99 protein-coding genes and 3 pseudogenes (1 of these 102 running past the window's edge) are annotated in these 114,884 nt (G+C 70.3%); 54 read left to right on the plus strand and 48 right to left on the minus strand.

The genetic code is table 11. The features are described 5' to 3' along the window. Positions 1–151: 151 nt before the first annotated feature. Positions 152–736 (minus strand): histidine phosphatase family protein, encoded by a 585-nt coding sequence (locus tag ACIREO_RS25290; protein ID WP_404114084.1) that lies wholly within the window; start codon positions 734–736, stop codon positions 152–154. 392 nt (positions 737–1,128) lie between these two features. Between ACIREO_RS25290 and ACIREO_RS25295 the strand changes: the two genes are divergently transcribed. From ACIREO_RS25295 to ACIREO_RS25305, 3 genes are all read left to right on the plus strand, one after another. Then, entirely contained in the window at positions 1,129–1,488 is a 360-nt protein-coding gene (locus tag ACIREO_RS25295; RefSeq protein WP_404114086.1) for a hypothetical protein, read from the plus strand. A 208-nt stretch (positions 1,489–1,696) separates the two neighbouring features. Next, positions 1,697–3,187 (plus strand): amidase, encoded by a 1,491-nt coding sequence (locus ACIREO_RS25300; RefSeq protein WP_404114088.1) that lies wholly within the window; start codon positions 1,697–1,699, stop codon positions 3,185–3,187. Positions 3,188–3,286: 99 nt separating this feature from the next. Continuing rightward, positions 3,287–5,509: an NADP-dependent isocitrate dehydrogenase gene (locus tag ACIREO_RS25305; protein WP_404114089.1), complete on the plus strand. Its 2,223-nt coding sequence runs from the start codon at positions 3,287–3,289 to the stop codon at positions 5,507–5,509. A 97-nt stretch (positions 5,510–5,606) separates the two neighbouring features. Here the strand turns inward: ACIREO_RS25305 and ACIREO_RS25310 are convergent, their stop codons facing one another. Beyond that, complete coding sequence (locus tag ACIREO_RS25310; RefSeq protein ID WP_404114091.1) at positions 5,607–6,671, minus strand: biotin/lipoate A/B protein ligase family protein; 1,065 nt, start codon at positions 6,669–6,671, stop codon at positions 5,607–5,609. 519 nt (positions 6,672–7,190) lie between these two features. On the opposite strand from ACIREO_RS25310, the gene ACIREO_RS25315 reads away from it, so the two are divergent. The 5 genes from ACIREO_RS25315 to ACIREO_RS25335 all read left to right on the plus strand — a co-directional run bounded on the left by ACIREO_RS25315 (position 7,191) and on the right by ACIREO_RS25335 (position 12,649). Further along, positions 7,191–8,696, plus strand: a complete 1,506-nt coding sequence (locus ACIREO_RS25315; RefSeq protein WP_404114093.1) for an ABC transporter substrate-binding protein — start codon at positions 7,191–7,193, stop codon at positions 8,694–8,696. Beyond that, positions 8,693–9,646, plus strand: a complete 954-nt coding sequence (locus tag ACIREO_RS25320) for an ABC transporter permease (RefSeq protein WP_404114095.1) — start codon at positions 8,693–8,695, stop codon at positions 9,644–9,646. The genes ACIREO_RS25315 and ACIREO_RS25320 overlap by 4 nt, the downstream gene beginning before the upstream one ends. A 65-nt stretch (positions 9,647–9,711) precedes the next feature. Next, a complete protein-coding gene (locus tag ACIREO_RS25325; RefSeq protein WP_404114551.1) occupies positions 9,712–10,533 on the plus strand; it encodes an ABC transporter permease in 822 nt (273 codons plus the stop codon). Then, positions 10,530–11,609: an ABC transporter ATP-binding protein gene (locus ACIREO_RS25330; protein WP_404114097.1), complete on the plus strand. Its 1,080-nt coding sequence runs from the start codon at positions 10,530–10,532 to the stop codon at positions 11,607–11,609. Before ACIREO_RS25325 ends, ACIREO_RS25330 begins: the two co-directional genes overlap by 4 nt. Before the next feature lie 83 nt (positions 11,610–11,692). Then, positions 11,693–12,649: an ABC transporter ATP-binding protein gene (locus tag ACIREO_RS25335; RefSeq protein WP_404114552.1), complete on the plus strand. Its 957-nt coding sequence runs from the start codon at positions 11,693–11,695 to the stop codon at positions 12,647–12,649. 7 nt (positions 12,650–12,656) lie between these two features. On the opposite strand, the gene ACIREO_RS25340 is transcribed toward ACIREO_RS25335, so the two are convergent. From ACIREO_RS25340 to ACIREO_RS25380, 9 genes are all read right to left on the minus strand, one after another. Beyond that, a complete protein-coding gene (locus tag ACIREO_RS25340; protein ID WP_404114553.1) occupies positions 12,657–14,024 on the minus strand; it encodes a UDP-glucose dehydrogenase family protein in 1,368 nt (455 codons plus the stop codon). A 43-nt stretch (positions 14,025–14,067) separates the two neighbouring features. After that, positions 14,068–15,021: a GDP-mannose 4,6-dehydratase gene (locus tag ACIREO_RS25345; protein WP_404114098.1), complete on the minus strand. Its 954-nt coding sequence runs from the start codon at positions 15,019–15,021 to the stop codon at positions 14,068–14,070. Positions 15,022–15,061: 40 nt separating this feature from the next. Then, positions 15,062–15,841 (minus strand): hypothetical protein, encoded by a 780-nt coding sequence (locus tag ACIREO_RS25350; protein WP_404114100.1) that lies wholly within the window; start codon positions 15,839–15,841, stop codon positions 15,062–15,064. Positions 15,842–15,859: 18 nt separating this feature from the next. Then, positions 15,860–16,762 carry a uridine diphosphate-N-acetylglucosamine-binding protein YvcK gene (yvcK, locus tag ACIREO_RS25355; RefSeq protein ID WP_404114102.1) on the minus strand — a complete coding sequence of 301 codons (903 nt, stop codon included), beginning with the start codon at positions 16,760–16,762 and terminating at the stop codon, positions 15,860–15,862. Beyond that, positions 16,759–17,658 (minus strand): RNase adapter RapZ, encoded by a 900-nt coding sequence (gene rapZ, locus ACIREO_RS25360; protein ID WP_404114104.1) that lies wholly within the window; start codon positions 17,656–17,658, stop codon positions 16,759–16,761. The genes yvcK and rapZ overlap by 4 nt, the downstream gene beginning before the upstream one ends. Then, entirely contained in the window at positions 17,645–18,856 is a 1,212-nt protein-coding gene (locus ACIREO_RS25365) for a glycosyltransferase (protein WP_404114105.1), read from the minus strand. The genes rapZ and ACIREO_RS25365 overlap by 14 nt, the downstream gene beginning before the upstream one ends. A gap of 35 nt (positions 18,857–18,891) precedes the next feature. Next, positions 18,892–20,115, minus strand: a complete 1,224-nt coding sequence (locus ACIREO_RS25370) for an MFS transporter (RefSeq protein ID WP_404114107.1) — start codon at positions 20,113–20,115, stop codon at positions 18,892–18,894. An 11-nt stretch (positions 20,116–20,126) separates the two neighbouring features. Continuing rightward, positions 20,127–22,187 carry a thiamine pyrophosphate-binding protein gene (locus ACIREO_RS25375; RefSeq protein ID WP_404114109.1) on the minus strand — a complete coding sequence of 687 codons (2,061 nt, stop codon included), beginning with the start codon at positions 22,185–22,187 and terminating at the stop codon, positions 20,127–20,129. An 89-nt stretch (positions 22,188–22,276) separates the two neighbouring features. Beyond that, a complete protein-coding gene (locus ACIREO_RS25380; RefSeq protein ID WP_404114111.1) occupies positions 22,277–23,182 on the minus strand; it encodes a UTP--glucose-1-phosphate uridylyltransferase in 906 nt (301 codons plus the stop codon). Positions 23,183–23,896: 714 nt separating this feature from the next. On the opposite strand from ACIREO_RS25380, the gene ACIREO_RS25385 reads away from it, so the two are divergent. Beyond that, entirely contained in the window at positions 23,897–24,841 is a 945-nt protein-coding gene (locus ACIREO_RS25385; protein WP_404114555.1) for a ParB N-terminal domain-containing protein, read from the plus strand. Positions 24,842–25,067: 226 nt separating this feature from the next. Next, positions 25,068–25,337, plus strand: a pseudogene (locus ACIREO_RS25390) (peptidase inhibitor family I36 protein); the annotation flags it as partial. 95 nt (positions 25,338–25,432) lie between these two features. On the opposite strand, the gene ACIREO_RS25395 reads toward ACIREO_RS25390, so the two are convergent. After that, positions 25,433–26,209 (minus strand): aminotransferase class IV, encoded by a 777-nt coding sequence (locus ACIREO_RS25395; protein WP_404114113.1) that lies wholly within the window; start codon positions 26,207–26,209, stop codon positions 25,433–25,435. Positions 26,210–26,705: 496 nt separating this feature from the next. On the opposite strand from ACIREO_RS25395, the gene ACIREO_RS25400 reads away from it, so the two are divergent. The 20 genes from ACIREO_RS25400 to ACIREO_RS25495 all read left to right on the plus strand — a co-directional run bounded on the left by ACIREO_RS25400 (position 26,706) and on the right by ACIREO_RS25495 (position 49,573). Next, positions 26,706–27,743, plus strand: a complete 1,038-nt coding sequence (locus tag ACIREO_RS25400; RefSeq protein WP_404114115.1) for a glycosyltransferase family 2 protein — start codon at positions 26,706–26,708, stop codon at positions 27,741–27,743. A gap of 115 nt (positions 27,744–27,858) precedes the next feature. Continuing rightward, positions 27,859–28,098, plus strand: coding sequence for a hypothetical protein (locus ACIREO_RS25405; RefSeq protein ID WP_404114117.1), 240 nt, complete (start codon positions 27,859–27,861; stop codon positions 28,096–28,098). Positions 28,099–28,233: 135 nt separating this feature from the next. Further along, a complete protein-coding gene (locus ACIREO_RS25410; RefSeq protein WP_404114119.1) occupies positions 28,234–28,512 on the plus strand; it encodes a phosphopantetheine-binding protein in 279 nt (92 codons plus the stop codon). Beyond that, complete coding sequence (locus ACIREO_RS25415; protein WP_404114121.1) at positions 28,502–29,446, plus strand: hypothetical protein; 945 nt, start codon at positions 28,502–28,504, stop codon at positions 29,444–29,446. The genes ACIREO_RS25410 and ACIREO_RS25415 overlap by 11 nt, the downstream gene beginning before the upstream one ends. Beyond that, on the plus strand, positions 29,439–30,446 hold the full coding sequence (locus ACIREO_RS25420) for an LLM class flavin-dependent oxidoreductase (protein WP_404114123.1): 1,008 nt from the start codon (positions 29,439–29,441) through the stop codon (positions 30,444–30,446). Before ACIREO_RS25415 ends, ACIREO_RS25420 begins: the two co-directional genes overlap by 8 nt. Next, positions 30,443–32,545: an aminodeoxychorismate synthase component I gene (gene pabB / locus ACIREO_RS25425; RefSeq protein ID WP_404114125.1), complete on the plus strand. Its 2,103-nt coding sequence runs from the start codon at positions 30,443–30,445 to the stop codon at positions 32,543–32,545. The genes ACIREO_RS25420 and pabB overlap by 4 nt, the downstream gene beginning before the upstream one ends. A gap of 63 nt (positions 32,546–32,608) precedes the next feature. After that, positions 32,609–34,162, plus strand: a complete 1,554-nt coding sequence (locus ACIREO_RS25430) for an amino acid adenylation domain-containing protein (RefSeq protein WP_404114127.1) — start codon at positions 32,609–32,611, stop codon at positions 34,160–34,162. A gap of 31 nt (positions 34,163–34,193) precedes the next feature. Next, positions 34,194–35,627 carry a class I adenylate-forming enzyme family protein gene (locus tag ACIREO_RS25435; protein WP_404114129.1) on the plus strand — a complete coding sequence of 478 codons (1,434 nt, stop codon included), beginning with the start codon at positions 34,194–34,196 and terminating at the stop codon, positions 35,625–35,627. Continuing rightward, the gene (locus tag ACIREO_RS25440) at positions 35,524–35,823 is read left to right on the plus strand and encodes a hypothetical protein (RefSeq protein ID WP_404114131.1); all 300 of its coding nucleotides are present in this window, start codon (positions 35,524–35,526) and stop codon (positions 35,821–35,823) included. Before ACIREO_RS25435 ends, ACIREO_RS25440 begins: the two co-directional genes overlap by 104 nt. Next, positions 35,820–36,935, plus strand: coding sequence for a beta-ketoacyl-[acyl-carrier-protein] synthase family protein (locus tag ACIREO_RS25445; protein WP_404114133.1), 1,116 nt, complete (start codon positions 35,820–35,822; stop codon positions 36,933–36,935). The genes ACIREO_RS25440 and ACIREO_RS25445 overlap by 4 nt, the downstream gene beginning before the upstream one ends. Continuing rightward, positions 36,932–37,462, plus strand: coding sequence for a hypothetical protein (locus ACIREO_RS25450; RefSeq protein ID WP_404114135.1), 531 nt, complete (start codon positions 36,932–36,934; stop codon positions 37,460–37,462). The genes ACIREO_RS25445 and ACIREO_RS25450 overlap by 4 nt, the downstream gene beginning before the upstream one ends. Then, positions 37,462–39,888, plus strand: a complete 2,427-nt coding sequence (locus ACIREO_RS25455; RefSeq protein ID WP_404114557.1) for an AMP-binding protein — start codon at positions 37,462–37,464, stop codon at positions 39,886–39,888. Before ACIREO_RS25450 ends, ACIREO_RS25455 begins: the two co-directional genes overlap by 1 nt. A gap of 179 nt (positions 39,889–40,067) precedes the next feature. After that, positions 40,068–41,903, plus strand: coding sequence for an ABC transporter ATP-binding protein (locus ACIREO_RS25460; protein WP_404114137.1), 1,836 nt, complete (start codon positions 40,068–40,070; stop codon positions 41,901–41,903). Then, positions 41,900–43,672: an ABC transporter ATP-binding protein gene (locus tag ACIREO_RS25465; RefSeq protein WP_404114139.1), complete on the plus strand. Its 1,773-nt coding sequence runs from the start codon at positions 41,900–41,902 to the stop codon at positions 43,670–43,672. Before ACIREO_RS25460 ends, ACIREO_RS25465 begins: the two co-directional genes overlap by 4 nt. Positions 43,673–43,710: 38 nt before the next feature. Then, positions 43,711–45,579, plus strand: a complete 1,869-nt coding sequence (locus ACIREO_RS25470; protein ID WP_404114141.1) for a condensation domain-containing protein — start codon at positions 43,711–43,713, stop codon at positions 45,577–45,579. Positions 45,580–45,734: 155 nt separating this feature from the next. Then, positions 45,735–46,631, plus strand: a complete 897-nt coding sequence (locus ACIREO_RS25475) for an aminotransferase class IV (protein ID WP_404114143.1) — start codon at positions 45,735–45,737, stop codon at positions 46,629–46,631. An 11-nt stretch (positions 46,632–46,642) separates the two neighbouring features. Further along, a complete protein-coding gene (locus ACIREO_RS25480) occupies positions 46,643–47,173 on the plus strand; it encodes an NUDIX domain-containing protein (RefSeq protein ID WP_404114145.1) in 531 nt (176 codons plus the stop codon). Then, positions 47,163–47,462: a hypothetical protein gene (locus ACIREO_RS25485; RefSeq protein ID WP_404114147.1), complete on the plus strand. Its 300-nt coding sequence runs from the start codon at positions 47,163–47,165 to the stop codon at positions 47,460–47,462. The genes ACIREO_RS25480 and ACIREO_RS25485 overlap by 11 nt, the downstream gene beginning before the upstream one ends. Continuing rightward, positions 47,444–48,670 (plus strand): NAD(P)/FAD-dependent oxidoreductase, encoded by a 1,227-nt coding sequence (locus tag ACIREO_RS25490; RefSeq protein WP_404114149.1) that lies wholly within the window; start codon positions 47,444–47,446, stop codon positions 48,668–48,670. Before ACIREO_RS25485 ends, ACIREO_RS25490 begins: the two co-directional genes overlap by 19 nt. A 102-nt stretch (positions 48,671–48,772) precedes the next feature. Beyond that, positions 48,773–49,573, plus strand: a complete 801-nt coding sequence (locus tag ACIREO_RS25495) for an HAD family hydrolase (RefSeq protein ID WP_404114151.1) — start codon at positions 48,773–48,775, stop codon at positions 49,571–49,573. On the opposite strand, the pseudogene ACIREO_RS25500 reads toward ACIREO_RS25495, so the two are convergent. Beyond that, positions 49,546–49,839 (minus strand): annotated as a pseudogene (locus ACIREO_RS25500) (helix-turn-helix domain-containing protein); the annotation flags it as partial. The gene ACIREO_RS25495 and the pseudogene ACIREO_RS25500 sit on opposite strands and share 28 nt — an antisense overlap. A 409-nt stretch (positions 49,840–50,248) precedes the next feature. Here ACIREO_RS25500 and ACIREO_RS25505 point away from each other — a divergent pair. Continuing rightward, positions 50,249–50,507, plus strand: a pseudogene (locus ACIREO_RS25505) (PTS alpha-glucoside transporter subunit IIA); the annotation flags it as partial. A 1,140-nt stretch (positions 50,508–51,647) separates the two neighbouring features. Here the strand turns inward: ACIREO_RS25505 and ACIREO_RS25510 are convergent. Beyond that, positions 51,648–51,995 (minus strand): transposase, encoded by a 348-nt coding sequence (locus ACIREO_RS25510; RefSeq protein ID WP_404114153.1) that lies wholly within the window; start codon positions 51,993–51,995, stop codon positions 51,648–51,650. A gap of 97 nt (positions 51,996–52,092) precedes the next feature. Between ACIREO_RS25510 and ACIREO_RS25515 the strand changes: the two genes are divergently transcribed. Genes ACIREO_RS25515 through ACIREO_RS25525 form a run of 3 tightly spaced genes read left to right on the plus strand, consistent with a single transcriptional unit; the run spans position 52,093 to position 55,271 of the window. Beyond that, complete coding sequence (locus tag ACIREO_RS25515; RefSeq protein WP_404114155.1) at positions 52,093–52,461, plus strand: hypothetical protein; 369 nt, start codon at positions 52,093–52,095, stop codon at positions 52,459–52,461. A 47-nt stretch (positions 52,462–52,508) separates the two neighbouring features. After that, positions 52,509–54,374: a gamma-glutamyltransferase family protein gene (locus ACIREO_RS25520; protein WP_404114157.1), complete on the plus strand. Its 1,866-nt coding sequence runs from the start codon at positions 52,509–52,511 to the stop codon at positions 54,372–54,374. Positions 54,375–54,419: 45 nt separating this feature from the next. Beyond that, complete coding sequence (locus tag ACIREO_RS25525; protein ID WP_404114159.1) at positions 54,420–55,271, plus strand: inositol monophosphatase family protein; 852 nt, start codon at positions 54,420–54,422, stop codon at positions 55,269–55,271. 58 nt (positions 55,272–55,329) lie between these two features. Here the strand turns inward: ACIREO_RS25525 and ACIREO_RS25530 are convergent, their stop codons facing one another. Continuing rightward, positions 55,330–56,625, minus strand: a complete 1,296-nt coding sequence (locus ACIREO_RS25530; RefSeq protein WP_404114161.1) for an LAETG motif-containing sortase-dependent surface protein — start codon at positions 56,623–56,625, stop codon at positions 55,330–55,332. Between the two features lie 257 nt (positions 56,626–56,882). Between ACIREO_RS25530 and ACIREO_RS25535 the strand changes: the two genes are divergently transcribed. Next, complete coding sequence (locus tag ACIREO_RS25535; protein WP_404114163.1) at positions 56,883–58,298, plus strand: phytoene desaturase family protein; 1,416 nt, start codon at positions 56,883–56,885, stop codon at positions 58,296–58,298. A 15-nt stretch (positions 58,299–58,313) separates the two neighbouring features. On the opposite strand, the gene ssuE is transcribed toward ACIREO_RS25535, so the two are convergent. The 10 genes from ssuE to ACIREO_RS25585 all read right to left on the minus strand — a co-directional run bounded on the left by ssuE (position 58,314) and on the right by ACIREO_RS25585 (position 68,277). After that, complete coding sequence (gene ssuE / locus ACIREO_RS25540) at positions 58,314–58,871, minus strand: NADPH-dependent FMN reductase (protein WP_404114165.1); 558 nt, start codon at positions 58,869–58,871, stop codon at positions 58,314–58,316. Positions 58,872–58,925: 54 nt separating this feature from the next. Next, positions 58,926–59,690 carry an alpha/beta hydrolase gene (locus tag ACIREO_RS25545; RefSeq protein ID WP_404114167.1) on the minus strand — a complete coding sequence of 255 codons (765 nt, stop codon included), beginning with the start codon at positions 59,688–59,690 and terminating at the stop codon, positions 58,926–58,928. Between the two features lie 47 nt (positions 59,691–59,737). Further along, positions 59,738–61,078 (minus strand): NtaA/DmoA family FMN-dependent monooxygenase, encoded by a 1,341-nt coding sequence (locus ACIREO_RS25550; protein ID WP_404114169.1) that lies wholly within the window; start codon positions 61,076–61,078, stop codon positions 59,738–59,740. A gap of 77 nt (positions 61,079–61,155) precedes the next feature. Then, positions 61,156–62,031 carry an ABC transporter ATP-binding protein gene (locus ACIREO_RS25555; RefSeq protein ID WP_404114171.1) on the minus strand — a complete coding sequence of 292 codons (876 nt, stop codon included), beginning with the start codon at positions 62,029–62,031 and terminating at the stop codon, positions 61,156–61,158. After that, positions 62,028–62,909: an ABC transporter ATP-binding protein gene (locus tag ACIREO_RS25560; protein ID WP_404114173.1), complete on the minus strand. Its 882-nt coding sequence runs from the start codon at positions 62,907–62,909 to the stop codon at positions 62,028–62,030. Before ACIREO_RS25560 ends, ACIREO_RS25555 begins: the two co-directional genes overlap by 4 nt. Beyond that, on the minus strand, positions 62,906–63,793 hold the full coding sequence (locus tag ACIREO_RS25565) for an ABC transporter permease (protein ID WP_404114559.1): 888 nt from the start codon (positions 63,791–63,793) through the stop codon (positions 62,906–62,908). Before ACIREO_RS25565 ends, ACIREO_RS25560 begins: the two co-directional genes overlap by 4 nt. A gap of 2 nt (positions 63,794–63,795) precedes the next feature. Then, a complete protein-coding gene (locus tag ACIREO_RS25570) occupies positions 63,796–64,839 on the minus strand; it encodes an ABC transporter permease (protein ID WP_404114175.1) in 1,044 nt (347 codons plus the stop codon). A gap of 41 nt (positions 64,840–64,880) precedes the next feature. Further along, positions 64,881–66,452, minus strand: a complete 1,572-nt coding sequence (locus ACIREO_RS25575) for an ABC transporter substrate-binding protein (protein ID WP_404114177.1) — start codon at positions 66,450–66,452, stop codon at positions 64,881–64,883. Between the two features lie 464 nt (positions 66,453–66,916). Then, a complete protein-coding gene (locus ACIREO_RS25580) occupies positions 66,917–67,792 on the minus strand; it encodes a DsbA family protein (RefSeq protein WP_404114561.1) in 876 nt (291 codons plus the stop codon). Between the two features lie 50 nt (positions 67,793–67,842). Further along, positions 67,843–68,277 carry an RrF2 family transcriptional regulator gene (locus ACIREO_RS25585; protein ID WP_404114179.1) on the minus strand — a complete coding sequence of 145 codons (435 nt, stop codon included), beginning with the start codon at positions 68,275–68,277 and terminating at the stop codon, positions 67,843–67,845. A gap of 152 nt (positions 68,278–68,429) precedes the next feature. Between ACIREO_RS25585 and ACIREO_RS25590 the strand changes: the two genes are divergently transcribed. Then, positions 68,430–68,939 (plus strand): cupin domain-containing protein, encoded by a 510-nt coding sequence (locus ACIREO_RS25590; protein WP_404114181.1) that lies wholly within the window; start codon positions 68,430–68,432, stop codon positions 68,937–68,939. Positions 68,940–69,064: 125 nt separating this feature from the next. Here the strand turns inward: ACIREO_RS25590 and ACIREO_RS25595 are convergent, their stop codons facing one another. The 3 genes from ACIREO_RS25595 to ACIREO_RS25605 all read right to left on the minus strand — a co-directional run bounded on the left by ACIREO_RS25595 (position 69,065) and on the right by ACIREO_RS25605 (position 72,177). Further along, complete coding sequence (locus ACIREO_RS25595; protein ID WP_404114183.1) at positions 69,065–69,403, minus strand: P-II family nitrogen regulator; 339 nt, start codon at positions 69,401–69,403, stop codon at positions 69,065–69,067. Beyond that, a complete protein-coding gene (locus tag ACIREO_RS25600; RefSeq protein WP_404114184.1) occupies positions 69,400–70,722 on the minus strand; it encodes an ammonium transporter in 1,323 nt (440 codons plus the stop codon). The genes ACIREO_RS25595 and ACIREO_RS25600 overlap by 4 nt, the downstream gene beginning before the upstream one ends. A gap of 228 nt (positions 70,723–70,950) precedes the next feature. Further along, positions 70,951–72,177 (minus strand): right-handed parallel beta-helix repeat-containing protein, encoded by a 1,227-nt coding sequence (locus tag ACIREO_RS25605; protein ID WP_404114186.1) that lies wholly within the window; start codon positions 72,175–72,177, stop codon positions 70,951–70,953. 347 nt (positions 72,178–72,524) lie between these two features. Between ACIREO_RS25605 and ACIREO_RS25610 the strand changes: the two genes are divergently transcribed. Together ACIREO_RS25610 and ACIREO_RS25615 are read left to right on the plus strand one after the other, a co-directional pair. Beyond that, complete coding sequence (locus ACIREO_RS25610) at positions 72,525–73,997, plus strand: AlkA N-terminal domain-containing protein (protein WP_404114188.1); 1,473 nt, start codon at positions 72,525–72,527, stop codon at positions 73,995–73,997. 17 nt (positions 73,998–74,014) lie between these two features. Next, complete coding sequence (locus ACIREO_RS25615; protein ID WP_404114190.1) at positions 74,015–74,533, plus strand: methylated-DNA--[protein]-cysteine S-methyltransferase; 519 nt, start codon at positions 74,015–74,017, stop codon at positions 74,531–74,533. A gap of 69 nt (positions 74,534–74,602) precedes the next feature. Here the strand turns inward: ACIREO_RS25615 and ACIREO_RS25620 are convergent, their stop codons facing one another. Next, the gene (locus ACIREO_RS25620) at positions 74,603–75,187 is read right to left on the minus strand and encodes a TMEM165/GDT1 family protein (RefSeq protein WP_404114192.1); all 585 of its coding nucleotides are present in this window, start codon (positions 75,185–75,187) and stop codon (positions 74,603–74,605) included. Positions 75,188–75,503: 316 nt separating this feature from the next. Here ACIREO_RS25620 and ACIREO_RS25625 point away from each other — a divergent pair, with 316 nt between their 5' ends. Then, the gene (locus ACIREO_RS25625; protein WP_404114194.1) at positions 75,504–75,905 is read left to right on the plus strand and encodes a (2Fe-2S) ferredoxin domain-containing protein; all 402 of its coding nucleotides are present in this window, start codon (positions 75,504–75,506) and stop codon (positions 75,903–75,905) included. A 101-nt stretch (positions 75,906–76,006) separates the two neighbouring features. Continuing rightward, the gene (locus tag ACIREO_RS25630) at positions 76,007–77,170 is read left to right on the plus strand and encodes a TetR/AcrR family transcriptional regulator (protein WP_404114196.1); all 1,164 of its coding nucleotides are present in this window, start codon (positions 76,007–76,009) and stop codon (positions 77,168–77,170) included. 70 nt (positions 77,171–77,240) lie between these two features. On the opposite strand, the gene ACIREO_RS25635 is transcribed toward ACIREO_RS25630, so the two are convergent. Together ACIREO_RS25635 and ACIREO_RS25640 are read right to left on the minus strand one after the other, a co-directional pair. Then, positions 77,241–78,446, minus strand: coding sequence for an oxygenase MpaB family protein (locus ACIREO_RS25635; protein ID WP_404114198.1), 1,206 nt, complete (start codon positions 78,444–78,446; stop codon positions 77,241–77,243). 232 nt (positions 78,447–78,678) lie between these two features. Beyond that, complete coding sequence (locus ACIREO_RS25640) at positions 78,679–79,542, minus strand: LysR family transcriptional regulator (protein ID WP_404114199.1); 864 nt, start codon at positions 79,540–79,542, stop codon at positions 78,679–78,681. Between the two features lie 70 nt (positions 79,543–79,612). Between ACIREO_RS25640 and ACIREO_RS25645 the strand changes: the two genes are divergently transcribed. Next, the gene (locus tag ACIREO_RS25645; protein WP_404114201.1) at positions 79,613–79,930 is read left to right on the plus strand and encodes a hypothetical protein; all 318 of its coding nucleotides are present in this window, start codon (positions 79,613–79,615) and stop codon (positions 79,928–79,930) included. Positions 79,931–79,949: 19 nt separating this feature from the next. On the opposite strand, the gene ACIREO_RS25650 is transcribed toward ACIREO_RS25645, so the two are convergent. Then, the gene (locus tag ACIREO_RS25650; RefSeq protein WP_404114203.1) at positions 79,950–80,951 is read right to left on the minus strand and encodes a helix-turn-helix transcriptional regulator; all 1,002 of its coding nucleotides are present in this window, start codon (positions 80,949–80,951) and stop codon (positions 79,950–79,952) included. Between the two features lie 63 nt (positions 80,952–81,014). On the opposite strand from ACIREO_RS25650, the gene ACIREO_RS25655 reads away from it, so the two are divergent. The 3 genes from ACIREO_RS25655 (at position 81,015) to ACIREO_RS25665 (ending at position 83,306) form a co-directional block, all read left to right on the plus strand. Further along, positions 81,015–81,602, plus strand: a complete 588-nt coding sequence (locus ACIREO_RS25655) for a DinB family protein (protein WP_404114205.1) — start codon at positions 81,015–81,017, stop codon at positions 81,600–81,602. Continuing rightward, entirely contained in the window at positions 81,599–82,060 is a 462-nt protein-coding gene (locus ACIREO_RS25660) for a VOC family protein (RefSeq protein ID WP_404114207.1), read from the plus strand. The genes ACIREO_RS25655 and ACIREO_RS25660 overlap by 4 nt, the downstream gene beginning before the upstream one ends. 130 nt (positions 82,061–82,190) lie before the next feature. Further along, positions 82,191–83,306, plus strand: a complete 1,116-nt coding sequence (locus tag ACIREO_RS25665) for a glycerate kinase (RefSeq protein WP_404114209.1) — start codon at positions 82,191–82,193, stop codon at positions 83,304–83,306. A gap of 40 nt (positions 83,307–83,346) precedes the next feature. Here the strand turns inward: ACIREO_RS25665 and ACIREO_RS25670 are convergent, their stop codons facing one another. Beyond that, entirely contained in the window at positions 83,347–84,102 is a 756-nt protein-coding gene (locus tag ACIREO_RS25670) for a PucR family transcriptional regulator (protein WP_404114211.1), read from the minus strand. Between the two features lie 183 nt (positions 84,103–84,285). Between ACIREO_RS25670 and ACIREO_RS25675 the strand changes: the two genes are divergently transcribed. Genes ACIREO_RS25675 through ACIREO_RS25695 form a run of 5 tightly spaced genes read left to right on the plus strand, consistent with a single transcriptional unit; the run spans position 84,286 to position 89,098 of the window. Continuing rightward, positions 84,286–85,083, plus strand: a complete 798-nt coding sequence (locus ACIREO_RS25675; protein WP_404114213.1) for an ABC transporter ATP-binding protein — start codon at positions 84,286–84,288, stop codon at positions 85,081–85,083. Next, positions 85,071–85,856: an ABC transporter ATP-binding protein gene (locus ACIREO_RS25680; RefSeq protein WP_404114215.1), complete on the plus strand. Its 786-nt coding sequence runs from the start codon at positions 85,071–85,073 to the stop codon at positions 85,854–85,856. The genes ACIREO_RS25675 and ACIREO_RS25680 overlap by 13 nt, the downstream gene beginning before the upstream one ends. Continuing rightward, on the plus strand, positions 85,853–86,743 hold the full coding sequence (locus ACIREO_RS25685; RefSeq protein ID WP_404114217.1) for a branched-chain amino acid ABC transporter permease: 891 nt from the start codon (positions 85,853–85,855) through the stop codon (positions 86,741–86,743). The genes ACIREO_RS25680 and ACIREO_RS25685 overlap by 4 nt, the downstream gene beginning before the upstream one ends. Continuing rightward, positions 86,736–87,848, plus strand: a complete 1,113-nt coding sequence (locus tag ACIREO_RS25690; protein WP_404114219.1) for a branched-chain amino acid ABC transporter permease — start codon at positions 86,736–86,738, stop codon at positions 87,846–87,848. The genes ACIREO_RS25685 and ACIREO_RS25690 overlap by 8 nt, the downstream gene beginning before the upstream one ends. Further along, positions 87,845–89,098 (plus strand): ABC transporter substrate-binding protein, encoded by a 1,254-nt coding sequence (locus ACIREO_RS25695; protein ID WP_404114221.1) that lies wholly within the window; start codon positions 87,845–87,847, stop codon positions 89,096–89,098. Before ACIREO_RS25690 ends, ACIREO_RS25695 begins: the two co-directional genes overlap by 4 nt. An 87-nt stretch (positions 89,099–89,185) precedes the next feature. Here ACIREO_RS25695 and ACIREO_RS25700 read toward each other — a convergent pair whose 3' ends face one another. From ACIREO_RS25700 to ACIREO_RS25740, 9 genes are all read right to left on the minus strand, one after another. Further along, a complete protein-coding gene (locus tag ACIREO_RS25700) occupies positions 89,186–91,327 on the minus strand; it encodes a PP2C family protein-serine/threonine phosphatase (RefSeq protein ID WP_404114223.1) in 2,142 nt (713 codons plus the stop codon). Between the two features lie 147 nt (positions 91,328–91,474). Then, positions 91,475–92,293: a CDP-diacylglycerol--serine O-phosphatidyltransferase gene (gene pssA, locus ACIREO_RS25705; RefSeq protein ID WP_404114225.1), complete on the minus strand. Its 819-nt coding sequence runs from the start codon at positions 92,291–92,293 to the stop codon at positions 91,475–91,477. A gap of 22 nt (positions 92,294–92,315) precedes the next feature. Then, positions 92,316–92,963 (minus strand): phosphatidylserine decarboxylase, encoded by a 648-nt coding sequence (locus tag ACIREO_RS25710; protein ID WP_351282417.1) that lies wholly within the window; start codon positions 92,961–92,963, stop codon positions 92,316–92,318. Positions 92,964–93,145: 182 nt separating this feature from the next. Then, on the minus strand, positions 93,146–94,351 hold the full coding sequence (locus ACIREO_RS25715; RefSeq protein ID WP_404114227.1) for an acyl-CoA dehydrogenase family protein: 1,206 nt from the start codon (positions 94,349–94,351) through the stop codon (positions 93,146–93,148). A 2-nt stretch (positions 94,352–94,353) separates the two neighbouring features. Then, positions 94,354–94,881, minus strand: a complete 528-nt coding sequence (locus ACIREO_RS25720) for a MaoC family dehydratase (protein ID WP_404114229.1) — start codon at positions 94,879–94,881, stop codon at positions 94,354–94,356. 1 nt (position 94,882) lies between these two features. Continuing rightward, on the minus strand, positions 94,883–95,848 hold the full coding sequence (locus ACIREO_RS25725) for an HpcH/HpaI aldolase/citrate lyase family protein (RefSeq protein WP_404114231.1): 966 nt from the start codon (positions 95,846–95,848) through the stop codon (positions 94,883–94,885). Beyond that, positions 95,845–97,857, minus strand: a complete 2,013-nt coding sequence (locus tag ACIREO_RS25730; RefSeq protein WP_404114233.1) for a protein meaA — start codon at positions 97,855–97,857, stop codon at positions 95,845–95,847. Before ACIREO_RS25730 ends, ACIREO_RS25725 begins: the two co-directional genes overlap by 4 nt. Positions 97,858–97,865: 8 nt before the next feature. Then, positions 97,866–99,239, minus strand: coding sequence for a crotonyl-CoA carboxylase/reductase (gene ccrA / locus ACIREO_RS25735; protein WP_404114235.1), 1,374 nt, complete (start codon positions 99,237–99,239; stop codon positions 97,866–97,868). 362 nt (positions 99,240–99,601) lie between these two features. Next, positions 99,602–100,393, minus strand: a complete 792-nt coding sequence (locus ACIREO_RS25740; protein WP_404114237.1) for a GNAT family N-acetyltransferase — start codon at positions 100,391–100,393, stop codon at positions 99,602–99,604. Positions 100,394–100,521: 128 nt separating this feature from the next. Here ACIREO_RS25740 and ACIREO_RS25745 point away from each other — a divergent pair, with 128 nt between their 5' ends. Further along, positions 100,522–101,277, plus strand: a complete 756-nt coding sequence (locus tag ACIREO_RS25745) for a restriction endonuclease (protein WP_404114238.1) — start codon at positions 100,522–100,524, stop codon at positions 101,275–101,277. Positions 101,278–101,294: 17 nt separating this feature from the next. Here the strand turns inward: ACIREO_RS25745 and ACIREO_RS25750 are convergent, their stop codons facing one another. Both ACIREO_RS25750 and ACIREO_RS25755 read right to left on the minus strand, forming a co-directional pair. Next, entirely contained in the window at positions 101,295–102,110 is an 816-nt protein-coding gene (locus ACIREO_RS25750) for a TetR family transcriptional regulator (RefSeq protein ID WP_404114240.1), read from the minus strand. 100 nt (positions 102,111–102,210) lie between these two features. Then, positions 102,211–103,992 carry a 3-hydroxyacyl-CoA dehydrogenase family protein gene (locus ACIREO_RS25755; protein WP_404114242.1) on the minus strand — a complete coding sequence of 594 codons (1,782 nt, stop codon included), beginning with the start codon at positions 103,990–103,992 and terminating at the stop codon, positions 102,211–102,213. Positions 103,993–104,343: 351 nt separating this feature from the next. On the opposite strand from ACIREO_RS25755, the gene ACIREO_RS25760 reads away from it, so the two are divergent. Both ACIREO_RS25760 and ACIREO_RS25765 read left to right on the plus strand, forming a co-directional pair. After that, positions 104,344–104,916, plus strand: a complete 573-nt coding sequence (locus tag ACIREO_RS25760) for an adenylosuccinate lyase (protein ID WP_404114244.1) — start codon at positions 104,344–104,346, stop codon at positions 104,914–104,916. A gap of 110 nt (positions 104,917–105,026) precedes the next feature. Further along, positions 105,027–105,464, plus strand: a complete 438-nt coding sequence (locus ACIREO_RS25765) for a hypothetical protein (RefSeq protein ID WP_404114246.1) — start codon at positions 105,027–105,029, stop codon at positions 105,462–105,464. 145 nt (positions 105,465–105,609) lie between these two features. Here ACIREO_RS25765 and ACIREO_RS25770 read toward each other — a convergent pair whose 3' ends face one another. Next, positions 105,610–107,202 carry an alpha/beta hydrolase gene (locus tag ACIREO_RS25770; RefSeq protein ID WP_404114248.1) on the minus strand — a complete coding sequence of 531 codons (1,593 nt, stop codon included), beginning with the start codon at positions 107,200–107,202 and terminating at the stop codon, positions 105,610–105,612. Positions 107,203–107,327: 125 nt separating this feature from the next. Further along, the gene (locus ACIREO_RS25775) at positions 107,328–108,371 is read right to left on the minus strand and encodes an Rv2578c family radical SAM protein (protein WP_404114250.1); all 1,044 of its coding nucleotides are present in this window, start codon (positions 108,369–108,371) and stop codon (positions 107,328–107,330) included. Between the two features lie 149 nt (positions 108,372–108,520). On the opposite strand from ACIREO_RS25775, the gene ACIREO_RS25780 reads away from it, so the two are divergent. Continuing rightward, the gene (locus tag ACIREO_RS25780) at positions 108,521–108,964 is read left to right on the plus strand and encodes an SRPBCC family protein (protein ID WP_404114252.1); all 444 of its coding nucleotides are present in this window, start codon (positions 108,521–108,523) and stop codon (positions 108,962–108,964) included. A 200-nt stretch (positions 108,965–109,164) separates the two neighbouring features. Next, positions 109,165–111,633 (plus strand): MFS transporter, encoded by a 2,469-nt coding sequence (locus ACIREO_RS25785; protein ID WP_404114254.1) that lies wholly within the window; start codon positions 109,165–109,167, stop codon positions 111,631–111,633. Positions 111,634–111,679: 46 nt separating this feature from the next. Here the strand turns inward: ACIREO_RS25785 and ACIREO_RS25790 are convergent, their stop codons facing one another. Then, positions 111,680–112,753 carry an acyltransferase gene (locus tag ACIREO_RS25790; protein WP_404114256.1) on the minus strand — a complete coding sequence of 358 codons (1,074 nt, stop codon included), beginning with the start codon at positions 112,751–112,753 and terminating at the stop codon, positions 111,680–111,682. Beyond that, positions 112,753–114,884, minus strand: partial view of a bifunctional polysaccharide deacetylase/glycosyltransferase family 2 protein gene (locus ACIREO_RS25795; protein WP_404114258.1) — the 3' portion only. Its footprint extends 112 nt past the window's final position; only the last 2,132 of its 2,244 coding nucleotides appear in the window; the start codon falls outside the window, past its right edge; it ends in the stop codon at positions 112,753–112,755. Before ACIREO_RS25795 ends, ACIREO_RS25790 begins: the two co-directional genes overlap by 1 nt.

Below are 114,884 nucleotides of genomic sequence, written 5' to 3' on the forward strand. Positions count from 1 at the left end.
AAACGCTCGGCTGGGAAACCCCAGCCGAGCGTCTGGCTAAACTCCTCGCGGCCTAGACAACCGACCACGTGTTGCAACGATCGCTAGAAACCGCCACCCTTCGTGGGCCCTCTCGCGTTTCTCAGGCGGTGCGGACGCGGAGCATCCTGGCTCAGTCCTCCGGCTCGGCCGCGGCCGAGCCCAGCGGGTGCCCGAGCCGTAGGTTCCACCGGCCGCTGCGCCCACTGATCGTGGTGGCCGTCAGCGGCGGTACGTCGAGCCGCCAGAAGGCCGCTGCCGGCATCTGAAGCACGTGTGTCACAGCGGCCCGTACGACTTCCGGCTCGACGACGGCGAGCGTGCGGCCCTCGGCGGCCTCCGCCAGCCAGAGCGCCACCCGCACGCGCAGGTCCTCGACCGACTCACCACCGTGGGGTGCGGACGCGGGATCGGCGAGCCAGCGGTCCACCTCCTCCGGTTCCGCCGCGCCGACCTCGGCGAGGCTCAGGCCCCGCCACCGCCCCACGTCCAGCCCCGACAACCGGGCCGTCTCCGCTCCGCGGAGACCGAGCGCGGCCGCCGTCTCCCGGCAGCGCGCAGTGGGCGAGATGACCACCCGCGCCGGGGATGGCAGGGTTCCCGCCGCGGCGTGCGCCTGCGCCGCCGCGCCGGCGTCGATCGAGGCGCCGTCGTCGAAGCGGGCCTGGCGTAGCGACGAACTCGTCGCGGGCGAGACGAAGGTGACGCGGCTGGTCACGTGGTGACTCCTCCGAGGCAGGGGTGATGGGGTAAACGACTGTTCCTATTTTTTTCGGTAGATATGCGGCATTCTCTGTGAATACCCTGATGCTGTGAAGCTTTCTGAGTGGGCAGCACGTAATGGTGTGCACTACCAGACCGCGTGGACGTGGGCGAAGGAGGGCCGTATGCCGGTTCCGGTCGTCCAGACACCGTCGGGTACGTGGCTTGTGACGGAGCCCGCCCCGAAGTCGGCCGGGCGGGGCGCAACGGCCCGGGGCTGCAAGGTCGCCGATGTGGTGACGGAGATTGGATCAGAATGCAACTCGCACTCTGGTGACACCGTTACGGACCATTCCGGCAGAAACGCCGGAATGGCTGAGATCTACTGATACTCAAAGCGACGGAGACATGAACAATCCGCTCAAGGGGAACATCGTCCGCACGCTCGCGCAGTGTGCTGCCGTCACCGGTCTGGCCGTCGCGCTCGCCGTGCCGGCCACCGCCGCGACGGCCGTCGCACCCACTGCCGCCATCCCGCCCGGACTGTCGTGCGACACCGGCAAGCACGCGATCGACGACTACACCGGGTACGCGCTCTGCAGGAACAACGGCTCGGCCACGCAGACCTTCTGGGTGCACCTGGTCTGCGGCTGGTCGCCCGACGTGGACGGTGAGCACGTCACCCTGAGGCCGGGCGAGTCCGGGCAGTCGACCGCCCACTGCGCCGGCCTCGGTTCGGGGATCGGCGAGATCCACGTGCGGCCGTAACACCCGGCCGCCGGACGCCCGTCTCCCGCAGGCCCCCGTGCGCAGGGCGTTCGCGTGGACGTTCCCGCCGGTGAGGGGAGGCGGGTTCCGATCCTTGTGCGGCGTGCTTGAGCGGGCGTTCCCGCCTCGTTACTCTCCAGTAGACCGCTCGTGCGGACTCCGGGCGGACCGGGGGCAGGTGGCGGGCGGACGCGAGGAGGCGGTGGCGATGTCCTCAGCAGACCCCACGGAGCGGACCGGGCCGGCCGGGCGGGTGGAGCCGCCCGTGCTGCCCGGACTCACCGACTGCGCCCGGGAACTGGCCGAGGGCCGGACGACCTCGTCCGTGCTGGTCGCCGCGGCGCTCGCACGCATCGAGGCGAGCCGGCACACCCTCAACGCCTTCCGCCAGCTGCGTACCGAGGCCGCGCTCGCCGAGGCCGCCGAGGCCGACCGGCGGCTCGCGGCGGGGGAGCGGCTCCCGCTGCTGGGGGTTCCGGTCGCGGTCAAGGACGACACCGACGTCGCGGGCCTGCCGACCTACTTCGGCTGCGACGGCGCACTGCCGCCGGCCACCGCCGACAGCGAGGCCGTCCGCAGGCTCAGGGCCGCCGGGGCCGTCGTCGTCGGCAAGACCAACTCCTGCGAGCTGGGACAGTGGGCCTTCACGGAGGGGCCGGCCTTCGGCGTCACCCGCAATCCGTGGAGCCCCGCGCACACGCCCGGCGGTTCGTCCGGCGGTTCCGCGGCGGCCGTCGCCGCCGGGCTCGTCCCCGCCGCACTCGGTTCGGACGGTGCGGGCTCCATCCGTATCCCCGCGGCCTGGACCCACCTCGTCGGCATCAAACCGCAGCGGGGCCGGATCTCCGTCCACCCCCACACCGACGCCTTCCAGGGCCTCACGGTCAACGGCCCCCTCGCCCGTACGGTCGCGGACGCCGCTCTCCTCCTGGACGCCGCGGCGGGACCGCACCCCCGGGACCCGCACCGCCCGCCCGCTGTCGACGCGTCCGCCGCGGCCCGCCGCGACCCGGGAAGGCTGCGCATCGGCCTCGCCCTGCGGCCTCCGCTCACCCTCACCCGTAACGCACCGCACCCGGAGGTACTGCGCGCCGTCACCGCGCTCGCCGAAGCGCTCGCACTCCTCGGCCACCAGGTCGAGGAGGCCCGCCCCAGCTACGGACTGATCGGCCTCTCCTTCGTCCCGAGGGCCACCGCCGGGATCGCCGAGCTCGCCGCGCTGCACCCCGAGCCGGGACTCCTGGATCCGCGTACACGGAGTGCCCTGCGTACGGGGACCCGTCTCGGCGGCCGGATCGTGCGGGCCGCCCGCGCGCGGGAGGTGCGCCAGCACGCCAGGATCGGCGCCTTCTTCGACACGGCGCGCGGTGGACACGGATACGACGTGCTGCTGACGCCGACCACCGCCGCCCCGCCACCCAGGATCGGTGCGTTCGACCAGCTCAGCGCCTGGCGCACCGACCTCGCGATGACCTCGGCCTGCCCTTACGCCTGGCCCTGGAACGTCCTCGGCTGGCCCGGTGTCAGCGTTCCCGCCGGCTTCACCCGCGACGGCCTCCCTCTCGGCGCACAGCTCCTCGGCCCCTCCCGCAGCGAGGCCCGTCTCATCTCGCTCGCCGCCCAGCTGGAGGCCGACCGGCGCTGGTACGAACACCGCCCGCCGGCCCCAGGCGCACAGCACCGCGCCGGGACGGAGTGACCGGTTCCGCCGGACTGGGCGCGGGCCACTGTGGAGAGGGGACCGGTCACGAGATATCTTGATGTCAAGCAATGTTGCAGACGTGGAGCGGAGCACCCGGTGACTGACTCGACCATCATCTATACGCACACCGACGAGGCCCCTGCCCTGGCGACGTACTCGTTCCTGCCTGTCATCGAGGCGTACGCCTCGACCGCGGGTGTCACGGTGGAGCGCCGCGACATCTCCCTGGCGGGGCGGATCATCGCCGGCTTCCCGGAGCGTCTCAAGGCCGATCAGCGTATCGATGACGCGCTCGCCGAGCTCGGCGAGCTGGCCAGGACTCCCGGCGCGAACATCATCAAGCTGCCCAACATCTCGGCCTCGATCCCGCAGCTGAAGGCCGCGATCGCAGAGCTCCAGGAGCAGGGCTACGCGCTTCCGGACTACCCGGACGACCCGCGGACCGACGAGGACAAGGACGTCCGCGCGCGGTACGACAAGGTCAAGGGCAGTGCGGTGAACCCCGTCCTGCGTGAGGGCAACTCCGACCGCCGCGCCCCCGCGTCGGTCAAGAACTACGCCAAGGCGCACCCGCACCGCATGGGCGCCTGGTCCGCCGACTCGAAGACGAACGTCGCCACCATGGGTGTCGACGACTTCCGCTCGACCGAGAAGTCCGCCGTCATCTCCGAGGCCGGCTCGCTGCGTATCGAGCTCGCGGGCGACGACGGCACCACCACGGTGCTGCGCGAGTCCGTCCCGGTCCTGGCGGGCGAGATCGTGGACGCGGCCGTGCTGCGCGTCGCCGCGCTGCGTGAGTTCTTCACCGCGCAGATCGCGCGCGCCAAGGCCGAGGACGTGCTGTTCTCCGTGCACCTCAAGGCCACGATGATGAAGGTCTCCGACCCGATCATCTTCGGCCACGCGGTCCGCGCCTTCTTCCCGAACACCTTCGCCAAGTACGGCGACGTGCTCGCGGCGGCCGGCCTGACCCCGAACGACGGCCTCGGCGGCATCCTCAAGGGCCTCGACTCCGTGCCGCACGTCGGTGCCGAGATCAACGCGTCCTTCGAGGCCGAGCTCGCCGAGGGCCCTGCCCTGGCGATGGTCGACTCCGACAAGGGCATCACCAACCTCCATGTGCCGAGCGACGTCATCGTCGACGCGTCCATGCCCGCGATGATCCGTACGTCCGGCCACATGTGGGGCCCGGACGGCAACGAGGCCGACACCATCGCGGTCCTGCCCGACAGCAGCTACGCGGGCGTCTACCAGGTGGTCCTCGACGACTGCCGCGCCAACGGCGCCTTCGACCCGTCGACCATGGGCTCCGTACCCAACGTCGGTCTGATGGCGCAGAAGGCCGAGGAGTACGGCAGCCACGACAAGACGTTCGAGGTCCCCGCCACCGGCACGGTGCGGGTCGTCGACAGCAAGGGTGACGTCGTCCTGGAGCAGGCCGTCGGCGCCGGCGACATCTTCCGGATGTGCCAGACCAAGGACCTCCCGATCCAGGACTGGGTCAAGCTCGCCGTCACCCGCGCCCGCGCGACCGGCAACCCGGCCGTGTTCTGGCTCGACGAGGGCCGCGCGCACGACGCCAACCTCATCGCCAAGGTCAACACCTACCTGGCCGACCACGACACCGACGGCCTGGACATCTCCATCCGGACGCCGGAGGAGGCCACGGCCTTCTCCCTGGAGCGCATCCGCCGCGGCGAGGACACCATCTCGGTCACCGGCAACGTGCTGCGTGACTACCTCACCGACCTGTTCCCCATCCTCGAGCTGGGCACCAGCGCGAAGATGCTCTCCGTCGTCCCGCTCATGAACGGCGGCGGACTGTTCGAGACGGGTGCCGGCGGCTCCGCGCCCAAGCACGTCCAGCAGCTGGTCAAGGAGGACTACCTGCGCTGGGACAGCCTGGGTGAGTTCCTCGCCCTCGCGGTCAGCTTCGAGCACCTCGCCACCACCACGGACAACGCGCGCGCCAAGGCGCTCGCCGACACCCTGGACCGGGCCACGGGCACCTTCCTCAACGAGGACAAGTCCCCGAGCCGCAAGATCGGTGGCATCGACAACCGCGGCAGCCACTTCTACCTGGCGCTCTACTGGGCCGAGGAGCTGGCGAAGCAGACCGACGACGCCGCGCTCGCCGAGGCGTTCGGACCGCTCGCCAGGACACTGTCCGAGCAGGAGCAGACCATCATCGGCGAGCTTGCCGCCGTCCAGGGCAAGCCGGCCGACATCGGTGGCTACTACCAGCCCGACCCCGCGAAGGCGGAGGCCGTCATGCGTCCGTCGGCCACCTTCAACAAGGCCATCGCGACCCTGGGCTGATCCCCGCGCACCGCGCTGAACGACGTCCGCCCCGGCAGGTACCCACCTGCCGGGGCGGACGTGTGCGTTACGGGACCGGCCCGGAACCGAAGGGCGCCTACGGCACCCGCGCCGTCCACTCCGCGCTGCTGAACTTCGTGGCGGCCAGCTCCTCCGCGCGGGCCAGCTCCTCGCGGGTGACGCCGCCCGGAGTGAGTCCGTAGCGGTCGTGGAAGGACCGCACCATGCGGTCGATGACCGTTTCCCGGGGCAGGCCGGTCTGACGGCGCAGCGGATCGACCCGCTTCTTGGCCGACTTGGTGCCTTTGTCGGACATCTTCTCCTTGCCGATGCGGAGGACCTCCAGCATCTTGTCGGCGTCGATGTCGTAGGACATGGTGACGTGGTGGAGGATCGCGCCCGGCCCGCCGTCCGGGCCGACCATGCGCTTCTGGGCGGCGCCGGCGATTTTCCCCACGTCCGTCGCGATGTCGTTGAGAGGCTGGTACCACGCCTTGATTCCCATGTCGCCGAGCGCGTCGAGAACCCATTCGTCGAGATAAGCGTAGGAGTCGGCGAACGAAAGTCCCGAGACCAGGGAGGCGGGGACCGAGAGGGAATACGTAATGGTGTTCCCGGTCTCCACGAACATGGCTCCTCCGCCCGAGATGCGGCGTACGACCGTCACCCCGTGGCGCGCCGCGCCCTCGGCGTCGACCTCGTTGCGGAGGGACTGGAAGCTGCCGATGATGACGGCCGGGGCGCCCCACTCCCAGACGCGCAGCGTCGGGGGCCGGTGCCCGGCGGCGACCTCGGCGGTGAGCACCTCGTCGAGGGCCATGTGCAGCGCGGGTGACTGCGGTCCCTCGTGGATGAGTTGCCAGTCGTAGTCGGTCCAGTCGGTGGCCTGCGCGAGTGCGCGCCGGACCGCCACCGCGACGCCCTCGGCGGTGATCCCGTACATCACGGTGCCCTCGGGGAGCACCGCTTCGATGCGGGCGGCCAGACCCGAGGCGTCGGTGTCGGCGGGGGCGCCTTCCAGGGCTTCGTCGATCGCGGTGATCGCCTCGTCCGGCTCCAGGAAGAAGTCTCCCGCGACTCGTACGTCGCGCAGTACGCCGCCCTGGTTATTCAGGTCGACCACCACGAGTTTGCCGCCAGGAACCTTGTATTCGCCGTGCATTGCCGGTCCTCCGATGAGTTGAATCGCTTTGACGTCAGCGCTCGTGAGGCTCGTTGTCTTCCCCGCGAGTGGCCATCGGTAAAGAGGCTGCGGGAAAGAGGGGCAGGAAGGCGCCGCAACGCGCGGTGGCTCCGGTCCGTAGTCATGGCGGCGCCTCCCTATGTCAAGGTCCAGGTCGCCGTCGGGTGCGGAGCGACAGGTTCCGGGCATCCGTATACGAACCTGAGGCGGTGGCGGGGCCGCCGCCACCCCGGGACCCGCAGGTGAGCGGTCGTGTCGGGGTGGCCGCCCGCGCTCCGTTATCCGATTGTCAGGTAAAACCCGTCCGCTATGTGAGCAGAGGCCTTGCCTTGCGGACTGTATGCGAAATACGGTCTGCGATATTCCTTGATCACCCCTGGCGGGAGGTAGGCCCCCGTGCGCCGAAAAGCGGTTGCCCTGGTGGCGGTTGCGTTGGTGTCCCTCACCTCGGGCTGCGCGTCGTTGCAGTCCTCGGCGACCGAAGTCGGTGGTGTGCGCATGACCGATGACCGGTCCGTACGCGACGGCGGGACACTCACCGTCGCCCTCAACTCGGACCCGGACAAACTGGACCCCACCCTCGCGCAGACCCTCGTGGGCCGCACGGTCTTCGCGGGCATGTGCGAGAAGCTCTACGACATCGACGAGGATGGCGCCTTCGTGCCGCAGCTCGCCGCGTCGCTACCCACCACCTCGGCCGACGGCCGGACGGTCACCGTCAAGGTGCGGCCCGGGCTGAAGTTCAGCGACGGGACCCGGCTCGACGCCGAAGCGGTCGTCACCTCGCTGCTGCGCCACCGCGATCTGCCCGGATCCGCGCGCTCCACCGAACTGGCTCCGGTCACCGAGGCCGAGGCCTCCGGGCCGCTCACGGTCCGGCTGACACTCGACCACCCCTACGTCCCGCTGACCGGCGTGCTCGCCGACCGTGCCGGGATGGTGATGTCACCCACCGCACTGAAGAAGTACGGGAAGAACTTCACCAACCACCCCTCCTGCGTCGGCCCCTTCCGTTTCGTCGAGCGCACCGGCGGCGACCGGATCGTGCTGGAGAAGGACCCGAACTACTACGACGCCGGCCAGGTCCACCTGGACGGCGTGCTCTACAAGCCGATACCCGACGGCAACGTCAGGCTCGCCAACCTGCGCTCCGGCGACCTCCAGGTCGGCGACCAGATGGCCCCCGTCGACGTACAGAGCGCCCTCACCGAGCCGAAGCTCCAGCTGTTCAACTCGCCCTCGCTCGGATACCAGGGCATCGGACTCAACGTCGGCAACGTGAAGGGCCTCGGACAGAAGCCCGGGAAGATCGACACCCCGGTCGCCCGGGACGTCCGAGTCCGGGAGGCCTTCGAGCTGGCCATCGACCGCGACCTGCTCAACAAGGTCGTCTTCCAGGGCATGTACGAGCCCGCCTGCGGCCCCGTCTCACCGCAGTCCGCCATCGCCCCCGGCGTCGCGCCGGAGAAGTGTCCGAAGCGCGACGTCGGCCGGGCGAAGGAGCTGCTGAAGGAGGCCGGGGTGAAGACCCCGGTGAAGATCGAGCTGAAGACGTCCACCACCCCGGAGCAGGGGCGCGTCGGACAGGTCCTCCAGGCCATGGTCAAGGAGGCGGGCTTCGACCTGTCGCTGCGCCCCACCGAGTACGCCACCATGCTCGCCGAGACCGACGCCGGTGACTACGACGTCTTCACCAGCGGCTGGTCCGGCCGGCTCGACCCGGACGGCAACGTCTCCAACTTCCTCAAGACCGCGGGCGCCATGAACGCCTACGGTCTCGGCGACCCGGAGATCGACAGGCTGATCGCCGAGGGCCGCAGCGTCGCGGACCCCGCACGGCGCACCGAGATCTACGACGAGCTCACCCGGCGCGTCCAGGACGCCCACGCCCTGATCTACCTCTACCGGCAGAAGAACTACGTCGTCGCCGGCAAGGACATCGCGGGCATCCACGTCTACGGCGACGGACTGGTCCGGGTCAAGAACGCGGGGTACACCCGATGACGAAATACCTGCTGACACGGTTGCGTCAGTCCCTCATCACCCTCTTCCTCGTCAGCGTCGTCGTCTTCGCCGGAATCCGGGCCCTGCCCGGCGATCCCGCGCTCGCGCTCGCCGGTGAGGAACGCAGCCCGGAGGCTCTCGCGGCCATCCGCGAGAGCTACGGCCTGAACGACAACGTCGTCATCCAGTACGGACGGTTCATCGGTCACGCCCTGACGGGTGACCTGGGCACCTCATCCCGTACCGGCCTCCCCGTCGCCGACGCGATCGCGCAGGCCCTGCCCGTCACGCTGGAACTGGCAGCGCTCTCCCTGCTCCTGGCGATCGTGGTCGGCATCGGCGCCGGAGTCGTCGCCGCCGTGCGGCGCGGGAAGCCGGAGGAGTGGCTCGCCAACGCCATCGCGCTGATAGGCCTCTCCATCCCGACCTTCTGGCTCGGCATCGTGCTCGTCCTCGGATTCGCCATCGCCGTCCCGGTGTTCGCGGCCTCCGGCTACGTGCCCTTCGGTACCGACCCCGTCGACAACCTGCGCCGCATGGTGCTGCCCGCGATCGTGCTCGGATCCGGCCTCGCCGCCGTCGTGATGCGGCAGACCCGGGCCGCGATGCTCGACTCGCTCTCCGCCGACTACGTGCGGACCGCCCGCGCCAAGGGCCTGTCCCGGGGCTCCGTCGTCGGCGGGCACGCCCTGCGCAACTCGCTGGTCACGGTGGTGACCGTGCTCGGCCTCCAGCTCGGGCACCTGATATCCGGCGCCGTCGTCACCGAGCAGATCTTCGTCCTCCCCGGATTCGGCAAGCTCACCATCGACGCCGTCTTCACCCGCGACTACGCGACACTCCAGGCCGTGGTGCTCTGCACCTCCGCCGCGTACATCCTCATCAACCTGCTGGTCGACGTGGTCTATTCGGTCATCGACCCGCGCATCCGGCTCGGAGGTGCCCGGTGACCACCGCGACCACAGCGCTCCCCACCCCACCCGAGGCGAGCAGGCGGAAGTCCGGCGGCGGCAAGCTGCGTGCCCTGCGCAGGAACAGGCTCGCGCTCACCGGCGGGATCATCGTCGCCGTCTTCGTCCTGGCCGCCCTGTTCGCCCCGCTCCTCGCCCCGTACGACCCTTCGCAGCCGGACTTCGGGAACGTCCTGGCCGAGCCCGGCGCCGCGCACTGGCTCGGTACGGACGACCTCGGCCGCGACCAGCTCTCCCGCATCGTGCACGGCGCCCGCGCGTCCATGCAGGTCGGCCTCGTCGCCGTCGTGCTGGCCTTCCTCGTCGGCGTACCGCTGGGGCTGCTCGCCGGGTACTACGGCCGGTTCGCCGACACCGCGGTGTCCCGCCTCACCGACACCATGCTGGCGTTCCCGTTCCTGGTGCTCGCCGTCGGGCTCGCCGCGATCCTCGGCCCGTCGCTCACCAACGCGACCATCGCCATCGGCATCTCGCAGATCCCCGCCGTCATCCGGATCACCCGGGCCGAGACGCTGCGGCTCAAGCACGTCGACTACGTCGCCGCGGCCGTCGCCAACGGAGGCGGCGACGGCACCGTCCTCTTCCGGCACATCCTCCCCAACGCCACCTCCGCCCTGATCGTCCAGGCGACCGTCGGCATCCCCGCCGCGATCATCGGCGAGGCACTGCTGAGCTTCCTCGGCCTCGGCGTACAGCCGCCCGACCCCTCTCTCGGTGTGATGCTCTCCGGCGCCCAGTCCTTCCTGGCGCCCGCACCCTGGCTGGCCGTCTTCCCCGGCCTCGCGATCGTCGCGGCGACGCTGGCCTTCAACCTGCTCGGCGACGGGCTGCGTGACGTCCTGGACCCGCGAGGAGCGACCCGATGACCGAGACCGTTCTCGAACCCGCACGGGGGGCGGCGGCCGAGCCCGCACTGAGCGTGCGCGACCTCTCGGTCTCCTTCCGGTCCGACACACGCACCGTGCACGCCGTCGACGGTGTCTCCTACGACCTGGCGCCCGGCGAGGTCCTCGCCGTGGTGGGGGAGTCGGGCTGTGGCAAGTCCGTCACCTCGATGGCGGCCATGGGCCTGCTCCCGCCGACCGCCCATGTCGGCGGCTCGATCAGGCTCGGAGGGCGCGAGCTGGTCGGCGCGTCGGAGAAGGAGCTCCAGCGGGTCCGCGGCAAGGACATCGCGATGATCTTCCAGGAGCCGATGACCTCACTGAACCCGGTCCTCACCATCGGCCGGCAGATCGGCGAGGTGCTGCGCAGGCACCAGGGTATGAGCCGTAAGGAAGCCAAGGCACGCGCCGTGGAACTCCTCGAACTCGTCGGGATCCCGGCGCCGGTCCGCCGGATCGACGAGTACCCCCATCAGCTCTCCGGCGGCATGCGGCAGCGCGTCATGATCGCCATCGCGGTGGCCTGCGACCCGGCCGTCCTCATCGCCGACGAACCGACGACCGCCCTGGACGTCACGGTGCAGGCGGGGATCCTCGAAGTCCTCCAGTCCCTGCGCGAACGCCTCGGCACCGCCATCGTCCTGGTCACCCACGACCTCGGTGTCGTCGCCGACGCCGCCGACCGGGTACTCGTGATGTACGCCGGGCGGGCGGTCGAACAGGCCCCGGTCCACGATCTGTTCGCCTCCGGCCGGCACCCGTACACCCGTGGACTGCTCGGCGCCGTGCTGCGTCCCGGCGGCGAGGGCAAGCGGCGGCTGCCCGAGATCCCCGGGCTTGTCCCGAGCCTGGACAGCCAGCCCGACGCCTGTACGTTCGCGCCTCGCTGCTCCCGCGCCGACGACACCTGCACGGGCAGCCGCCCCGGTCTCCGGGCCGTCGACCGGGAGGCCGGAGCGGACGCCCCGCACCGGGCCGCCTGCTGGCACCCGTACACGGAGACCGAACCCGGGACCGGTCCCGGTACCAGCACCGAGCCACAGGAGGCCGGAAAGTGACCACCGCGAAGACCGTCCCCGCGCCGCGTGAGGCTGACGGCGCTGACGGCGCGCCGCTTCCCCCGGTGCTGGAGATCAGCGGCATGGAACGGCACTTCGGTGCCTCCGGCGGCGGCACCGTCCGGGCCGTCGACGGCGTCTCGATCACCATCGGCCGAGGCGAGGTCGTCGGCCTCGTCGGCGAGTCGGGCAGCGGCAAGTCGACCGTGGGCAAGTGCGCCGTACGCCTCGACGAACCCACCGCCGGCACCGTCCACATCAACGGTACCGACATCAGCCATCTCTCCCGCCGCGCGCTGCGGCCCCTGCGCAAGGACTTCCACCTGGTCTTCCAGGACCCCTCGTCCTCACTCGACCCACGGATGACCGTCGGTCAGATCATCGCCGAACCCATCAGGCTGCACCGCCGAGCCCGGGGAGCGGCCGTGGGGGAGCGGGTCGAGGAGCTGCTCGGCCAGGTCGGGCTGCGCCCCGAGCACGCCGACCGGCACCCCCACGAACTCTCCGGCGGGCAGCGCCAGCGCATCTCGATCGCCCGCGCCCTGTCCTGCGACCCGGACCTGGTCATCGCCGACGAGCCCACCTCCGCGCTCGACGTCTCCGTCCAGGCCTCCGTGCTCAACCTCCTCGCCGACCTCCAGCGCGACCGTGGGTTCGGCTGCCTGTTCATCACCCACGACCTGGCCGCTGTCGAATTCCTCGCCGACCGGATCGCCGTGATGTACCTCGGGCAGATCGTCGAACAGGCACCGACCGCCGAGCTGTTCGCCGCCCCCAAGCACCCCTACACCCAGGCGCTGCTCTCCGCCGCCCCGGTCCCCGACCCGGTCGCCCAGCGCTCCCGGGAGCGCATCGTGCTGCACGGCGAACTCCCCAGCCCTCTCGACCCCCCGCCGGGGTGCCGCTTCCACACCCGCTGTCCCCTCGCCGTCGACCGGTGCCGGACCGAGGTCCCCGCGCTGCGCGAGATCCCCGGAGGCCGGCAGGTCTCCTGCCACCTCGTGACCGACGAGGGCACCGCCCCGGACGCGGCAGCCTGAGCTCCGGTCAGGGGCGGTGGCCGGGTGGCGCCTGTTCCGTCGGCGGTGCGGTGGCCAGGGAAGGCCGGCCGGGCGCGGAATAGGTCCACCCGGACCGACGCCATTCGACGTCGTCCAGGGCATGGCGTGCGTCGACGATCCTCCGATGGCGAACCGTCCGTTCCAGCTGGGCCGGTTTCAGCGCCGCGAACTCCTGCCAGTCCGTGAGCAGCGCCACCACGTCGGCCCCCGCCGCGGCGGACAGGGCGTCAGGGGCGTAGTTCAGCTCCGGGAAGGACCGGCGGGCGTTGTCCATCGCCTTGGGGTCGTGGACGGTCACCTCGCCCCCCTCGCGCTGGACGACGTCCGCCACATGCAGGGCGGGTGAGTCCCTGATGTCGTCCGTACCCGGTTTGAACGCGGCGCCCAGGACCGCGATCCGCCGGCCACGGAGAGTCCCGTCGCACTGTTCACGGATCAGCTCGACCAGCCTGTCCCGGCGGCGCAGGTTCACCGCGTCGACCTCCGCGAGGAAGGCCAGGGAGCGGCCGGCTCCCAACTCGTCGGCACGGGCCTGGAACGCGCGGATGTCCTTGGGCATGCAGCCACCGCCGAATCCGAGACCGGACGTGAGGAACTGCCCTCCGATCCGCGTGTCGTAGGCGAGGGCCTCGGTCACGACTTTGACGTCCGCCCCGCTTGCCTCGCAGAACTCCGCCATCGCGTTGATGAAGGAGATCTTGGTCGCCGTGAAGGAGTTCGCCGCGGACTTGATGACTTCGGCGGTGGGCAGGTCGGAGACCACCACCGGGACCCCGTTCTCGATCAACGGTGCGTAGACGTCACGCAGCGTCTTCTCGGAATGGGCGTTCTGCACCCCCAGTACGATGCGATCAGGCCGCAGAGTGTCAGCCACTGCCTTGCCCTCGCTGAGAAACTCCGGGTTCCAGGCCATGGACAGGACGTCACCGGCGGGGGCGTGCTCGCGCAGCACGGACCACAGATGGGCGGCTGTCCCCACGGGCACGGTGGACTTCCCGACGACCAGGCATTCCTTGGTCAGATGGGGAGCCAGCCGCGTTGCCACGGCATCGATGTAGCTCAGGTCCGCCGAAGTCCCTTGAGGCTGCTGAGGAGTGCCCACGCAGATGAAATGGACGTCGGCGTCCGCGGCGTCCTCGTACGACGTGCTGAAACGCAGTCTGCCCGACCGCAGATGCCGGGTCATCAAGGTGTCGAGCCCGGTCTCGAAGAACGGCAGGCGGCCCTCGTTGAGGAGGGCGACCTTCTCGGCGTCCACGTCGATGCCGACGACCGTGTGTCCCAGTTCCGCCATGCCCGCCGCGTGTGTGACACCCAGGTATCCGCAGCCCAGTACAGAGATCAGGTACACGATTCCGCCTTCACCGTCTTCTCGGAGATCGACATGGATGGACTCCTCATCCGCTCAGACCCTGGCGAGCCTGCCTCATGGCGGCCACCGTGAGCCGGAGTCCTTCGGCAAAGGAGACCTGCGGTTTCCAGCCGAGTTCGAGCGTCGCCCGGCTGATGTCCGGACGACGGCGCCGAGGGTCGTCCAGGTCGGCGTCGACGTGCTTGAAGGGCGACGCGCTCCCCACCGCCTCCCGCGCGAGCCGCGCCAGTTCGAGCACGCTGATCTCCTCGACGTTGCCGATGTTCACCGGGTGCGCGATGTCGCTCGAAGCCAGGGCGAGGATGCCGCGCACCGTGTCGTCCACATAGCAGGGCGACCGCGTCTGCTCCCCGTCACCGTGGATCAGCAACGGCACTTCGTCCAGCGCCTGTGCGATGAAGTTGGGGATCACGCGGCCGTCGTCCCGCATCCTGGGGCCGTAGCTGTTGAAGATCCGGACGATTCCCGTGTCCAGGCCGTACGTCTGGCGAAAAGCAACCGTCATGGCTTCCGCGTACCGCTTGGCCTCGTCGTAGACGGCGCGAGGGCCGATCGGATTGACGTTGCCCCAGTACGTCTCCTTCTGGGGGTGTTCCAGCGGATCGCCGTACACCTCGGAGGTCGAGGCGAGTACATATCTCGCACTGTGGCGTTGAGCGATCCGCAAGGTGTTGTACGTGCCGGCGCTGCCGACCAGCATGGTCTCTATCGGAAGCCGGGCGAACTCCGGAAGCGAAGCCGGTGACGCCAGATGCAGGACGAGTGTGACGGGTCCGGGGACGTCGAGATCCTCGGTGACGTCCGCCTCGATCAGCGTGAATCCCGGGTGGTCCGCCAGGTGCTCGACATTGCTCCGGTGGCCGGTGGAGAAGTTGTCCACGCACACCACTTCTGCTCCGGAATCCAGAAGCCTGTCGCATACGTGAGAACCGATGAAGCCGCCCCCGCCTGTGACGACGGCTCGCTGTACCCGTTGCATAGGTCTCTCCTCGTGCTCGATGTCGGGATACGCAGGGGTGCTACTTCTTGTGCAGGCCTTCGGACTCCAGCAGACGTTCGAAGCACTTGAGCTTGACGTCCTCGTCCTGGGTTCCGTGCATACTGCCGGCGTTGAAACGCATGTCGCAGTGACGGACACGCAGCGGCCATCGGCCGGGCCAGGCTATGGCGCGGCCTCCGGTGCGCCCCACGTGGCTTGCGAGAGTCTCCCAGTGGTAGTCGAAGTCCGTCCGCCCGGTGAAGACGTCCCGGTCCCATGCGCCGAACCGGCGCGCCACGGGCTCGAACCGCCGGGTCTGGTAGGCGATGAACTGATCCACCACCCGGTTGACGGACCTCACTCCGGGCTCGATCTCGGGACCGACGTCCATGAGCGGCGAGTCCCACTCCTCGTGGTCGTCGACCTTGCTCAGCAACGTCACTTCGGGGTTCTGCTCGAACAGCCTTGCCGTTGCGTCCAGTACGTCGAAGTTCTCGTCCGTCTTCCAGATGAAGGAGTCGTCCGTGAAGACGATGAGATAGGGGTTGGTGACGGTGAAGTTGTTCCCGTGGAAGTTGTTCGACGGCAGGCCGGCGAACGAATTGCGATCGGTGCGCCTGTAGCGGAGTTCGTCCACGCCGAACTCACCGAGCCGGGGGAGCAGCCGCGCGACGGCGTCATCGGTGGCCCGATCCGCCACCAGGATCACTTCGAAGTCGTGCCGGGTGGGCCGCGTGAGCGATCTGATCGCCAGGGGCAACGTGTGCTCCAGGAGCCGTTCCGTGTCATGAAACGCGCAGGCGATGGTGAAGAAGGCCATGTGCGATACCTCCTGCTGTCAGGGAAGAAGGTCTGCCAGCGCGGCAGCCAGTTTGACGCTGTCGTGAGCGCTGCCGTCCGGAAGGGCCAGAGGTGCCTGGACCACGTCGATCTTCACGTTGTCCAGCGGGAGCGCGCCTGGGCTGTTGACCAGGACGAGGTCCGGCTTCACACCGTGGTCCATGAGCGCGGCCACATGGGCCGCGACGTCGTAACCCGTGGTCTCGGCCTGTTCGGGTTCGAGGTTGCACACGTACAGCTTCTGCGCTGTGGTCGTGTTGAGGGCGGCGAACACGTCCTGCACCAGCGCGGCGGCCAGCACCGAGGTGTAGACCGACCCCGGCCCCATCACGACCTGGTCCGCTCCCAGGATCGCGTCCACGACCCCGGCCGGGGCCTTGCAGCCGGCCGGATGCAAGGAAACGCGGTGCAGGCCTGCGGTCTGCGATATGGCGTACTGGCCGAAGACCTCATGCCCGTCGACGGTTGTCGCCCGCAGGTCCACGGGGCCGGTCGTGGCCGGCAGCACCTGAGCGACGCCCGGCTGGATGCCGAGAAGGCCGGCGAGCTCCGCGACCGCTTCCGTGAAGTCTCCCTTGACCGTGGTGAGACCTGCCAGCACCAGGTTGCCGAGGGCGTGTCCGTCGAGGTCGGTGCCCGGGAAGCGGTACTCGAAGGCTTTGCCTATCGGGTCGTCCTCCATGCCCGCCATCGCGAGGAGGCACCGTCTGATGTCCCCCGGCGCCGGAATGGACATGGAGGTGCGGAGCCTCCCCGTCGACCCGCTGTCGTCGGCGGTCGTGACGACAGCGGTGGTGTGGCCGGCGTATCTGCGTGCCGCCCGGACCGTCGAGGACAGCCCGCGGCCACCACCGATCACCACGACTCTCGGCGTCCCGGGCCTCCGCTCCCCGGCCGTCACTTCTCCACGTCCCTGTGGAGAACGCTCAGCCGGACGTCCATGGCGCGCAGACGGGACGCGAGCTCCTCCGTCATGGCCACCGAACGGTGTCTGCCTCCGGTGCAGCCGAGGGAGATGGTCAGATACGCGCGGCCCTCCGAGGCGTACCGGGGCAGCAGACGGTCCAGGAGGCCGACCAGGTCCGTCAGGAAGTCGTCCGCTCCCGGCCGGCCCAGTACGTAGTCGCCGACCTCCTGCTCCAGGCCCGTCTGCGGCCGGAGGTGCTCGACCCAGTGCGGATTCGGCAGGAACCGGCAGTCGAGGACCAGATCCGCGTCCAGCGGCAGCCCGTGCTTGTAGCCGAACGACATGAGGGTCAGCTGTGCGCCGGAGCCGGCATGTGTCCCGGCGAACATCAGCCCGATGCGCCGCCGCAGTTCGTGGGTGCTGAGCGCCGACGTGTCGAGTACGACGTCTGCCTCTCCCTTCGCCCGCGCCAGCAGGCGTCGTTCGTCCTCGATCGCCGCCATCAGGTGCTGCTGGTCGCTGCCGGACGAGAGCGGATGGCTGCGACGGGTCTCGTCGAACCGGCGCACCAGAATCTCGGTGGTCGCGTCCAGGAACACCACGCGGGATTCGTACGGTGCCGAACGGAGCCAGGCCAGCATCGTGAGGAAGTCCTCGACGGAGGACCCGGCCCCCACCGAGAGAGCCACGCGATCCGCTGACGAGGCAGCGGAGGTGACCAGCCGGGTGACGTCGGGGACGATACCCGGCGGCAGGTTGTGGATGGCCAGCCAGCCCAGACTCTCCAGGTGGTCGGCGGCCTGGCTGCGTCCGGCTCCGGACAGCCCGGTGATGACGAGGACCCGGGTACGGACAGGGTCAGCTGCCTCCGCCCACTCAGGGCCGGTCATGGGCCGGCTCCTCCGCCGCGAATCGGTCGATGGCTCCGATCGGCTCGGTCGGACGCCAGCTCAGGCCGGGAATGTGCGAGTTGACCAGCTCACCGTCCTCCTGAAGGATCGACGCCGGCGGGTGCGCCATGTGCAGGAGCACGTCCTCGTAGCTGTCGAACGCGGAGTTGAAGTCCATCCGGTAGGCGAAGTCGTTGTCCTCGCCACCCCAGCCCTCGTAGCGCTCGTCCATCCCGGAGATCAGGTCGAACGCGCTGCGCCGCACCCACAGGCAGCAACCCGGCGGCCGGCGGAGCTCGAACCCGCGCAGCAGCGCCGGGTCGGCCTGCTCCTCACCCTGGAAGAGCCTCTGCTCGATGGCTTTCGACGTCGCGTGCTCACTGAGGCTCAGCATGTTCCGGTACGTGAGATGGCCGCTCGTCCCCGGGCGTGTGAAGCGGGCCGCGTTGCGCGCGATGAAGTCACGGTCCGCGAGGACGTCGGCGTCGAGGATGCAGATCGCCTCGGCGTGCCCCGGAGCATTGAGCACTCCCACGTTGACGGCCCACGACTTGTTGAACGAGGCGGCCTTCGGGGCGAAGATGTGATGGTCGACATACGGTTCGAGGACCTCACGCCAGCGCGGCTTGTCGTCGGTCTCCACCACCACGACCTGGTAGCGGTCACGGGGATAGGACTGGTCTGCGAGTGAGAGCAGGCACGCCAGGAGGTTGCGCAGACGCATGCCGCCGGTGTCCCGGTCCCGGAACGGAATGACGACGACCACCTCGGCGTCCGTCCGGCCGACCGGCGAAGTCGACGGAGACAGATCGCGCAGTGCTTTCAGAGGGACCGAGTCGGTGCCGTCCTCGTACTTCTCACCCAGGTGGTATCCGAGCCGGTTGTTGCACTCCGCGGCCCACGCGGACGTGAAGAGAGAGGCCACCGACGGGTCGCCGGCTCCACGTGCCACGAGCGCCGACCTCAGGGACCGGTGGTGCGCGGGGTTCGTCGGACTGTCGAGCAGACTCCGTCCCAGAGTCCTGATCTCCTCGTCCTCGTTGTCCCTGACCGCGTCGACGACCGCCCTCAGCCAGGGCTGGGCGTTCTCCCAGTAGAAGAGGCAGGAGCGGCGGGAGTCCGAGTCCACGGCGACGACAAGGCTGTCTGCCACCGCGGTTGCCAGCACGTCGGGCTCGGTGGGTATCAGACCGGGCATTCTTCTCTCCCTGTTCGAGGCTTGACGAAGGGTGTTCACGAGGACGGGACCGGTGGGGACGGGACCGCCGAGTCCGCCTGCTGCGATCTCCTGATGACGTACAGGAGGACCGGGGATGTGATGGCGAGGAGACTCACGGTGCTCAGCGCCGTGGACAGACCGGTGGCCTCGGCCAGGAACCCGACGGCCGGCGGGCCCACGAAGAATCCGGTGCCGCTGATGCTGGAGACCAGGGTGATCGCCGGTCCGGCGCGGTCGCCGCCCAGCTTGCCCGCCATGGAGAAGATCACGGGGATGTTGACGGACAGGCCCAGGCCGAGGCAGGCGAAACCGAACAGGGTGAAGGCGGCGTTCCCGGTCGTCAGTGTGAGAGCGAAGATCGCGGCGGCCGGGGTCACCGACCACATGACGACCCGCATGCTGCCCCACCGGGCAGTCGCCCTGTCACCGAACAGGCGGCCCGTCGCCATGAACACCGAGTAGGCCGCATATCCCAGTGCGGCGACACTCGTGCTCTGCCCGAGGTCCTCACGCAGATGGACGGCGCCCCAGTCCGCGGTGACACCCTCGACGGCCATTCCGCACAGGCCGGCGAAGGAGAGCAGCAGCAGGGGAAGCCGGCCGCTCCGGGGCAGCGCGACCCAGCGGCGCTTCGAAGACGTCCGTGGGACGGAGTCAAGCCTGCCGGACAGGAGCCACGAGGCCGCGACAGCGGCGGCGGCCCCCGTCACGACCGCGACGAGCGCGAAGTGCACGAGCGGGCTGAGGCCTCGGCCCGCGAGGGCGCCGCCGGCCACGGCCCCGAGGAGCGCGCCCGCGCTGTACGAAGCGTGCAGTGAGGACAGGACGGGACGGCCGAGTTCCTTCTCGAGGGTCACACCGTGAGCGTTCATTCCCACGTCGACCACACCGAGTGCGACTCCGAACCCGATGAGGCTCAGACCCAGGGTGACCGCGTCGTCGGCGAAGGCCGGAAGCATCAGGGCCGGACAGCTCGACAGGATGCCTGCGCGGGCCACGGGCGCACTCCCGAACCTGGCCACCGCCTGCCCTGCGATCTGTTTGGACACCAAGGCGCCGAGCGCGAGGCCGAGCAGCGACAGGCCGAGCTCACTCGTCCCCGCACCCACGTGTTCCTTGACCGCCGGAATGCGGGATGCCCAGTTGCCGAACAGCGCCCCGTTCACGAAATAGACGACGATCAGGCCCATGCGTGCCTGTCGGGGCCGTCCCGTGGCCGTGGCGGATACCGTGCTCATTCCCATCGGTGTCACCGGGAAAGGACGGGAACCGGGGCGGGGCCTCCGGAATCCGTACTTTCGAGCCCCTTGGTGAGCCAGATCCCCGACCACGCCTCTGGGGCGGACGGAAGGACGAGTTCCACCATGCTCGGGCCGTCGACAGCGGCGGCGTAGGCGAGGGCGGCGGAGAACTGGCGCACGGAGTCCCCGACCTCGTCCGCGGGACCGCCGACGGGAACCGGAACACGCATGCAGGGGATGTTCAGCGCCTGGGCGATGGCCTGGTACCGGAGACCGGGAACGTTCGAGAGGTAGGGCCGCTCCACCGTTCCGAGCGAGGTACGCCCCTGCTTCTGCAGAGAGACGGATTCACCGTTGTTGCAGACGACGTAGAGGACACGGGCCTTCTGTTCCATGGCTGAGACGAGGCCCTGGAACGAGTTGGTGAATGCCTGGTCGCCCAGCGTGCACATCACCCGCGCGCTGCGATCGGCGATGGCCAGCCCTGTCGCGTACGACAGTCCGCTGCCCACGAAAGCGCCGTGCCCTCCGAAGACTCTGAGGTTCCCCGGCAGCAGGTCGTAGTGCTCGGCGATCAGGCCGCCGAACATCTGGCTGTCGTCCACCAGCACGGGGCGGCTCCAGCCGGCCAGCACCTGTGCGAGGGACTCCACCACGGGGCGCCGGTCGTTCCGCGCCCGGAGATGCCCCGGTTCGGAGTCGGATCCCTCCGGGTTCCGGGCCTCAGGGCCGAACCACGGTGAGCGGGCGGTCTCCCGGCGCTCGAGCCGAGTGGTGAGATCGTTGAGAAGCCCGGCAGGTTCCCCGACGAGCAACAGGTCCTTCTCTTCGAGGTATTCGTTCTTGATGACCTTCTGCGGGTCGGTGTTGACCGCTATCTTGCGACAGGCGGGAAGTCTGCCCACGACCCGTTCGTAGATGTTGCGGTCCTCCACGGTCACCAGCAGGTCGCACGCTTCCAGCAGATCGCTGTGGGGTGTGGCGAACGGGTTCAGCCAACCCACGAAGTTCTCCACCTCGTCCTGCCTGAGCCGCTCGAACAGCATGGGTCCGCGGCGGTAACGCACCTGTAGCACCGGCGCCCCGAGACGCCGGCTGATGTGGTCCAGCGCTTCCCGGATCCCCGGGTACGACAAGGCGTAGTCGTCGATCAGGAACACCGGCTTCTCAGCCGTCAGGATCTCCTCCAGGGCCAGTTCCAGAGCTGCCTGACCGCTCTCGGCGGCCTCCGCGGCCGCTGCCCCGGAACAGATCAGGCCGAGCGGGATCCATGGCTTCTCGAGAACGTCCTGCGGGACGCCGAACAGAGCAGGCCGGCACGGTGGCAGGGAAGAGGCGGAGAGGGCCTGCCGCAGCTTGTGGATGAAGTGCCGGGCCGCTTCGAGGCGTTGTGCGTGATCTGCCGGGACGGCCGGAGCCTCCCACACCCAGTCGACGAGGCCGCTCAGACCTGCCAGCAGGTCCGCCTCGCCGTGCGGTGGAAGAAAGCGGGCGGAACTCGATGAGGGCAGCCCCACGACGCACAGTGTCCCGGCCTCACTCCTCCGGGCGTCCGCCACCGCGCCCATGGCATTGGTCAGCCCCCGGGCACCGTGCAGGAGCGCCACTCCTCGGTTCGCCTCCAGGAGCGAGGCGCCGGCTGCCATGAACGCCGATTCCTTGTCGCCGCGGCCGTTGATGAGCTCGATGCCGTCGGCCCCTGTCACGGCGTCGCACAGCGAGAGTTCGGACGTTCCCGCGTACGCGAAGACAGTGGAGACGCCGGCCAGTACGAGCAGGACCGTCACTGCTTCGGCACCGGTCAGCTCGATGTTCCAGGAGGCGACTTCCTCCACCACAGCCCCTGCCAGGCGCCCGGAGGAGACGGATTCCCCGGCTGCCGGGTGGCCGAACACCTCATCGAGCCGGTCCCTGCCCGCATCTTCGCCCTCGGCAAGGAGTAACGCACAACGAACAGCGTCCGGCGACCCGTCCGAGCGGCGGAAGAAGTCGAGAACGGCCGCGATCTCGACCGGCTCCTCGAAGAGAGAGCGGTCCTCGAGTACCGTGAAGACAGGTATGTTGCGCATTGAGATCAGACATCTCCGATCGATGATGGTTCCGGCGAATTTCCTCTGATGCTGAGCACGGTGAGCAGCGTTCGAAACATGGCCTTCGGTCAGTCCTCCTCGCGGCAGCGGTCCGCGACGTACGTACGCAACCACGACCTGAACTGCGGGCCGATTTCCGTGTGGGCGCAGGCGAGTTCAACGGTCGCGCGAAGATAGCCGTCCGGGTTTCCGGTGTCATGGCGGCGGCCCGAAAGAATGACACCATGGACGGGCCCGCCATCGGAATCCTGGCAGGCCATGGTGTCAAGAGCATCGGTGAGCTGCAGCTCTCCACCATGTCCGGGGGGAGTGTGCGCCAATTCCCCGAAGATATGAGGGTCCAGGATGAACCGCCCCACCACTGCGAGATCGCTGGGTGCTTCATCGGTCTCGGGCTTCTCGATCAGACCCGTGATCCGCACGACATCCTTTTCGGCGGTCGGCTCCACCCGGGCGGAACCATAGAGATGGATCTCGGACGGATCCACCCTGGTGAGGGCCACGATGCTGCCGCCCATGTCCCGCCGAACAGCCATCATTCGTTCCAGCAGACGGGCCTGCGGATCCATGACCTCGTCGGGAAGCAGGACTGCGAACGGCTGATCGCCCACGTACGAACGAGCGCACAGGACGGCATGACCCACGCCCCGGGTCTCTCCCTGCCGCATGTAGTGGAGTTCCGCCAGACCGGAACAGGCGAGTGACTTCGCCAACGCCGAGTCGTTGCCCGATCGAATCAGGTGCTGCTCCAACTCGAACGACCGGTCGAAGTGGTCCAGAAGTGCCTGCTTGTGACGCCCGACGACCATGAGCGCCTGGCGTAGTCCGGCAGCGGCCGCCTCTTCCAGCACGTGCTGGGCGACGGGCTTGTCGACGAGAGGCATCAACTCCTTCGGTATGGCCTTGGTAGCCGGAAGGAAGCGCGTGCCATAACCGGCCGCAGGTATGACGCATTTCATTTCCGATGCGGCCATGACTGCCAACGGGAACCCCTGTTCGATGCGGACGGACGAGAAGGAGGCAGGTGGATTCTGGGCAGGCGGGAATACTCGGCTCGTCGGTCGGATGCCGACGAATGCATGGGGATCGCGTTCATGCCGGGTGGCTGGTGCACGCTCGTCAAGTGGAATGGAGCGAGGAAGCGCCCACTTAGTTAACTCGCGACTGAACGACCGGTCAAGGGTCGCATTCGGCACTGCGAAGCCGCGGGTGCGCCGACGATGTGACGACGTCCGGCGCGGCCGAGATGTGGGGCGTGAGGGTACGGATCGGTTCGCAGCGGCCGACGGTGAAACCGGTAGCCGGAGAGCCCCTCCGGAGTGCTGAGAACCCTCGTCCCACCCGTGACTTCGAGGCTTTCGATACCTTCCGGCGGGCTGCGTAGCGGCCGCGACCTGGCCCTTTCCGCCAACCGTCCCAATCATGTCCACATCTCTTCTCATGCGATGGCCGAAGGGCTAGCATCCGACAGGTTGTTTGCTTATGGGAGCGCTCCCGTAGTAGCCGGACCGAACGCGTGATGGCCGGATCGTGAGCACTCCGGTTTCGTTTCAGGGGGGGACATGAAGCTGGGTGGGAGCGAATTTGCAGACCTCGGAGCGGCTTGCAGGGAGGGTGGAGTCTTGGCAAGCGAGGGTGGCCGAATCTTGACGCTCATGGCGGTGGCGCCGGTGACCATGATGCCGATCATGGAGCTTTGCCCGGGAGAGCATGTCCGAGCCGGTGGAATCGATCAGGATCACGTCAGAGTTCTCACCGACTGCGATGAAGAACTGCCGCCGATCGTCGTTCAGCGCAAGACCATGCGCGTCATTGACGGTATGCACAGGCTGAGTGCTGCTCTTGCGTGTGGGCGCAAAGAAATCGAAGTCCGACTGGTCGACATGAGCGACGCCGAGGCATTTCTGTACGGTGTGGAAGCCAACATCGCCCACGGCCTCCCGCTCACCTTGTCGGACCGCAGATTCGCGGCCCGGCAGGTCATGGCGCTCTACCCGGAGTGGTCGGACCGTGCTGTGGGCAGGGCGTCGGGTCTGTCAGGCAAGACGGTCAGTCAGTTACGCGACAGGACGGCGTCGGACGCCCCGGGGTCGCAGGTGCGGATCGGCCTCGACGGGCGGGCCAGACCGTTGGACAGCGCCGCGCGGCGCAGCGCTGCCAGAGAACTCATCACGGCGAGGCCCGAGGCATCCCTGCGGGAGATCGCACGCCAGGCCGGCATCTCTCCCGGAACGGTGCGGAGAATCCGTGGCGACATGGAGAAGACGCCGTCCGGCCCCCCGGCGTCGGCAGCCCTGACACGTGTATGCACCGCCCGGGTGCCGGGTCCGTCGCCCGTACCCGCACAGGAAGCTCCGTCCGCTCCCGCGTCCGTGAACGTGGACACGGCGCTGGCGAATCTGCGGCAGGACCCCTCCTTGAAGTACCAGGCGAACGGACGCGGCCTCCTGCGACTCCTGCACCAGAGGCCCGCACGGATACTGAGCCCCGATGTGCTCGAGGCGATCCCGGCTCACTGCGTCCCGGTCGTTCTGGGCGTCGTCCGCGCCTACGCCCAGGAGTGGCGGGACCTGGAGGACGCGCTCGACAAGGTCGCGAAGGAGCAGCCCGAAGCTGTGCAACCGCGGAGCTGACGCAGTTGCACACCTGCCGGGAGGCCGATCGCTGTTCCCTGCCCGGCCGTCACGGGACAGCCCTTGGGTGCAGCGTGATCCGGTGTCGCCTCGGCTATTGTCTGAGCGGCCGAATCAGCGCGCCGATTCGTGGGCGAAAATACCGGGGAGAATCATGTCCAGGAAGAGCTGTGTTTCCGCCGTGCTCCGAATCCTCGGGCCTTCGCGTTTATCCGGACCGGTGCGTATGGCGATTGCTGTCGGGCTGGCCGCGATTCCGGTGTCCGTAGCGGCGCCGGCCACTGCGGCACCGGCCGGGGAAAGAGCTGTCGAGTGTTCCACCGCCGCCACCCTCTGTCTCTTCTCGGGTGAAGGTCTCACGGGCGACCGTCTCACCATCAGCTCGCCCTCGGCCGGCGGTGTGTGTGTCGATCTCGACGAACACGGCTGGAACGGTCGTGCTCGCTCGGCAATCAATACGCACACCGCGAGTGCGGCGATGTTCGCGAACAAGGGCTGTCTGGGTGACGCCTATCGGATTCCCGGCAGTTCGAGCCGAGACAGCTTCGGCCTGTTCGTTCCCGCCAGTGTGTGGGTCGCGGGACAGTCCTCTCAAACCTGTTCGCCGGGCATGGCCAGATACCGACGGATCAGGTCTTCGAGTGGGGCGGCCTCTGCGTCGAACCGGATCTCGTCGATGGATTCGATGACGCGCACCCCGACGGCGGCGTTCGTGGCAAAGGCGATCGGATAGCCGGCCGCCGCCGCGAGGTCCAGCTCGCGTTCGGACGAGTTCGCGACGCCGAGGGACTTCACCAGCTCCATCGTGACGCCGGGCAGCTGATCACCGGTCGGCCACACCAGCCGGGTGCCGTCATGGAAGCCGATGTTCCAGGTCGCACCCTCAAGGATGCGTGAGCGTTCGTCCACGAACAGCGCGTCGTCGAATCCTGCTCGCTGGGCGATCCGCCGCCGGCGGATCGTCTCGAACAGGCCGACGTGCTTCGCCCCGGGAACATCCCGCCGATGAGTGACGGAGCACAGCCGCAGCGGCGGCAGGCGCCGCGAGGCCGTCGGCCGGGTCGTGACGAGGATGTGCGGCTCCTGGTCCGCACCCGGCCGGGCGAGCTCCAACTCCGGTGCGTAGACGGTCACCCGGACCATCCGAGGTGCGTCGTCCCGGGCGCGGCGTACGAGCTCGCGTACCCGGTCGAGGTCCAGCTCGGCGTCGAACAGGGCCCGGCAGTCGCCGGCCAGCCTGCCCAGATGGAGGGAGAGTCCGCGTGCGCGGCCTTCGCTCACCAGCATCGTGGTGAAGTGGCCGTAGTTGCACAGAGCCAGTCCGGCGAGATCTTCGGCTGTGGCGGGACGCCCATCAAGCTCGATCATGACGGCATTCCACCACACCCACCGTGGTCAGGTGACCCCCGGATATCTGTTCTGTCGGAGTTCTGTTCGAGAAATTACTGATACGGCTTCGGTCTTTGAATCGGCAGGCGTCAAGTCGAGGCAGGGTTTACGGGATTCCCCGGCTCCGTTACTATTCTCGGGTAGTCGCTCGATCGCGTATGAAGAAACAAGATCGGCGATGGTTCGGACGGTTCGTCGCGTACGGCATTGTTGCTGTGCGCACGTATCAGGACGGCGCTTTGTGGAGGACGGGGGTCCCACGGTGAGTGATGTTTTGGGCCGGGCCTTTTCGGGGCCATAGCCCTCGATCTCGGCGGAGAAGATGCACCGGCTGTCGGTCACGACGGTCGACGGTTAACCGCTCGTATATGACGACTTCTCGAACCATCGGCGGCGAGTCGATGGAATGCCCCGCGGTCTCCGACGAGATGCCGCTGGACCGGCCGTCCGGATCTCATCTGCCCCAGGAGGGTGTGTGTCCACGGTAGTACCGCAACACGGGCTGTCCGTCGTCGTCCCGGTCAAGGGCCGCGTAGCGCTGATGCGTGCGCAACTGGCCTCACTCCGCGCTGCCGTGGACCGCAGTCCCGAGCCCGCCGAGGTCATCGTCGTCGATGACTCGGAGCCGGCCGACGCCGCCGCTCATCAGGCGAACTGCCGCGAGTTCGGCGCCCGTTACGTGACCGGTCCCGCCCACGTCGGCGCCAAGCGCAACCTGGGCGTCGAACGGGCCACATACGACCTGATCCTGTTCACGGACTCCGACTGCCGGGTGTCACCGGACATCCTGGAACATCACGTCAAGACCCTGCGGAGCGCCGGCACGTCCGTCGGGGGCGTCACGGGTCCTACCTTCGTGGAGCGCGGTCCGACACCGGCGAACAGGATCATGCGCTGGTCGAAGCTGATCAACGACGACATGGAACGCCCCGAGCGGTGCGCGAAGGTCATCTGGACGACAGCGACGAACCTCGCGGTGCGCCGGAAGGTGTTCGAGGAGGTCGGTGGCTTCCCCTCGGAGAGCCTCGATGTCGTGGGCGGCGAGGACTGCGACCTCGGCATCAGGATGACCGACGCCGGCTACACGCTTCTGTGCGACCCCCAGGCGGTCGCCGTTCACGACCACGGCATCACTGGCTCCTTCGCCACGGCGGGCCGCCGGCTCTACAGCTACGGTCGCTCCGAACAGTGGGTATGCAGCGTCCACCCCCGCCACCGTCGGCCTGTGGTGAACGCCTTCACCGTCGGGACGGCGGCCACCGCGGTCGGCATGGCACTGGCGCCCCGCACCGGCGGCCGAAGCCTGCTCGCGGTGCCCGCGTGCCTCGGCCTCCTGGTGGGCATGCGTGCCCATCGGCTGCGAGGGGACGACAGGTCCCGTGGGGCCGCCGCCGAGTGCATCGCGTGCGCATCGGTCGACCTGATGTTTGACCTCGGCGGTTTCGTGGCGGCGCTCGAACTTCGCCGACCGAGCATGTTGTTCACCGGTCTGAGACCCGCCGACGCGGTCTGAGATCGAATGCGGTCATTCCGGAATGACCGGGTTGACGCACAGCTGAACGTCGTGGTCCAGCGACGGTTCAATGCGACGACGGGGGCGTGGGGACGTAATGGTGACGGGCGACGAAATGACCGCGATCATCGCCGAATGCACGGCCCTTCAGGCGGCCGAGGGTCCAATTGAGTACGACACGGAAATAGTCATCGACTCCTTCAGCTTCGTCTGGCTCCAGCATCTGCTCGAAGAACGCTTCGGCTTCGACCTGGAGCTGCCGGACAGCGATGTCATGCAGACGCTGAAATCGGCACGGTCCGTGCACAGATACCTCGCTGAAATCAGCCCGGAACGCTTCGCCGCAGCGGACTGACGGCCGGTCGAGAGCTGTGGCGACCGGGCCACCGGACGTACAAGCGACCGCGTACAGCAGCCTTTCGCACTTCCAAGGGGGAACCACGTGCAGCACGGGGGCGCCGTCTCTGACGGCGGGAGCCATCACGTTGTGATGGCCGACGATGGTGTGCTCGGCCTGAACCCCGAGTTCGAGGCCGTACTGCGGGAATGCCTGGACGGCTTGATCGGCCCGGAGGAGCCGCTCCAGGAGGACAGCGACCTGGCGGTGTTCGGCATCGACTCGCTCACCGTCGTCCGCCTCCTGGTGACGATCGAGGAGGCCTTCGGAGTGACGATCCCCGACGAGATCATCACCTTCGAGATCTTCTCCTCACCGGGTGCCCTCTGGAACGTCGTCTCCGGCCTCCTGGAGGTGCCGGATGAACGCTGAACCGCTCCGGGCCGTCGTGGAAAGGGTGCGGCTGGTCCCCGACCGGCACCGGGTTCTCGACCAGGACACATCGACCGCACGGAGGATCTACGGGATCGGTGCCCCGGTCCTGTCCGAGCTGCTCGATCTCGGGTTCCCCCACCGCTCGTCGGGCAGGGAGAGGTACTTCGACGAGCTCGACCTGGCGAACGTCTCTCTCGCCCTGCGTCTGCCGTCGCCCCGCTACCTCGCCATGCGGAGGTGGCCACAGATCTTCCGTGCGGTGGTGGACGAGCGTCCCGTCCGCTACGAGGTCGAGGTCTCCGCGGAGTGCGGTTCCGCCGTGCCTGGCCATCGGTGCGACTTCCGTCTGCCCGCGGAGGTGCTCGCCCTCGGTGCGGACAGGGACACCTCGGACCGTTTCACGCTGCGCCGAGAGGTCGGAGCCACCGGGCGCACCGGGGAGGCTCCTCAGGAACTGCGGCGGCTCTTCGCGGAGGCGTCCGAGTTCCGCTTCCACATCCTGCCCCTCGCCCTGTACGGCGATCTCTCCTTCCTGGCGGAGACCTCGCTCGCCAACTGTGAACTGGCCGGCCGCTACCTGGTCCAGCGGGCGGCCGAGGACGGATGGGAAGCCCGGCGCAGCTTCGGGCTGCTGCTGTCCAGCCCTTACTCGCTGCCCCATTTCTGGCCCGAGATCCGGCTCGACGGAGTCTGGACCGCCTTCGATCCCTACATGATCATCAGTCTGGAGCGGTGGGAGGTGCTGGCACCCTTCGAGGTCTCGACCGCCCAGGTTCTGAACTCGGCTGTCTTCCGCGTCGCCGAGGACTGGATCGACCTCGTCCAGGACGCCGGAAGTCCCGCGCGGGTGTCCTTGCTCACCCGCCGCAAGCCGCTGGCCGGCGGCGCGGTGAGCGCGGCCGGTCACGCCGAGGGGCGGCCTCATGAGTGAGCCCCGCAGCGACATCACTCTCTTCGGAACCTGCCCGGCCTCGGCGCGGGAGCACGGCCCGGCCTATCTGGAGTCGGTACGGGAGGTGGCTCGCTGGAGCGACCGCGCCGGCTACGAAGGGGTTCTGGTCTACACCGACAACCGCTCCGTGGACCCCTGGCTGGTCGCACAGACCATCATCCAGGCGACCACGCGGCTCGCTCCGCTGGTTGCCGTGCAGCCGGCGTACATGCACCCGTTCACCGCAGCGAAGCTGGTCGCCGGTCTGGCCTTCCTGTACCGGCGCCGGGTCCATCTGAACATCGTCGCCGGCGGGTTCACGGGAGATCTGGAGGCGATGGGCGAGGCCCTGCCCCACGACGCCCGCTACGACCGTGCCGTCGAGTACGCGTCGATCATGAAGCGGCTGCTCACCTCCCCGGAACCGGTGACCTTCGACGGCGCCTACTACTCCGTGGCCGGACTCCGCCTGGAGACTGTGCCGCCGGCGGAACTGGGCCCCCGGTTCCTGGTGTCGGGCTCCTCCCCGGCCGGGATGGCCGCCGCCCGCGCCCTCTCGGCGACGGGCATCGTCTACCCGGAGCAACCGGAGATGCAGGCCCCCGCGGATCCCTCGGTCACCCAGGGCCTGCGGATCGGAGTGATCGCCCGCCCGACGTCGGCCGAGGCCTGGGACGTGGCCCTCGCGCGCTTCCCGGAGAACCGGGCCGGACGGGTCAGCCACCGGCTCGCCATGTCACGTTCCGATTCGCAGTGGCACCAGCAGCTGTCGAAGGCGGCCGAGCAGGACGGCACGTACTGGATGCGGCCGTTCAAGAACTACAGGACCTTCTGCCCGTACTTCGTCGGCGACTACGACACGGTCGGACGCGAGATCGGACGCTACGTCGAACTCGGCTACACCACCTTCATCCTGGACACCCCGGCGGAGGAGCAGGATCTGAAGCACACCGCAGCCGTCCTGGACATCGCTCGGAATCGTTCGAGGGGGCGTGTGTGAGAACTCTGCTCATCGACAACTACGATTCCTTCTCCTACAACCTGGCGCACTACCTCGGGGAGATCAACGGAACCGAGCCCACCGTCATCCGTAACGACGAGCCGGGGTGGCGTGCGGAGCACCTCGACGGGTTCGACAACGTCGTCATCTCCCCAGGCCCGGGAACACCGGGTGTGCCGGCCGACTTCGGCGTGTGCCGCGACGTCATCTCGACGGGCCGTATCCCGCTGCTCGGCGTCTGTCTCGGACACCAGGGCATCGCGACGCTCGGCGGCGGGTCGATAGCCCTGGCCCCGGAGCCCCGGCACGGGCGGAAGTCCCCCGTCCTCCACGACGGCACGGGCCTGTTCGCGGGCATCCCGTCGCCGCAGGAGGTCGTGCGCTACCACTCGTGGGCGGTCGACAGCCTCTCGGACGAACTCGAGGCGCTCGCCCGGACGCCCGACGGGGTACTGATGGCGCTGCGGCACCGCCACCGCCCCCAGTGGGGGGTGCAGTTCCATCCCGAGTCCATCGCGACGGAGCACGGGCACCGCCTGCTGGCCAACTTCGCGGAGCTGAGCGGGGAATGGAACCTGCGACACGGGCGGCGGGTCCGCCCGGGGCGCCCACAGGAGACGCCTCCGGGCAGCTCGGACGCCAAGAGACGGGTGACGTACAGCCTGTTGGTCGAGGAGTTCCCCACGAAGCGTGACGCGGAGCAGGTCTACGAGGAACTCTTCCTCGACCGCTCCTTCGCGTTCTGGCTGGACAGCAGCCGTCCCGACCCGCGTCTGGGCCGCTTCTCGGTGATGGGAGCGGCCGAGGGCCCCCTCTCGGAGGTGGTCACGGCCGACGTCGCCGACGGCACGGTCACCGTACGCTCGGGACAGCGCACCCACACCGAGGTCCGGCCGCTGCTGGACTGGCTGGACGACCGCCTGCGCACCGCCGAGGTCGTCGGCGGCCGGGAGCTGCCTTTCGACTTCCGCGGCGGCTGGGTCGGCTATCTGGGCTACGAGCTCAAGGCCCAGTGCGGCGGCCGTCTGCGCCACCGCTCCGAGCACCCGGACGCGTCGCTGCTGTTCGCGGACCGGTGTGTGGTCTTCGACCACACGACCTCCACGACCTACCTGCTCGCCCTGCACACGGGGGACGAGGCGCCGGCGCGGAGCTGGCTCTCGGCCACCCGGGCTCGCATCGGGGCCATTTCCGACGCTCCTCGCTCCTCGACGGCGGAACAGGAGCAGGCCGAGGCACCCTTGTCGCTGCGCCACGACCGCGGCGCCTACCTGGAGCTCATCGAGTCCTGCCAACGCGCAATCGCCACCGGCGAGAGCTATGAGATCTGCCTGACCAACATGCTCGACGTCGAATGCGCGATGGACGTGTGGTCCGCCTACACCTCGCTGCGCCGCGACAACGCGGCTCCGTTCGCGGCACTGCTGCGCCTGGGCGACCTGTCGGTCCTGAGCACCTCTCCCGAGCGCTTCCTGCGCGTCGACGGGGAGCGCCGCGTGGAGGCGCGGCCGATCAAGGGCACCCGCCCCCGCGGCCGTTCGGCCGAGGAGGACAAGGAGCTTCGGCAGGATCTGGCCTTCTGCGAGAAGGACCAGGCCGAGAACCTCATGATCGTCGATCTGCTGCGCAACGACCTGGCCCAGGTCGCGACGAGCGGTTCCGTGGCCGTCCCGGAGCTGTTCGCCGTGGAGACCTATGCGACCGTCCATCAGCTGATCAGCACCGTCTCGGCCCGGCTGCGCCCCGATCGCAGCGCGGTCGACTGCGTCCGTGCGGCCTTTCCCGGCGGTTCGATGACCGGGGCGCCGAAGCTGCGGACCATGGAGATCATCGACCAGCTGGAGGACGGACCACGCGGAATCTACTCCGGTGCGATCGGGTACTTCTCGCTGTCCGGGAGCGTCGACCTGAGCATCGCCATCCGCACTCTCGTGGCACAGCACGGTCGCATCAGCTACGGGGTAGGCGGCGCGATCGTGGCCATGTCCGACCCGGTCGCGGAGTTCGAGGAGACGGCGGTCAAGGCCACCCCTCTGCTCTCCCTGCTCGGGGTGTGTTTCCCGGAACGTGACACGGCGAAGGTGACGAGCGATGGCTGAGCCCGTGGCGTCCGGCCACCCGCGGCTGACGGGCCGTCAATCCAGCTCCCCCCGGGAGACGCCATGATGCTCTACCACTGGTTCGAGGCGGCGGTCGCCCGCCACGGCACCCGGACGGCCATCGAGATCGACGGCGAGCGTTTCACCTACCGGCAGCTCGCGGAGATGGCGGAGTCCCTCGCGGCCCGTATCCGTCAGTCGTCGGACACCGTTCCCCGGCGGATCGGTCTCCTGGCGGAGCGAAGCGTGCTCGCGTACGCGGGTTACCTCGCCGTCCAGCGCCTCGGCAGCTCCGTCGTCCCGCTGAACCCGGCCTTCCCGGAGTCGCGGACGCTGTACATGCTGGCGGCCTCCGGAGCCGGCCTGGTGCTGGCCGGCCCGCGGCCGGACCCACCGCGGGTCGACGGGATCCGGCTGCTGGCCGTGGACCCGACGCAGGCCCGGGGAGAGCCACCGGCTCCGGTGCCGCCCTTGCTCGACGCCCCCGAGGCAGAGGCGTACCTGCTGTTCACCTCCGGCTCGACGGGCACGCCCAAGGGGGTGCCGATCCGGCAGAGCAACGCCTCCGCGTTTCTCGAAACGGTCCGGAACAGGTACGGTCTCGAGCCCGGCGCCCGGTGCTCACAGTGCTTCGACCTGACCTTCGACCTGTCCGTGTTCGACCTCTTCGCGGTCTGGTCCGCGGGCGCCACGCTGGTCGTGCCCAGCCGGAACGACCTGTTGCGACCGGTCCGGTTCATCGCTGACAACGCTCTCACCCACTGGTTCTCGGTGCCGTCGGCGATCAGCAGGGCGCAAGCCGGCGGAAGGCTGCTGCCGGACAGCATGCCGTCACTGCGGCACAGCCTCTTCTGCGGTGAGCCACTCACCTGGCAGCAGGCGCGTGCCTGGAAGGCAGCCGCTCCCGGAGGCACGCTGACCAATCTCTACGGGCCCACCGAACTCACCATCAGCTGCAGCGACTTCGCCCTGCCCCCCGATCCCGCCGACTGGCCGGCCACACCCAACGGTGTCCTGCCGATCGGCCTGCCCCATCCCGGGCTCGAGTACGCCGTGCTCGACGAATCGGGGCACCCGGCTCCGGACGGTGAGCTGTGCGTCCGGGGCCCGCAGCGCTTCGACGGTTATCTGGACCCGGAGGCGAACCACGGCCGGTTCCACCCCGCGCCCGCGCCGAGCGACTCGGCGGTCCCTCCGGACCACTGGTACCGCACCGGGGACCGGGTGACCGCACACGACGGCACCCTGCACTTCCTCGGACGGACCGACCAGCAGGTGAAGATCAACGGCTACCGGGTGGAGCTCGGCGAGATCGAGGCGGCGCTGCGGTCCCTCACCGGCGTCACGGACGCCGTCGTCGTCGCTGTCCGCGAGACCGCTGACGCGCTGGGGCTGTACGCCGTCTGCCTGGCCCCGGCCAGTGAACCGGCCCTTCTGCGCGCCGAACTCGTCCGCAGCCTGCCGGGCTACATGGTGCCCAGGCGCGTGCTCACCGTCGGCCGGTTTCCCTGCAATCCCAACGGCAAGGTCGACCGTCGAGCCGTAGCAGAACTCGTCGGTGCCGCACTCGAACGCCCGGCGGCTCCCCGGCCCAAGGAAGGGATGACTCTTTCATGATCGCCACGAGCGGGGAACGGAGGGGGACATCGTGACGTCCGCACGCGAGCTGAGCGACCGCCTGTGCGGGTCGAGCTCGGACGATCCGGTGTGGGTCGACGAGACGGCGACCTTCGACCGGCGGGCACTGCACCAGGAGGTCGGCCGCTGTCTCGACCTGCTCGTGGCACGCGGTGTCCGGCCGGGCGACTGCGTCGCGGTGCAACTCGTCCCCGGTGCCACCTTGTTCGCCCTGCTCCTGGCGATCTGGAGGCTGGACGCCCGAGCGATGCTCCTGGACCACCGGCTGACCGAGACCGAGACCGGCTCGCTGACGCGGCTGTGCCCACCGGCGTTCCACGTACGTGCCTCGGCCGGCCCGGCCCACTTCACCGGCCGGTCCGAGCTGGAGGTCGAGCCGTCGGGCGGGGCGTTCCCCCTTCCCGGGCAGGTGTGCCTCGTGCAGTTCACCTCGGGGTCGACCGGGCAGTCCAAGGTGGTGGGACGCTCGGCGGCGTCGCTGGACGAGGAGATCGACCGGTACGCCGCCGTCGAAGACATGCCGGGCACGGACGACCGGCTGCTCCTGCTGTGCTCGCCGGTCCACACCTGGGGCCTGGTCGGCGGGATCCTGTACGGGCTGGCGGCAGGCCTGCCCGTCCTCCTTCCTTCCGCGCAGCACGGGGGCGCCATCGCCCGTGCGGCGGTGGCGCTCGAGCCGACGGCGATCTTCGGTGTCACGACGCACTTCGACCTGCTGGGGAGAACGGCGGACCTTCCCCCGTTGCCGGGGCTGCGCGTCGCCACCAGCGCGGGGCTGATCACCAGCCCGGCCGTCGCCGAGCGGTTCCGGCTGGCCACCGGGTGCCGGCTGGGCCAGGTGTACGGCATGACCGAGGTCGGCGTGGTCACCGCGGATCTCGCCGGCCGGCTCCCCGCCCCGTCCGTCGGCCGGCCCGCCCCGGGCATCACCGTCCGGGCGGCCGGCGGCGAGCTGTACGTCCGCCTCGACGGCACGCCCTATCTCGTCGACGACGGCGTGGCCCGATTCGCCGACGGCTGGCTGCGGACCTTCGACCGCGCGGCGATCGACGGGACGGGCGGCGCGGTCAGCATCCTCGGCCGCGCGGACTCCGTGATCGCCATAGGCGGTATCAAGATCGATCTGATGGAGATCGAGCAGGTGCTCCAGCAGCACCCCGATGTCGCCCACGCGGTCGTGACGTTCGGCAGCGTGATCGAGGCCCATGTGGCGGCCCGCAACGGGCTCACGGACCGGGCGCTCGCGGCCTGGAGCCGGGAACGGCTGAACTCCCTGAGGGCCCCCAAGCGGTACTACCTGCAGGAGAAACTCCCCGAGACACCGACCGGAAAGGTTGTCCGTGACCGAGCACAGCTCCTCTCCCCGAACCACCAGCAGAGAACAGCAGCCCCCGGCGCAGGGAATCAGCAGGGACGAGATCCGGGACATCCTGGCCGACTGTGAGGGCGTCGAACTGCCGGAGTCCGCCGATGACGACACCCTGCTCGTCATCGACTCCTACACGGCGATCTGGATCCAGCACCTGCTGGAGGAGCGGCACGGCATCGTGGTCAAAATCAGCGGTGAGACGGCCGGCGTCGACTCCATGAGCGCCCTGCAAGCCCTCGTCAACCGCAACCTGGGGGTCGGGCACGAATGACCGCAGAGATCTACATCAGCGGCTTCGGCGTGTTCAGCGCTTTCGGCTTCGGGCCGGAGGCCCTCGTCGACGGTGCCTTCTCGGGTACGCCGGCGTTCCGCCCGGTCACCCGCTTCGACGTCTCCCGTTGCCGCACCGTTCAGGCGGCCACGTACCAGGAGACGGACGACGCAGGACCGGCCCTGGGGACCGTCGACGTGGCGAGCGCCTGCGCCGTACAGGCGATGGACATGGCCGGCTGGTCCGGCCCGGCGGCGCTTCCTCTCGTCCTGGCGACCAAACTGCGAGCGCCCTCCGTCGCGCCGGAGTCGCCCGCCGAGCTCACCGAACGGGTGGCCGACCGGCTCGGTCTTGGACGTCCGAGACGTACGTTCGTCAACGCGTGCTGTGCCGCGGCGAACGCGATCATCCACGGAGCGCAGCTGATCAGGAGCGGCGTCAGCTCGGCGGCGCTCGCGGGCGGAGCGTTCCTGGTCGACCGGCAGGCGTTCAGCCTCTTCGACGCCGCGCTCGCGCTGGCCGCAGACGGTCGGCTGCGCCCGTTCGACCAGGACCGTCAGGGCGTCCTGCTCGGCGACGGCGCCGCGATGCTGCTGCTGGAGTCGGGGGAGAGCCTTCGCGCCCGCGGGGCCCGGCCCCTGGCCCGGCTGGCGGGCTGGGCCATGACCGACGACGCCTACCACGTGGCGCAGCCCCACCCCGAAGGAGCCGGAGTCGCCGCCGCGGTCACCCGGGCACTCCACCGCTCCGGTGTCGGCCCGGACGAGCTCACCTACGTCAACGCCCACGGCACCGGCACCGCGCTCAACGACGCGGCCGAGGCCGCCGGTCTGCACACCGCGCTCGGCCCGCACACGGAGAAGGTGTTCGTCAGCGGGACGAAGAGCACGACGGGCCACGCCCTGGAAGCCAGCGGCGCCCTGGAGGCGGTCATCACGCTGCTGGCGATGCGCTCCTCGGTACTGCCGCCGACCGCCGCGCTGCGCCGGCCGGACACGCGCCACCCGCTCCGGCATGTCAGCGTGCCGGAGAAGACCGAGGTGCCCTACGCGTTGAGCCTCAACTCGTCGGTGGGCGGCGTCAACTCCGCGATCCTTCTGGCCCAGGCATGACGACGTCGCCGCAGGACGTCGAGGTCGTAGCCGGTGCCCAGGTCCATGCCGGCCCACAGGCGCCGCCCCTGGCCGGGTTCTTCGCTTCGGACTTCGCGCCCCTGGTGTACGCCGCCGTCCGCGCATGCGTCGGCGAACCGCGGGCCGGACACCTCCTCGAAGGCGTCGGCGACCGGGTCGGGATCGTCCTCGGCTCGCACAGCTTCGACACCGCCAGCCTGGAGCTGTCCGTGGAGCACGTGAACAAGGGCCGGGTGAGCCCGATCCTCTTCTACCAGGTGGTGCCGACCGCCATCCTCGGCCACATCGCCCGCGACTACCGTCTGACCGGCCCGATGAGCTGCGTGGCGGTGACGGGTGACGCCCGCGCTGAGGTCCTGGAGCTGGCGCGCCTGCTTCTGGCCGACGCGAGTGCGGAGTGGGTCCTAGGCATCACGGTCGAGATGGATCCTGACCCCGCGAAGGCCTTCGCCCGGGCCGACCTGGTGCGCTCGGGACACAGGCCGGCGGACGGAGGGGCGTCGTGATGGCCTCAGGTGGATCCCGGCCGTCGAAGGGCGCCGTGGTGCGGGGTTCCTGGCTGGTGAACAGCACCGCGGCCGAAGTCACCGAACCGACCACCTTCCGGCTCCACGACCGGGAGTGGGACCTCCTGCCGGGAGTCTTCGCTCCGACCTACTGCGTCTCGACCGGATTCTTCACCGAGTCGATCCCGTTCCCGGTCGGTGGATCGTTCCTGGAGGTGGGCTGCGGGTCCGGCGTGACCGCCGTGACGGCCGCGGCGAAGGGCTGCGCGAGAGTCGCCGCCACCGACATCAGCGACGCGGCCGTCGCGAACACCGCGCTCAACGCCGCCCGGCACGGGCTGCCCGACCGGGTCGAGTTGCACCACGGTGACATGTTCGACGGCCTCGGCCCGGAGGACCGGTTCGACCTGATCTTCTGGAACTCCCCCTTCATCGATCCCGGCGCCGGTGAGGGGCCGCCGGCGCGACGGGTCCACGACGAGCAGCGCGAACAGCTGCGGCAGGCGGTCTTCGATCCCGGCTACCGGGCGCATGAGCGCTATCTCTCCGGAGCGCGCGCCCGGCTGACTGCCGGCGGCCGGCTACTGCTCGGCTTCAGCGATCTCGGCGACCACGACTCGCTGCGCCGGCTGGCTGCCGAGGCGGGCTACCGGATCTCGGTCCTGCGCGCCTCCGGAGACCTCGCTCCCGGCGTCGACTACCAGCTTCTCGAGCTGGTGCCGCAGCAGGCGACAGCGCCCGATGAGAAAGAGGAGGACGTCACCGTGGGGGCCACCTTTGTCCCGTCCGGCGTACGCCATACCATCGCCGCCGACCCGACGGTGGGGGGAGGCAACGCTCTCGAGGTCGCGTTGCGGGTCAGCCCGGACATCCACGCTCCGTATCTCCACGCCGAGCTGCCCGTACGCGACTCGCAGGGGGTCCCGCGTGAACAGCTGAGCCTGGCGGAGCTGGCCGACCTCGTCGGCGCGTGGAGCGCCTGGTACGCCGGACGCGGTGTCGGGCCCAGGGACCGGGTCGGAATCTACTTCCGGGACAGCGCCGACGACCTGATCCACTACCTGGCGCTCAGCCGGCTGGGCGCGATCGCCGTACTGGTCAACGGCGAGATGGATCCCGTCGCCGTCCTGGCCTATCTCCGGAGGACCGAACCCGTCGGCCTCCAGACGGACGACGTCAGATCGGCGCGGATCGCCGGTGCTCGTGGCCCGGAGGACGACCGTTTCTGGGTGTCGTCGATCGGTGCCACCGTCCCGCCCGGTGACGTGCCGGTGCCGCCGGCGTTCCGGCACGCGCCGGGCGATCCCGTCCTGATCTGTCACACCTCGGGCACCACCGGCGCATCGAAGCCCGTCATCTGGGCCCATGCGCAGATGATGGTGGGTATCCGTGCGCATCTGACCCGGTTCCGGGACCACCCGGAGTCGCTGATCCTGTCCGCGCTGCCGCAGTCGCACGGGTCGGCGATCGGTTACGCCCTGCTCGCGATGCTCTCCGGGGTGCCCCTGGCGCTCATGTCCGATCGCAGCGGCCGGGCGGTGGCCGCAGCGGCGGGCCGTTACGGCGCGACCATCGTGGTCGGCTTCGCGGTGACGCTCGCCGAGCTGGCGCTGCGGGAGACCGATGCGGCCGATCTCGCCCTGGTCGAGCGCTGGGTGAGCGTCGCCGACGCCTCGCACCAGGCGCACGTCGCCCGGCTGGTGGAGCGGGGCAGGCACTGGGCCGGTGCCGACCCGGTGCCCGGCTCGATGTTCGTGGACGGCTTCGGCTCGTCGGAGCTCGGCTGGGGCGGGGTGCTGGGCATGATCACCATCCCTGGAGTCGTGGCGCCGCATCGCTGTCTCGGAGTTCCGCAGCCGTTCGCCGAGGTCGCCGTCCTGCGGGCGGACGGTACGCCGGCCGATGCGGGCGAGGTCGGGCTGCTCGGTGTGAAGGGCCCGACCGTGACCCCGGGCTACTGGAACGACTCGGACAAGACCTACCGCAGCCTGCTGAACGGCTACTGGCTCTCCGGTGACCTGGTCTTCCGCGACGAGGCGGACCGGTATTACCACGTCGACCGGGCGGCCGACTCCATCCGTACCGCCGGCGGGATGGTCTATTCGGTCCTCACGGAGGAGATCCTGCTGGCCCGTCTCCCGGAGATCGACGACTGCGTGGTGGTGGAGGCCGAGCGGGCCGGCGAGGTCTGCGCCATCGCCCTGGTCCAGCTCCGCGACGGCCACGGCACCGACGGAATGCTGGCCCGGGTCAACGAGATCCTCGACGGTCTCGGTAAACCGCCGTTGGCCGATGTCCGAGCGGTGGACATGAAATCGGTCCCGGTCGGTGTCACCGGCAAGGTGCTCAAGCGCACGCTCCGTGCGGAGTATGCGACAACTGCCGCTCAGCAGACCGGAGATGGGGTGACCGTGCCTGCGGATTAATGCATTGCACTCGCGGCGGGGCGGACCCGAGTATCACCATGCGGACACTCGTCGCCTCGCCGGGCCGGGTCCCCGAGAGCGGCCGATGAACGAAGCACCCGCAGTCGACCAGGAGGAAAAATGTCAAGCGCAAAGGTCCGCGGCACGATCGCCCGATACCTCGGGGACGAGGAGCAGGCGTGACCGCGGACACGAGCCGGCTGCCGCCCCCCGCCGAGCGGTGGGTGATCCCGGCCCTGGTCGGATACTCCTTCTCCGTGTCACCGGCCCGGACCACCCTGACCGCGGTCATGGCCGTACTCGCCGGTGCGGCCCCGGTCGGCATCACCATCGGTATCGGTGAGCTGGTGGACGTGCTCACCCCCGCGATCGGCCAGGGGCTGGGCACTCCGGCGGCGCAGGAGTGCTACCGCTGGGTCGCCCTCATCGTCGTGCTGTTCTTCCTCACCCATCTCGCCGAGTCGGCGCGGACGGCTCTGGGCCGGTCCCTCGGCCGCCGGGTCACCGGCCGGCTCAGGGAGCGAGTGATGACGGCCGCCTCCGAGCCGGCGACCATCGGCCACCTCGAGGACCCCGGCTACCTCGGCCGGCTCGGGCGGGCCCGGGGCGACGGAACCATCGACATGCCCCCGGGGGAGGCGCTCTTCGGCTTCTCCACCAAGGCCTCGATGTGGGTGACCAGCATCGGCTCGGCGGTGCTGCTCACCCAGGTCACCTGGGGGCTGGGGCTGATCGTCTTCGCGGTCTTCGTCGTCATCCACACCCGGCTGGTCCGGAACTACCGGACCGCCGTCATCGAGACCGTGAACCAGACGACGAAACTCCGCCGCACGTCCTACCTGCGGGACGTGCCGACCACGCCGGGCGCGGCCCGGGAAGTCCGCCTCTTCGGTCTCGCGGGCTTCTTCCGGGACGCGTACCACTCGGAGTGGCGGACGAACATGACGGAGGTCTGGCGGCGACGGCGCGAGCACGACCTGTTCGTCGTCGTGGTGGTCGTGGTCACCGGCCTCACGGTCGCCTCGGTCTTCTACTACCTGGCATACCGGGCCGCCACCGGGCGTACGACGGTGGGTGATCTGGCGATCGGCGGCCTGGCCGTCCGGGCACTCCTCCAGATCCTCCGGGCGGACGACGACGATCTCCGCATGGGCTTCGGCTCGAAGGCGGCCGCCGAGGCGTTCGCCTTTCCGGTCGTGGAGCCGCCGGACGCAGCGGACAGGAACCCCTGGCCGACGCCGGTCGAGGCCATCTCCTGCGAGGACCTGCGTTTCCGTTACGGCGGCGCCTCGGAGGAGGTGCTGCACGGCATCGACCTCGCCGTCCCCGAGGGGCAGTCGCTCGCCGTCGTCGGTCTCAACGGTGCCGGCAAGACGACGCTGGCCCGGCTCATCGCCGGTCTCGACGCTCCGGGCGGGGGCTCCGTGCGCGTCGGCGCGACCCCCGTCGAGGACGCCAACCGCCGGAGCTGGCAGCGTCAGGTGGTCGCCGTCTTCCAGGACTTCGGACGTTACGAACTGACCGTGCGGGACAACATCGCCTTCGGCTCCCTGGCACATGCCGACGACGAGGAGGGCCTGCGGGCAGTGGCGCGCCAGGCCGGGCTGCTGAAGTTCATCGAGGGACTCCCGAACGGCTGGGACACGGTGATGTCCAGCGGGTTCACGGGCGGGGTCGACGCGTCGGGCGGGGAGTGGCAGCGCATCGCCATCGCCCGGGCGCTGTTCGGCCTCCGGCACGGCGCACGGCTCCTGATCATGGACGAGCCCGCCGCGAGCCTCGACGCCCGCGCCGAGGCCCAGCTCTACGACACGTTCCACGAGCTCACCGCGGGTGTCACCACCATCGCGATCTCGCATCGCTTCGCGACCGTGCGCAAGGCGGAGCGGGTGGTCGTCCTCGACCAGGGCCGGATCGTCGAGGACGGCACGCACGAGGACCTGATCAGCGCCGACGGCCGGTACGCCGAACTGTTCCGCCTACAGGCCAAGCGTTTCGAGGAGGCACCGTCTTGATCAGCGCCCTGCGCTTCGTCCTCACGATCGGACCCCGCATCGACCGGGTCAGGTCCCTGCTCGTGGTGGCGGTGGCCGTCCTGGAACAGGCCACCGGAATCGGCCTCGCCGTGCTGCTCGGACTGTTCAGCGAGATGGCGAGCCGGCATTCGACCAACGGCGTGGCGGTACTCGCGCTGTGTGTCGCGGTCTTCGTGATGCTCACCCAGGGCACCTTCATCGCCGGCTATTTCACCCGCCTCCGTCTGCAGGAGGAGATCCAGAACGAGGTCGACCGCCAGTTCATCGATGTGGCCGGCACGACGCCGACCCTGGAGATCCACGAGCGTGCGAGCCGTTCCGACAAGGCGGCGGTCGTCCGTGGTGCGCGGGGCGAGATCGGGCCGGCCTTCGACCGGCTGATGTGGCTGGCCGGAGCCGCGCTCGCCCTGATCGCCTCGGCCGTCCTGATGGCGTCGGTCGTACCCGTGCTCGCCGTACTGCCGCTCTTCGCCGTCCCCGCGGTGCTGGCCACCCAGGCGGCGGACAAGAAGCGCGGACTGGCCGAGAAGCGCGTCACGCCCCGGACCCGGCTGGCCGGTCATCTGTTCACGCTCGCCACCACGGCCGCACCCGGTCGCGAGACCCGCCTCTTCGGACTCTCGGGCGAGCTGCGGCGGAGGCACGGCGACGAGTGGGACTCCGGAGGCAGGGACATCGCCCGGACCGATCGGCGGGCCCGCGTACCCGTTGCGCTGGCCTGGCTGTTCTTCGTGCTGGCGTACGCGACCGCCGTCGTCCTGATGGTGCGGGGCGGCCTCGCCGGTGATGCCTCGCTGGGCCTCGTCGTGGCGGCCGTCGCCGTGAGCAGCCAGATCACCGGGCAGGTGCAGAGCCTGTTGACCCTGACCTTCTGGACACTGGAGTCCCTTCGGGCGACCCGGGCGTTCCTCGACGTGGTGGACGACTGCGCCGCCGAGCGGGAGGCCGTCGTGCCGGCCACGCCGGTGAAGGTGCCGTCCCGGCTGAGCGGCGGCATCAAGGTGGAGGGGCTCAGCTTCCAGTACTGGAACCGCGATCAGCCGTCGCTGAGCGACATCGACCTCGAGCTCCCGGCCGGCGCCGTGGTGGCCCTGGTCGGGGAGAACGGCGCGGGGAAGTCGACGTTCGTCAAAATGCTCAGCGGTCTCTACCGGCCGAGCGCGGGGCGCGTCATGGTGGACGGGACGGACCTCGCGCAGTTCGCGCCGGAGGACTGGCGCGACCGGATCACGGCGGCCTTCCAGGACCCCGTACACATCGAGATGTCTCTGCGGGACACGATCGGGCTGGGACGGCTGGAGCATCGTGACGACCCGGAGCGGATCATCGAGGCGCTGCGGACGGCCGGCGGCGACAAGCTCCTCGCCTCGCTGCCCGAGGGCCTGGAGACGCGGCTCGGGCGTAGATCGTGGGACGGCAAGGAACTGTCGGGCGGCCAGTGGCAGACGGTCGCCAACGCCCGGGCGTCGATGCGGCAGGCGCCGCTGCTGCGGGTCCTGGACGAGCCCTCCGCCAGCCTCGACGCACGGGCCGAGGAGTGGCTGTTCCAGCAGTACGCCGACCTGAGCCGCCTGGAGAGCGGTGTGACCGTCCTCGTCACGCATCGCTTCACGACCGCCAGGGCGGCAGATCTCATCGTGGTTCTGGACGGCGGCCGGGTCGTCGAGACCGGCACCCACGACACGCTGAGTCAGGCCGACGGACTCTACGCCGAGTTGTTCCGCCTGCAGGCCAGGTACTTCGTCTGACCTGATGCACCGACCTGTGGCGCCAGAGGAGGGCCGGTATGGGAGAGGAACTGATGACGTTTTCCGGAGGACCGCAACGCACGGGCCCGTTGCAGTCGGGGCTCTCTCAACTGGAGTGGCTGTCCTACCGGTCCGGCGGTCATGGAGTGTTCCCGAACCTCTCCTGGTCCGTCGCCGTGCCGGACGGGGTGTCGGACGACGCGGTGAGCGGTGTGGTGAGCACCCTGCTGCGGCGGCACGAGGTGCTGCGTACCGCGTTCGACGCCGACGCCGACGGACGTCCACGGCAGAGCGTGTACGAGAGCGTCCTCGTGTCCTTGCCCCGCATCGCGGACGGGGATTCCCGTCGCCTCTTCGAGGAGGCACCGTTCGACGTGGAGTCCGGGCCCCCGGCCCGGTTCGGCCGTTCTCCGGGGGGAGACCTGATCTTCTCCGTCGCGCACATCGCGGTGGACGGCACGGGGGCCTGGATCCTAGTCGCCGATCTCACCGAACTGCTGGCCGCGCAGCGGGAGGGGCGGGCCGCCCGTCTGAGCGCGCGTGTGCCGCAGCCGGTCGACCGGGCGGTCCACGAGCGGGAGGGCGGCCGGCCCCGTGCCGAGTCCGCCCTGCGGTACTGGAACACCGCGCTTCAGGACTTCCCGGTGACGGTTCTCCCTGTGAGCCGTGGCAATCCCGGAGCGGATATCGTGCGGGCGACCCTTGAGTCGCCCGCCGCGAGCCTGGCGCTGGCGTCCCTGCACAAGACGCTGGCCGCGACTCCGGCATCGGTCTTCACGGCGGCCGTGTACACCGCACTGGCGGTCCAGTTCGGCCGGGACAGGCTGGGGCTGAGCCTGACCTGGTCGTTCCGGGAGTTCCCGTCCACCCATGGCATGGCCGCCGCGGTCTTCCGGGACATGCCGTTGCTCGTCGATCTCGGAGGGGAGCCGTCGTTCTCCGAGGTACTGCGGCGGTTGCAGAAGGCGGTTCTTCTGGCCGGCCGTCATATGAGTTTCGACGTGCTGGAGTTCCATGAGTGCGCGGGACGTGTCGAGGCCGAGCGGGGCAGTTTCCTGCCGGGTCCCGAGGCGATCAGCCTGACGTTCGACGGCATCGAGCTGGGGTCGGCGGACCCCGGTACAGATCCACGCGCGATGCTGCCGGACTCGCGGGTGTCCACCGAACGGACGAACGAGTTCACGGACGTCTGCAATCTGTACATCAGCGCCTATCCCGTCGACGGGCAGCTGCACATCCACTCGCGTATCGACGCGTCCGTCGTGGGAGCCCGGGACAGTACGGGGCTCGTCAGGCTGATAGAGGCGATCCTGGTCCATGCCTCGGTATCCGGCGACCTCTCCTTCCCGGCTGCCCGGTCGCTGGCAGCCGACCCCTGGCGGCCGGGCGCGCGCTGGACACGGGCCGACGGTGTCTGGGTGGATCTGGATTTCCTCGCCGACCGCCTCCAGGAGCATCCCGCGGTCGACCGTGCGGACGTCCGTGAGGAAGGCCAGAGGATCACCGCCTACGTCAGCACGGACCTCGATCCGTGGGAGCTTCGCGACTTCCTGCTCTCGACGGACAACGGCCGCAACGCCGTACTGAGTCCGCACCACTTCGTCATTCGCCGGGCGGATGCCGTGACGGTCTCCGGTTCGGGCGCGGACCGGCCGATGCTGGCGCCGGAGGGAGCGGCCGGACGGGCGCTCAGGGAGGCGGTCGCCGAGGCCAACGATCTGGACGGTCCGACGATGGCCGGGACCTACCTGACGGTCGGCGGCCGCCTCTGTCTTGCTCCTCGCGTGCTGGCCCTTCTGTTGGACCGGGGGTTCGAGGGCATCGCGGTCGAGGACCTGCGCCGGCCGACGAGCCTCACCGCGCTCGCCGGCCGGCTGCGGCGATGCCGGGAGCGGCCGGTCGCGTGATGCCGTACTCAGGGAAGGTCTGCGGCGAACTCACGACGCTGCCGGCGGGACAGAGCAGGGCTCCTCCCTCGACGGGCGACCGCAGGCTGGGGATTGCTGATCCGAGCGGGGCCGGTGACCGGGCCGGACGAGAACTGATCGAGAAAGAAGGGCCGATGTCTGATCGTGTGATGTGGTTCAACGGGGCGTGCGTTCCCTGGGAGGACGCGCGGGTCCACGTCTGGGACGAACTGGCGCTGCGCGGCGCCAACGTGTTCGAGGGCATCACGGCGTTCTGGAACGCCGACGAGCAGCGGCACGAGGTACTGGCCGGCGACGCGCATCTCGACCGGCTCTACGACTCCGCCCGGGTGGCCGACATCCCGGCGCCGATGACGAGGGCGGAGGTGTTCGGCGCGCTCGCCGAGGTCGCGTCCCAGCTGGGTGGCTCGGACATCTACGTGCGCCCGACCTTCTACGCCAAGCGAGGACGTTCCGCGCTGGCGCCGGACAGCGAGGGCGCCATGTACATCGGCGGTTTCCCGTTCCGGCCCAGCGTGCCGCAGGCCGTCCGGGCGATCGTGAGCAGCCACCGGCGCTTCGGCGGGCCGATCGGGCCGCACGCCAAATCGGGCGGCTCCTACCTCGACTTCCGTGTCTTCGAGCGCGAGCGCGTCGAGCACGAGGTGGAGCACGTCTTCTTCCTCAACGACCGCGGCCACGTCGCCGAGGCCGACGGCGCCGCGATCCTGCTGGTGCGGGACCGCCGGGTGATCACACCGTCCGTGGACACCGGGGTGCTCGACTCGATCACCAAGCGGATCGTGCTGGACCTCGCCCGAGGGCTGGGTTACGAGGTCGAGGAGCGGCCGGTCCTGCGGGACGAGCTGTACCGGGCGCAGGTGGTGCTGGCGGGCACGCTGCTGGGGCTGCGAACGGTGCACTCCGTGGACGGCCGCACCGTCGGCGACACCGGAGGGGCGGAGACCGCCGCCACGCTGGCCGCCGAGTACGGCCGGCTGTGCCGGGGCGAGAACCCGCTCGCGTCGGCCTGCCTGGCCCCGCTGCGGTGAGCCCGGCCGCCATGCGCCAGGTCAGCAGCAGCACGGCACACCGGAACCCGTGGTTCACGGTCGAGCACCGGCAGTACGAGACGGCGAGCGGTGCACGGCACCCGTACTTCATGGTCTGCCGGCCCGATTCGGTGCTGGTCGCCCCACGCCATGACGGCCGATACGTCCTGGTCGAGCTGGACCGCCCCACGATGGGTGGCGCGCGGAGCCTGGAGTTCCCGCAGGGCGGTCTGACCGGGGACGAGACGCCCGAGGCGGCCGCCCGGCGCGAGGTGCGCGAGGAGACAGGTCTGGAGCTGACCGGCCTCCGGCAGCTGGCCACGTTCGCCGAGAGCAACGGCTTCGCGACGTCGTCGTGCCATGTCTTCGTGGCCGACGTCTCCGGCGTCGGCGAGCCCGACCGGGATCTGTTCGAGGCGGGAATGGACGTCCGCCGGTTCTCCTGGCCGCGGTTGCGGGAACTGGTGGCCGCGGGCGCGGTCCAGGATTCGGCGACGCTGGCCGCGCTGGCCGTGATCGGAGCGTCGGGCGATGCCGGCTGATGGCGTGGAGGTCGTCGTCGGCCTCACCACCGAGATCCGGGTCAGCCTGCTCACCGGCGATCTGATGGCCAAGGCCAGCAACAGCCAGGACCGGCTGTTGCTGGCCGGGCTGGGTCCGCTGCGCTCCGCGGCCCGGTACGACGAGGAGGCCGTGCTCCTGGAGACCGTGTCGGGCGAGCGCTGGCTGGTGCGCATGTCGCCGGTCTCCGGCCTGGTCGCCACGGTCGAACCGGCCGTCGGCGCCCGGTCCGCAACGCGGGGAAGCCAGCGATGCGCGACGGTGATGTGATCGTGGCCGGGGCGGGCATGGCCGGCCTGCTGACCGCCCTGGCCCTGGCCCGCCGGGGCGCCCACGTGGTGCTCGTCGAGCCGTCGCGCGTCGGTGCCGGCCAGTCCGGGCAGTCGCACGGCTATCTGCACCGGGGTTACGCGTACGGACCGGACGAACCGCGCCTGCCGGCCCTGCTGGGCAGTGCGCGCGAGCACTGGCACGGGCTGCTCGCGCGGATTCCGCCGGTGACGACCGGCTCCACCATCGCCTTCTCCGACCCTGCCGCGGCGCGCCGGGCCGAACGGTACTGGCGGGACTCGGGACTGGCCGTGCGTCCGCAGGCCACTCCCGGCTGGCTGACCGGGGCACCCGTCGCCTGCTTCGGCAGCGCCGAACCCACGTACAACGTCGGTGTCATCCTGCGCGGACTGGGGGCGCAGGCCGGCTCGGCGGGGATCGAGGCTCGGCCGGGCACGGTCGAGCGCATCGAGGAGTACGGCGACGGCATCAGCGCCCGGATCACCGAGCCGGACGGCTCCACAGCGGTCGTCCGCGCCAGGACAGCGGTCCTCGCGGCGGGCGCGGGCACGCCAGGGTTGCTGGCCAGGTCCGGGCTGCCCGCCGTGGTCCAGCTCCGTAAGGCGTTCATGCTGGTCCTGCGCGGCAGGCTGCCCGCGGTCAGTGCGCTGTTCCCGGAACGTGAGGAGCACGGGCTGTTCCTCGCCAGCCGGGTCGGCGACGAGGGGCGGGCCACCTGGCTGGTCTCCGACTTCCAGTCGTTCGACAGCGGAGGCCGCGACCCCGGCCAGCTCGCGGGCTGGTGGGCACGCAGGGTGCTGCTGACCCTGGGCCGCGCTGTCGACCCGGCGATGCTGGCCCGCGTCGACGCGGTCTCGGGCTACCCGGCCACCAAGTCCGGGCTGCTGCCGAGCAGCGGAACCGTGGCCCACGAGTTCGGCATCGAGCTGCTCGACGGCCGGGCCGTCGTCGCCAGCCCGTCCAAGCTGACCCTGGCGCCGCTGGCCGCCCTGCACGCCGTACGGACCGTCGCGGCCCGGCTGGGCCTGCGGTCGGACGACGGGGGCTGGGATCCGATAACCCCGGTGCCGCTGGACCGCTCGCCGGCCAGGGAAGCCTGGGAGAACCCGATGGCCGCGCTGGACCATCCCGATCTGCTGGGCGAGCTCCCCGACATCGGCACGCTCAGCGAGCTCTACCACCGGTGACGGCCGCCCACCGGGCCCGTCACGAAGCACACCGGAAGGAAGCACCATGCCCTGGACCCGGAGTCCGCGCCCGTACACCGGCATCGGCGGCTGAGCGTGGCGATGCCCTACGCTCTCGTCGCCACCGACCTGGACGGCACTCTGCTGCGCTCCGACGGCACGGTCGGCACCCGCACCCGGGCGGCGCTGTCGGCGGCAGCCGCGCGTGGCTGCCGGCACATCGTCGTCACCGGCCGCTCGGCCGCGTGGACCAGGCCGGTGCTGGCCGGGCTGGGCTACACCGGCCTGGCCGTCTGCGGTCAGGGCGGCCAGGTGTACGACGCCGGTGCGCACCGCGAGCTCACGTCGTACGTCCTGGACCGGGACGTGGCCCGGCGGGCACTCGCCGCGATCGAGGCGGTGACCGGCCCGTTGTCGCTGGCCGCCGACCTGGACGGTCTGGAGGGTGCCGTCCTGGCCGGCCCCGGCTACCGCCCGGATCCGCTCGACGGCCTGCCGGTCGTCCTCGTCGCGGCCGGCCGCCTGTGGGCGGCGCCGGTGCGCAAGTTCTACGTCCAGCACCCCGAACTGGACGAGGACCGGCTGCACGACGTCGCCTCGCGGCTCGCAGGGCACCTGGTGACCACCACGAAGGCGGGACCGGGCGAGATCGAGATGCTGCCGCTCGGGCTGTCGAAGGCCACGGGGCTGGCCCACGCCGCCGGTCTGCTCGGGCTGTCCGGCGCGGACACCATCGCCTTCGGCGACATGCCGAACGACGCCTCGATGCTGGCCTGGGCCGGGTACGCGGTGGCGATGGGCAACGCGCACCCCGAGCTCAAGGCGGTGGCCGACGAGGTGGCGCCCGGCCACGACGAGGAGGGCATCGCGGTGGTCCTGGACCGGATCCTGGGCGCCCGCTGACGACCGTGCGCCGCACGGACCCCGAAGTCCCGCGCACGCAGCAGAGCGATCTCCTCCCGCTCGGCGAACGAGAGGTAACGGCCGGAGACAGTCGGGGCGAGGCACGGATTCACCCCGCCAGCATGACGAAACCACCGCGACCCCACCGCAGGCGAGACCTCGATGACGGCTGCGGCGCCCACCGGACTCAGCCCCCGCGCGATCGCCTTCCAGCACCTGACCCGGTCCTCACGCCAGGCAACGCTCGGCCGCCCTGGCGTGGGCATCTGCCCACGACGTTCCCGCACCGCCTGCTGCCGATTCCCCACACCCCTCACAAACCCCCAGTTCACGAAGGTGTTGCGACGACCGATTGAATCCGCCGAGTACACGAGTGACGAATTCCGCACCGAAATACGTAAGTTGGGCATGCGGCAGTCGATGGGGCGCGTCGGATCCTGTTTCGATAATGCCGCCGTGGAAAGCTGGTTCGCCATCTTGAAAGCGGAGATCGGGACGACCGTCTGGGAGGCCCGGCGGCAGCGTTCCACCACCACTGCACCCGGTCCGGACTCGTGTGCCCAACGTGCTCTCCCGCACGGCCCCGGCCGTCGGCCGTGGACCCCGCGCGCATGGGTCGTGCCGATCTCATGGCCACAGCTATTTGCACAACTGAAACAACCAACGGCCGGCACTCCCGGCGCCGCTCCGTCAGCCGCCGCCGAGGGTGGCCGGCTCAGTCATGGCGGATTCCTGGGCCTCTTCAACCAGCTCGGCGACTCGGTCGGATCCACGGCCATCAGCCCGTCCGGCTGGACACTGTTCCCGCACGGGGCCGGCAACCACGGCTGTCCCCGGGTTCGTGGCAACGTACTTCTTCGGCTTCAGCCAGGACCTGCTGGCGGAGTTCAACGTCTCCCAGGAACCGGAACCCGCCCCCACGGTTCGGAGCACGCGTCGTTCACGGACGCGGAGGCGCTGCTCCCACAGATGGGCCTACGGCAGGTCCGGCGCACTGCTGGACGCGCCTCGGACCAGTACCCGGCAATGGAGTTCGTCGACCGATCACCCTGATCACCGCCACCAGCATCGGCGCGCCTCACCTGCTGTACGGGACCCGCGGGGGTGCCGATGTGCGGACGGCCCGCCGGATGAACCGACGGGCCGTCATACAATCTCGAAGGTCAGGGCAGGTCAGTTGACGCCGGCTTCAGCGAACCCACAGCAGATACTGGCCGCCCTCCACCTTATTGCAGAGCACAGCGGACCAGCGACCCTGGTCGAAGCCAGCGAAAGCGGCGTCCCAACAGGCGTCTCGCGAGGGGTAGACGCCGCCGGCAACCATCCCTGGTTCGGGCGGCAACTCACCACTGGCGGACGCGGTGCCGGCGGCGGCACCGACGCCTACGATCGCAGTCGCAGCGAGAGCTGCCGAGACGAGAAACTTCTTGAGCACAGATACCTCTTAGTGTTCGTGTTGGTGAATCCACCGGGCCGGAATCCGAAAAGGGCGAGCCCTCCAGGTGACCCTGCTGTCATCGGGCTCTCGCACACGGCCCCGGCCGTCGGCCGTGGCCCCGCGCGTGCGCCCTTCACTAGCGGTGACGTAGGTTCCGCCACGATGGTTGCGTGTGAGATGCAGTTTTCTTTTGCAGGCCGGACCTCCCTCGTGAGCCGCGCTCCTCGCGACGCGGGGACGGACCGACGCCTGCTGCGCGCACGGTCGCTGGGTTGCGGCAACTGGGCTGGCTCTGTGGGGTCTTGGGGGCCACGGGAGCGGGTTTCGGTGATGGTCAGGAAGGCGAGGGCGGCCATGGAGAGAGTGACGTGACGGTGCCAGGCGTCCCAGGTGCGAACCTCGTAGTGGTCCAGTCCGCAGTCGGACTTCGCGGTCTCGAAGCAGTCCTCGATCGACCAGCGCAGGCCCATCACACGCACGATCTCGCCGATCGGGGTGCTGACCTTGGCATGCACCGCTAAGTAGGCGATCAGGGCAGGGTCGGTGATCGAGCGCCTGATCAGCAACAGGTGAATAGCCGCGGCGGGGCCCGTTCTCGGCGCCGCCCGGCCAGGTGACCTCGGCCAGCGCCCAGTCCTAGGAGCGCTGGCCCTTGGCCCCCTTCCCGCAGGAGCGGCGCTCGAAGATCAGCGGGATGCGGGCGGCGAGCTTGTCGACGCGCAGGCTCCCGGTGCCGTGGGTGGACACGGTCTCGTCCACTGGTACGGCCATGGCATAGGGGATGCGGCGGCGTTCGAGGGCGGCGCGGGGTTTGCGGTCCTGGCCGTAGGCGCTGTCGGCAGCCACCCAGCCGAACGGGACCTTGGCCCGGCGGCAGCGTTCCACCATGCGCCGGCCGAGCTCGGGCTTGGTGACACGGCCTTCGCGCGCGGCTCGCGGCTTGGGAATGCGCGCGGTGCGGCAGAAGTGGGCCGCGGCGCCCAAGGACCGGCGCGGACACGGGAGGGCCCTCGCAGAGCTCACGTGGGGTGGCCCGGAGTCGGAGCGGGAGAGGAAGAGGCATGGCCTCGTTCTCACCACGATGTACGGAAACGCTGTCGCGGCGAACACGTGGAACACCGAAATCTGGAAGCCGGCGCTTGCCAAGGCCGGTGTGATTCCGCCCCTTGCCAAGGGAGCGAAGCCTTGGCAAGGGCAGGCGGCTCCCCGGGACGGCTTCCATGTGCTGCGGCACACATACGCTTCCGTTGTCCTAGAGGCGGGGGAGTCGGTCGTGACATTGGCCAGGTGGCTGGGGCACGCGTCACCCACCATCACCCTCGACCACTACGCGCACTTCATGCCGGAGGCGGGTCGCAGGGGGCGGCAGGCGATCGATAACCTGCTCGACGATCAGGTGAACGACGTTGCAGGGCGAAACTCCCCAGATTCTCCCCAGGCCCGATCGTGAGCCGTGATCGGCCCGCTTGGCACGTACGAAGAGCAAGGTGACGCGCGATGTTCACGACCCGACCGACCCTCCAGGGCACCTTCGGCATGGTGTCCTCCACCCACTGGCTCGCCTCGCAGTCCGCGATGGCCGTCCTGGAGGGCGGCGGCAACGCCTACGACGCGGCCGTCGCCGCCGGATTCGTCCTGCACGTCGTCGAGCCGCACCTCAACGGCCCAGCCGGCGAGGTCCCGATGATCCTCGCGCCGAAGGACGGCGACGTGCGGGTGCTGTGCGGGCAGGGGCCCGCCCCCGCGGGTGCGTCCGCCGCGCACTACCGCTCGCTCGGCCTGGACCTGGTCCCCGGCACCGGCCCGCTCGCCGCCGCCGTACCCGGCGCCTTCGACGCCTGGATGCTGCTGCTGCGCGACCACGGGACGAAGACCGTCGCCGAGGTCCTGCGCTACGCGATCGGATACGCCGAGGACGGCCACGCCCCCGTCGAGCGGGTCGGCCAGACCGTGGAGACCGTCCGTGAGCTCTTCGAGACCGAGTGGCCGACCTCCGCAGAGGTCTACCTCCCCGGCGGCCGGGCGCCCGAGCCCGGCAAGCTGTTCCGCAACCCCGCACTCGCCGCCACCTGGCGCCGCCTCATAACCGAGGCCGAGGAGCAGGGCGGCGACGACCGCGTCGCGCAGATCGACGCCGCCCGCGCCGTCTGGCGCACGGGCTTCATCGCCGAGGCACTGGTCCGCCAGGCCGCCGTCCCCACCATGGACACCAGCGGAACCCGCCACACCGGCACCCTCACCGCCGCCGACCTGGCCGACTGGTCCGCGACGTACGAGGCTCCCGCCACGTACGACTGGAACGGCTGGACGCTGGCCAAGGCGGGCGGCTGGAGCCAGGGCCCCGCCTTCCTCCAGCAGCTCGCCCTCCTCCCGGCCGAGCTCCCGGCGTACGGTTCCGCCGACTACGTCCACCTGCTGATCGAGGGCTGCAAGCTCGCGATGGCCGACCGCGAGGCCTGGTACGGCGACGCCGCCGACGTGCCGGTCGACACCCTGCTCTCCGGTCCGTACAACGACGAGCGCCGCGCCCTGGTCGAGGACACCGCCTCCCTGGAGCTGCGCCCCGGCAGCCCCGACGGCCGGACCCCGGTCCTCAGCGCGCACGCCCACGCCGTCGCCGCGGGAGAGGCCGGGTTCGACGCCATGGGCATCCCGGTGGCCGGAGCGGGCGAGCCGACGGTGGCGAAGGAGGGCGCGGGCGAGCCGACGGCGACCGTGGACCGTGCCGGCGAGCCGACGGTGACCAAGGACGGCGCGACCCGCGGGGACACCTGCCACCTCGACATCGTCGACCGCTGGGGCAACATGGTCGCCGCCACGCCCAGCGGCGGCTGGCTCCAGGCCAACCCCGTCGTGCCCGAGCTGGGCTTCCCGCTCGGTACCCGCCTGCAGATGGCCTGGCTCGACGAGGGCCTGCCGAACACACTGACTCCCGGCCGCCGTCCGCGCACCACGCTGACCCCGTCCCTCGCCCTGCGCGACGGAGTCCCCGTCATGGCGTTCGGCACCCCCGGCGGCGACCAGCAGGACCAGTGGCAGCTGCACTTCTTCCTCGCCGTGGCGCTGCGGGACCGGGTCCGTGGCGGCCTCGACCTCCAGGGCGCCATCGACGCCCCCAACTGGCACAACGACAGCTTCCCCGGCTCATTCTTCCCTCGCGGGATGCGCCCGGGCAGCGTCACCGTCGAGGAGGGCATGGACCCGGAGGTCGTCGGGGAGCTGCGCCGGCGCGGTCACGACGTCACGGTGGGCGACCCGTGGTCCGAGGGCCGGATGTGCGCAGTCGCCAGGGACCCGGAGACCGGCGTCCTGTCCGCCGCCGCCAATCCCCGCGGTATGCAGGGATACGCGGTCGGCCGCTGACCACCTGCCCGGGGTGCCCCCGGCGGACCGTGCTTAGCTGGAGTCATGATCGATGACTTTCTGTACGGGGACGCCGGGCACGCCGGGCCGACTGCCGAGGTGGAGGCGGCGGTCCGGGCGGCGGCCGCCGCCGAGATCATGCCGCGCTACCGGCAGCTGGCCGCACACGAGATCGTCGAGAAGAGCGGCCCCCACGACCTGGTCACCGCCGCCGACCGGCTCGCCGAGGAGCACCTCGCCGCGTCCCTGACCCGGCTGCTGCCCGGCTCGGTCGTCGTCGGTGAGGAGGCCGTCCACGCCGACCCCGCCGTCTACGACGCGCTCGGCGGCGACGCACCCGTGTGGATCGTCGACCCGGTCGACGGCACCCGCCAGTTCGTCCACGGCGAGCCCGGCTTCTGCACCCTGGTGGCTCTCGCGCTCCACGGTGAGGTGTACGCCTCGTGGACGTACGCCCCCGTCCTCGACGAGATGGCCGTCGCCGTACGGGGCCGGGGCGCCACGCTCAACGGCACGGCCCTGCACAGTGGTTCGCCCGCCCCAGGTGCGGTGCTCAAGGTGGCCATGTCCCACCCGGACTACACCTCCGACGCCCAGAAGCGCGCCCTGCTGGGCCTGCGCACCGACGGCATCGACGCCCGCGCGTGCGGCTCGGCGGGCCTGGAGTACCTCGCCGTCGCCTGCGGCGCCTCCGACGCCGTCGCTTTCAACTGGGAGTTCGCCTGGGACCACGCGGCGGGCCTGCTCCTGGTCACCGAGGCGGGCGGTGCGCAGTCCACGCTCTCCGGCGTCCCGTACCGCATCACCGGCGGAAACGACCTGCCGTTCACCGCGGCCAGGGACAGGACGACGGCGGAGACGGTCCTTGAGGCGCTCCGGGCCGGCGGGCAGGACTAGAAAAGCTGTGGCCGGTACGGGGCTCCCGTACCGGCCACAGCTCGTGGTGTCCGTGCCGCTAGTTGCCGGCAGCCGCCCGCCGCCGGACGGCGTAGAAGATCCCGCCGCCCGCGACCAGCGCCGCGGCGGCCGCGCCCACCATCGGCATGGTGGAGTCGGAGCCGGTCGCCGCCAGGTTGCCGCCCGTCATCGTCTCCGGCTCGGAGCCCCCGGTGGTGGAACCGGTGGTCGAGGAGCCGCCCGTCGAGGAGCCACCCGTCGAGGAGCCGTCGGACGTGGAACCACCGGTCGTGGAACCGCCCGTCGTGGAACCCCCGGTCGAGGAACCGCCGGTGGTGGAGCCGCTCGTCGTGGAGCCACCCGTCGTACCGGTGCCGGCGTTGACCACGATCTCGGCGGTGTCGTTGGCCGCGTTCTTGTCGAACGGCCTGTCCGCCCCGGCGAAGGAGACCTTCCCGGACGCGCCCTCGACGACCTTGTCGATCCGGAGGACGAACGGGTAGGTCTCGCCACGCGTCTCGTTCACCCACGACTGCGAGGTCCCGCAGGTGTAGTGAGTCTTGGTGACCGGGTCGCAGTAACCGTGGGCCTTGACGACCGAGGTTCCCTCCGGGATCCGCACGTCGACGGTCGCGGCGCTCTGGTCCAGCCCGCGGTAGACCCAGGCCGGGCCCTTGTTGAGGAACTCGACCGAGGCGGTGACCTCGTCGCCGACCTTGCCCTTCAGCTGGGCGCCGGTCAGCGAGAAGTCGGCGGTGTTGACCGTGGTGACGTCGCCGGTGGCAGAGAGCTTGTCGTGGTTCGCCCGGTCCTCGTCGGTGGCCGGGGCCTTCTCGACCAGCTTCAGCGGGGCGCCCGTGCCGGGCACGGGCTCCGTCCCGCCGCCGTCGGACGGACCGGGCTCCGTGGCGTCGATGCCCACGGTGACCTCGTCGTACAGCGCGTTGTCCTGAGCCCTGAGCCCGACCGGCTGGTCCGGTACGTAGACGACGCCGGCCTTCAACGGCTGGTCGAAGGCGCACACCGCGACGCTCTTCTCCGGCGCCTCGTCCATGGACGGCTCGGTGGAGTACTCGCAGTTCCCGTACGAGTCCGCCGCGGCGAGACCCGAGGTGACGGAGTACGTCACCCATACCTTCTCGACGTCCTCGGTGCCCTTGTTCAGCACCGAGAACGGCACGTCGACATCGCCGCCGGGCTGCGCACCCGTGATCGGCGCCAGTGGTCCGACCCCGAGGTCGGGCTCCGCGGCGAAGGCGACGGCGGGCAGGGACGCGAGCCCGGTCAGCGCGGCGACGGCGAGTGCACCGACCACGGCGCGCGAAGGACGGCGACCGGGAAGGGGGTGAGTCATAGAAGATCCTCGTCATGGCGTGCGGTGGGATAGGACCGACCGGAAATTTGGGGCAGTCGGCCCAAGTGCCGTCTCCGGCACAGTCACTTACCGCAACTGAAGACGTTTGCGACCGTCGAATGGTTGCCTGTATGCGCCACCAATTGTTCACCCGTTCGAAAGTCCCTGGTCACCGCCGACCGCCACCCGGGGTCCCGTTGTCGGCGTGCACGAATATCCTGGGTGCCCTGGCCATCGGCTGACAAAGGAGTCCGAAGGTGCCATCGATGCTGGATGCCGTCGTCGTGGGGGCGGGCCCGAACGGGCTGACGGCCGCGGTCGAACTGGCCCGCCGAGGCTTTGCCGTGGAGGTGTTCGAGGCGGGGGAGACCGTCGGGGGCGGCGCCCGCACCGAGGAGCTGACCCTTCCCGGCTTCCGTCACGACCCGTGTTCCGCTGTGCACCCGCTGGGCATCGGGTCCCCGGCCTTCAAGGCGATGCCGCTCGCCCGGCACGGCCTCGATTGGCTGCACGCCCCGCTGGCGCTCGCCCACCCGTTCCCGGACGGCTCCGCCGCGGTGCTCACCGGGTCCGTAGGGGAGACCGCCATGTCGCTGGGCCCCGAGGACGCCGGCGCCTACCGCAGGCTGGTCGCGCCCTTCACCGGCCACTGGGACACCCTCGCCCAGGACTTCCTGCGCACCCCGTGGGACGGCCTGCCCCGGGACCCGTACCGCTGGGCCCGCTTCGGCCTCGACGCCCTGCAGCCGGCCACGTTGCTCTCCCGGCGCTTCCGGGGGGAGAAGGCGCGCGCTCTGCTGGCGGGCCTCGCCGCGCATGCCATCGCGCCCGCCGGCGGCCTCGCGACCGGTGGCATCGCGCTGCTCTTCGCGCTCGCGGCGCACGAGAACGGCTGGCCGGTGCCGCGCGGCGGCTCGGGGGCCATCTCCGGCGCCCTCGCCTCCTTCCTGCGCGAACAGGGCGGCACCATTCGCACGGGCACCGAGGTCAAACGCCTGGACGAACTCCCGCCCGCCCGCGCGTACGTCTTCGACACCTCGCCGACCGCGCTCGCCCGGATCGCCGGACTCGGCGGTGCGTACGACCGTTACCGCTACGGACCCTCCTGCTTCAAGATCGATTACGCACTGTCGGGCCCCGTGCCCTGGACGGCCGAGGAGGCCCGACGCGCCGGCACGGTCCACGTCGGCCCCTCCGCCGACGAGATCGACGCCGCCCTGCGCGCCGCCGTGGCCGGCCGCGACCCGAGCGTCCCCTTCCTGATCACCGCGCAGCCCAGCGTCGTCGACCCGAGCCGCGCCCCCGAAGGCCGCCACGTCTTCTGGGTGTACGGGCATGTCCCGGCAAGCTGGGAGGGGGACGCCACCGAGGTCATCGAACGGCAACTGGAGCGGTTCGCCCCCGGGTTCCGCGACCTCGTCCTGGCCCGGGCGGTCGCCGGACCGCCCGCCCTCGCCGTACGCAACGCCAACTACGTCGGCGGCGACATCGCCACCGGTGCGTTCGCGGGGCTGCAGACGGTGCTCCGCCCCAAGCTCGCCCGCGTGCCGTACGCCACCGCGCACCCCGCGGTCTTCCTCTGCTCGTCGGCCACCCCGCCCGGCCCCGGTGTGCACGGCATGTCCGGGCACCACGCGGCGAAGGCGGTGTGGCGGCGCCTGAGGGCGGCGTGAGAGGGGCGGGCGTGCTCAGCCCGTCGGTGCCAGCACCGTCGTACGCCCGCCCAGCGCCCGGGAGAAGGCGTCGGTGACCTGGGACAGGGCCTCCGCCGTGCCGGGTGCGACGGTCAGTGTGCCCTCCTCACCGGCGGTGATGTCCTTGTCGAGCGTGAACCAGCCCGGGACGATGTGCGCCGCACCCATGGAGCTCAGGACCGGGCGCAGCGCGTAGTCGATCGCCAGCACATGGGCGGTGCTGCCCCCGGTGGCCAGCGGCAGCACGGTCTTGCCGGTCAGCGCGAACTGCGGGAGCAGGTCCAGCAGGGTCTTCAGCAGCCCCGAGTAGGCGGCCTTGTAGACGGGGGTGCCTATGACCACCCCGTCCGCCCACTCGAACAGCGCCGTGGCCTCGATGACGGCCGGATGCCGGAAATCGGCGCCGAGGAGCGCTTCGGCGGGCAGGCTGCGCACATCCAGCGGCGTCACGTCGTGGCCCTGGTCCCGGAGCCGGTCGTCCAGATGGCGCAGGAGCCGTGCGGTGCGGGAGGTGGCGGACGGACTGCCGGAGACGGACAGGATGGTTGCCATGGGGAGCCTCTCTCTACGGGTCAGGAATACCGGCGGTGCGGGGCGCGGCAGCGGCTACCACGCGCTCGAATCGACCGTGACGACCGGCACCAGGTCGTTGCGCAGGGCCTCCAGGAAGGTGACGATCTCCGCGGCCACCGAACGGTGCTGCATGTCGTTGAGGACGTCGTGGTGTGCGTCCCGCACCACCGACAGGCGGGCACGCGGCAGCGACTTCGCCGTACGCACGAGTGCCTCGCGGTCGGCCAGCGGATCGGCGTCGCCGGTCAGGATCAGCGCGGGAGTGCCGAAGTCACCGCCGTACGCCGCCGCGAGCAGGTCCTCCGGCACCGCCTCGTCGAGCGCGCCGCGCCGGAGCCCGGTGTCCTCGGTGAGCGTGCCCCGGTGGGCGGGGCAGGCGGTACGCACGTCGAGCTCGTCCTCCCAGTCCCCGACCGCGGTGCTCCCGCCGCCTGGGATCCCCGCGAGGACGACGGCGTCCGGCCGCACGGCGGACGGTGCGCCCCGCCGGCCGAGGAGCGCCGCGACGGCGACGGCTCCTCGGTCGGCTCCGATCAGCACGAGGGGGCGCGCGACACCCTCCTCGGCCGAGTCCTCCACCGCGGCGGCGAGTTGTTCACCGAAGCGGCTCAGCGAGCCGGTCAGGTCGCTCCCGTCGAGGCCGGGGGCGTCGACGACGCGGACCCGGTAGGCGTCGGCGGCCAGGCGTCTGCCGAGCCGGGCGTAGGTCGCCCGGGTCTCGCCCCGGCCCGGCACCACGACGACGGTGCCGCGCGTGCGAAGTCCCTCCGGGACGTGGTGGTCGGTGTACTCGGTCATCTGGATCCTCCGTGTGCGTGCCTGCGTAGGTGGGCCGACGGACCGCGTCAGTCGTTCACGAGCTCGCGCCCGGCGCTGTGGACGTTCGCGGGGACGGGCAGCCGAAGGTTGCCGCGCAGGGTGTCGGCCTCGTACTCGGTCCGGAACAGGCCTCGCTTGTGCAGGAGCGGCACCACACCGTCCACGAAGCGGCTGAGGTCGTCGTTGTTACGGAACGCGAGGTTGATGCCGTCCAGGGTTCCGGCGTCGTACCACGTCTCGATGGTGTCGGCGACGGTCTCCGGCGCCCCGACGAACGGCGAGCGGCGGAACGCGTTGACGGACTCGGCTACTTGACGCAGCGTCAGGTTCTCTGTCGTCGCCCGCTCGATGATCTTCCCGGCGCCCGTCCGGCCGCCCTTCTCCGCGAGATGGGCGACGTCGGGGAATGGCGCGTCCAGATCGTGCGTGCTGAAGTCGTACGCGCCGAAGGAGCGGCCCAGGAGCGCGAGGTTGCTCGCGAAGTCGTTGTCCTCCTCGAAGATCTCCCGCTCCCGGCGCCGGGCCTCCTCGTCGGTCGCGCCGACGATCGGGCCGCCGTGGATGAAGACCTTGATGTGGTCGGGGTTACGCCCGTATGCCGCGGTGCGCCTCTTGATGTCGGCGTAGTACTCCTGCGCCGACTCCAGCGTGCCGCCCGGTGCGTAGATGCCCTCGGCGACGCGCGCGGCGAGGTCGCGGCCCTCGGCGGAGACCCCGGCCTGGAAGATGACCGGCTGCCCCTGCGGCGAGCGGGAGATGTTGAGCGGCCCGGCGACCTTGAAGTGCTCTCCTTCGTGGTCCAGCGCGTGCAGCCTGGACGGGTCGAGGAAGACGTCGCGCTCCACGTCGGCGGGGAAGGCGTCGTCCTCGTAGGAGTCCCACAGGCCACGGGCGACCTCCACGAACTCCAGGGCGCGGCCGTACCTGGTGGCGTAGTCGAGGTGTTCGTCGAGCCCGTAGTTCTTCGACGTACCGGTGTCGAAGCTGGTCACCACGTTCCAGCCGGCGCGTCCGCCGCTGATGTGGTCCAGGGAGGCGAACCGGCGGGCCAGGTTGAACGGCGAGTTGTACGTCGAGCTCGCCGTGCCGACCAGGCCGAGGTGCTTGGTATGGGTGGCGACGGCGGAGAGCAGGGTGAGCGGCTCCAGCCGGTTCAGGTAGTGCGACGGGTAGGTGGCGTTGATGAACTGGCTGTCGACGACGAACAGTGCGTCGAACAGGGCGTGTTCGGCCGCCTTGGCCTGCTGGATGTAGTAGTTGATGTCGATGCTGGCGTTCTTCGCGACGCCGGGGTCCTTCCAGAGGCCGTGCTGGCCGGGGCCGCCGACGCCGTACGGGTGCAGTGCGAGATGGATCCTGCGGGTCATGGGGTGTTCCTCTCGGTGGCGCGGGGGCGCGGATCGGTGGTGCGGGGGATACGAAGGGTGTCCGGGGGGCTCTGCGGTCAGCTGCTCAACCGCGCGCGGAGAAGCTCGCGTTCGGCCCGCTCGGCGGTCCGTGTGTGCAGTGTCGGCGCGGAGCCGACGAGCAGGCGTGTGTACACGTGCCGTGGATGGTTGATGACGTCACGGGCCGCCCCCACCTCGACGAGCTCACCCCTGTAGAGCACGGCGATGCGGTCGGCGGTCCCGGCGATGGAACCGAGGTCGTGCGAGATGAAGACGAGGGATGTCCCGGCGGCGCGGAGCTCCTTGAGGATCTCCAGGACCTGGACACGGTTGGCGGAGTCCAGGGCGCTCACCGGCTCGTCGAGGATGACCAGGGCGGGCTCCGTGACCAGGGCGCGGGCCACGGCGACACGCTGCCGCTGGCCGCCGGAGAGCTCGCCCGGCAACCGCCCGAGCAGCGCCCCGGACAGATGGACCCGGTCGAGGAACGCGCGGGCCCGCTCCACCGCCTCCTTGCGCGACACCCCCTGGATGAGCAGCGGTTCGGTCAGGGAGTCCTCGATGGTGAGGTCGGGGTCGAGGCTGCGCAGCGGGTCCTGGAAGACGTACTGGACGATGCCCCGGCGGCGTAGGCCGCGCCATCCCCGGCTGCCGAATCCGGTCACCTCCTCGCCGCCGACCCGGATCGAGCCGGCCGAGACACGTACGAGGCCGAGCACGGCACGGGCCAGCGTGGACTTCCCGGAGCCCGTCTCGCCGATGACGCCGACGGTCTCGCCGGGCGCGACGCTCAGCGATACCCCGCGCAGGGCGCTCCGGCCCCGGCGGCCCCGGCCGTAACGGACCTCCAGGCCCTCGACGGCCAGGACCGGGGCCGGAGCCTCCTCCTCCCGGGCGGCTGTCCTCGCCTCCGGCGACGTGCTGGTGGTCATGACGCCTCCTTCGTGGTGAGGAACCTGTCCAGGCCGTAACTCTCGTGCTCGGACATGAGCAGCCGGGTGTATTCGTGCTGCGGATCGTGCAGCACCGACCGTGTCGGACCCTGCTCCACCACCTCGCCCTGCCGCATGACGAGGACCTCGTCGCACAGCTGGGCGACGACGGCCAGGTCGTGGGAGACGACGACGAGCGCCAGACCTGTGCGCTCGCGGAGTTCGGCCAGCAGGTCGAGGATCTCGGCCTGGACGGTGACGTCGAGGGCCGTGGTCGCCTCGTCGGCGATGAGTGCCCGGGGTTCGACGGCGATCGCCGCCGCGATGAGGACGCGCTGGAGCATGCCCCCGGACAGCTCGTACGTGTACTGGCCGTAGACCAGCTCAGGGTCCCGCAGACGTACCGCCCTGAGGAGTCCGAGGGTCTGCCGGCGCGCCTCGCGCCGCTTCACGCCCTTCTTGACGCGGATGACCTCGGCTATCTGGGCTCCCACGCGGATGGACGGGTTGAGATAGGACGCGGGGTCCTGGAAGACGGCGCCGACCGTGGTGCCGCGCAGGGCGGTCCACTGCCGGGGTGTCAGGGTCGCGATGTCGGCGCCGTCGATCTCGACCGATCCGGCGGAGACCTCGAAGTGCGGGGGAAGGATCCCGAGTACGGCCCGGCAGGTGAGGGTCTTGCCACTGCCTGACTCGCCGACGATGCCGACCGCCTTGCCCGGGGTGAGCTCGAAACCCACGCCATGGACGATCTCCCGGTCGGTGACCTGGTCGGTGATGCGCACGTCGCGGACCGCGATCACCGGGGGAGCGGTGGGTGCGGCTGGCGCCTGCTGCGGGGCGACGCCGGGGGCGGTGTTCTGGGTCAGGGTCCTCATCGGGTACCTCCCACGGAGACGGGGGTGGATGTGCCGGTGCGGGCCCGGGCCTTGCGCTGGTTGACCAACGCGCGGCCCGCTTCACCGGAGACGTCGCGGATGGCGTCGGCGAGCAGGTTGCACGCCCAGACGGTGACCATGATCAGCAGGGCGGGTGCCACCGGCGCCCAGGGCTGGTGGCTGAGGTAGCCCAGGTCGGAGGCGAGCAGGCCGCCCCAGGTGGGGGCCGGAGGCTGGACGCCGATACCGAGGAACGTCAGGCTCGAGACGATGACGAAGCCCGTGCCGATGGTCTGGGCGAGCGCCACCGCGATCGGCGGGAGCACCTTGACCCAGACATGGCGGCGTACGACCCAGCCGACCGAGGCACCGGAGACGATCGCGGCCTCGACGTACGGTGAGCGGGCCACGGCCAGCGTGGCGGCGCGGGACACCCGGTAGAAGAGCGGTGAGACCAGTGCGCCCGTGACGAGCATGGCCTGCGTGATGCCGTTGCCGAGCAGTGCGATCACGGCGATGGCGAACAGCATGAACGGCAGGGCGACCAGGGTGTCGGCCAGACGGAGGGTCAGCCATTCGAAGACCCGGCCCGAGTAGACCGACAGGATGCCCGGGACCGCGCCGACGACGAGCGCCGTCAGCGCGACCTCCAGCGAGCCGAGCACGCTGATCCGCGAGCCGTCCAGGAGGCGGCTGAACACGTCACGGCCGAGGTAGTCCGTCCCCAGCCAGTGGGCGCCCGAGGCCGATGCGAGCGGGTTGTCGCTCGTCGCCAGGGGGTCCTGCGGGGCGAGCCACGGACCGCAGACGGCGAGCAGGGCGATCAGCACCAGGATGACCACGGCGATCCGGCCGGATGTGAGTGAGAGGACGCGGCGCACCATCGTCATACCCCCCGCTGGGATGCCGGCATCACACGCGCCAGCACCAGGTTGATGATCAGGTTGAAGGAGACGACCAGCACGATCGACACCACGAGCACGCCCTGCACCGCGGGCACGTCACCGGCCTGGGCCGAGTCGTTGGCGAACCGGCCGAAGCCCTGGAGGCCGAAGATCCACTCCGTGACGACGGATGCGCCGACCAGGGCCGGGAACTTCTGTCCCATCGTGGCCAGGGCGGGACCGAGGCCGTTGCGCAGGACGTGTGCGAAGAAGATCCGCCGCGGGCTCAGGCCCCGGACCACCGCGCCCGTCACGTAGTTCTCGCCGTAGGCGGAGACGAGGCTGGACCGCAGCTGGCGGGCGACGTCGGCGATGACGTCGAAGCTCAGTGCGAGCGCGGGGAGCGTGATGTGGGCGAGCCACGGGCCGACACCCTGCTCGGCCGGGATGTAGCCGGCCGAGGGGAACAGACCGAACCCCACCGCGAGGACCGCCACCAGCACGATGCCCACGACGAAGGCCGGCATCACCGAGATCACGGTGACGAACGCGGTGATCGCACGGTCGACGACGGTGGTGCGCCGGATCGCGGCCACCGTGCCGAGGACGAAGCCGACGAGCACACCGATGATCAGCGCGAAGACCGCGACCGAGAGACTCACCCCCAGCCCGAGGCCGATCAGCGTGGAGATGTCGGCCCCGTTGACCCAGCTGGTACCGAGCTGTCCGTGCAGTACACCGGTGAACCAGTCCCAGTACTGGGACAGGAAGGGCTTGTCGAGTCCCCACTCGGCCTCGATGCGCTGGATCGCCTCGGGGGTGGCCTCCTCGCCCAGCTGGATGCGCGCCGGGCTGAGTCCGCTCATGGACCGCAGCGCGAACGTCACGAAGGTCGCGACCAGGAACACCGGTACGAAGATCGCGACCGACCGGCCGAGGGCGGCCGCCACCCGCCCTGCCGCATGCCGCGCCCTGGCCGCGGCGACCCGGCGGCGGCGCTCGGGAGCGACGTGCTCAGGAGTCGCCTCTGGCGTGGTCGTCGTCATGGGTCTGCCTCCTCTCTGCAGTGGATGGAGCGGATGGGTGGTCAGGAGCCGCCGGCGATCTTCACGCCGGTCCAGTCGATGTGGGCGGGGTTCTTCGGCAGATCGGAGAGCGTCCTGCTCTTGGCGAAGAGGTTGGGCGAGGAGAAGGTGAAGATCAGGGCGTTACTCTCCAGGCCCGCACGCGTCGCGGCCTGGAGCACCTGCTCGTAGTCGGGAGCGTCCAGAGGTGTCCGGCGGACCTTGGCGACGGCCTCCTTGAAGCCGTCCGGCTCGTACGGAGTGCTCAGGTTCAGCGGGCCGTCCGGGCCGAAGTGGGCGGTGAGCGTCTGCACCGCGGAGTCGCGGCCGGTCGTCGAGTACAGGGAGAAGGCCAGGTCCTTGGCGAAGAACGGGGTGGCCCAGTTCTTGTCGATCTTGATGGTGACCTTGATCCCCACGGCCGCGAGCTGGGACTGGACGATCTCGGCCTGCGGGTCCTCCGCCGGGATGACCAGGTTCAGCTTGATGTCGCCCGGCCGGTGGCCCGCCTCGGCGAGGAGCTTCCTCGACTTCGCGGGGTCGTAGGGGTAGGCGTCCTCGGACTTGGTGTCGTACGCCTCGTAACCCTTGGGGAAGGGCTGGTCGGTGGCCTCGCCATGACCGAACGTCAGCTTGTCGACGAACTCCTTGCGGTTGACCGCGTAACGGAGCGCATCGACCACCCTGTCGTCGTCGAACGGCGCCTTGTTGACGTTCAGGCTGATGTTGGAGGCGTTGAAGCCGGACTGTGAGAACACGTCCAGGCCCGCCTTGTCGGCGGCGGAGGCCTGGCTCGGGTCGAGGTCGGCGAAGTTGTAGACACCGGTCTGGAATCCCGACACGACGGTGGAGGCATCGGGCGCGGATACCAGCTCGACGTTGTCGATGTGGATGTTCTTCGCGTCCCAGTAGTCGGGGTTCTTCCGCAGGACCGCTTTGGTGCCCGGGATCAGCTGGTCGACGACGAAGGGGCCGGCGCCGATGGGGCTCCGGTCGAGCTTCGTGGGGTTCGCGGCCGCCTTCGGGCTCGCGATCTGGAGGACGCGCTCCCCGAGCAACTGCGGTATCTGGTAGTCGACCTGGGTGAGTTCGAGCGTGGCGACCAGCCCGTCGGCCTTCACCGAGCCGATCGACGTCAGGTCGCCGAAGAGCGCGGAGTTCTTCTGCTTCTGCGCCCGCTCGATCGCGGCCTTCACGGCGGCGCCGTCGACCGTCGAGCCGTCGCTGAACTTCAGCCCGGGGCGCACGTGGAACGTGATCCGGTCACCCTTCTCGTTGTACTCCCAGCTCTCGGCGAGGTCCGGGACGGCCTTGCCCTCCTCGTCGGTCCGCGTCAACGAGGCGTACACGAGCGCGAGTTCGCGGAACTGTGCGCCGCTTCCGCCCACCACCGGGTCCCAGTGGTTCGGGAAGTAGGAGGAGGCCCATTTCAGGGTGGCGCCGCCGGCCGACGAGGAGGCGCTGCCGCCGCAAGCGCTCAGAGCCGGTGCGAGCAGGGCGATGAAGGCGGTTGTGAGGGCAGCGACCCTCAGGCCGCCCGCCTGTCGGGCCGGCCGGGCGTCCGGTCGGCGTCGGATCGTGAGTCGTGCGGGCATCGTGTTCTCTCTGATGAGTCCCGGCCCGGAGCAGGGCAGGAGGAAGCGGGGGAGCGCGAAGGGAGGCGCGGCACTCGCACGGAACCGTCGCCGCGTCCGAGGGCATGCGTCGCCGAGGCGTCGGCGCACAGCAGGGCAGGAGCGGGTCCGGACGGGGGCGTCGAGGAGCTCACGGACCCGTACGGGGATACGACGGAAGGGAGCGACGGAGAGCGGAGAGCCGACGCGGGGCACAGGCGGGAATCAGCGGACCGGCGGACTGCCGGTGCTGCCGAGGGAGGTCAGGCAGCGCCTGTGGAGCGGGGGTGGCGAGCGGTCAGCGACAGAGTGCGCTGGAGGTGCGCCGCAGGTCCACGTAGCGGCACACCACACCGGGGTGCGTCGTGAGCATGGGCTCATCCTGGCGGCAGCCGTCCTCGCCTGTCAATGGACACCCATTGGTGTCTCATTCAGCGGGACGGGGCTCAGTCGCAGCTCAGGGCGGTGCGGGAGGAATTCCAGGTGACACCGGGTTGCGTTGACGCCTCGTCAGGATGCAGCCACAGCGACCCGTTCCCGGTGCCCAGGGGGACTGCTCCGGGCGGGGGCCACGCACCCTCTGCAAGCAGGTGGCGCTCGGGTTCGGTCAGGCTCCTGTGGAGCTCCAGCGCCTCCGAGGGGGAGAGCGGTGTGGCCCCGTCCAGGAGCCCCGGGGAGAGCTCCTCGACGGCCGCCGCGTACGTCTCGTACGGCCGCAGGCCGGGGACCGCGCGATACCCCGACGGGGCACGCAGCAGGAGTGTCGGGAGCGCGTAGCGGTACCCGCCGTCGAGGGTCTCCTTGGCCGTGCCGGGATGCGCCGATCCGCCTTCCACGGACAGGACTTCGGGGACCGGCCGCCGTGCCTCCGCGCGGTCGGCGCGCACCCGCTCCAGCACGCCGGACGAGGCGGCGTCGGACCTCAGCCGGTCCGGGTCCAGGCCGGGGACGCCGTGCGCGGCGGCCACCGCGGCCTCCAGGGTGTCCGCCGGTTCGCCCAGGACGAAGACGGTCTCCCGCAGCCGGCGCAGGACCTGTTCGGCCACGTCGGCGCCCTGGAGTTCGGCGGCGCCGGCCACCAGTGACGAGGGCCAGGAGCTCGCGGCCACCCGGCTCAGCCGGGCCGCCCGCGGCGCACCGGTGTGCGCGCTGATCCTCTCGATGTAGCCGGCGTAGTACGCGGTCTCCGCAGCGGGATCGGGCGCCGGGTCGTCCTCGTCGTCGAAGAGGACGGCGTACGCCCGCCGCCAGCGGACCCGGCCCGCCAGCGCGGTCCGCAGCCTGCGGAAGGCGGGCTCCGAGCCCCAGGCCCAGGGGCACATCGGGTCGGTGTACTCCACCACCTCCACCGGTGGCGCAGCCGGTCCGCCGGTCACGCGGCACCGATCGCGGACGGCTGTTCGCGTGCGCGGGCGGGCAGCAGCGCTGCCAGGGTCAGCCCGCCGAGAACGGCCGCGGCGTCCGACTCGACCCGCCTCCACACCCCGGGCAGACCCGCCGCGGGGCCGGGGTAGTCGAGCCCGCTCAGCGGCTCGCCCCGCAGGGTGATCAGCTCGCCGTCGACGGCACGTACGACATCCAGCAGGGCGATGTCCTCGGCGGGCCTGCCGAGCCAGTAGCCGCCCTCGCAGCCACGCTGGCTGCGCACCAGGCCAGCCCTGCGCAGTTCGCCCACCACGGACTTCAGGAATCTGAACGGGATCTCCTGCGAGGAGGCGATGGCTTCACAGGAGAGCGGACGGCCGGGATCACTCGCGAGCTCCAGAAGGGCACGCGTGGCGTAGTCCGCCTTCGCGGAGATATGCATGCCCACATCATGCCCCGGCGGTGGGCCGCGGGCGAAGCTCTTCCGGCGGATCCGCTCCCGTGCCCAGGCCGACATTGCGGGAACATTGCCGCAGGTGAAGGGGAAAGGACACCTCTTGACATCCTTTTCGCCACAGCCCTAACGTCCCTGCCATGAGCGAGCCGTTGACGACCCCCGGAGAAGGGTTCCACCCTCACCTCCACGAAGCCCCGGGCCGCCCGGCGGCGCCCCTGCGCACCCGTCTTCACCACATACGCGCGGACGCGCTGGACGGTGACACGGCGCAGACCGGCGGCATGCGCAGATTCAGCGCCGTCAGCGGCAGGACCGTGGGTTCCGAGAAGCTGTGGATGGGCCAGACCCACGTGGCACCCTCGACCTCGTCCTCCGACCACCACCACGGCGAGTCCGAGACCGCCATCCATGTGGTCAGCGGGCATCCGGAGTTCGTCTTCCTGGACGACTCGGGGGAGGAGCCGGAGGAGGTGCGGCTGCGCGCCTCACCCGGCGACTACATCTTCGTCCCGCCGTTCGTGCCGCACCGCGAGGAGAACCCGGACCCCACCGAGGAGGCCGTGGTCGTCATCGCCCGCAGCACCCAGGAGGCGATCGTGGTCAACCTGCCGCGCCTGTACGTTTTGGACCCGGACGCGACAACCTGACACCTGCCCTGGTCAAGTGCGTCCGGGCAACCGGCGCGGCCACGCCCGCGCGTGGCCGGGCCCGCGGAACGGCCTTGGACGGCCCAGGTTTTTCGTCGTCGGAGGAGGGCCCCGGGGCACGGTCCTCAGATGGCGTCCGGACCACGCTCGCCCGTGCGGACCCGCACGGCGGTCTCCACGTGCAGAGCCCAGACCTTGCCGTCGCCGATCTTGCCGGTGCGGGCGGCGCGGACCACCGCGTCGATCACCGGCTCCGCGTCCGCGTCCTCCACGAGGACCTCTATACGGATCTTGGGGACCAGGTCCACCCGGTACTCGGCGCCCCGGTAGACCTCGGTGTGGCCGTGCTGGCGCCCGTATCCGCTGGCCTCGGTGACCGTCATCCCGTTCACACCGAGGTCCCTCAGAGCGGTCTTCACCTCGTCGAGGCGGTGCGGCTTCACGACGGCGGTGACGAGCTTCATGGGGCGGTGCTCCTGTCCTGGGAAAGAAGTGCGGAGTGGCCCGGGGTCTGTGCGGCGGCATGACCCAGGCCGCCGTGATCGTAGGCGCTCTCCGCGTGCACTGTCTGGTCGAGGCCCGTGAGTTCCTCCTCCTCGGAGGCCCGCACACCCATCAGGCGGTCGATCCCCTTGCCGATCCCGTACGTCACCAGGAAGGTGTACGCGGCCACGGCGACCACGGCGACGGCCTGCCGGGTGAGCTGGCCCGCTCCGCCGCCGTAGAGGAGCCCCTCCGCGCCGCCGGTCATCGTGGCCGTCGCGAACAGCCCGATGAGCAGCGTGCCGACGACACCTCCCACGAAGTGCACGCCGACGACGTCCAGGGAGTCGTCGTAGTCGAACCGGAACTTCCACGCGACGGCGTACGAGCAGACGACTCCGGCCGCGAGACCGACGACGGCCGCGCCGAGGACGCCGACGGTCCCGCAGGCGGGTGTGATCGCGACCAGACCGGCGACCACACCGGAGGCCGCGCCGAACGTGGTGGGGTGGCCGTCGCGCCGCTGCTCGACGAAGAGCCAGCCGAGCAGGCCGGTGCAGCCGGCGACCAGGGTGTTGAGGACCGAGGCCGCGGCCAGACCGTTGGCGCCGAGCGCCGAACCGCCGTTGAACCCGAGCCAGCCGAACCAGAGCAGGCCCGCGCCGAGCATCACCATCGGCAGGTTGTGCGGCCGCATCGCGTCCTTCTTGAAGCCGATGCGCGGCCCGATCACCAGGGCGAGGGCCAGACCCGAAGCTCCGCAGGTGATCTCCACGACGAGACCGCCGGCGAAGTCAAGGGCGCCCAGCGAGTCCTTGATCCACCCGCCGGGCCCCCATACCCAGTGGGCGACGGGAACGTATACGAGGAGGGTCCACAGAGGTACGAAGGCCAGCCACGCCCCGAACTTCATACGGTCCGCGATCGCACCGCTGACCAGTGCCGCCGTGAGGATCGCGAACGTCAGCTGGAACGTGGTGAACAGCAGGGTGGGGACGCTGCCGGTGAGGTCGTCGGGGCCGATGCCGACCATGCCCACCTGGTCGAGGCCGCCGACGAGCCCGGCGAACGTGTCGTCGCCGAAGGCCAGCGAATAGCCCGCGAGCAGCCACACGACCGTGACCAGGGCGATCGACACGAAGCTCATCATCAGCATGTTGAGGACGCTCTTCGTGCGGACCATGCCGCCGTAGAACAGTGCCAGGCCCGGCGTCATCAGCAGGACGAGTGCGGTGGCGGCGAGGAGCCAGGCGGTGTCGCCGGTGTCGAGGCCTGCCGAGGCCAGGGTCACGGGGGTCAAGAGGGGTCCCTCCTCGGGGCGGCGTGGGGTCCGGCCAGGAGAGAGTCGCGGGCGTGCGTTTCACGGAGGGCGCGGTGGAGTTTCCGGGATGTTTCGTTGCGTCAAGGTGACCGAAACCTCACCGGGACCGGCCTCCGCCGGCCCGCCCGGATCAGGCGGGCGGGCCGGCGGAGGAGCCGGCGGGTGTGGCTCCGGTGGTTACGGTTCAGGTGGTTGGGGCCCGAGCGGTTACGGCGCCACCTTGTTGCCGCCGAAGGTCACGACGAGGGAGCCGTCCGAGGCGAACGACCAGTCCATCGCACCGGCGTACGCGGAGCAGGCCGCACCGTTCGTGCCGGTCCAGAACTGGTTGGAGCTGTCCGCGTCGCCCACCGTCTTGTCGTTGGAGCCGTCGTCGCTGCGGCAGGAGACGTTGTCGCGGAACACCGAAGTGCCCTTGTCGAAGGAGAAGTTGCGCTCGGCGTTGTCGATGCTGACGTTGTCCGACACCGTCATCGAGCCGGGGTTGCTGTTGTAGGTGAATCCGTGGTGGCCGTTGTCGTAGGCGATGTTTCGCCGGACGATGTGGTCGACCTCGATGTCGTCGCCGCCGAGCTTGTAGCCGTTGCGGTCGCCGTCGGAGTTCACTGTCCCGTCGGACAGGGTTCCGTTGTCGTAGGCCAGGGAGTCCTCGATGGTCACCGGGCCGATCGGACCGGTCTCCGACTTGGTGTAGAGGTCCCAGCCGTCGTCGATGTTGTTGTGGGACACGGTGTAGCGGAAGACGTTGCCGGGGCCCGAGGTGAGCTTCGACGCGAAGCCGTCGGCGTCCTCGCCGTCGGAGTCGGCGTTGTCGTGCGACTCCGAGCTCAGGATGAGGTTGTTGGCCGGCCACTCGTCGTCCGGGGTGTCGGAGGCGATCCGCGAGATCTGGAGGCCGGAGTCGTGGTTGAAGCGCGTCACGACGTGTTCGATGACGTTGTCGCTCCCGCCGACGAAGATCCCGTTGTCGCCGGCGTGCTCGACGATGATGCCGTCGATGTGCCAGTACGCGCCGTTCACGGCGAGCCCCCGGTTCGTCGTCTCCTCGCTCATGGCAGAGAAGTTCAGGACCGGGGTCTCGTCCGGGTAGGCGGCGAGCGTCGTGCGGGCACTGGAGGTGCCGTCGTTGCCCGGCGGGATGGTGACCGTCTCGGAGTAGTCGTACGTTCCGCCACGCAGGTAGATCGTCCCGCCGGAGGTGACGCGGCTGATCGCCGAGGAGAGCGTCGTCGGGTCCGACTCCGTGCCTGCCGCGTCGTCGCCGCCTTCCGGCGCCACGTACAGGGCGTCGGCGGCGATCGTGGCCGGGGAGCTGACCGCTGCCGTGCCGGAGGCATGGGAGGCGGACGTGGCCTGCGCCATGGTGCCGGACAGTGCGAGGGCCGATCCGGCGAGCAGGCTGATACACGCGATGACGGACTTCTTCTTCTGCATCGATCGTCTCCAGGTCGGGTTGGTTCGTCTGGCCAGCGGGCGTCAGAACGGCGGAACCGAAAACTCCGGCTAGGGGTGCGACAACGTGATCTGTCCGAGTACCTGAACCGATCATGCCGCCGATGCCACACTGGGTGGGGGGCAAGCGCTTTCTAGGACCGTAAGTGCGTGTCGTGACCACGTCAATGCATCTGTACGTGATTGAAGTTCAGTGACCTGAACGTACGAGTGATGGCGGGACCGTCGGCGGCCGTGAATCCGGGTCGGTTCTCGGCTCGACCTGCCGCCTGAGGTCGATGTCGGATTTCCGCCAGCCGTCCGGCCCCTCCGTGCCCGATGCTTGGACCATGCACACCGACACCGAGCGCTGCGTGCGGGCCGTACAGTCGAAGGACGCCCGCTTCGACGGCTGGTTCTTCACCGCCGTCCTGACCACCCGGATCTACTGCCGGCCCAGCTGTCCGGTCGTGGCGCCCAAGGTCCGGAACATGACCTTCTACCCCAGCGCCGCCGCGTGTCAGCAGGCCGGATTCCGGGCCTGCAAGCGGTGCCGGCCCGACACCAGCCCCGGCTCCCCGGAGTGGAACGCCCGCGCCGACTCCGTCGCCCGGGCCATGCGCCTCATCCAGGACGGCGTCGTCGACCGGGAGGGCGTGCCGGGACTCGCCGCCCGGCTCGGCTACTCCGCCCGGCAGGTCGAGCGGCAGCTCCTGGCCGAGCTCGGCGCGGGACCGCTCGCGCTGGCCAGATCCCAGCGCGCCCAGACCGCCCGGGTGCTCATCGAGACGACCGGACTCCCCATGGCCGAGGTCGCGTTCGCGGCCGGGTTCTCATCGATCCGTACGTTCAACGACACCGTGCGGGAGGTCTTCGCCCTCGCCCCGGGTGAACTGCGTGCCCGGGCGGAACGCGGTACCCGGCACTCCGGGGCGCCGGGCGTCATCGCCCTCCGGCTCCCGTACCGCGCACCGCTCAATCCGAGCAATCTCTTCGGGCACCTCGCCGTCACCGCCGTCCCCGGCGTCGAGGAATGGCGCGACGGCGCCTACCGCCGCACGCTCACCCTCCCGCACGGACACGGCATCGTGGCGCTGACCCCGCAGCCGGGTCACATCGACTGCCGGCTCTCCCTCACCGACCCGCGCGACCTCACCCAGGCCATCAGCCGCTGCCGCAGACTGCTCGACCTGGACGCCGACCCCGTCGCGGTGGACGACCAGCTGCGCTCCGATCCGCTGCTCGCCCCGCTGGTCGACGCCGCCCCGGGGCGCCGGGTGCCGCGTACGGTCGACGCCGGGGAGTTCGCCGTACGCGCGGTGCTCGGCCAGCAGGTCTCCACAGCCGCCGCCCGCACCCACGCGGCCCGTCTGGTCCGTGCCCACGGGGTGCCGGTGGAGGACCCCGAAGGCGGCCTGACCCATCTCTTCCCGACGTCCGGCGCTCTGGCCGGGCTCGATCCCGAGGCGCTCGCCCTGCCGCGCAGCCGCCGCACCACGCTCACCACCCTCGTGGCCGCCCTCGCCGACGGGTCCCTGAGCCTGGGGGAGGGGACCGACTGGGAGAGGGCCCGCGCGGAACTGGCCGCGCTGCCCGGCTTCGGCCCCTGGACGGTCGAGGCCATCGCCATGCGGGCCCTCGGGGACCCGGATGCCTTCCTCCCCACCGATCTCGGGATCCGCAGAGCGGCCGGACAGCTCGGCCTCCCGGCGACCCCCACGGCCCTCACCGCACGCGCCGCGCGGTGGCGCCCCTGGCGCGCGTACGCCGTGCAGTATCTGTGGACCGTCGACGACCACCCCATCAACCGCCTGCCCGTCTGAGGGCGTGAGGACGAACCATGACCACCACACCCACGGTGACCAGGCAGCACACGGTCATCGACAGCCCGTACGGGGCGCTCACCCTGGTCGCGACCGGCGGTGTGCTCTCCGGTCTCTACATGACCGGGCAGCGGCACCGTCCGCCCGAGGAGACCTTCGGCGAACCCGATCCGCGGCCCTTCGGCGAGACCGCCCGTCAGCTGGACGCCTACTTCGCGGGCGAACTGAAGGAGTTCGACCTCCCGTTGCGTCTGCACGGCACCGACTTCCAGCGCGGAGTGTGGGCCGAGCTCGTACGCATCCCGTACGGCGAGACCCGCTCCTACGGGGAGCTGGCCGACCGTCTCGGCAAGCCGGGCGCCTCCCGCGCCGTGGGTCTCGCCAACGGCAAGAACCCGGTCGGGATCATCGTTCCCTGCCACCGCGTCATCGGAGTCTCGGGGAGCCTGACGGGGTACGGCGGCGGGCTGGACCGCAAGCAGCGGCTGCTCAGCTTCGAGCGGGGAAAGGAGGGCGAGGTGCCGGCCCTGTTCTGACCGGGGGCCGGGGCGAGCGGTTCCGCCCGGCTGCCCGATCGCCCGGCTGCCTGGCCTTCCGGGACCGGCTCAGCCCGTGAAGATCTCGACGACGGACCAGACCGCCAGGCCGAGCATGCACAGACCGCCGATGCGCTGCACCGTCTTCAGCGGCACCCGCTTGGCGATGAACCGACCGGCCAGCAGCGCCAGCGCGGACACCGACATCAGGGCGATGGCGGCCCCGACGGCCGTGGACCAGGTGCCGTTGCTCGCGGCCAGGTTGGCGGTGGTGATCTGGGTCAGGTCGCCCCACTCGCTGATGAACACCGCCATGAAGGCGGTCGAGTAGACCGGCCAGAAGCCGGTGACGGTCCTGATCTCCTCGTCCTCGTCGTCGTCACCTCCGCCACTGCGCAGCAGCATGAACGCGCCGAAGGCGAAGAGGGCGGCCGAGACCACCTTCACGACCCAGTCGGGCAGCAGGCCGATCAGTCCGCCCGCCCCGACCGCGATGGCCACGTGCACGATGAACGCGGACGACGTGCCGAACCAGACATAGAGCGGGCGCATGCGTGTGCCCATGGCCAGCGAGGCGAACATCGTCTTGTCGGGGAGCTCCGCGAGGAAGATCAGCCCGAAGGCGGTGAGGATCGCCAGAGGGTCGAGATTCATTCCGGGTGGCCTTCTGTGAGAACCGGGCCCCTGGGACTTCCGCGAAGCGCCGCTCGGGCTTTCGGAGGACCACTCGGCCCGGCATGACGGCAACGCCCGCAGGGCGCGGGCGTGTCATACCTGACCGAAGGTCTCGCCCGTCCGTAAGGATCTACGGACCCGGCCACCGGGAACCCGGGGGTTCCAGTGTGTCGACGACCGGTTTGCAGGGCTACTCCCCTTCGCAGCCGTCAACGATACCTCACCGGACCTGCGGGGGAGCGGCTCGGTACAGTCCTACGGTGATCAGCCGCGACGCCACCGGGAGGGCCCCCGCATGAGCCGCCGACCGCACAAGGGCCCCGGGCCCGGTTCCTCCCGGCCCACGGTGAGCGTCTGCCGGGGCTGCTGCTGCGGTACCCCGAAGATCCCGGGCGTGGACCACGCGGGGCAGCTCGCGCAGCTGCGGCAGGCCCTCGACGGCGCTGCGACCGTGCGCGCGGTGGAGTGCCTGGACGCCTGCGAGCAGGGCAACGTCATCGTCGTACAGCCCTCCGCCGAGGGCCGCCGTGCGGGGGGCCGCCCCGTCTGGCTGGGGCTGGTCAACGATCCGCACGCCGTGGCCGACATCGCCGCCTGGGCGGGGGAGGGCGGGCCCGGCCTCGCGGACGCGCCGGAGATCCTGGACCTCTACGCTTTCAGTCCGTCCCGCCGGATCCGGGCGGGGCTGGAGGGCTGAGAACGGTTCCGTGCGGCCCGCGCCGAGGGAGCCGGAGGCCCCCGAACGGCGTGTGGTTGACTGATCCGCATGGCCCCGTCTCCGCATCCGCCTGTTCGGCCGTGACCGCCGATCCGACCGCGGCCACCCGGCCCCGCAACCGCAAGCAGCTCATCGTCGAGGCGGCGGGCCGGGTCTTCAGCGAGCACGGCTATCACACGGCGTCCATGGAGAAGATCGCCGCCGGCGTGGGTATCACCGCCGCGGCTCTGTACCGGCACTTCCCCAACAAGTACGCGTTGTTCGCCGAGTGCGCCGACGTCATGGCCGACCGGCTCGTCGCCGCGGTCGACGAGGTGCCGCCCGGGGCGGCCCTGACGGATGTGCTCACCGCCGTCACCCGGGTCACCGTCGTCCACCGGGCGTCGGGCGGCGTGTACCGGTGGGAGGCCCGGTACCTCAACCACGAGGACCGCCGGAATCTCAGAACGAAGTTCCGGCACGTCGTCGGGCGGGTCGACGAGGCGGTGCAGCGCGAGTACGCACTCCCCGACGAGCGCCTGCGGGCCATGGCCGCCCTCGGGGCGATCGGGTCCGTCACGATGCACCACACCACGATCGCCCAACGCCGTACCGAGGAGTTGCTGTCGGCAGCCGCGCTGCGCGTGGCGGCGACCGACCCCGCGGTGCCCCGGAGCAGCGCCCGCCCCGTCGAGCTGCCCGCCCAGCCGGTGCCGCGCACGCGGCGCGCGGAGATCCTCGCGGCCGCCATCCCGCTGTTCGCCCGGGACGGGTTCGCCAGCGTCACGAACGGACAGATCGCGGAGGCGGTGGGACTGGCCCCGTCCGCGCTCTACCGCCACTACCCCGGCAAGGTCGACATCCTGGCGGCGGCGTGCCTTCAGGCGGCGGGACTTCTGGCCCGGGGGGTGGACCAGAGTCTTCACGGAGTGGCCGGCCCGCGCGCCGCCGTCGTCGCGCTGGCGGAGAGGTACGTCGCCTACAGCTTCGAGTACACCGCCCTCAACAGCGTTGCCGAAGCCGAACTCGCAGGCCTGCCTGCCGACCTGCGGCGGTCCCTGGTCCTCGCGCAGCGTGATCACATCGCCGTCTGGGAACAGCAGCTGCGGCTGGCCCGTCCGGAGCTGGACCCGCGCCGGGCCCGGATGCTGGTGCACGCGGGGTTCGGTGTGGCGGTCGAGGCCGGACGTGGACTGCGATGGCAGGACAGCCTTGAGCACCGTGCCGCCGTGACCGCTCTGATCGTGGGTGCCCTGGGCCTTTGAACCCGCCCCGGCGCCCGCTCCTCCGGCAGTCGGCCGGAGGAGCGGGCACGGTCGGGTCCGGGCCGGCGGCTCAGCCGGGCCGGTTCCCCGTCGGGATCGTGATCGGGGTGGTGGTCCCGGACTCGCCCTTGTTGAGGAACAGCATGGCCAGCGCGCGTATGAACTGGTCGAGCATGTAGAAGGCGCCGGGCATGACGGGTGACAGCCCCTCACGGAACAGGATGAAGGCCGGCCACGCGGTGCGGACCAGGGCCGCTGCCGCGTAGTCGCGTTTCAGTCCCAGCCAGTCACCGACCTCGTTGCTGAGGGTGTAGCGCACGAACTCGTTCAGGAAGCCGCGGGTGACACCGAGATCGATCTCCGCGGTCAGACCGAGCAGTACCTCGGCCAGGTCGAGGCCCTCCGGTGTCGGGGCGAGGATCGGGGTGAGCACCTGCGCCGACTGCGCCTCCGCGGCCGCCCAGGTCTTCGGGATGTACTCGGTCGGCACCCCGAGCAGGTGGATGGCGACCTGCCACGAATGCAGGAACGCATCCTCGTCCGCGGCCGACATCGGGATCTTCCAGTCGCGCATCTTCCTGTGTACGAACGTTCCCAGACTGTGGAAGGTGACCAGGATGTCGGCGACGCTGATCGGGATGGTCTGGTCGGCGCCGTCCTTCCAGTGCGGCGACTGCGGCAGCAGATGACGCACCGCTCCGTGCACCAGCCGGGTCTTGTTGGCGGTGACGACGAACTGCCCCGTCGGCTTGAAGGCGTCCAGCTGGGACAGGTCGTAGCCGAACGTGAACGTCTTGGCCGCGCGGTCCTTCATGTCGGCGCCGCCCACGGACCAGTAGACGCTTCTGGCCTCCCGGGGGATCACGGTGCTCATGATCCCGCTGCCGAGGCCGTACAGCATGAACAGGTAGGTGTCCTTGCGCCGGTTGAAGTCGGCTGCGCGGGCCAGCTTGGCGGGGTCGGCCCAGGAGGGCAGCTTGTTGACCGTCAGCAGATGTGCGGCGAGTTCGGCCGGCAGACCGCCGGGCAGCTCGTCGCCGTTGTTCACCCACCCGGACATCGCGGTGTTGACCGCCGGAACCTGCCCGTTCTCGAGAAGCGAGACCATCAGAGGATCCGTCGCGCTGTCCCAGATGTACTCCGGATCGACGCCCGCCCCGGTTCCGGCCACCGAGTCCGCCGACGCCCAGGCCCATGCCTTGGTGGGGTCCGCCACGCCTACCAGGCCGAGCGCGACGCCAAGGGACAGGATCCTTCTCCTGTCGAGATTTGGCATTTACTTACCTACTTCCCTGTCAGTCAGGTGGCGCCATGCGCCCCTCAGGCTTGCCGGTTGCGGTCCCACCACGTTTCGGATCATGCTGAACCATGTGATTCTCAATTAACATAGCGAGGCGCGCTACTGGCGGCAATGGTCATGACAGAGGCGCTGCACCCGATCGGGTGCAGCGCAGAAATCCGCCCGGGCGCGCCGGAGGGCCGTTACCCGGGCCTCGCCCGCCGCAGCGTCAGCCGTCCAGGCCCCTGCCCGGCTGCGCCCTGCCCGCCGCGACCGCCGCCTCGACGAACGAGGTGACGAGCGAACGGCGGTTGAGCGGTGACCAGGCGATGACCAGACGGTTGGGCGGCGCGTCCGTCACCGGTACGCATGTCAGTCCCGGGGGTACGGGATCGACGAGGGAGCGTGGAAGCACGGCGATCGTCCGCCCGGCGGCGACCATGTGGACCATCTGCGGCACATCCTCGATCTCGGGCCCCGTCCCCTCGCCGGGCACGCCCTTCCAGCGCGGCCGTGTCTCGTGTTCGAGGTCGGCCATCCGCAACTCGGTGCGCGAGGCCAGCCGATGGCCGGCGGGCAGGATCGCGACGCGGCCCTCGACGTGCAGCGTCTCGTGCGCCAGACCGCTGAGGTCGTCGAAGGGCGCGTACAGCAGCGCCACGTCGGCCCGGCCGTCGCGCAGATGGTCGACACGGTCGGTGGCACCTCCGAACAGGATGTCCACCTGGCGCGCATCGGGCTGAAGGGAGTACCGGGCGAGAATGCCGGACAGCAGGTTGGCATCGCCGCCGGGCTTGATCACCAGCCGTAGGTGGTCCTGGGTGTCACCGGCCCGGCGTGCGTTCCGGGCCGCGGCGGCGACCGCGTTGAGCGCGTGTCGGCCGTGGTGCAGCAAGGCGTCCCCCGCGGGCGTGAGCGAGACGTGCCGGCTCGAGCGCAGGAGCAACTGGACGCCGAGGCGCGCCTCGACGCGCCGGATCGCCTTCGACAGTGCCGGCTGGGCGATCGACAGGCGCTGAGCGGCACGGCCGAAGTGCAGCTCCTCGGCGACGGCAACGAAGTACTCGAGCTCCCGCGTCTCCAGGTCAACCATGCCTACAGGTTATCGCCGAAGAACGAACAGGTCTTGGACTTCACCGGCAGGGGGAGGGTTCGATGGACGCATGATTCACCACACGATGATTGTCTCGTTCACCGATCCCGTCCCGGACGCCGACCTCGACCAGTTCCTCAAAGACATCGAAAAACTGATGCGGGACTCCGGGACGATCCGGACCTACGCCGCCAGGCGCCACATCCGCGTTCCCGCCGACGACCACAGCCCGGTGTTCGCCGCCACGGCTGTCGTGCAGTTCGGCTTCGCCGACCTCGACGCGCTCAACGCCTCGTTCACGGCTCCCGGAGCCGAGGCACTCATCCAGCGCTGGCAGGCCCAATTCCCGTACAAGGTCGTCTGGGTGAATCACGAACCGCTCGTCTGACCGCGTGCGGGGCTGTGGCTCAGGACTGCTCCGTCTCCGGCGCCGGTGAGTCCGGCGCGCCGGCCGAAAGCAGTCTCTCCGCGAGCGCGCGGCAGCGTCTCCTGAGCTCCGGAGGGTCGAGGACCTCGAAGTCGTGTCCGAGCAGGAGCACCTGCATCAGCACGAAGTCGAGGTTCTCGGCGCCGCACAGGACCTCGCAGCTTTCGTTCTCCCGTGGTCGTACGACGGCCGCCGACGCCGGGATCTGCGCGCGCACCGTGCCGGCCGGCGCGTGCACGAGGAAGCGCGCCTGATGTGCGTACACCCGGCTCGTCACACCCTCCTGCACGTACGTCGCCGCGTCGGGCGCCGTGCGCGGGCCGAAGCGCCAGGTCCGCGCGGACACCTCGGTCATCCGGTCGACGCGGAAGCTGCGCCAGTCGTCACGGTCGAGGTCGTAGGCGAGGAGGTACCAGCGCCGGTCGGAGGCGACCAGCCGGTAGGGCTCGACCCGGCGCCGTCGCACCTCGCCGCTTCCGGAGGGGTAGTCGAAGCCGGCCTCGACCTCGTCGCGGCAGGCTCTGGCCAGCGTCATCAGGGCCCCGGGGTCGACGGACGTGCGGCCTCCGTCGAAGAACTCCACCGAGCCGGAGAGCGCGCGCACCTCGTGCCGCAGCCGGGTGGGCAGCACCCGGTCGAGCTTGGTCAGCGCCCGCAGAGCGGAGTCCCCGGCGCCGGCGACCGCGCCACCCGCGCCGGCCAGCAGTGAGACGGCGGTGGCGATCGCCTCCTCGTCGTCGAGGAGCAGCGGCGGCAGGTCCTGCCCCGGGCCGAGCCGGTAGCCGCCGCCGACACCCAGGCCCGCGTGCACCTGATAGCCGAGCTTGCGGAGCCGCTCGACATCGCGGCGCACCGTGCGCGGCGTGACCCCGAGCCGGTCCGCGAGTTCGGGGCCGCTCCAGACATGGCGCTGCTGCAACAGCCCGAGCAGGGTGAGCACCCGCTCCGTCGTACTCCGCTCGTCACTGCCTGCCACGTCCATATGGCCCATCCTGCCGGAGACGGCGGACCGATCCTGTCCGCCACGGGTGTCAGGGTGGGCCCCATGGACGCAGACGAAATCACCTGGAACCGGACGCTGTGCGAGCAGTGGGAGTTCCACTGGAACCATCAGCTGCGAGCCCGGCTCGAGGGCCTCACCGACGACGAGTACTTCTGGTCGCCGGTGCCGGACGCCTGGAGCGTGCGGCCGCGCGGCAGCTCGACGGCGCCCCTGCAGGCCGGCGCCGGGGACTTCACGATCGACTTCGCCTTCCCGCAGCCGGTACCGGAGCCCTTCACCACGATCGCCTGGCGGCTCGGTCACGTCATCGTCGGCGTGCTCGCCGCGCGGAACGCGGCGCACTTCGGCGCACCGCCGGCGTCGTACGAGACCTGGGAGTACGCCGGCGGCGCGGACACCGCGCTCGACCAGCTCAAGACGCAGCTCGACCTCTGGCTGGCCGGGGTACGGAGCCTCGGTGAAGCCGGGCTCCGGGCCCCGGTCGGTGAGAAGGAGCCCTACCCGGAGGCGCCCATGGCCGATCTGGTGCTGCACATCCACCGTGAGCTGATCCACCACCTGTCGGAGGTCTGCCTGCTGCGCGACCTCCACCTCCACACGAATCCCGCTACGGACGGAGCAACCCGATGAGCCGCCACATCCAGGTCACCTTCGACGCCCACGACCCCAGGGCACTGTCCTCCTTCTGGCGCGATGCACTGGGTTACGTCCACCCCGGCCCGCCCGGGGTCGACGTGCCCGAGGGCGCCGACCCCCTCGCCGCGTGGGACGGCTTCCTCGCGCGGATCGGCGTACCGGAGGAGCAGCGCAACTCGCGATCGGCCATCGAGGACCCGGACGGGCACGGCCCACGGGTGTTCTTCCAGCAGGTGCCGGAGGACAAGACCGCCAAGAACCGTGTCCACCTCGACGTCCGCGCGGCCCCCGGGCTCCAGGGGGAGGAGCGGATGGCGGCGCTGGAGGCCGAATGCGGCCGGCTGGTCGCGCTGGGAGCGACGCGGGTACGCCGCGACGAGCCCGCTCCCCCGATGAGCGCCGGCTTCATCGTGATGACCGACCCCGAGGGAAACGAGTTCTGCTTGGACTGACCGCGCGCCGCAGGGCCGGGCAGGTGGTTTCGGACAGCCATGGGCAGATCAGGGGTGGTCCGGATAAGGTCGGGGCGGCGCGACTGCCTGTTCGAAAGCAAAGGGATACAAGGTGACGGACGGAGCAGTGATGGAGACCCCCCACGTGCTCGTGGCGGCGGACAAGTTCAAGGGCTCGCTGACGGCCGTACAGGTCGCGGAGCGGGTGACGGCCGGGCTGCGGCGCGTGGTGCCCGGGGTACGGGTCGAGACCCTGCCCGTCGCGGACGGCGGCGACGGCACGGTCGCGGCGGCGGTTGCCGCCGGTTTCGAGCGCCGCGAGGCACGGGTGACCGGTCCGCTGGGCAACCCGGTCACGGGGGCGTACGCGGTGCGCGGTGCCACCGCCGTGGTGGAGATGGCCGAGGCCTCGGGCCTCCAGCACCTGCCCGCCGGGGAGTTCGCCCCGCTGACGGCGACCACCTACGGCTCCGGGGAACTGCTGGCGGCCGCCCTCGACGCGGGCGCCCGGACGATCGTGTTCGGCGTCGGCGGCAGTGCCACCACGGACGGCGGGGCGGGCATGCTCTCCGCGCTCGGGGCCCGCTTCCTGGACGGCGACGGCAAGCCGGTCGGCCCCGGTGGCGGCGCACTGGCGGGACTGGCGGAGGTTGACCTGTCGGGGCTCGACCCCCGGCTCGCGGACGTCGACCTGATCCTCGCCAGCGACGTGGACAACCCGCTGACCGGCCCGAAGGGCGCCCCCGAGGTCTACGGGCGGCAGAAGGGCGCGACCGAGGACGACATCGCCGCACTCGACGCGGCACTCGTCCACTACGCGTCCGTACTGGGCCCCGAGACCGCCGGGCTCCCCGGAGCGGGCGCCGCCGGAGGCATCGGTTACGGCGCGCTGGTCGCGCTGGGGGCGCGCTTCCGGCCCGGCATCGAGGTCATGCTCGACGTCCTGGGCTTCGCCCCCGCGCTGGCCCGCGCCACGCTCGTCGTCACCGGCGAGGGCTCGCTCGACGAGCAGACCCTGCACGGCAAGGCCCCGGCGGGAGTCGCCGACGCGGCGCGCGCCGCGGGAGTGGAGACCGTCGCCGTATGCGGACGTCTCGCCCTGACGCCGGAGGCACTGGGCAAGGCGGGCATCAGCCGGGCCTACGCCCTGACGGACCTCGAACCTGACCCCGCCGTCTGCATGGCACAGGCCGGACCCCTGCTGGAACGCGCGGCCGAGGCGATCGCCCGCGACTTCCTGTCCTGACGCACCGTCATGAGGGGGTGCCGGGGCGCCCGGCACCCCCTCACGGCTGAGGCGCCGTCAGTCTGAACGCGTCCAGCGCCAGCATCATCTCGATCAGTTCGCGCGGCCGTGACAGCGACCGCGAGGTCAGCCGCTCCAGCCGCCGCAAGCGGTTGAGGACGGTGTTGCGGTGGCAGTACAGCCTCCCCGCAGCCCGCCCCGCCGACCCCCCGCACTCCAGCCACGCATCGAGCGTCCGCACCAGCAGCGCCCGGTCCGCCGGATCGAGCGCCAGCAGCGGGCCGAAGACATCCGCGACCAGCCGCGCCGACAACTCCGGCTGGCTCACCACCAGCGCCGTGGGCAGCCGCTCCTCCAGCCGGACGATCTCCACCGCGCCCGGCGCACAGGTCAGCAGCGCCAGCTCGGCCAGTCGGCGCGCGGCCCCCAGCCCCGCCAGGCCGTCGGCCACCGGTCCGATTCCGCCGGGCCCCGGACACCACCGCGTCAGCAGCGCGGCGAGCGCCGCCGCATCCCGGTCACCCAGAGCGACGACGACGGTCTCGCGGTCCCCCCGTCTCCGCCGTACGAACCGCAGACCGTCCGCCTCCATCGCCACACCCGCCGGGCCGCCCCCGCCCGCCCGGAACACCGCCACCGCGTAACGGCCACGCTCCGGCAGGCCCAGGCCGCTTGCCGCGCTTGCCGCGAGGCCCGGTTCCGAACGGCCCTCCAGCAGGGCGTCGAGCAGCGCCGGGCCCCGCTCGTCACCGCGCCGCCGCATGTCTTCGCTCTCCGTTCCGCCCCAGCCGCTCATCGCTGGTGAGGATGCCACCGGCCACGGCGGGGACGACAGCGCATCGCCTCTCTCTGTGCACCCGCACAACCGGGCCGTTCGAAGACTGGTCGCCCGCAGCGATTGCGCCCGGGGCCGTGGACGCGCGCCGCGCACGCTGCTGGTCTGTGGCACCACAACGACCAGTCGGAAGGAGGAGGACGCATGGCAACGCTCGAGATCCGCGAACTGTCCGTGGGCTACGGCCCGGTACGGGCACTGCGCGACGTCTCCGTCGACGTGCCGGCCGGCGCGATCACCGCTGTACTCGGTGGCAACGGCGCCGGCAAGACCACGCTGCTGCGGGCCGTATCGCGGACCCTCGGCTTCCACCGCGGCACGGGCACGGGCACCATCCGCTTCGACGGCCGTCCCCTGGACGGGCTCCGCCCAGCCCAGGTGGTGGCGGCGGGAGTGATCCAGGTACCGGAAGGGCGGCAGGTGTTCGCCAGGATGACGGTGGCGGACAATCTGCGGGCGGGCGCACTCGGAGCACGCGGCGGACGCAAGACGGCGGCCGCCGCCCTCCACCGCGTACACGAACTGTTCCCCGTGCTCGCCCAGCGCGCGCACCAGCGGGCCGGACTGCTGTCCGGCGGTGAGCAGCAGATGCTGGCGATGGGCCGGGCCCTGATGGCCGGGCCCCGCCTGCTGCTGCTGGACGAGCCTTCCCTCGGCCTCGCCCCGCTGATGGCGGCGAAGATCGCGGAGACGGTCCGGGAGATCAACGCGGCCGGCACCTCCGTCATGCTCGTCGAGCAGAACGCGGCCATCGCGCTGCGGCTCGCCTCCACCGCGTACGTCCTGGACGTCGGCGAGGTCGCGCTCCACGGACCGGCCGACGAACTCGCCGCATCCGACGAGGTGCGCCGGCGCTATCTCGGCGTCGTCGACGAGACGGCCGCCGAGGACGCGGCACAGGCGGAAGGCGTCACCCGCACCCTGAGCAGGTGGTCCGCGTGACGATCGCCCCGGCCCCACTCACCGTGCGCGACGTGACCGTACGCTTCGCCGGGCTCACCGCCCTCGACGCGGTGTCCTTCACCGTCGAGCCGGGCAGTGTCCACGCCGTCATCGGGCCCAACGGCGCGGGAAAGTCCACCACGTTCAACGTGCTCTCCGGCGTCTACCGCGCCACCTCCGGCAGCGTGCACCTGGGCTCCACCGAACTCACCGGTCTCGCCCCGCACAGGATCGCCGGCCTCGGCGTCGCCCGCACCTTCCAGAACCTGGCCCTGCCGCCGCACGCCACCGTCGCCGAAAGCCTCATGCTCGGCCGGCACCGGCTCACCCGCGCCGGGTTCGTCGCCTCCGGGCTGAGGCTGCCCTCCGCGACCCGGGAGGCCCGCCTCCATCTCGAACGGGTGCGGGAGATCGCCGGGTTCATCGGCCTGGACAAGGAACTCGACTTCCCCGCCGCCGCCCTCCCGTACGGGAAGCAGAAGCTCGTCGAGCTGGGCCGCGCCCTGTGCATGGAGCCCGAGGTCCTGCTCCTGGACGAACCCATCGCGGGCATGACCGCCGACGAGCGCCGCCGCACCGCGGCCGTCGTCGCCGGTGTGCGCGACAGCCTCGGCATCTCGATCGTCATGGTCGAACACGACATGGGCGTGGTGATGCGGCTCGCGGACGCCGTGACCGTACTCGACTTCGGACGCAGGATCGCGGGTGGCACGCCCGCCGAGGTGCAGGACGACCCGGCCGTCGTGCAGGCCTACCTGGGGGCACAGGAATGACCACCTTCATCGAACTCCTCCTCGGCGGCCTGTCCATCGGCTCGGTCTACGCACTGATCGCCCTGGGCTTCGTCGTCATCTTCAAGGCGACCGAGGTCGTCAACTTCGCCCACGCGTCGCTGTTGCTGGCAGGCGGTTACGTCACCGCCGTACTCCACGACGACATCGGCTTCTGGCCCGCGCTCGGCGTCGGGATCGCGGGCGCGGCGGTCGTCGGCTCGGCCGTCGAGTTCTTCGTCATGCGGCGATACCGGGGGAGCGACCAGAGCGTCCTGGCCATCGTCACCATCGGCGTCGACATCCTCCTCACCACCGAACTCACCCGGCGCATGGGGACCGACGTCATGTCGCTGGGCGACCCGTGGGGCGACGACGTCGTCACCGTCGGGGGCGTCACGCTCGCCGAGACCCGCATCGCGGCGTTCCTCGTCGCCGGGCTGCTCATCACGGTGTTCCTGCTCGCCTTCCGCTTCACCTCGTGGGGCGTCTCGATGCGGGCCGCCGCCGAGAATCCGCAGACCGCCGCACTGATGGGCATCCGGCTCGGCCGGGTCTCCCTGTCCGCCTGGGCGGTCGCCGGAGCACTCGCCGCCGTCGCAGCGCTCTTCCTGACGGTGTTCCCGACCCCTGGCCTGGAACGGGCCACCTCACTCGCCGCGCTCAAGGCGTTCCCCGCCGCGATCCTCGGCGGCCTCGACTCGACGACCGGGGCACTCGTCGGAGGCCTTGTCGTCGGAGTCACCGAGTCACTCGCCACGGGCTACCAGAGCGACCTCTCCTTCCTCGGACGCGGCATCGGTGATCTCGCGCCGTATCTGGTGATGGTGGTCGTCCTGCTCGTCCGGCCGGCGGGACTCTTCGGTACGAAGGAGCTGTCCCGTGTCTGAAGCCGTCAAGGACGCCCCGGGTGCCGCGCCGGGCGCCGGAGCGCCGCTCACCGGCCGGCTGCTGCGGCCCGCCCCCTATCTCTGGCTCGCCGGCTCGGTGCTGCTCCTTCTCCTCCCCTTCTATCTGGACCGCTTCTGGCTCCAGGCCGGGCTGTTCGCGATGGCCGCCGCGATCGGGGCGATCGGGCTCAACCTGCTCACCGGCTCCACCGGCCAGCTCTCCATGGGCCACGCCTTCTTCCTCGCGGTCGGTGCGTACGGCTACTGCATCCTGGCGGGGGAGAGCAGCACGGAGAACGGGCACGCCCTCACCGGACTCGGCCTGCCCACCTGGCTCGCGGCCGTCCTGGCCGTGCTCCTGGCGGGCGCGGCGGGCGGGCTCTTCAGCCCCATCGCGGGGAGGCTGAGCGGCGCCTACCTCGGTATCGCCACGCTCGCGCTGATCTTCATCGGCCAGCACGTGCTCTTCAACGCGAGCTCGCTCACGGGCGGCTTCAACGGCCGTCCGGTGCCACCGCTCTCGCTCTTCGGGTTCACCTTCGACGACGCCGAAGTGGTCGTCGCCGCAGTGCCCTTCCAGTCGTCCGAGAAGCTCTGGTACCTGGCGCTGGCAGCCCTGCTGGCCAGCGGGCTCTTCGCACGCGGGGTGCTGCGGGGCAGGCCCGGCCGGGCGCTCAACGCCATCCGGGACCACCGGATCGCCGCCGGCGTGATGGGGGTGCCGGTCGCCAGGTACCGGGCCGGTGTCTTCGTCCTGTCCTCGATGTACGCGGGCCTCGCGGGCGTCCTGCTCGCGCTGGTCTTCCAGCGGACCGTGCCCGAGTACTTCGGCATGATCCTGTCCCTCGAATACCTCGCCATGATCGTCATCGGCGGGCTGGGCAGCGTCGCGGGAGCCGTCATCGGCGCCGCGTTCGTGTCGCTGCTCCCGCAGGTGCTCACCCACTACAGCGACTCCCTCCCCCTGGTGTCCGCCCCTGGTACGGGCGGCATCGCACCGGGCGAGGCGTCCCGATATCTGTACGGCGCCGCGGTCGTCGCGGTCGTCCTGTTCCTGCCCGGCGGCATTGCGCGTCTGAAGAATCCAGGGGAGAAGAAGAAATGAAGCTACGTGTTGTCGGAGCCGTTGTCGCGGCTCTCACCCTCACCCTCGCGGGATGCAGCGAGAAGGCGAAGTCGTCGGACGACGGCGCCGCGGACAAGAACGGTGTGAAGACCGGGGAGGGCGTCACCGACTCGAAGATCACCCTCGGGGCCCTGACCGACATGACCGGGGTGTACGCCTCGCTGGGCAAGAGCGTCACCCAGGCCCAGCAGCTCTGGGTGAAGGAGACCAACAAGGCAGGCGGGATCTGCGACCGGCAGATCGAACTGACCGTCCGTGACCACGGATACGACCCGCAGAAGGCGATCGGCGCCTACACCGAGCTCGAACCCGATGTGCTGGGCTTCACGCAGTTCATCGGCTCCCCGTTCGTCTCCGCCGTCGAGTCGCGCATCGACGGGCAGGACAAGGGCATCGTCCTGCCCCAGGCCTGGTCCGCGAACCTGGTCGGATCCAAGTACGTCCGCGTCATCGGCGCCACGTACGACGTCGAGACGATCAACCTGATCGACTTCCTGCTCGACGAGAAGCGCATCGCCAAGGGCGACAAGATCGGTCATGTCTACTTCGAGGGCGACTACGGCGAGAACGCCCTGGCCGGCTCCCAGCACGCGGCCCAGGAGGCGGGCCTCACCGTCGTCGAGCAGAAGATCAAGCCGACGGACAACGACATGACCGCCCAGGTCTCCGCGCTCAAGCAGGCCGGTGTGAAGGCGGTCATCGTCAGCGCGGGTCCGCGCCAGGCGGCCTCCCTGGTCGGCGTCGCAGCGGCCACCGGCTTCGACGTACCGGTCGTCGGCAACAACTCGGCGTACGCCCCGCAGCTCCTGGCGACCCAGGCGGGCGCCGCCCTGCAGAAGGACTACTACATCGGCGCCTCCACCCTGCCCATCGGTGACGCCGCGGAAGGCCCGGCGAAGCTCGCCAAGGCGTACGCGGCCCAGTACCCCAAGGACGGCCTCGACAACGGCGTCATCGCCGGGTACAACGCGGCGTCCGTGTTCGGCGAGGCGCTGAAGAAGGCCTGCGAGTCGAAGGACCTCACCCGCGAGGGTGTCGACAAGGCCCTGCTCACCATCAAGGACTTCGGCGCCGACTTCGGGATCGCACACGACTTCAGCGACCCGGCGGCGCCGTCCACCAGGCAGACCGTCGTCATGAAGCCGGACGCCAAGACCCCCGGCGGCCTCAAGGTGGTCCGCCCGGCCGAGGTGGCTCCGGCCGCCGAGTCCTTCACGCTCAAGCCCTGACCTCCCCGCACAGCGACGGGCCCGGCCGCGAAGGCCGGGCCCGTCCGTGTGCGGTCGGTGGGCGCGGTCCCATGGCCGTTGCCCGGCTCACCCCCAGCCGTCCTCCCGCAGGGCGTTGATGAGCAGCAGCGCGATGTCGTCGGTGCCGGGCGTGGCCCGTTTCGCGTACCGCACGAGCTCGCCGGCGACGGACTCCATGCCCTGGTCCAGGGCGAGGGCGAAGTGCGCGGCCAGGTCGGCGGTGGCGTCGTCGAAGTCCACGCCCGGCGCCTCCACCAGCCCGTCGGTGTACAGGGCGAGCGCCGCACCGGGCGGCAGCGGGACGTCGGCCGTGGGGTAGCGGGACGCCGGGTCGATGCCGAGCAGGAGGCCGGGTGGCAGGTCGAGTACCTCGGTCTGCCCGTCCGGCTGCCGCAGCAGCGGTGCCGGATGGCCGGCGGTGGCCAGGCAGACACTGTGCCGGGCGAGGTCGAGATGGACGTAGAGACAGCTGGTGAAGAGGCCGGGATCGAGGTCGGTGAGCAGCCGGTTGGTGCGGGCCAGCACCTCGTCCGGAGGCGCGCCGGCGGAGGCGTGCACAGCGGTGCGGACCTGCCCCATGAGCGCGGCGGCGTTCTCGTTGTGGCCCTGTACGTCGCCGATGGCCGCGGCGGCTGTGGTGTCGTCGAGCCGGATCAGATCGTAGAAGTCCCCGCCGATGCCCATGCCCCGGGTCGAGGGGAGGTAGCGGGCCGCCACGTCCAGGCCGGCGATCGCGGGCAGGCTGTGGGGCAGGAGGTGGGCCTGCAGGCTGTGTGCGAGCCGGTCCTTGGCGTCGTAGAGGCGGGCGCGGTCCAGTGCCTGGGCGAGCAGTCCCGCGATCGAGGTCAGCAGGGCGCGTTCTTCGGGATCGAAGGGGTGCGGCCGGTCGTAGGCGAGTACCAGTGAACCGACCGGATGCCCGGAGACGACCAGCGGGAGGAAGGCGCAGGCGGCCACCGCGTTGCGGAGGCCCGCTGTCGGGTAGGCGCGCTCCAGCTCGGTGAAGGTGGAGTAGAAGTCGGGAATCCCGGTCATCAGCACGTGCGCGGCGGGCGTGGGCGACGTCAGGGGAGCGCCGTCGAAGCGGTCCATGAGTGCGGGATGGGTGCCCCGGCCGCCCTCGACCCGTAGCCGGCCCTCCACGGACGTCATCACGACGAGGGTCTGGATGCGGAAGGCCGGCATCAGCTGATCGCCGGCCAGCTCGATGACGTCCTGGGTGCCGACCGCCTCGGTGAGCGTCGCCGCCAGATGCATCAGGTGGTAGAGGGCGGTGGCCCTGCTGGGCACCGCGGAGGTGGTGGGCAGCGCGGGTGCCGGGGCGTCCCGGGGCCCCGGCCGGGAGGTGGGCACGATCCGGACGCTGATGCCGGAGGCGTTGGGGAACAGGTGGAAGGACAGCCAATGATCCGGTGGTCGCAGCACGGTGAAGGACGCCTGCTGACGGCTGATGACGGCGGCCCGGTAGTGGTCCTCGACGGCAGGGTCGTCCAGCCAGGGGAGCGACACCCAGGGCAGCGTGCCCCGGATGTCCTCGGCCGGTGCTCCCAGGAGAGCCGCGGCGGCGTCGTTGAGGAAGACCACCGTCCCGTCGATCGCCAGCGAGCAGCTGCCGCCGGGCAGCCGGCGGACGAACTCCGAGAGGGCCGTGGCCTCGGCCGGGCCCGGAGCGGGCGGCTCGGGCGGAGGCAGCACCCTTGGCTGGCTGCCGGGCAGGACCGGATAGCCGCTGCCGTCGGCCTGCTGCAGGAGCATGCCGATACCGTGGCAGCCCCTGACGACGGCCTCGCGCTCGTCGGGCGTCAGCTGCGCCGGGTGCGATCCGGGCCACAGGAGGACGAGCCCGCCCTGGGCGGCGCCGCCGGTCCGGATGGGGGCGGCGCCCAGCGCGAACTGGTACGGCAGGACGAGCGCGGGGCGCGGATAGCGGCGCGCCAGCTCTTCCTGGCTGCCGAGCCAGATGAGGCACCGCAGGCGTACGGCGTCGGCGACCGGTATCGGGGCGGACAGCGGCACCCTGGTCCACGGGGCGGCCAGCTGGCCGGGTGCCCCGGTGAGCACGGTCAGATGCAGCGTGGTGTCGTTCCGCGGCAGCAGGTAGAGCATCGCCACGGACGCGCCGGTCTCGCGTACGACGTGGGCGACGGCGCTGTCCAGCAGCTCCGTGCCCGAACCCGTGGCGGCGACAGCGGCGGCATAATCCTGCACGCCTTCCAGCGTCCCCCGTGACGGACGGCCGCGCACCCGCTGGCCGACGCCGGTACGCGAGGTGCGCTGGGCCCGGCCGCCGCCGCACGCGAGAGGGCCCGGATGCTGGGGAGCATCCGGGCCCTCGTCGTACTGCGTTCCGCGTGATTACGGGAGCTGCGTGGCCCGTGCCTCGCGCCGGTTGTCACGGAAGGCGTTCACCCGCCGTGCCGTGGCGAAGAGCGGGATCACCGCCCCCAGGACGACCTGCAGCGCGCAGCCGGTCTGGAGGAGCAGCTGGCCGCCGGGGGCGTCGAACGCCCAGGCGGCGAGGAGCCCCATCGCGGCCACGATCCAGCTGAGCATCGCCACCGCGAGGACGCCTCGCGGCTTCGGGTACTCGACCCGGCTGACCATCAGCCACGCCACTCCGATGATCGCGAGCAGCGTCGGCACGAAGGGCAGCTCCAGCAGCACGATCGAGACGACCGTGAGCGCTCCGAAGGGGCTCGGCATGCCCTGGAACATGCCGTCCTTCAAGGTCACGCACGAGAACCGCGCAAGCCTCAGCACCACCGCCAGCAGCACCACGATCGCCGCGAGCGCCGACACCCGCTGGTGTGCGTCGTCCGCGACCATTCCGTACACCAGTACGAAGTACGCCGGCGCGAGGCCGAAGCTGATCAGGTCGGAGAGGTTGTCCAGCTCCGCACCCATCGGGGAGGAGCGCAGCTTGCGCGCCACGAGTCCGTCGAACAGGTCGAACACGGCCGCCATGAGCATCAGAATCACCGCGGTCGCAGCGGAGTGCCTGGCCATGCCCGACTCGTCGCTGCCCGTGAGGTGCGGGATGAGGATCCCCGTGGTGGTGAAGTACACCGCCATGAAACCGCACGTGGCGTTACCGAGGGTGAGCGTGTCCGCTATCGACAGCCGCATCGAGAGCGGCATGTCCTCGGCGTCGTCCTGCTCATCCGCTTCGGGCACCCAGTCCGTCTGTGTATCAGGATCAATCACGGTCAATTCGAGTCACCCCCGCGGTCGTGGCCTGGCCGACCTCGACCGCGACATCGACACCTTCCGGAAGGTAGATGTCCACGCGCGAGCCGAAGCGGATCAGACCGATGCGTTCGCCCTGCTCCACCTTCGTGCCCTGCGGGATGTAGGGGACGATGCGACGGGCGACCGCTCCCGCGATCTGCACCATCTCGATGTCGCCGAGCTCGGTGTCGAAGTGCCAGACAACGCGTTCGTTGTTCTCGCTCTCCTTGTTGAACGCCGGGACGAACCCACCCGGGATGTGCTCGACCGAGGTCACGGTGCCGGACAGGGGGGCCCGGTTGACGTGAACATTTAGTGGGCTCATGAAGATCGCGACGCGGGTGCGCCCGTCCTTCCACGGCATGATGCTCTGCACCACGCCGTCGGCCGGCGAGATGACGCGGCCCTGGGTGATCTCGCGCTCGGGGTCGCGGAAGAACCACAGCATGCCCGCCGCGAGCGCGGTGGTGGGCACGGCCACGGCCGCCCAGCGTCCGGACTTGCGGGCCCGGGCGAGGCTGAGGGCCGCGGTGGCGACGGTCGGGAGGAGCCACGGCGATGCTCCGCGCGCAAGGCGGACCCCGCCGCGTGGTGCAGAGATTTGGCTGTCGGGCATGGATGACCTTCGTAGCGGATGATGCCGCGCTGGCAACGGGGGGACGGCGGCTTTCCGGCGATGCTATCGGGTGCGAGCGGCAACTGGGCAAGCCAGCAGCCGAGTCGGACAGCTGAAAGGCTCCGGACGAGGGTGACCGGGTGTGATGTTGTTCGCCACCAAATCACCTCGTAAGGGACATTTCAGCCCTGGAACCGGTACTCCTCGAGTAGCCGGCGACCGATGATCATTTTCTGGATCTCGGCGGTACCTTCACCGATCAGCAGCATCGGGGCCTCACGGTAGAGGCGCTCGATCTCGTACTCCTTGGAGAAGCCGTAACCGCCATGGATACGGAAGGCGTCCTCGACGACTTCCTTGCAGTACTCGGAGGCGAGGTACTTCGCCATCCCTGCCTCCAGGTCGTTCCGCTCCCCGGAGTCCTTTTTGCGTGCCGCATTCACCATCATCGCATGCGCGGCTTCGACCTTGGTGCCCATTTCAGCCAGTTTGAACTGGATCGCCTGATGCTGGGCGATCGGTTTTCCGAAGGTCTGGCGCTGCTGGGCGTACGAAACGCCCAGTTCGAACGCACGCTGCGCGACGCCACAGCCACGCGCGGCGACATTCACCCGGCCGACCTCGACACCGTCCATCATTTGGTAAAAACCTCGGCCTGTGGTGCCGCCCAGCACCCGATTGGCCGGAATGCGCAGTCCGTCCATGATGAGCTCGGTCGTGTCGACGCCCTTGTAGCCCATCTTGTCGATCTTCCCCGGGATCGTGAGACCGGGGCGGACCTCGCCGAAGCCCGCCTCCTTCTCCACGAGAAAAGTGGTCATCGACTTGTGCGGCGCGGTGCCCTCGGGGTGTCCTTCGTCACTCTTGCAGAGGACGGCGACCAGCGTGGACGTCCCGCCGTTCGTCAGCCACATCTTCTGTCCGTTCAGGACGTACTCGTCGCCGTCCTTCACGCCCTTGGACGAGATCGCGGAGACGTCGGAGCCCAGCGCCGGCTCGGACATCGAGAACGCGCCCCGCACCTCGCCCAGCGCCATCCGCGGCAGGAAGGTGTCCCGCTGTTCCTGTGTGCCGTGCTGCTTGAGCATGTAGGCCACGATGAAGTGTGTGTTGATGATCCCCGACACACTCATCCAGCCCCGGGCGATCTCCTCGACGCACAGCGCGTACGTGAGGAGCGACTCGCCCAGACCGCCGTACTCCTCCGGGATCATCAGCCCGAACAGGCCGAGTTCCTTGAGCCCTTCGACGATGTCCGTCGGATACTCGTCGCGGTGCTCCAGCTGGGTCGCGACAGGAATGATCTCCTTGTCCACGAAATCCCGGACCGTCGAGAGAATTTCCTGCTGGACATCCGTCAGACCGGCGGTCTGTGCGAGTCGGCTCATGGCTACTTCTCCACGTTCTTGCTCGACGGCTGATCGATCTCTGGGCGGCCGGGCTGCTCCCCGCCGCGCTCCTTGATGTACGTCTCGGTGGGGACCATCACCTTGCGGCGGAACACGCAGACCAGAGTGCCGTCCTGCTTGTAGCCCCTCGTCTCCACGTGAACGATGCCGCGGTCGCTCTTCGACCTCGACGGCGTCTTGTCGAGCACGGTCGTCTCGCCGTAGATCGTGTCGCCGTGGAAGGTGGGCGCGACGTGCTTCAGCGACTCCACCTCCAGATTGGCGATCGCCTTTCCGGAGACGTCCGGCACGGACATGCCGAGCAGCAGCGAGTAGATGTAGTTGCCGACGACGACGTTCTTTCCGAAATCCGTCGTCTTCTCGGCGTAGTTGCTGTCCATGTGCAGCGGGTGGTGATTCATGGTCAGCAGGCAGAAGAGGTGGTCGTCGTATTCCGTGACCGTCTTTCCGGGCCAGTGCTTGTAGACGGCACCGACCTCGAACTCCTCGTATGTGCGTCCGAACTGCATGTCAGGCCTCCGGCGCTTCGAACTTGGAGGTGCGCCGCATCCCGGCCGCGCGGCCCTTGCCCGCGATGACCAGGGCCATCTTGCGGCTGGCCTCGTCGATCATCTCGTCGCCGAGCATCGCCGAGCCCTTCTTGCCGCCCTCCTCCGAGGTGCACCAGTCGTACGCGTCGAGAATGAGCTCGGAGTGGTCGTAGTCCTCCTGCGAGGGCGAGAACACCTCGTTGGCCGCGTCGACCTGACCGGGGTGCAGCACCCACTTCCCGTCGAAGCCCAGTGCCGCAGCACGGCCCGCGACCTCGCGGTACGCGTCCACGTCCCGGATCTGGAGGAAGGGGCCGTCGATCGCCTGGAGGTCGTGCGTGCGGGTCGCCATCAGGATGCGCATCAGGATGTAGTGGTACGCGTCCGCGCCGTACCCGGGCGGCTGCTGGCCGACGACCAGGGTCTTCATGTTGATCGACGCCATGAAGTCGGCCGGGCCGAAGATCAGGGTCTCCAGGCGGGGCGATGCGGCGGCGATGTCATCGATGTTCACCAGGCCCTTGGCGTTCTCGATCTGCGCCTCGATGCCGATCCGCCCGACCTCGAAGCCCATCGTCTTCTCGATCTGGGTGAGCAGCAGGTCCAGCGCGACGACCTGCTGCGCGTCCTGGACCTTCGGCAGCATGATGCAGTCGAGGTTCGGGCCCGCGCCCTCGACGACCGTGATGACGTCGCGGTACGTCCAGTGGGTCGTCCAGTCGTTGACCCGCACGACCCGGGTCTTGCCCGTCCAGTCGCCGTTGTTGAGCGCGTCGACGATGTGGTGCCGGGCGCCTTCCTTGGCGAGCGGCGCGCAGGCGTCCTCCAGGTCCAGGAAGACCTGGTCGGCCGGGAGGCCCTGGGCCTTCTCCAGGAACCGCGGGTTCGAGCCGGGCACGGCGAGGCAGGAGCGGCGCGGACGCAGCCGGTTCACAGGGGCAGTCATGCGGGGACCTCCAGGGGGTCGAGCTTGTTCGCTTTCCGGATCTCGTCGACGATACGGCCGATGATCTCGGTGATACCGAAGTCCTTCGGGGTGAAGACGGCGGCGACGCCGGCTTCGACGAGGGCGTGCGCGTCGGCCGGCGGGATGATGCCGCCGGCGATCACCGGGATGTCCGTGGCACCGGCCTCGCGCAGCCGGTGCAGCACGTCCGGAACCAGCTCGGCGTGCGAGCCGGACAGGATGGAGAGGCCGACGCAGTGCACGTCCTCCGCCAGGGCGGCGTCGGTGATCTGCTCGGGCGTCAGCCTGATGCCCTGGTAGACCACCTCGAAGCCCGCGTCCCTGGCGCGTACGGCGATCTGTTCGGCGCCGTTGGAGTGCCCGTCGAGGCCGGGTTTGCCGACGAGCAGCCGCAGACGTCCGACGCCCAGGTCCTGTGCGGTGCGGGTGACCTTCGCGCGGACCAGCGCGAGCGGCGTCCCTGCCTCCGCGGTGACGGCCACCGGCGCGGACGAGACGCCCGTCGGTGCCCTGAACTCGCCGAACACGTCGCGCAGGGCCCAGGACCACTCGCCCGTGGTGACGCCTGCCCGTGCGCACTCGACGGTCGCCTCCATCATGTTCGCCGTGCCCGCCGCGGCCTTCTTCAACGCCGTCAGCGCCTCGGTGGCGCGGGCCTCGTCGCGGTTGTCGCGCCACTCGTGCAGCGCGGCGACGACCCGGGCCTCGTTCTCGGGGTCCACCGTCATGATCGCGGCGTCGAGGTCCGCGGTCAGCGGGTTGGGCTCGGTCGTCTCGTAGATGTTGACGCCGACGATCTTCTCCTCACCGCCCTCGATCCTGGCCCGCCGCGCGGCGTGCGAGGAGACAAGCTCCGACTTGAGGTAACCGGACTCCACGGCGGCCATCGCGCCGCCCATCTGCTGGATCCGGTCGATCTCGGCCAGCGACTCGGTGACCAGCTCGTCGACCTTGGCCTCGATGACGTGCGAGCCGGCGAAGATGTCCTCGTACTCCAGCAGGTCGCTCTCGTGCGCGAGCACCTGCTGGATGCGGAGCGACCACTGCTGGTCCCAGGGGCGCGGCAGGCCCAGCGCCTCGTTCCAGGCGGGCAGCTGCACCGCGCGGGCGCGGGCGTCCTTGGAGAGCGTGACGGCCAGCATCTCCAGCACGATGCGCTGGACGTTGTTCTCCGGCTGCGCCTCGGTGAGGCCCAGGGAGTTGACCTGCACGCCGTAGCGGAAGCGGCGCTGCTTGGCGTCCACGATGCCGTAACGCTCGCGGGTGACGCGGTCCCAGATGCGGCCGAAGGCGCGCATCTTGCACATCTCCTCGATGAAGCGGACCCCCGCGTTCACGAAGAAGGAGATGCGGGCGACGACATCGCCGAACTTCTCCTCGGGCACCTGCCCGGAGTCGCGCACGGCGTCGAGTACCGCTATGGCCGTCGACATGGCGTACGCGATCTCCTGGACCGGAGTGGCCCCCGCCTCCTGCAGGTGGTAACTGCAGATGTTGATCGGGTTCCACTTCGGGATGCGGCTGACCGTGTACGTGATCATGTCGGTCGTCAGCCGCAGCGACGGGACCGGCGGGAAGACGTGCGTCCCCCTCGACAGGTACTCCTTGACGATGTCGTTCTGCGTCGTCCCCTGGAGCCTGTCGGGGTCCGCGCCCTGCTCCTCCGCCACCACCTGGTAGAGCGCCAGCAGCCACATCGCGGTGGCGTTGATCGTCATCGAGGTGTTCATCTGCTCCAGGGGGATGTCCTGGAACAGCCGTCGCATGTCACCGAGGTGCGAGACCGGCACGCCGACCCGGCCCACCTCGCCGCGGGCGAGGACGTGGTCCGGGTCGTAGCCGGTCTGCGTGGGCAGATCGAAGGCGACCGAGAGACCCGTCTGGCCCTTGGCGAGGTTGCGCCGGTAGAGCTCGTTGGACGCCTCGGCGGTCGAGTGACCGGCGTACGTCCGCATGAGCCACGGGCGGTCCTTCTGACGTTCGGTCATGGTGGACCTCAGACGTTGCGGCTGGATGGGATGGCCCGCTCCGCTGACGCGTCACGGAACAGGTTGATGGCGTCGACGTGCTGCTCGCGGAGCTCCGTGTCACGCACACCCAGGCCCTCACGGGGGGCCAGCGCGAGCACGCCGACCTTGCCCTGGTGCAGGTTGCGGTGCACGTCGTACGCCGCCTGGCCGGTGTCCTCCAGGGAGTAGACCCGGGACAGCGTCGGGTGGATCTTGCCCTTGGCCACCAGCCGGTTGGCCTCCCATGCCTCGCGGTAGTTGGCGAAGTGCGAGCCCACGATCCTCTTCAGTGACATCCACAGGTAGCGGTTGTCGTACTCGTGGTTGTAGCCCGAGGTCGAGGCACAGGTGACGATCGTGCCGCCCTTGCGGGTCACGTACACGCTCGCGCCGAAGGTCTCGCGGCCAGGGTGCTCGAAGACGATGTCCACGTCCTCGCCGCCGGTCAGCTCGCGGATGCGCTTGCCGAACCGCTTCCACTCGCGCGGGTCCTGGTTGTGCTCGTCCTTCCAGAACCTGTAGTCCTCGGCGTTGCGGTCGATGATCGCGGTCGCGCCCATCCTCCGGCAGATGTCCGCCTTCTGGTCGCTGGAGACGACACAGACGGGGTTGGCGCCGCCGGCCAGCGCGAACTGCGTGGCGTAGGAGCCGAGTCCGCCGCTGGCGCCCCAGATCAGCACGTTGTCGCCCTGCTTCATGCCCGCGCCGTTGCGAGAGACGAGCTGGCGGTACGCCGTGGAGTTGACCAGGCCCGGAGACGCGGCCTCCTCCCAACTGAGATGCTTCGGCTTCGGCATCAGCTGGTTCGACTTGACGAGTGCGACCTCCGCCAGGCCGCCGAAGTTGGTCTCGAAGCCCCAGATGCGCTGCTCCGGGTCGAGCATCGTGTCGTTGTGGCCGTCGGAGGACTCCAGCTCCACCGAGAGGCAGTGCGCGACGACTTCGTCACCCGGGGTCCAGGCGTTGACGCCGGGGCCGGTGCGCAGGACGACGCCCGCCAGGTCGGACCCGATGACGTGGTACGGGAGGTCGTGGCGCTTGCTGAGGTCGCTGAGCCTGCCGTACCTCTCCAGGAAGCCGAACGTCGAGACCGGCTCGAAGATCGAGGTCCAGACGGAGTTGTAGTTCACGGAGCTGGCCATGACAGCGACCAGTGCCTCGCCCGGGCCGAGCTCGGGCACCGGCACGTCCTCCACATGGAGGGACTTGCGGGGGTCCTTGTCGCGGCTGGCGACCCCGGCGAACATCTCCGCCTCGTCCTTGTGCACGGTCACCGCGCGGTACGACTCGGGGATGGACAGGGCCGCGAAGTCCGCGGCCGTGCTGTCCTGCGATTGGATCGCGTCCAGGATTTCCTTCACGGTGATGCCTCCGGCAGATCGGGTCTCCGGCGTCGAGGGAACGCCGGAGGACCCCTGTGGTCAGGGGAGCGGTGCGGTGTGGAGGTGTGCCGTCGGTTCGGCGGACGGTGCTCTGGCCTGCTCTGTGGAGCAGAAGGTTTGCCTGTGACGCAGGCGCCCGGGCGCGCGGACACGTGGTCTGCGGGGACAGCCGGCGTACGAGAGATCTCTGCACGCCGGCCGCCCGGACACCTTCAACGTATGGCACTGCGTGACAGGTGGCAAGGCACCCAGTGCCAACATTTTCTCTCAGTTGTCATCTCGTGGGCACGCATGAGCAACATCATGGTTGGTATGCCGCATTGGTCCGTCTTTTGCGGGCGCTACGGCGCGGTGCGGTACACGTACGGCGTCGTTGTGCTCAGGGCTGTGAAGCCGAGCCGCCGCAGGATCGGGGCGGACTGCTCCGTGGCGTCGACCTGGAGGAAGCGGTAGCCGAGCCCGGCGGCGATCAGGGCCCGGTGGGCGATCAGGGCGCGGTAGACGCCCCTGCCCCGCCATCCGGCCGCTGTGCCGCCGCCCCACAGCCCGGTGAAGCCGGTGCCGGGGTGCATCTCCATCCGGGCCGAGCTCACAGGTTCGTCGCCCGCCATGGCGACCACCGCGACGAAGGTCTCCGGGGCGTCGGTGAGACGGGCCAGGGACTGATGACGCAGCCGTGAACCGTCGGTGCCGAAGGCCAGCTCATGAGCCCGGACCATCAGCTCCACCCCGGCGGCGTCGGTCACGTTCCGCAGCCGGACGCCCTCCGGGAGTTCGACCGCCACGGCCTGGTCCGCGACCGGTGCCACCAGCAGCGTCTCCGGCGGCTCAGGCTCGAACCCGGCCGCCGAGAGGAGCCCGCCGAGCCCGGCCGGGCCGTCGTGCGCGTACAGCTTCCACTCGAACTCGCCGGTACCCCGGGCGGTGTAGTGCTCCACCTGTGCCGCGATCTCCGACTCCGCCCGGCCGGGGGAGAGGCCCGGGGCCGTCCAGACGACGCCGTTCCAGTCGTCGGGGCCACCGGTCTGCCGTACGACGTCACCCACCCGCTCGACGCAGGTGCCGGGGCCGTCGGGGCGGGCGTGCTCGCGCATCTCATGGTCGAAGAGGGCCAGCATCTCGTCAGGTTCCATGTGCGCATCCGAGCACTCCCTCCCCGGCCCGGCCACCGGGTTACTCCCGACGGTGCGTCAACCGGCGGCCGTGGGGCAGATGAAAGTGATCTTGGTGTGGCCGCGAAGGACAAGGGGTGGGGTACACGATGGGAATACAGACGCGCAGAACGGCCAGGAAGGGCCGGCGGCCCGAATTCGACGTCAGGCGGACGGCGTTCGGCTTCGCGTTCCTCGCGCTCCTGATCTGCGGGGCCGGACTCGCAGTGCGCACGGCCCTCAGGAGCGCCGAACGGCACCCGGTGGCCGCCGTCGCCTCCGCGGTCGCGCTGGTGGCCGTGGCCGTGGTGCTCCTGCGCCTGCGCCGTAGCCGCAGGGCGGCAGCCAGGACCGCCGCGGCAGCCGTCGAGACCGCCTACGAGGTCGTGGACGCGGCCCTGGAGGAGCTGCCGGAAGCGGACGCCGTGCCGGCGCGCCCCGAGCCGGTGCGGACGGTCGACTACGCGGCCATGGACCCGTACGACTTCGAGGAGGCCGTTGCCGCTCTCTGCAGGCGGGACGGCTGCCCGGACGCCGATGTCGTCGGAGGCGCGGGCGACCTGGGTGCCGACGTGGTGGGCACCACGCAGGACGGCCGCCGCCTGGTCGTTCAGTGCAAGAGGTACACGAGCGACAACAAGGTCGGCTCGCAGGACCTCCAGCGCTTCGGAGGCACCTGTTACGCGGTGCACGGCGCCGAAGCGGCCGTCGTCGTCACCACCGGCGAATTCACCGAACCGGCTCTCGAGTACGCCGAACAGTGCGGCATAGTCTGTGTCGGTCTCGACGAGCTCGTCGAGTGGAGCGAGGGCGCCGGGCCACCGCCCTGGTACATGCCGGCGACCGTGCGGCCCGTCGAGGGGTGAACACCTCGGCGCGGGGCTCAGTGCTCCTTGAGCGCCTGCTGGATCGTGCGCATGATCTCGTCGAGCGGAGCGTCCGTGCGGGCCACGGTGACCAGCACCTCGCCCTCCCTCGACACCGATGCCGCAGGGGTCCTCCCGGCCTCGCCCCCCACGGTCCGTCCCGCTCCGATCCCCGTGCCGAAGGTCTCCCGTACGATCGCGAACGCGTGGTCGAGCTGCGACTCCACGTCACCCTGCCCGTCCGCCCGCAGCCAGCGCCGCAGCACGTGGTTGTGCGCGGTGACCACGGCGGACGCGGCGACCTCGGCGAGCAGTGGGTCGTCATTGCCGACATGGTGGTCGCGCTCATCGAAGTGGCCCAGCAGATAGCGCGTGAAAAGCCGTTCGTACCGGGCCACCGAGGCGATCTCCGCCTCGCGGAGCGTAGGCACCTCACGGGTGAGCTGATAGCGCGCCACGGAGACCGCCGGCTTCGCCGCGTACATCTTCATGACCTCCTTGATGCCGCGGCACACGGTGTCGAGCGGGTGCTCGTGTGCGGGGGCGGCGTTGAGGACGGCCTCGGCCCTGACGAGCGTGTCGTCGTGGTCCGGGAAGATGGCCTCCTCCTTGGAGCGGAAGTGGCGGAAGAACGTGCGCCTGGCGACCCCGGCGGCCCCCGCGATCTCATCGACCGTCGTCGCCTCGTACCCCTTCGTGGCGAACAGCTCCATGGCCGCCGCGGCCAGCTCGCGGCGCATCTTGAGCCGTTGTGCGGCGGCCCGGGTGCTCGCGGCACTCTCGGGGGCGTCCGTGGAGGCGGAGGAGCGAGGGGACTTGGCGGGTTGGGACATGAGGTGAACGTAACTCATCCGTGCAGGGGAGTGCGCCCGTGGGGGCGGGTCGTCCGAGGGGCCCAGCAACCCGCCCCACCCGCCCCGGACGGCTCCCGGCTCAGCGTCGGGCATGTTCGCGGAAGCCACGCCCCGTCTTGCGGCCGAGGCAGCCCGCCGCCACCAGATGCTCGAGCAGCGGCGCCGGGGCGAGACCCGGGTCGCGGAACTCGGCGTGCAGAACCTTCTCGATGGCGAGCGAGACGTCCAGGCCGACGACGTCCAGGAGCTCGAAGGGCCCCATGGGGTAGCCGCCGCCCAGCTTCATCGCCGCGTCGATGTCGTCGAGCGTCGCGTAGTGCTCCTCGACCATCTTGATCGCGTTGTTGAGGTAGGGGAACAGCAGCGCGTTCACGATGAAGCCCGCCCGGTCACCGCAGTCGACCGGGTGCTTGCGCACCTTCACACAGACCTCGCGGACCGTGGCGTGCACATCGTCGGCGGTCAGCACCGTACGCACCACCTCGACCAGCTTCATCGCGGGCGCAGGGTTGAAGAAGTGCATCCCGACGACGTCCTCGGGACGCGAGGTCACCCGGGCGACCGCCACGACCGGCAGCGACGAGGTGGTGGTCGCGAGCACCGCACCCGGCTTGCAGACCTTGTCCAGCGTCTGGAAGAGCTCCCGCTTGATCTCCAGGTCCTCGGCCACCGCCTCGACCGCGAGATCCACGTCGGCGAGGGAGTCCAGCGTGCCCGCCGGGGTGATCCGGGCGAGCGTCTCGTCCCGCGCCTCCTCCGTCAGCCGCCCCTTGGTGACGGAACGCCCCAGGGACTTGGCGATCCGGGCCTTGGCCGCGTCCGCCTTCTCCTGGCTGCGCGCGGCGAGCACCACCCCGTACCCGGCCTTCGCGAAGACCTCCGCGATCCCCGAGGCCATCGTCCCCGACCCGGCCACACCCACCGAGGACACCTCGCGCCCGGCGACCGCTCCCGCGCTCCCCGCCGGTGTCAGGGCGTCCGGGACCACGGTCTGGCCGCCGGGTGCGTCGTACGTGTAGAAGCCGCGGCCCGTCTTGCGGCCGGTCAGGCCGGCCTCGCTGAGCTGCCCGAGCACCGGCGCCGGTGCGTGCAGGCGATCGTGGGACGCGGAGTACATGGCCTCCAGGACCGTGCGGGCCGTGTCCACGCCGATCAGGTCGAGCAGAGCCAGCGGGCCCATCGGCAGTCCGCAGCCCAGCTTCATGGCGGCGTCGATGTCCTCACGGGACGCGTAGTTCGCCTCGTACATCGCCGCGGCCTGGTTGAGATAGCCGAACAGCAGACCGTCCGCGACGAAGCCGGGACGGTCACCGACCGCGACCGGCTCCTTGCCCAGCTCACGGGCGAGCCGGGTGACGGTCTCCACGGCGGGCGGGGCGGTCAGCACGGAGGAGACCACCTCGACGAGCTTCATCGCGGGCGCGGGATTGAAGAAGTGCAGGCCCAGGACGCGCTCGGGGTGCTGCGACTCGGCGGCCAGCCGGGTCACGGACAGGGCGTTCGTGCCCGTCGCGAGGATCGCGGTGGGCGAGACCACCGCGTCGAGCTCCCGGAAGACCTGCTGCTTGATCTCGTACGTCTCCGGCACCACCTCGATGACCAGCTCCGCCTCCGCGGCGGCCTGTAGATCGGAGAAGGTACGGAACCGGGCGAGGACGTCGCGCCGCTCCTGCTCCGTGATCCGTTCACGGCGCACGGCACGTGCGGTGGAGGCCTCCAGTGAGGCGACGGCCTGCCGGGCGGCGGCCTCGTCGAGGTCGATGCCGATGACCTCGCGGCCCGCACGGGCCAGGACCTCGGCGATGCCGGTGCCCATGGTGCCGAGGCCGACGACGGCAATGGTGGTGAGAGGGATGTCCATCACGGGACTCCAGGGTGAGTGACGACTGTGAGGAGCACGGCGGCGCGCAGGGCCGTAATCGACCGGCGCTCGGTGTGCGGGAATTGCGTGTCGTGGTGCACGGTCCCGGTCGCGCGCGGGGGCACACCGGGGGGAAGGGTGACGGGGCTCTGTCCCGGAGCCACGTCTCACGAACTGCCGAACCGACAAGCACTCCGGATGGCTGCGTCACCAGGCCACCGGAGCCGACGGGGTGTGTGTCCCGCTCACCTGAGCTTAACCGGCGGGTAACGAGCGCGCCAGCCCTGGCGGACTGTGCGCTGGCACACAGTTCGTCAACCACGGTGCGTTCGCCACCATAAACTCAGCGTCATGGATGAGGAGTTCTGCTCGCTGACGGACAGGATCGGGGACGAGGCCGGCGAATCGGAGGCGTTCCGCCGGCTGATCGCGACCGAGGACGACGAGGAGCTGGCCCGGGTCCTGGTGGAACGCGAACGCCCGCTGTGGGCCCGCGAGATCGCGGCGTTCCGGCTCGGCTGCCGGGGCGACCGCCGGGCCTTCGAGGCGCTGGTCCTCCTCCTCAACCACCGTGACCCCGAGCGCTGCGTATCCGCCGCACACGCACTCCGGGTCCTCGGTGACCCCCGGACCCCCGGAGCGGCCGCCGCGCTCGCCACCAACAGCCTGCGGACGGGTTACGCACTGCACCCGGTGCGGCTGCTGACCGACCTGCGCGCCCCCGAGTCGGTGCCCGCACTGGTCAGCACCCTGCACCGGCTCCTGACCCCCGACGAACCGCACTGGCGCGTCGCCCTCGCGTGTGTCGAGGGGCTGGGAAGCCTGGGGGACGGCCGGGCCCGCCCGGTCCTGGAGGCCGCACTGCCGCACCCCCGGCTCGGCACGGCGGCGGCGGAGGCGCTCCGCCGACTGGCTGCGGGCTGAGTGTGTAAGAAGGGGCACGAGACTCTGAGTTCCGGAGAGTTGACATGACGGTCCCGGCTAGCCTGTGCCGCAAGCCGGGAGAGGACCCCCGGACCAACGGAGGGAAGAGCGTGGAGCAGAACAGGCGGAACGGCGTCTCGCGTCGCGGGCTGATCCGAGGCGGGTTGCTGGCGGTGGCGGCATCCGGCGCGGCGGTGGTCGGCTTCGCAGGGCCGGCGAGCGCGGCCGTGGTCAACCTCGGCCTCGACAAGCAGGGTGCCCAACGGGTCCAGCGGTGGATCCTCACCATGTACGGCTACAACGGCAAGATCGACGGGGTGCTCGGGACCAACAGCTGGAAGGCGATGCAGCGCTTCCTGAAAACCTGGCCCGACCAACCCCGTCCCTACAAGGGTGACATCGACGGGATCGTGGGACCCGAAACGATCATGTCGCTCCAGGCCAACCTGAAGAAGTTCGAGGGCTACAAGGGTGCCATCGACGGCATCGCCGGAGCGGGGACCAAGGCGGCGTTCCGGCGCAAGGCCTACTCCAACCCGCCGGTCTGACCGACTGAGCATCGCGAGCAGCCCGCCCCCCCCGGGGCGGGCTCTTTGCTCGCACGCCGGGGGCGTACGCGGGAGCGGGCCGTGTGGTCACGCGGTCCGTCCTGGCGTACGCCCCCGGCGTGGGGTCCGGCATTCCAGCCGCGCGTCAGCCGCGGAAGCCGAGCAGACCGTGCAGTGTCCTGCCCTTCATGTTCACGCCCGCCTTCGTGGCGGGCGCCGGCTTCGGTTCCGGCAGTGCGTCGCAGACCGCGTCCGCGCCGTTGCCGCCGCCGGTCGGGACGGTGCCGTCGGTGAGGTAGTCCACCAGGTGGTCGTCCAGGCAGTCGTTGCCGCTCAGGGTGATGCCGTGGTTGCCGCCGCCCTGCTCGACGACGAGGCCGGAGCCCTTGAGCCTGCGGCTCATGGTCACGCCGCCCTCGTAGGGGGTGGCCGCGTCGTCGGTGGCCTGGAGGATCAGCGCGGGCGGGATGGCGGCGTTGGTGACCCGTACGGGCTCCAGCGGCTCCACCGGCCAGGTGGCGCACGGCGCGTTGTACCAGGTGTTGTTCCATGACATGAAGGGCGCCTTGCGGTGCGCCTGCCAGGTGTCGTTTCGCCAGGTGCTCCAGGTCCTGGGCCAGCCGGCGTCGCGGCACTGCACGGCGGCGTAGACCGAGTAGCCGTTGTCGCCGCTGCTGTCGACGGCGGCGAAGTCCTCGTAAGCGGTGGCGAGCGCTTCCTGGTCCTTGTCGTTGACGTACGCCGCGAACGCCTCGGCGAGGAGCGGCCAGTAGCCGTTGTAGTAACCGCCCGGCATGAAGGTGTCCTCGAGCTCGGACGGCCCGACCTTGCCGCCCGCGGGGTGCTTCTTCACCGCGTCGCGCATCCGGTACCACGCGGCCTCGACCGCGGAGGGGTCCTTGCCGAGTGCGTAGGTGGCGTCGTTCTTCGCGACCCACGCGGCGAAGGCCTTGTGGCGGGCGTCGAACGCGTGGTCCTGGCCCAGGTTGTCCTCGTACCAGACGCCGTCCGGGTCGACGACCGAGTCCAGCACCAGGCGGCGTACGCGCTCGGGGAAGAGCTTGGCGTAGACCGCGCCCAGGTAGGTGCCGTAGGAGTAACCGAAGTAGTTGATCTGCTCTGCGCGGAGGGCCCCGCGGATGACGTCGAGATCCTTCGCGGCACTGACGGTGTCCATGTACGGCAGCAGGTCGCCGTGTTTCTCACCGCACGCCGCCGCGAAGGACGCCGCCCGGTTGCGTGCGGTCTTCTCCGCCTCGTAGGAGTCCGGCACCGAGTCGGGGCGTACGGGCTCGAAGTACTTCGGTACGCAGTCCAGGGCGGGGGTGCTCTTCCCGACACCGCGCGGGTCGAACCCGATCACGTCGTACTGCGCGGCGAGCTTCCCGGGCAGCGAGGACGCCACGAAGCCCGCCATGGAGAGTCCGCTGCCGCCGGGGCCACCGGGGTTGACCAGCAGGGGGCCCTGAGAGGTCTTCGCCGTGTGCGGGATCCGCGAGAGGGCGAGCGTGACCTGTCTGCCCGACGGGTTGTCATGGTCGAGCGGGGCGCGGACGGTCGAGCACTGCAGAGCCGGATACGACTTCGTCCCGCAGCCGGTCCACTTGAGCGGCGCGGCGGCGCGTGGGGCGGCCGCACCCGTCCCGTCGGGCGCGGTGGACGCGGTGGACGGCGCTGCGGTCACCAGACCCGCGACCGTGGCGCCGGCGGCGACCAGAATTCCTGCACGTTTCGTCATAGGGCCTCCCGTGTCGGGGAACGCGGCTGTGGGTGGCACAGCCCCCGCCGCATGCTTCCCGGATCCGGTCCTGGCAGGACACCTGGCGTCGAGAGTTGACCCGTTCGGGCAGGGAGACCGTGCGGTCAGAGCAGGGTCAGCTGGGTGGGGCCGGCTGCGTGACCGTCCGTCAGGGCCGGCGGGGTCTCGCGGGCGATGCGGCGGGCGCCGCCCCGGTCGGCCGGGCCGATGCCGTACTCGGTGGCGAGCTCGTGGACCCGGCGGGTGATGGACCGCTGGTACCAGGTCGGCGCGTACGCGCCATCGGCGTACATCCGTTCGTACCGTCGCACCAGGTGCGGATGGTGCTGCGCGAGCCACTGCATGAACCACTCGCGGGCGCCGGGCCGCAGATGCAGTACGAGCGGGGTGACCGAGGTGGCCCCGGCGGCGGCGATGGCGCGGACCGTGGCGCGCAGCTGGTCGGGGTGGTCGCCGAGGAAGGGGATGACCGGGGCCATCAGCACTCCGCAGCCGATCCCGTTGTCCGTCATGGCGCGGACGACGTCGAGGCGGCGCTCGGGGGAGGGGGTGCCCGGCTCGACCGTGCGCCACAGCTCGGGGTCGGTGAATCCGACGGATACGGAGACGCCCACCTCGGTGACCTCGGCCGCCTGCCGCAGCAGGTCGAGGTCGCGCAGGATCAGGGTGCCCTTCGTCAGGATGGAGAAGGGGTTCGCGTGGTCGCGGAGGGCCGTGATGATGCCGGGCATCAGCCGGTAGCGGCCCTCTGCCCGCTGGTAGCAGTCGACGTTGGTGCCCATCGCGATGTGCTGGCCGTGCCACTGGCGGGAGGCCAGATGGCGGCTCAGCAGTTCGGCGGCGTTGACCTTCACGACGATCTGGGAGTCGAAACCGAGACCGGTGTCCAGATCCAGATAGCTGTGGGTCTTGCGGGCGAAGCAGTACACGCACGCATGGGTGCAGCCCCGGTAGGGGTTCACGGTCCATTCGAACGGCATACGGGAGGCCCCGGGTACCCGGTTCACGATCGAGCGGGCCCGGATCTCATGGAAGGTGATTCCCCGGAATTCCGGGGTGTCGAAGGTGCGTGTCGTCACCGCGTCCGCGGCGAAGAGCGCACCGTTCCCCTGTTTTGTGGTGTTCTCTGCAAGATTGTCCCAGCGCATGAACGCCTCCTTGGTAGCACTCCGCAGAGAATAGAACATGTGTTCCCTTGATCGTGCGCGGCGGAGCGCGGGGCCCGATTTTGAGGGGCCGTACCCGAGGTGGTTGGCTCAGCAGCACCCCCGAACAACCGAGTGCTGGAGGAGCAGGCATGGCGCAGGTCGAGGCCACGACAGAGCGGATCATCGCGGCGGACGCAGAGACGGTGTTCGACGCGCTGGCCGACTACAAGGAGGTCCGCGGCAAGGTGCTGACCGGGCACTTCAGTGAGTACGAGGTGCGCGAGGGCGGAGACGGCGAAGGCACCCTCGTCCACTGGAAGCTCCAGGCGACGAGCAAGCGGGTGCGCGACTGCCTGCTGGAGGTCACGGAGCCCACCGAGGGGCAGCTGATCGAGAAGGACCGCAACTCCACGATGGTCACCACCTGGACCGTCACCCCGGCGGGTGAGGGGAAGTCCAAGGCCGTCGTCTCGACCGTGTGGAACGGTGCCGGCGGCATCGGCGGGTTCTTCGAGAAGACCTTCGCGCCCAAGGGGCTCGGCCGGATCTACGACGAACTGCTGCAGAACCTCGCCACCGAGGTCGAGAAGTAACCCTGCCCCTCCCGCTGTTGACGTCACGGCCGGCCTCACCGGAAAGAGTGGTTTTCCGGGGTGGCCGGTTGTGCGCCGTAACCCCTCCCACCGGCGCATAAGCCCTCTGTACGCGCCCTGCGTGCGCCCGGTCGCGTTTGCCCCGCCTCGCCGCCTGATGCGAGAAATGAGCGGCGCAGCTGCGACGAGGGGAGCGTTACGTGGTGGGTGGGATCACTCTGGTGAAGGACGAGCCGGGAGGCACGGAGTACGGGGTCCCCGGGACCTGGGTGGAACCCGGTGTGCCGGTGAAGTCCGAGCCGCCTCCACCGCCGTCCGCCGCCGGACCGCCCGCGCCGCCGGACGAGATCAGCCCCCGCAGGATCCGGCTGGTCTTCCTCGGTCTGATGCTCACCCTGCTGCTCGCGGCCCTCGACCAGATGATCGTCGCCACCGCCCTGCCGAAGATCGTCGGTGAGCTGCACGGCCTGGACAAGATGTCCTGGGCGGTCACCGCCTATCTGCTCGCCTCCACCATCGGCCTGCCGCTCTACGGGAAGCTCGGCGACCTCTTCGGCCGCAAAAGCGTCTTCCAGTTCGCGATCGTCGTCTTCATCATCGGCTCCGCCCTGGCGGGCTGGTCGCGCACCATGGACGAACTCATCGCCTTCCGCGCCGTCCAGGGCATCGGCGGCGGCGGACTCATGATCGGCGTCCAGGCGATCATCGCCGACATCGTCCCGGCCAGGGAGCGGGGCCGCTACATGGGCCTCATCGGGGCCGTCTTCGGCCTCGCCTCGGTGGCCGGCCCGCTCCTCGGCGGCTTCTTCACCGACCACGCCTCCTGGCGCTGGTGCTTCTACATCAACGTGCCGTTCGGCCTCGTCACCCTCGCGGTCATCGCGCTAGTACTGAAACTGCCCAAGCCGGCCGTCCGCCCCCGCCTCGACCTGCTGGGAGCGCTCCTGCTGGCCGTCGCGTCGACCTGCCTGGTGCTGCTCACCAGCTGGGGCGGTACGGAGTACGCCTGGGGGTCGCGGACCATTCTGGGGCTCGCCGCGGGGGCCGCGGGAACGGCCCTGCTCTTCCTCGTCGTCGAGCACCGGGCCGCCGAACCCCTCATCCCGCTGCGCCTGTTCCGCGACTCGGTCTTCAACGTCACCTCGCTCGTGGGCGCGGTCATCGGGGTCGCGCTCTTCGGGGCGGCCAGCTATCTGCCGACCTATCTCCAGATGGTCGAGGGCGTGTCCGCCACCGAGTCGGGGCTGCTGATGCTGCCCATGATGGGCGGCATCGTCATCTCCTCCGTCGTCTCCGGGCAACTGGTCTCGCGCACCGGCCGCTACCGCGTCTACCCGCTGGTGGGCGGAGCCGTGTCGGCCGTCGGCATGTGGCTGCTCTCCCTGCTCGACACCGGCACCTCGGCGCTGGAGTACGGCATCTGGCAAGCGGTCCTGGGCATCGGGATCGGTCTCGTCATGTCCATCCTGGTGCTGGCCGTGCAGAACTCCGTACGCCCCTCCGACCTCGGCACCGCCACCAGCGCGCACAACTACTTCCGGCAGATCGGCGGCAGTGTCGGAGCCGCGATCTTCGGCACCCTGTTCGCCGGGCGGCTCTCGGACGCGCTCGGGGTCCGGCTCCCCTCCGGCGCCGACCTGCCCGACCCGGAGTCGATCACCCCTCAGCTGGTCCACGCCATGGAGCCCGCGCTGCGCGACGCCTACATCCAGGCGTACGCCGACGCGATGCCGCGGATCTTCCTCTACCTGGTGCCGGTGCTCCTGCTCGGCCTGTTCCTCGCCTTCTTCCTCAAGGAGAAACCGCTGGTGTCCCACCACACCCCCCAGACGGCCCCCGACCCGGCCGCGGCGCACTCCACGATCCCCGCGGCCCGCACCGACCCCGGCCCGCCGCAGCCAGGTCCGCTGTCCGGGACCCCGGTGTGCGGATGTGTACAGCACCCGGACGGTACGAAGGTGGGGCGGGCCGCGCTCACCCTCATCGACGGCCAGGGACGGCAGGTCGGACGGGGCGCGAGCGGCGACGACGGCAGGTACGCGCTGAGCGCGCCGGGAACCGGTACCTACGTGCTGATCGCCGCCGCGGGCGGGCACCAGCCGCAGGCCGTCAGCGTCACCGTCAGCGACCGGCCGGTGGAGCTCGACGTGGTCCTGGGCGGGGCGGGCCGGCTCGCCGGCGCGGTCCTCACACCCGACGGCGCCCCCGTCCGCGACGCGGCCGTCACGCTCACCGACGTACGGGGCGAAGTCGTCGCGACCACCCGCACCGGACGCGAGGGCGCCTATGTCATCAGCGAGCTGGTGGCCGGTGAGTACACCCTGGCGGCCAGCGCGTCCGCCTTCCGCCCCGCCGCCCTCCCGGTCAGCGTGCAGGCCGCCCGGGAGACCAGGCAGGACATCGAGCTGGCGGGCGGCGCCGTGCTCCGCGGGATCGTACGCGCCCCCGGCGGGCGGGTGGTCGAGGACGCCAGGGTCACGCTGCTGGACGCGGCGGGCAACGTGGTCGACACCCTCACCACCGGCTCCGACGGAGCGTTCCGCTTCGTGGACCTGTCGACCGGCGAGTACACCGTGATCGCCGCCGGCTACCCGCCGGTCGCCACCGTGCTCCAACTCCCCGGCGGGGGACGGACCGAACGCGATCTCCAGCTGGGCCACGAGGACTGAGCAGGACCGGGGCGGGGCGGGTGTGCGAGCCACACACCCGCCCCGCTCACGGCAGCAGCCGTGGGTTCCGTCTCGCCGCGACGTCCTCGATCCAGCCGAAGCAGACCACGGCGGCGGCGATCAGCACCCACGCGACGCCGAACTGCCACCACACGCTGTCCAGCGGCAGATGCCGCTCCAGCGCCGGCACCTCCCACATCAGGTCGATCAGCGGCACCGCGGCCATCAGCGCCACCTCGTGCCAGAGATAGACCGTCACCGCGCGGGCGTTGAACACGGTGACGACCCGGTCGGCCACCGGATGACGTACGAGTCCGTCGAAGCGGGGCCTGAAGCGCAGCAGGAGCAGCACGAACCCCGCCGACCAGAGCGCCTGGGCGAGCGGGATGTCGTCCAGGTCGTACGTACCCTCCACCGGGTGCCCGGCCGCCCACCAGGCACCGGCGGCCATCAGCGGCGCCGCGGCGGTCACCGTTCCCGGGCCTCGCAGCCGGCCGAGCACACCGTCGCGGTGCGCGAAGCCCAGCAGCCAGCAGAACAGGAACACCGACGCGTCGCTCAGCGCACCCCCCAGCCGGCCGTCCGGCACGCCGGACACCGTCTCCAGCACCACGACGGGCACCAGGGACAGGGCGAGCACGGGGAGAGGCGCGAGCCGGAAGACACGCAGCAGCAGAGGCGAGAACAGTACGAACCACAGATAGGCGCGCAGATACCAGAGCACCGCCCACGCCTGCTCCCCCCACTCGTTGCCGGGCGGATCACCGACCGGCAGCACCCAGAGCAGGACGTCGGGCCCGGGCACCCAGCCGTGCAGCAGCATCGCCACCCCGAGCACGATGCCGAACAGCCACACCGGTATGAGCAGCCGGCGCAGCCTGCCGCGGAGCACGCCGAGGGCGGGGCGCTCCAGCGAGCGGGCCATGAGTGAGCCGGCGAGCGCGAACATCACGCCCATGGACGGGAAGACGTACCCCAGCCAGGGCCACTCGAAGGTGTGGTACATCACCACCCGGACGAGCGCCACGGCCCGCAGTACGTCGAAGGAACGGTCACGGCCGGTGCCCGTCGCGGCCGCGGGGGCCGGCGCGAACGCCGCCCTGCGGTGCGCCCCCGCCACTACGACGCCCCCACGTGGGACGTTCCCATCTCACCGGTGCGCTTCAGCTTCTGCCAGCGCAGCCGGCCGCCCGTCGCCGCCGTGACACACGAGTGGATCAGCACGAGGTACATCAACTGCCGGTACGCGAGCTGCTGGAGGGGCAGCATCAGCAGGTACCTGTACTTCTCCCGGTCGAGCCGGAAGGCGTACGCCGCGCAGAACAGCTGCACGGCCAGGACCGCCAGCCAGGCGAGCAGTGAGGCACGGAAGTCCACGAAGATCATCGCGTAGACGGTGAAGACGTCGATGAGCGGCGCGAACACCGGCGTGACGATCTGGAAGAGGACGACGAGCGGCATGCCGACCCGGCCGAAGCGCCCGGAGGGCCCCCGGTCGGTGACGGACCTGCGGTGCTTCCACAGCGCCTGCATGGTGCCGTAGCTCCAGCGGTAGCGCTGTCGCCACAACTGCCCCAGTGAAGCCGGTGCCTCGGTCCAGGCGCGGGCGTGCTCGGCGTAGACGACACGCCAGCCCGCGCGGTGGAGCGCGATGGTGATGTCGGTGTCCTCGGCCAGCGTGTCCTCGCTCATCCCGCCGGCCTCCAGGACCGCCTGGCGGCGGAAGGCCCCGATGGCCCCGGGGATGGTGGGCATGCAGCGCAGCAGGTCGTACATCCTGCGGTCCAGGTTGAAGCCCATCACGTACTCGATGTGCTGCCAGGCGCCGATCATCGTGGACCGGTTGCCGACCTTCGCGTTGCCCGCGACGGCGCCGATCCCCGGGTCGGCGAACGGCTGGACGAGCTGGTGCACCGCGTCGGGCTCGAAGACGGTGTCGCCGTCCATCATCACCACGATGTCGTACCGCGCCTGCTTCACACCGTTGTTGAGTGCCGCCGGCTTGCCCGCGTTCTCCTGCCGGATCACCCGGACGTTGAGGAGGCCGAGTGATTCGGCGATCTCCGCGGTGCCGTCCGTGGACCCGTCGTCGACGACCACGATCTCGATCGGATGCGTGCTCGCGGCCAGGGACTTGAGGGTGGCGGCGATGCACTCCTTCTCGTTGAAGGCCGGGACGATGACACTCACCGGCCCGGTCACCTCCGGACCCCAGGCGAATCTGCGCCGGTTCCGTTGTCGGTAGTGGCGCCGGGCGAGCAGGAGCATCATGCCGAAGCGGGCCAGGACCGCGAACCCGACGACGGCCAGCACCGAGGCCAGCCCCGGCACGGTCCACTCCGCGACGGCCACGGCGGCGAGCAGGGCGCGGCCCTCCCACAGGCTCGCGGTGTCCGCCTTGCGGTGCGCGGTCTGCTCCGCGTTGCCCTGTGTGCCGCCGGCCTGTGCGCCACCGGGTGGTACGGCGCCTGCCGGTGCGGCACTGTCCGCGTCCTCCCCGGCGCCGCTGTCCTGCTGCTGGGCGCCGCTGACGGTGGTGAAGGTGTAGCCCTTCGCCTTCATCTTCTTGATGTACTTCGGCAGCGCGGCCAGCGTCTCGGATCGGTCGCCGCCCGAGTCGTGGAAGAGCACCGACGCACCCTCGCCGTCCTCCGGGGTCGCCCACTTGACGATCTTGGAGACGCCGGGCCGCTGCCAGTCCTCACTGTCGGTGTCGATGAACACGCTGGTGTAGCCCATCGCGCCGAGGCGTTCGTAGACGGGCCAGCTGTAGTCGTCGATCGCATCGGTCTTCGAGGAGTACGGGGCACGGAACAGCGTCGTCGTGATGCCGGCGGCGCCCGCCAGGGCGAGCTGCGTCTGGGCGATCTCCCGCTTGACCCGCGCCTCGCTCTGGTAGGAGAGGTCGACGTGGGTGAAGGTGTGGACCCCCACCTCGTTGCCTTCGTCGACCATTCTCCGTACGACGTCCGGATAGCGCGAGATCATCGAGCCGACGAGGAAGAAGGTGCCCGGCACGTCGTTCTCGTGCAGGACGTCCAGGACCCTGCCGCTCCACTCGGGATCGGGGCCGTCGTCGAAGGTCAGCACGATGGTCTTGTCCGGCACGGACTGCGTACGGGCGGTGCCGCCGGGGAAGCTCAGGATGGGCCCGCCCTCCAGCACATCGCTGGGCACCGTGTCCGCCGAGGCGCCGGAGCGCACCCGCTGGTCGTCACCGACCTCGGAGCGCAGATAGCCGTCCAGCAGCA

Source organism: Streptomyces sp. NPDC102441 (genome assembly GCF_044765585.1).
Taxonomy (GTDB): Bacteria; Actinomycetota; Actinomycetes; order Streptomycetales; family Streptomycetaceae; genus Streptomyces.

Coding starts and splice junctions, on each gene's coding strand:
- ACIREO_RS25775 (WP_404114250.1), bottom strand. CDS start 108,371: ATGCGCTGGGACAATCTTGCAGAGAACACCACAAAACAGGGGAACGGT.
- ACIREO_RS25565 (WP_404114559.1), bottom strand. CDS start 63,793: ATGGTGCGCCGCGTCCTCTCACTCACATCCGGCCGGATCGCCGTGGTC.
- rapZ (WP_404114104.1), bottom strand. CDS start 17,658: ATGACCGGCCCTGAGTGGGCGGAGGCAGCTGACCCTGTCCGTACCCGG.
- ACIREO_RS25675 (WP_404114213.1), top strand. CDS start 84,286: ATGGCAACGCTCGAGATCCGCGAACTGTCCGTGGGCTACGGCCCGGTA.
- ACIREO_RS25665 (WP_404114209.1), top strand. CDS start 82,191: ATGGAGACCCCCCACGTGCTCGTGGCGGCGGACAAGTTCAAGGGCTCG.
- ACIREO_RS25480 (WP_404114145.1), top strand. CDS start 46,643: ATGCGCCAGGTCAGCAGCAGCACGGCACACCGGAACCCGTGGTTCACG.
- ACIREO_RS25335 (WP_404114552.1), top strand. CDS start 11,693: ATGGAACGGCACTTCGGTGCCTCCGGCGGCGGCACCGTCCGGGCCGTC.
- ACIREO_RS25485 (WP_404114147.1), top strand. CDS start 47,163: ATGCCGGCTGATGGCGTGGAGGTCGTCGTCGGCCTCACCACCGAGATC.
- ACIREO_RS25720 (WP_404114229.1), bottom strand. CDS start 94,881: ATGCAGTTCGGACGCACATACGAGGAGTTCGAGGTCGGTGCCGTCTAC.
- ACIREO_RS25350 (WP_404114100.1), bottom strand. CDS start 15,841: ATGGCCTTCTTCACCATCGCCTGCGCGTTTCATGACACGGAACGGCTC.
- ACIREO_RS25395 (WP_404114113.1), bottom strand. CDS start 26,209: ATGATCGAGCTTGATGGGCGTCCCGCCACAGCCGAAGATCTCGCCGGA.
- ACIREO_RS25770 (WP_404114248.1), bottom strand. CDS start 107,202: ATGACGAAACGTGCAGGAATTCTGGTCGCCGCCGGCGCCACGGTCGCG.
- ACIREO_RS25345 (WP_404114098.1), bottom strand. CDS start 15,021: ATGCAACGGGTACAGCGAGCCGTCGTCACAGGCGGGGGCGGCTTCATC.
- ACIREO_RS25595 (WP_404114183.1), bottom strand. CDS start 69,403: ATGAAGCTCGTCACCGCCGTCGTGAAGCCGCACCGCCTCGACGAGGTG.
- ACIREO_RS25570 (WP_404114175.1), bottom strand. CDS start 64,839: ATGACGACGACCACGCCAGAGGCGACTCCTGAGCACGTCGCTCCCGAG.
- ACIREO_RS25685 (WP_404114217.1), top strand. CDS start 85,853: ATGACCACCTTCATCGAACTCCTCCTCGGCGGCCTGTCCATCGGCTCG.
- ACIREO_RS25670 (WP_404114211.1), bottom strand. CDS start 84,102: ATGAGCGGCTGGGGCGGAACGGAGAGCGAAGACATGCGGCGGCGCGGT.
- ACIREO_RS25625 (WP_404114194.1), top strand. CDS start 75,504: ATGAGCCGCCGACCGCACAAGGGCCCCGGGCCCGGTTCCTCCCGGCCC.
- ACIREO_RS25455 (WP_404114557.1), top strand. CDS start 37,462: ATGGCCTCAGGTGGATCCCGGCCGTCGAAGGGCGCCGTGGTGCGGGGT.
- ACIREO_RS25740 (WP_404114237.1), bottom strand. CDS start 100,393: ATGGAACCTGACGAGATGCTGGCCCTCTTCGACCATGAGATGCGCGAG.
- ACIREO_RS25590 (WP_404114181.1), top strand. CDS start 68,430: ATGAGCGAGCCGTTGACGACCCCCGGAGAAGGGTTCCACCCTCACCTC.
- ACIREO_RS25315 (WP_404114093.1), top strand. CDS start 7,191: ATGACCGATGACCGGTCCGTACGCGACGGCGGGACACTCACCGTCGCC.
- ssuE (WP_404114165.1), bottom strand. CDS start 58,871: ATGGCAACCATCCTGTCCGTCTCCGGCAGTCCGTCCGCCACCTCCCGC.
- ACIREO_RS25450 (WP_404114135.1), top strand. CDS start 36,932: ATGACGACGTCGCCGCAGGACGTCGAGGTCGTAGCCGGTGCCCAGGTC.
- ACIREO_RS25470 (WP_404114141.1), top strand. CDS start 43,711: ATGGGAGAGGAACTGATGACGTTTTCCGGAGGACCGCAACGCACGGGC.
- ACIREO_RS25650 (WP_404114203.1), bottom strand. CDS start 80,951: ATGGACGTGGCAGGCAGTGACGAGCGGAGTACGACGGAGCGGGTGCTC.
- ACIREO_RS25605 (WP_404114186.1), bottom strand. CDS start 72,177: ATGCAGAAGAAGAAGTCCGTCATCGCGTGTATCAGCCTGCTCGCCGGA.
- ACIREO_RS25610 (WP_404114188.1), top strand. CDS start 72,525: ATGCACACCGACACCGAGCGCTGCGTGCGGGCCGTACAGTCGAAGGAC.
- ACIREO_RS25330 (WP_404114097.1), top strand. CDS start 10,530: ATGACCGAGACCGTTCTCGAACCCGCACGGGGGGCGGCGGCCGAGCCC.
- ACIREO_RS25380 (WP_404114111.1), bottom strand. CDS start 23,182: ATGGCCGCATCGGAAATGAAATGCGTCATACCTGCGGCCGGTTATGGC.
- ACIREO_RS25745 (WP_404114238.1), top strand. CDS start 100,522: ATGGGAATACAGACGCGCAGAACGGCCAGGAAGGGCCGGCGGCCCGAA.
- ACIREO_RS25300 (WP_404114088.1), top strand. CDS start 1,697: ATGTCCTCAGCAGACCCCACGGAGCGGACCGGGCCGGCCGGGCGGGTG.
- ACIREO_RS25545 (WP_404114167.1), bottom strand. CDS start 59,690: ATGACCGAGTACACCGACCACCACGTCCCGGAGGGACTTCGCACGCGC.
- ACIREO_RS25640 (WP_404114199.1), bottom strand. CDS start 79,542: ATGGTTGACCTGGAGACGCGGGAGCTCGAGTACTTCGTTGCCGTCGCC.
- ACIREO_RS25525 (WP_404114159.1), top strand. CDS start 54,420: ATGATCGATGACTTTCTGTACGGGGACGCCGGGCACGCCGGGCCGACT.
- ACIREO_RS25375 (WP_404114109.1), bottom strand. CDS start 22,187: ATGCGCAACATACCTGTCTTCACGGTACTCGAGGACCGCTCTCTCTTC.
- ACIREO_RS25750 (WP_404114240.1), bottom strand. CDS start 102,110: ATGTCCCAACCCGCCAAGTCCCCTCGCTCCTCCGCCTCCACGGACGCC.
- ACIREO_RS25475 (WP_404114143.1), top strand. CDS start 45,735: ATGTCTGATCGTGTGATGTGGTTCAACGGGGCGTGCGTTCCCTGGGAG.
- ACIREO_RS25385 (WP_404114555.1), top strand. CDS start 23,897: ATGGAGCTTTGCCCGGGAGAGCATGTCCGAGCCGGTGGAATCGATCAG.
- ACIREO_RS25445 (WP_404114133.1), top strand. CDS start 35,820: ATGACCGCAGAGATCTACATCAGCGGCTTCGGCGTGTTCAGCGCTTTC.
- ACIREO_RS25495 (WP_404114151.1), top strand. CDS start 48,773: ATGCCCTACGCTCTCGTCGCCACCGACCTGGACGGCACTCTGCTGCGC.
- ACIREO_RS25550 (WP_404114169.1), bottom strand. CDS start 61,078: ATGACCCGCAGGATCCATCTCGCACTGCACCCGTACGGCGTCGGCGGC.
- ACIREO_RS25585 (WP_404114179.1), bottom strand. CDS start 68,277: ATGCATATCTCCGCGAAGGCGGACTACGCCACGCGTGCCCTTCTGGAG.
- ACIREO_RS25320 (WP_404114095.1), top strand. CDS start 8,693: ATGACGAAATACCTGCTGACACGGTTGCGTCAGTCCCTCATCACCCTC.
- ACIREO_RS25715 (WP_404114227.1), bottom strand. CDS start 94,351: ATGAGCCGACTCGCACAGACCGCCGGTCTGACGGATGTCCAGCAGGAA.
- ACIREO_RS25430 (WP_404114127.1), top strand. CDS start 32,609: ATGATGCTCTACCACTGGTTCGAGGCGGCGGTCGCCCGCCACGGCACC.
- ACIREO_RS25575 (WP_404114177.1), bottom strand. CDS start 66,452: ATGCCCGCACGACTCACGATCCGACGCCGACCGGACGCCCGGCCGGCC.
- ACIREO_RS25730 (WP_404114233.1), bottom strand. CDS start 97,857: ATGACCGAACGTCAGAAGGACCGCCCGTGGCTCATGCGGACGTACGCC.
- ACIREO_RS25760 (WP_404114244.1), top strand. CDS start 104,344: ATGGATGAGGAGTTCTGCTCGCTGACGGACAGGATCGGGGACGAGGCC.
- ACIREO_RS25660 (WP_404114207.1), top strand. CDS start 81,599: ATGAGCCGCCACATCCAGGTCACCTTCGACGCCCACGACCCCAGGGCA.
- ACIREO_RS25755 (WP_404114242.1), bottom strand. CDS start 103,992: ATGGACATCCCTCTCACCACCATTGCCGTCGTCGGCCTCGGCACCATG.
- ACIREO_RS25415 (WP_404114121.1), top strand. CDS start 28,502: ATGAACGCTGAACCGCTCCGGGCCGTCGTGGAAAGGGTGCGGCTGGTC.
- ACIREO_RS25645 (WP_404114201.1), top strand. CDS start 79,613: ATGATTCACCACACGATGATTGTCTCGTTCACCGATCCCGTCCCGGAC.
- ACIREO_RS25405 (WP_404114117.1), top strand. CDS start 27,859: ATGACCGCGATCATCGCCGAATGCACGGCCCTTCAGGCGGCCGAGGGT.
- ACIREO_RS25310 (WP_404114091.1), bottom strand. CDS start 6,671: ATGCACGGCGAATACAAGGTTCCTGGCGGCAAACTCGTGGTGGTCGAC.
- ACIREO_RS25695 (WP_404114221.1), top strand. CDS start 87,845: ATGAAGCTACGTGTTGTCGGAGCCGTTGTCGCGGCTCTCACCCTCACC.
- ACIREO_RS25515 (WP_404114155.1), top strand. CDS start 52,093: ATGTACGGAAACGCTGTCGCGGCGAACACGTGGAACACCGAAATCTGG.
- ACIREO_RS25410 (WP_404114119.1), top strand. CDS start 28,234: ATGGCCGACGATGGTGTGCTCGGCCTGAACCCCGAGTTCGAGGCCGTA.
- ACIREO_RS25635 (WP_404114198.1), bottom strand. CDS start 78,446: ATGCCAAATCTCGACAGGAGAAGGATCCTGTCCCTTGGCGTCGCGCTC.
- ACIREO_RS25560 (WP_404114173.1), bottom strand. CDS start 62,909: ATGAGGACCCTGACCCAGAACACCGCCCCCGGCGTCGCCCCGCAGCAG.
- ACIREO_RS25710 (WP_351282417.1), bottom strand. CDS start 92,963: ATGCCCGACAGCCAAATCTCTGCACCACGCGGCGGGGTCCGCCTTGCG.
- ACIREO_RS25490 (WP_404114149.1), top strand. CDS start 47,444: ATGCGCGACGGTGATGTGATCGTGGCCGGGGCGGGCATGGCCGGCCTG.
- ACIREO_RS25520 (WP_404114157.1), top strand. CDS start 52,509: ATGTTCACGACCCGACCGACCCTCCAGGGCACCTTCGGCATGGTGTCC.
- ACIREO_RS25655 (WP_404114205.1), top strand. CDS start 81,015: ATGGACGCAGACGAAATCACCTGGAACCGGACGCTGTGCGAGCAGTGG.
- ACIREO_RS25295 (WP_404114086.1), top strand. CDS start 1,129: ATGAACAATCCGCTCAAGGGGAACATCGTCCGCACGCTCGCGCAGTGT.
- ACIREO_RS25530 (WP_404114161.1), bottom strand. CDS start 56,625: ATGACTCACCCCCTTCCCGGTCGCCGTCCTTCGCGCGCCGTGGTCGGT.
- ACIREO_RS25620 (WP_404114192.1), bottom strand. CDS start 75,187: ATGAATCTCGACCCTCTGGCGATCCTCACCGCCTTCGGGCTGATCTTC.
- ACIREO_RS25420 (WP_404114123.1), top strand. CDS start 29,439: ATGAGTGAGCCCCGCAGCGACATCACTCTCTTCGGAACCTGCCCGGCC.
- ACIREO_RS25580 (WP_404114561.1), bottom strand. CDS start 67,792: ATGTGCCCCTGGGCCTGGGGCTCGGAGCCCGCCTTCCGCAGGCTGCGG.
- ACIREO_RS25370 (WP_404114107.1), bottom strand. CDS start 20,115: ATGAGCACGGTATCCGCCACGGCCACGGGACGGCCCCGACAGGCACGC.
- ACIREO_RS25555 (WP_404114171.1), bottom strand. CDS start 62,031: ATGACCACCAGCACGTCGCCGGAGGCGAGGACAGCCGCCCGGGAGGAG.
- ACIREO_RS25725 (WP_404114231.1), bottom strand. CDS start 95,848: ATGACTGCCCCTGTGAACCGGCTGCGTCCGCGCCGCTCCTGCCTCGCC.
- ACIREO_RS25365 (WP_404114105.1), bottom strand. CDS start 18,856: ATGCCCGGTCTGATACCCACCGAGCCCGACGTGCTGGCAACCGCGGTG.
- ACIREO_RS25615 (WP_404114190.1), top strand. CDS start 74,015: ATGACCACCACACCCACGGTGACCAGGCAGCACACGGTCATCGACAGC.
- ACIREO_RS25780 (WP_404114252.1), top strand. CDS start 108,521: ATGGCGCAGGTCGAGGCCACGACAGAGCGGATCATCGCGGCGGACGCA.